Here is a 115,343-nt window from a genome sequence, read left to right as displayed (position 1 = left end):
ATTATTCCCCTGTGGGGAAGCTAAAGTTGATTCATTATACTATAGGTTTTAATGTGTAGTTGTTACCGAACAAATTTATCATAAAAAACAACATTACTCAAATACTTTATTTTTTTTATGTGGATAAAAAATATTACCTGAAGAATGATCCTTCTTTGCCCCTGTAACTGACTGTAAACAGTTTACTTTGTTTTGCGTTTTTAGCATTCCTAACAATGCAAAAATCAAAGCTTCTTTGTAATCAATAAGTTCTGTGCTTACTCGTTTTATTTTTGTTTGTGCAAAAAACTCTATTCTCTTCATTAAAAACGTATTGAATGCTCCTCCTCCTGTTACTAAAATAGTAGCATTATTTTTAACAACATTACCTATTTGCATTGCTACATGCTCTACAAAAGTTCTTAAAATTGCAGGAATATCTGTTTCAGATTTGTCTACTAAAGGAAGGATATTTTCTTGTACCCATTCTAATCCCAACGATTTTGGAGGAAGCTCTTGATAAAAGGAAAGCCCATTCAATCGCCTCAATAATTCAATATTAATTTTTCCTTCTGAAGCTATTTTCCCTTCATCATCATACTCTAAATCTATTTTACGTGTATAATAGTTCAGTACAATATTTACAGGACAAATATCAAAAGCTATTCTTTGACTGTCTTTCTCATAAGAAATATTAGCAAACCCTCCTAAGTTTAAGCAATAATCATAATTAGAAAACAGCAGTTTATCTCCTATTGGAACCAAAGGAGCTCCTTGTCCACCTAATTGCACATCTTGAATTCTAAAATCACACACTACTTTTTGTTTGGTACTATTTGCTATAACCTGTCCATTTCCTATTTGTAGTGTAATTCCATTTTCTGGTTGATGCAAAATTGTATGTCCATGGGAAGCTATGAAGTCTATATTAACTATGACATGCGTTTTTATAAAATTGTTTAGAACATCTCCCAACAATTCACCATAAATAACATCTAACAATTTTAAATCTTCTTTATTATATGTAATTGCCTCTTGTAATTTCTTTTTCCAATCATCAGAATATGGTATCGTATTTGCCTTTAAAATCTCAAAATCATGATACGATTGACTATTCATTTTTATATATGCCAAATCTATTCCATCTAAAGAAGTTCCTGACATTAATCCAATACAATAAATATAGTTGTCTTGCATAAAGTAAAAATAGCAAGTCTATTGAAAAATTGCTATTAAAAAAGTATCTTTGAGCACATTTTTTACGAATTTAACAAAATATAAAATAGATAATGGATTTTAACCTTACAGAAGAGCATTTAATGATTCGTGATGCTGCACGTGATTTTGCTCAAACCGAATTATTGCCAGGAGTTATAGAAAGAGATGAAAAACAAGAATTTCCTAATGAACTAGTTCGCAAAATGGGTGAGTTAGGATTTATGGGAGTAATGGTAGATCCTAAATACGGAGGAAGTGGAATGGATGCTGTTTCTTACGTATTAATTATGGAAGAATTATCAAAAATTGATGCTTCTGCTTCAGTTATGGTTTCTGTAAACAATTCATTAGTATGTTATGGTTTAGAAGCTTATGGTACTGAAGAACAAAAACAAAAATATTTAACAAAATTAGCTACTGGTGAGCAAATTGGTGCGTTTTGTTTAAGTGAACCAGAAGCTGGTTCTGATGCTACTTCACAAGCAACTACTGCTGAAGACAAAGGTGATTACTACCTATTAAATGGTACTAAAAACTGGATTACTAACGGTGGACGTGCTGATACTTATTTAGTAATCGCTCAAACAGATAGAGCTAAAGGTCATAGAGGAATCAATGCTTTTATTATTGAAAAAGGTATGGAAGGTTTCCACATTGGTCCTAAAGAAGACAAATTAGGAATCCGTGGTTCTGACACACACACGTTACAATTTAACGATGTAAAAGTTCCTAAAGAAAATCGCATTGGTGAAGACGGATTCGGTTTTAAATTTGCGATGAAAACTTTATCTGGTGGACGTATTGGTATTGCTGCTCAAGCTTTAGGTATTGCTTCAGGAGCTTATGAGTTAGCTTTAAAATACTCTAAAGAGCGTAAAGCTTTTGGTACTGAAATTTGCAACCACCAAGCTATCGCTTTCAAATTAGCTGATATGTATACAGAAATTGCTGCGGCTCGTCACTTAGTAATGGCTGCTGCTTGCAAGAAAGATGCTGGTGAAAACTATGATCGCGAAGGTGCTATGGCTAAATTATACGCTTCTAAAGTAGCAATGGAACAAACTGTTGAAGCTGTTCAAATTCATGGAGGTAATGGTTTCGTTAAAGAATACCATGTAGAGCGTTTAATGCGTGATGCTAAAATCACCCAAATTTATGAAGGAACTTCAGAAATTCAGAAAATTGTAATATCAAGAAGTTTAATTAGAGATTAGTTTTTCTCTTCAATATTATATCTAAGTAAAAGCTCATTTAAAAAATGAGCTTTTACTTTTTTTAAATTCTTTGTAGTAACTTTGCCCAATAAATAACCACCTATGTCAAATAAAAAATCCTACGGATTCATATCTGTAATTGTTCCTGTTTACAATGAAGAAGACAATGTAGTTCCTTTAACTAAACAGATTGATGATAGTTTAAAAGGATTTGATTATGAAATCATTTACATTGACGATTTTTCAACCGATAACACAAAGAAAAATGTTATTAACATGAACAACCCTCGAGTTGTTTTGGTTGAGTTACGCAAAAATTATGGACAAAGTTTGGCCTTAGCTGCTGGTTTTGACCAAGCAAAAGGTGATTACATCGTTACTCTTGATGGAGATATGCAAAACGACCCATCAGATATCCCTCATATGATTGAAAAAGCTGAATCTGAAGATTGGGATGTAGTTACAGGAATTAGAGCAAAAAGAAAAGACTCTTTTATTCGCACAATTCCTTCTAAAATTGCAAATTTTTTAATTAGAAGAGCTACTCGTTTAGATTTAAAAGATCAAGGGTGTGCGATAAAAGTATTTAAAAAAGAAATAGCTAAAGATTTAAACTTGTACGGTGAAATGCACCGATTTATCAATCTTTTAGCTCACTTAAACGGAGCAAAAATTACTCAGGTTCCTGTAAAACATCATCCGAGAATCCATGGACAATCTAAATATGGATTAGGAAGAACTGTAAAGGTTATCAATGACATTATTTTAATTATCTTCCAAAGAAAATACATGCAGCGCCCTGTACACCTTTTTGGTAATTTTGGGTTGTTTTTTATGTTCTTTGGACTGGCCATTAATTTCTACTTACTAATATTAAAATTATTGGGACAAGATATTTGGGGCAGACCTTTATTAATTGTTGGTGTTATGCTCGTTATTATTAGCTTGCAATTTTTTACTGTAGGGATTATTACTGACTTATTAATGAGAACTTATTACGAGTCGCAAAAAAAGCGCCCTTATACTATTAGAAAAATTCATGTAAGTGAGTAACAAAATTGTTAAAACTCTAGCCAAAATAGGAGTAAGCATCTTACTTTTATACTTGGTATTTACAAAAATTGACTTTAATCAAGTCATCAAATTATATGAAACATCCAATCCTTTTTATTTAGTATTGGCAATTTTATTATTTGTGGCTTCACAGTTTATTTCATCCTTACGGTTAAATTATATTTTTCATCAAAATCAATTTCATCTAAGTCAAGTTAGCAATTTAAAATTGTATTTTGTTGGAATGTTTTATAACTTCTTTATACCCGGAGGTGTGGGGGGAGATGCATACAAAGTATACATATTGAGCAAGCAATTTGGTTGGAAACCAAAACAGTTAACTAAATGTGTATTTGTTGATAGACTTATTGGTTTATTAGCAATTTTTTCTCTATTAATTTTAATGGGAGGGTATTTGTTTTTTTCTAACTCATTATTATTCTTAGTCAGTATCGTTATTGCTTTAGCTTCTTTTTTTGTAGCAAAGCTTATTATGGTAAGAGTTTTTAAAAGCAGTAACACTTATTATAACTATAGTTTTGGTTATTCATTAGTTATTCAATTATTACAAGTTTGCGTTATTATTTGTATTATCAAAGCCTTTCAGTTAAAAGTAGTTGGGGTTATTAGTTACTGCTTTGTTTTTCTAATTTCATCAGTACTTTCAGTAGTTTCTTTTGCAGGATTTGGAGCAAGAGAGTATATCTTTTTAAAAGCCTCAACTTTTTTAAATACCCAAGAAACAATAGCTACAAGTATTGGACTTTCATTTAATATTATTACGGCTTTAATTTCTTTAATAGGATTGGCTTTTATTATAAATAAGGTACGGTTAACAACTGTTTCAATAAATAAATAGTTTATGGACTTTTTTTACCAGCAAAAAAACATTAAATACCTCTATTTTTTAGTGGCAATCGTTTATGTTATAGGATTATTTATTCCTTTAATGGCTAATGATTCTGCACAACATGCCACTATGGCTATGCGCATGTATTTAAGTGATAACTTTTTTGAACTTCTAAAAGGTCCTAATCCTTATTTAGATAAACCACATATGCATTTTTGGTTATCTGCCATTTCATTTAAACTATTTGGTCTACACGAATGGGCTTACCGAATTCCAGCTTTATTATTTACTATTTTAGGAGCCTATTCTATTTATCAATTAACAGGAAAGTTATATAGTAAAAGTGTTGCTCACTTTGGTTCTCTGATCTTCTTAACTAGTCAATCTATCATTTTAGCTAACCACGATGTTCGTACTGATGCCGTTTTAACTGGTGCTACTATTTTTGCTATTTGGCAATTGTTTGAATATGTTTCAACAAAAAAACTAGTTCCCATTATTTTAGGAGCTATTGGTATGGGAATTTCTTTTTCTACTAAAGGGTTTTATGGAGTTGGTATTATTTGTTTTGCTATATTTTCTCATATAGTTTACACTAAAAAATTTAATGTAATATTCTCTTATAAAGTTCTTATCGGTTTGGTTGCTTTCTTCCTTTCTATTACACCTGTAGTATACGCCTACTATGTTCAATTTGGAATGGATGGTGTCAATTTTATTCTATGGAGTCAGAATGTTGAGAGAATAACAGCTACTGGTTTCAAGCAAAACAGTCCTGATTACTTTTTCTTTTTTCATTCTCTACTTTGGACTTTTTTACCTTGGGCTTTCTTAATGTACTATGGCTTATATTATCAAATAAAAAAGTTAATTGTAAACAAATTTAAACCTGTACAAGGTATAGAATTATTAACTATAGGTGGAGTATTAATTACCTTAATTATTATTAGCTTTTCAAAATTTAAACTACCACATTATTTAAATCCATTATTAGCTTTATTAGCTGTTTTTACTGCTGGAGTTTTATACAATCTTCAAAAGGACAATCAACAAAAAACACTGAAAATATTCTTAGGTGTTGTTTATTTTATGGTTTTAGTGTTAACTATTGCAGTTATTTTAATTTTATGTTGCACTTTCAACACTCCTTCTATTTTAATTATAGTGTTTAGTACCATTCTATTATTAATAGTACTCATTAACTTAATTCAAAAAGAAGATTTTAGTAAAAAAATTGTTGTCAACTCAGTATTGCTAATGGTATTTGTAAATGTGGTACTTAACTCTTACTTCTACCCTGAATTATTACAATATCAAGGTGGAATTAAACTAGCAAACATTGTTAATCAAAATGACACCATTAATGTAAAGGATATCTTTTTTTATGAGAATGATTATTCTTGGCCTTTAGATTTTTATACGCAGAGAAATACTCCTCACATTACAAAAGAAGAATTAAAAAATGTAGATAATGATGTTTGGATTGTCATCAGAAATATTCCTCTTGAAAAAATAAAAAAAGAAGGGTTTATTATAAAGGAGAAACACAGAGTTGATCATTTTAGAGTAACAAGACTTAGCTTAAAATTTTTGAACCCTAAAACTAGGGAATCAAAATTAGGAAGTGCGTATTTATTAAAAATAGCGTCAAAAAAAGACACCGAATAAAATTTACCGCTTACTCTTTTTTAAATTCTACTTTATGTAAATGTAGTCCAGAAGCTGGTGCAATAGTTTTCATAAAATCTATATCACTATTTTCAGGACTCAAACTTTTTTTTATAAACTCCAAATCATAATTTCCTTTACCTAATTCTGCTAAAGCTCCCATAATCAAACGAATTTGATTACGTAAAAATCCACTTCCTCTAATAATTAAAACATAGCTTATCTCTGGAAAAAAAGAAGCTGATAAATCCGTATTTTCTTCAATCTTACACACATCAATAGTACGCTCTACTTTGGTTTCTGCAGATGGCTTCGTGCAATAATGTTTAAAATTATGAAAACCTTCAAACAATTGTGCACCTTCTTTCATTAACTCTACATCTAATTCATCCAAATACCCAGTTAAAAAAGGAGCGCAATAAGGGTGATTTTTCTCTCCAAAAGAAAAGTAATAACGATACTCTTTTACTTTCGGATGTTGAATAATATTGAACTCTTCATCGTGAAGTTGCTCTACTGCTAACACTCGAATATCAGAAGGTGAATTGCGATTAAAGTCTTCTACAAAAAAAGATTCATCTAATTTTTCATCAATAAACAACTGGAAGTAATAATCGGTTGAGGAAACTTTTGCATCCGTTCTCCCAACTCCTACTGACTTGCAACGAATTCCTTTACACACAAACTTTAATGTCTTGTCAACAAAAAAATGAACTGTTTTTAAATTAGGTTGTTTTTGCCAACCGTGTAAGCGAAATCCTAAATATTGAAACCGTACTAAATAAGCATACTTATAATTCATACTATAATAACTCGTACGACTGTTTTGCGATTTCTAATTCTTCATTTGTTGGAATTACCAATACTTTTACTTTGGAAGTTTCTTTGTGTATTTCAGTTAACTTCTTCGCTCGAATAGCATTCTTTTCAGTATCCAATTCAATTCCCAAATACTCCATATCTGTACAGACTAATCTTCTAATCACATCAGAATTTTCACCAATACCTGCAGTAAATACAATTGCGTCTAAACCATTCATTGCTGCAACGTACGAGCCGATGTATTTTTTTATTCTATAAGCATTCATATCTAAAGCTAACTGACAATTTTTATCTCCTTTTGCTGCTGCTGCTTCAATATCACGTAAGTCACTAAAACCAGTTAAACCTAACATTCCACTTTCTTTTTGTAGCATGTTGTTTACATAATCAACATCGTATCCTAAATTATTTATCAAATAGAAAATTAAAGAATGGTCTATATCTCCAGAACGAGTCCCCATAATTAACCCTGTAACAGGACCAAAACCTAAACTATGATCAATACTTTTTCCATTTTTAACCGCAGTAATACTACATCCGTTCCCTAAATGAATCGTAATAATTTTTGAATTTTCTTTTTGAAGATATTCATTCGCTTTTTCCGACACATATTTATGGCTAGTCCCATGAAATCCATACAAGCGAATTCTATGCTCATCTAAAAATTTATTAGGAATTGCATATTTATAAGCTTCAACAGGTATGGTTTGATGAAATGCTGTATCAAAAACGGCTACTTGTTGTGCATTCTTAAAAATAGATTCAGAAACTGTAATTCCTTCTAAATTTGCTGGATTATGTAAAGGTGCTAACGAAAATAACGATTCTATTTTCTTTTTTACTTCCTCTGTTACTTTTGTTGTTTTAGTAAATGTACTACCTCCATGCACTACTCGGTGTCCAACAACTTTAATTTCATCTGTAGAAGAAATTACGCCTACTTTTTCATCCAATAATAAATCAACTACTCTTTCTAAACCAAATTTATGATCTTTAATTGCTACCTCTTCTTCAACTTTATCATCATTTGATTTATAATGAACTTTTCCTACTTCTAAACCAATTCTTTCTATCAATCCTGAACAAAGTACTTCTTGTTGAGGCATTTCAAATAATTGATATTTTATTGAGGAACTTCCTGAGTTTATTACTAAAACTTTCATCTTTTTATATTAATAAGTAAACTATTCTTGCGCTTGGATTGCTGTTAAAATTACGGTATTAAAAATATCATCAACGGTACAACCTCTACTTAAATCGTTTACAGGTTTGTTCAGTCCTTGTAACATTGGACCAATTGCCAAAGCTCCAGTTTCACGCTGTACAGCTTTATAAGTATTATTTCCTGTATTTAAATCAGGAAAAATTAACACATTCGCTTGACCTGCTACTTCTGAATTAGGTAATTTCTTTTTTCCTACGGAAGGATCAACTGCTGCATCATACTGAATTGGTCCTTCTACCTTTAAATCTGGACGTTTTTCCTTCACAATTTCAGTAGCTCTTCTAACAGTATCTACATCTTCTCCTTTGCCTGAAGCACCTGATGAATATGATAACATCGCTATTTTAGGATCTATACCAAAAGCAATACTTGAATCTGCTGAAGAAATTGCAATTTCTGCTAATTCTTCTGCTGTTGGATTTGGATTTATAGCACAATCACCAAACACTGAAACTCTATCCTCCAAACACATAAAGAAAATTGATGAAACTACTGAAAATCCTGGTTTCGTTTTTACAAACTGTAAAGCTGGTTTTATAGTATGTTGAGTAGTATGTGCTGCTCCAGAAACCATTCCGTCAGCTAACTCTTTATATACCATCATAGTTCCGAAATAAGAAACATCTGCCATCAAGTCTTCAGCCATTGCAGGGCTTAATCCTTTGTGTTTTCTTAATTCATATAACGTGTTGGAAAAATCTGCAAAGTATTCAGATTCTATTGGATTAATAATTTCAGTTTTATCAAAATCAAAAGGAATATTTAATCGCTTAACTGAAGCTTCTACATTTACTCTTTTACCCAATATCGTTAACTTAACAACACCTGTTTTTTGTAGTTGAGAAGCGGCTATTAAAATTCTATCATCGTTTCCTTCAGGTAATACAATGTGTTTACGTATTTCTTTAGCTTTTTTCAATAAGTTATATTGAAACATTCTTGGAGTTAATGCTTCTGAACCTTTGTAACTAACTAACTTTTCATTCAAGCTTGCAACATCAACATGTTTTTCAAACATATTGATAGACATTTTTATTTTATCTACATTCTCAGCATAAATATGAGAACGAACTGCTCCTAGTCTAGAAGCAATACTAAATGTTCCATCTTTAACCCAGAGAATAGGTACTATCTTTTCCAAACCTTCTATTAATTTAATAATAGACGAGTTTAATTCCATTCCTCCAGTAAGAATAATCCCAGCTATAGACGGATAATTACTAGAAATATTCGCTTGCAACGTTCCTAACAAAATATCTGATCTGTCTGCTGGAGTTACTACAACGCTATCATCTGTCAAATGATGCAAAAAATGTGATAATTGCATTGCTCCAACTTTAATGTCACCAGTTGTATTATTTAGAAACTCTTCTCCAAATAAAACTTTTCCTTCAATCTCCATTAAAAACTCCTTAATAGTTGGATTATTTAACTTTTGGTCTATTGGAATTGCATTAATAGAAACTGTCTTAGGTAGATTAGCACCTACTTCTTCAACTATAATTGGAATATTTTTTTCTTGGACTTTGTTTGCCACAACTGCAATGACCTCTACATCTTTATTTATAAAAGAATCATAGGTTAATCGTAAACTTTGTATAAAGTCCTCAAGTGATTTATTCACTCCTCCTGAGACAATGATCACAGGTGCACCTATATTTTTTGCTATAAGTACATTTAAATCCATTTCTATCACAGCTCCATGATCAGAAAAATCAGTTCCCTCAATAATTACAAAATCATTTTCTTCTTCTAGTTTCTTATACTTTTCAATGATTCTATTAATAATTTCATCCTCTCTGTCATCATTCAATTTTCTAATCAGCTCCGAGCGTGTAAAAGCATAACAATCTTCATACTCACTTTTTAAATTGAAATAATTAAGAACTGTGTTTATATGATTATCTCTCTTATCACCTATCGGATTGTCAATTATAGGTCTAAAATATCCTACTTTAGGTTTTTTACGAAGTAACAGCTGCATCAACCCCAAGCTAAGCATAGATTTCCCTGAGTTTGCATCACTTGCAGCAATATAAATTGCTTTATTCATATTCTTGCTTTTGAAGCAAAATTACTTCTTTTATAATTATAAAAATAACGGGAAAAGGATTAAAAACTACGAGATACAGGAATCCTCAAAAATAAGATCAAAAAAAAACCTCAATCTAATAAAAGATTGAGGTTTAAAAAGAAAGGCAACGACCTACTCTCCCACCAGTGGCAGTACCATCGGCGCTAATGGGCTTAACTTCTCTGTTCGGAATGGTAAGAGGTGAGCCCCATTGCGATAATCACCTTAAATCGTTTCAGTATATCTCAACTGTATAAGTTAACATATTAGTAAAATCATATCCTAAATCATCAAAGAGTTTGCTCCCGGCCACTAGGACCGGGATACGTACATAAGCCTATGGGTTATTAGTACTACTCGGCTACATACATTACTGCACTTACACCTATAGCCTATCAACGTGGTGATCTTCCACGACCCTTTAAAGAAATCTCATCTTGTGGTGGGTTTCGCGCTTATATGCTTTCAGCGCTTATCCCTTCCCGACGTAGCTACTCTGCAGTGCCCCTGGCGAGACAACAGATACACTAGAGGTCAGTCCAACTCGGTCCTCTCGTACTAAAGTCAGATCCACTCAAATTTCTAACGCCCACAGCAGATAGAGACCGAACTGTCTCACGACGTTCTGAACCCAGCTCGCGTGCCACTTTAATGGGCGAACAGCCCAACCCTTGGGACCTTCTCCAGCCCCAGGATGTGACGAGCCGACATCGAGGTGCCAAACCCCCCCGTCGATGTGAGCTCTTGGGGGAGATCAGCCTGTTATCCCCGGAGTACCTTTTATCCTTTGAGCGATGGCCCTTCCATGCGGAACCACCGGATCACTATGCTCTACTTTCGTACCTGATCGACCTGTATGTCTCTCAGTCAAGCTCCCTTATGCCATTGCACTCTACGCACGGTTACCAAGCGTGCTGAGGGAACCTTTAGAAGCCTCCGTTACTCTTTTGGAGGCGACCACCCCAGTCAAACTACCCACCACGCACTGTTCTCATTGCTGAGTTAGGCTCTAGATAAGCAAAGGGTGGTATTTCAAGGATGACTCCACAACGCCTAGCGACGCCGCTTCAAAGTCTCCCACCTATCCTACACATTACTTATCCAAAGTCAATACGAAGCTATAGTAAAGGTTCACGGGGTCTTTTCGTCCCGCTGCGGGTAATCGGCATCTTCACCGATACTACAATTTCACCGAGCTCATGGCTGAGACAGTATCCAGATCGTTGCACCATTCGTGCAGGTCGGAACTTACCCGACAAGGAATTTCGCTACCTTAGGACCGTTATAGTTACGGCCGCCGTTTACTGGGGCTTCATTTGATTGCTTCGCCGAAGCTAACAACTCCACTTAACCTTCCAGCACCGGGCAGGTGTCAGGCCTTATACATCATCTTTCAATTTAGCAAAGCCCTGTGTTTTTGATAAACAGTCGCCTGGATCTTTTCACTGCGGCCAACATTGCTGTTGGCGACTCTTCTCCCGAAGTTACGAGTCTATTTTGCCTAGTTCCTTAGCCATGAATCTCTCGAGCACCTTAGAATTCTCATCCCAACTACCTGTGTCGGTTTACGGTACGGGTTCTTATAATCTGAAGCTTAGAGGTTTTTCTTGGAAGCCTTTAGGCACACTATCCACGCATCCGAAGACTTGTGGTACTATCGTACTTCAGCTAGATCTGCGGATTTGCCTACAAATCTAATACCTACATACTTCAACGAGCTATTCCGTCAGCTCGCGGTGCTTTCATTACTCCGTCACCCCATCGCAATTATAAGAAGTACAGGAATATTAACCTGTTGGCCATCGACTACTCCCTTCGGATTCGCCTTAGGTCCCGACTAACCCTCAGCTGATTAGCATCGCTGAGGAAACCTTAGTCTTTCGGTGAGGGGGTTTCTCGCCCCCTTTATCGTTACTTATGCCTACATTTTCTTTTCTATACGTTCCAGCATACCTCACAGTACACCTTCAGCACATATAGAATGCTCCCCTACCACTTTAATAAGTCCATAGCTTCGGTAATATGTTTATGCCCGATTATTATCCATGCTCGACCGCTCGACTAGTGAGCTGTTACGCACTCTTTAAATGAATGGCTGCTTCCAAGCCAACATCCTAGCTGTCTGGGCAGTCAAACCTCGTTTTTTCAACTTAACATATATTTGGGGACCTTAGCTGATGGTCTGGGTTCTTTCCCTCTCGGACATGGACCTTAGCACCCATGCCCTCACTGCTGAGAAACATTTTATAGCATTCGGAGTTTGTCAGGAATTGGTAGGCGGTGAAGCCCCCGCATCCAATCAGTAGCTCTACCTCTATAAAACTTTTAATCAACGCTGCACCTAAATGCATTTCGGGGAGTACGAGCTATTTCCGAGTTTGATTGGCCTTTCACCCCTACCCACAGGTCATCCAAAGACTTTTCAACGTCAACTGGTTCGGTCCTCCACTGTGTGTTACCACAGCTTCAACCTGCCCATGGGTAGATCACTCGGTTTCGCGTCTACTACTACTAACTATAATCGCCCTATTCAGACTCGCTTTCGCTTCGGCTCCAGACCTTAAATCTTTAACCTTGCTAGCAACAGTAACTCGTAGGCTCATTATGCAAAAGGCACGCCGTCACACAGTAAATGTGCTTCGACCGCTTGTAGGCGTACGGTTTCAGGTTCTCTTTCACTCCCTTACTTAGGGTTCTTTTCACCTTTCCCTCACGGTACTAGTTCACTATCGGTCTTTCAGGAGTATTTAGCCTTACCGGATGGTCCCGGTGGATTCATACAGGATTACACGTGTCCCGCACTACTCAGGGTACTGCTATATCCTCTTCGATTACCTGTACGAGACTATCACTCTCTATGGTTCGTCTTTCCAAACGATTCCAGTTCTCTTAGATTCTAATGTCGCAGCCCTACAACCCCAATATTGCCGTAACAACATTGGTTTGGGCTAATCCGCGTTCGCTCGCCACTACTAACGGAATCACTTTTGTTTTCTCTTCCTATGGTTACTTAGATGTTTCAGTTCACCACGTTTGCCCCCTTGCGGGTAATACATCTTCAATGTATTGGGTTGCCCCATTCGGAAATCTACGGATCGATAGGTATGTGCCCCTCCCCGTAGCTTATCGCAGCTTATCGCGTCCTTCTTCGCCTCTGAAAGCCTAGGCATCCTCCATACGCCCTTATTTAGCTTATTGTACTTTTTGCTGTAGTATCTCTACTACAACGAGCTCTTTATAATTCTTGTTCTTATAAAAATATGTTGTTAGATGTTATCTAACTCTCTATCTTGATTCTTTACGATATCATTTTACCAATATGTCAATGAACTTGTGGCGTGTCGCCACTGACAAGCACTTAAACTTGTTAGTCACAATCTGCCTGCAATACTCTTGAAGATAATATTACTTATCTCCAGGCATCGCCCAGTGGAGAATATCGGAGTCGAACCGATGACCTCTTGCGTGCAAGGCAAGCGCTCTAGCCAGCTGAGCTAATCCCCCATACTTCTAGTGATGAGTTTTTAGTACATGAGTGAAGCATTTAATCACTCACTCAACCTCTAGAATTTCCTTTACTAAGTCTTAAAATTGTAGTCTCGGGCAGACTCGAACTGCCGACCTCTACATTATCAGTGTAGCGCTCTAACCAGCTGAGCTACGAGACTATTAAGATCTTAGTCTATTTTTTAAAATTAACAGCAAAGAGTAAAATAAAACCTCTTATGTAACTCACCATCTTTCTCTAGAAAGGAGGTGTTCCAGCCGCACCTTCCGGTACGGCTACCTTGTTACGACTTAGCCCTAGTTACCAGTTTTACCCTAGGCAGCTCCTTGCGGTAACCGACTTCAGGCACCCCCAGCTTCCATGGCTTGACGGGCGGTGTGTACAAGGCCCGGGAACGTATTCACCGGATCATGGCTGATATCCGATTACTAGCGATTCCAGCTTCACGGAGTCGAGTTGCAGACTCCGATCCGAACTGTGATATGGTTTGTAGATTCGCTCCAACTCGCGTTGTGGCTGCTCATTGTCCATACCATTGTAGCACGTGTGTAGCCCAGGACGTAAGGGCCGTGATGATTTGACGTCATCCCCACCTTCCTCACGGTTTGCACCGGCAGTCTCGCTAGAGTCCTCAGCTTTACCTGCTAGCAACTAACGATAAGGGTTGCGCTCGTTATAGGACTTAACCTGACACCTCACGGCACGAGCTGACGACAACCATGCAGCACCTTGTAAAGTGTCCGAAGAAAAAGCTATCTCTAGCCCTGTCACTCTACATTTAAGCCCTGGTAAGGTTCCTCGCGTATCATCGAATTAAACCACATGCTCCACCGCTTGTGCGGGCCCCCGTCAATTCCTTTGAGTTTCAATCTTGCGATCGTACTCCCCAGGTGGGACACTTATCACTTTCGCTTAGTCACTGAATATAAACCCAACAACTAGTGTCCATCGTTTACGGCGTGGACTACCAGGGTATCTAATCCTGTTCGCTCCCCACGCTTTCGTCCATGAGCGTCAGTATATACGTAGTAGACTGCCTTCGCAATCGGTATTCTAAGTAATATCTATGCATTTCACCGCTACACTACTTATTCTATCTACTTCCGTATAACTCAAGTCAACCAGTATCAAAGGCAGTTCCATAGTTAAGCTATGGGATTTCACCTCTGACTTAATTGACCGCCTGCGGACCCTTTAAACCCAATGATTCCGGATAACGCTTGCACCCTCCGTATTACCGCGGCTGCTGGCACGGAGTTAGCCGGTGCTTATTCTTACAGTACCGTCAAGGAACTACACGTAGTTCTGTTTCTTCCTGTATAAAAGCAGTTTACAACCCATAGGGCAGTCTTCCTGCACGCGGCATGGCTGGTTCAGAGTTGCCTCCATTGACCAATATTCCTCACTGCTGCCTCCCGTAGGAGTCTGGTCCGTGTCTCAGTACCAGTGTGGGGGATAATCCTCTCAGACCCCCTACCTATCGTCGCCATGGTAAGCCGTTACCTTACCATCTAGCTAATAGGACGCATAGTCATCTTGTACCGATAAATCTTTAATTATAAACTGATGCCAGTTCACAACACTATGGAGTATTAATCTTCATTTCTAAAGGCTATCCTCCTGTACAAGGCAGATTCTATACGCGTTACGCACCCGTTCGCCGGTCGCCGACATCTAGCAAGCTAGATTCGCTGCCCCTCGACTTGCATGTGTTAAGCCTGCCGCTAGCGTTCATCCTGAGCCAGGATCAAACTCTTCATTGTATAATCTTTAATATTATAAATGTTAAGTTCCAAAAGAATTTCTAACTTCGTAGAAGTTATGGCTATCCTACTCTTTGTTTTACGCTGTCAATTTCAATATTTTCAATGAACGTATCGAGTCGATACTGACAAGTACTTTACATACTCCGTCTCTAAACTCAATCTCTTGTAGAAACACTAGACTCGAACTAGTAACTTATCGTCTTCCAAAATTTCTGTGATCGTGTCGCTTTGTGAAAGCGGATGCAAAACTACAAACTCTTTTTAATCTGACAAAACTTTTTTTGAAGTTTTTTTCGCTTGTTTTTGCTACACTATTTTAATGAACTAATTCCCTAAAAATCGGACTGCAAAGATACTCACTTTATTTATTAATAAACAAGAAAAATTTAAACTATTTTTTTAACCTTTTCTTTAAATATCTTAAACCCTATTTTAATGAACTCCTACTAACTTCTTAGCTTACCGCTTTTCCGTTTGCGGGTGCAAATATAGATACCTTTTTCCATTCAACAAGTACTTTTTTTGCCTTTTTTCTAAACTATTTTTTAACTCTTTGTCTCATACTACTTTATACCTGAATTTTTTTTCTAACCAATCAAAACAATACCTACTCTTTCACATAAAAAACATCTTTTAACTACTCCCTTTAATACTAATAGTGGCTTGTACATACTATATATATGGTAGCAAATCGCGTTAGGGATTAAAGCGGCATCCTTTTGTTTTTGACTTGCAATAGCATCTCAAGAACAAAAGATATAGCCGAAAGCCCGACAGTTTACTTGTGCTTGAACCTTAGTGAAAAACACTTGTAAACTGGAACGCCCTTGAAATAAAAATCCGTTTTGAAATACCTTATATATATATTGTATGAAAAATGCTTTTACAATATCTTTGCGATTCAAAATTTCCACTTGTAAGGAAATTATACATAACACATATATATAATGATTAAAATTACATTACCTGACGGGAGCGTCAAAGAGTTTGAAAAGAACAGCACTCCAATGGATGTTGCTAAAAGTATTAGTGAAGGTTTAGCCAGAAATGTTATTTCCGCAAGTTTTGACGGAACAACCATTGAAACCACCACCCCACTTACCACAAACGGCTCGTTAGTTTTATATACCTTTAATGATACAGCAGGAAAGAAAGCTTTTTGGCATTCTTCTGCTCACGTATTAGCACAAGCTATTCAAGATTTTTATCCAAATGCAAAATTAACTATTGGGCCTGCTATTGAGAATGGTTTTTATTACGATGTTGATTTTGGAGAGGATACTATTTCTGAAAAAGACTTTGATAAAATAGAAAAGAAATTTTTAGAACGTGCTCGTGAAAAAGCTGAGTTTAAAATGCGTTCTATTTCTAAAGCTGATGCTTTAGCTTACTACGAAGCACAAAACAACCAATATAAGGTAGAGCTTATTGAAGGTTTAGAAGATGGTGATATTACTTTTTGTGATCATAGTGATTTTACTGACTTATGTCGTGGAGGACATATTCCGAACACAGGAATTATCAAAGCTGTAAAAATTATGAATGTTGCTGGTGCTTACTGGCGTGGTGACGAAAAGAACAACCAGCTTACTCGTGTCTACGGAATTTCTTTCCCTAAACAAAAAGAGTTAAAACAATATTTAGAATTACTTGAAGAAGCTAAAAAGCGTGATCATAGAAAACTTGGTAAAGAATTAGAGTTGTTTACTTTTTCTCAAAAAGTAGGACAAGGCTTACCTTTATGGTTACCTAAAGGAGCTGCTTTACGTGGTCGATTAGAAGATTTCTTAAAAGCCGCTCAGAAGAAAGCAGGGTACGAAATGGTTATGACTCCACATATTGGACAGAAAGAACTATATGTAACTTCTGGACACTATGCTAAATATGGTGAGGATAGTTTTCAACCGATTACTACCCCGAAAGAAGATGAGGAGTTTTTATTAAAACCTATGAACTGTCCACATCACTGTGAAGTGTACAATCATAAACCTTATTCATATAAAGACCTACCAAAACGTTTTGCTGAATTTGGTACTGTATATAGATATGAACAAAGTGGTGAATTACATGGTTTAACTCGTGTTCGTGGTTTTACTCAAGATGATGCACACATTTTCTGTACTCCAGAACAACTAGACGAAGAGTTTAAAAATGTAATCGATTTGGTACTATATGTATTCGGATCTTTAGGTTTTGAAGATTTTACTGCTCAGGTATCTATTAGAGACATGGAGAACCTTGATAAATATATTGGTTCAGTTGAAAACTGGGAAAAAGCTGAGCAAGCTATTATAAATGCAGCGAAAGATAAAGATTTAGATTATGTTGTTGAAGAAGGTGAAGCTGCTTTTTATGGTCCGAAGTTAGACTTTATGGTGAAGGATGCTTTAGGTAGAAGTTGGCAATTAGGAACTATTCAAGTGGATTATAACTTACCTGAACGTTTTGATTTACATTATAAAGGTGCTGATAACCAATTACACCGCCCAGTAATGATTCACCGTGCACCATTTGGCTCTATGGAGCGTTTTATAGCTGTATTACTTGAACACACAGGTGGTAATTTCCCTCTTTGGCTAACCCCTGAACAAGTTATTGTACTGCCAATCAGTGAGAAATATCAAAAATATACCGAAAAAGTTTTAACTTTGTTAGAAAATTCCGAAATTCGCGCCCTCGTTGATAACCGTAACGAGAAGACAGGAAGAAAGATACGTGATGCCGAAGTTAGCAAAATACCTTTTATGGTTATTGTTGGTGAACAAGAAGAAAAAGATGACACAGTATCTGTAAGAAAACATGGTGAAGGTGATTTAGGAACATTTACTATTGAAGAGTTCATTTCTCTAATACAGAAAGAAGTTAGTAAAACATTGGTTCCTTTTGGAAATTAAAAAATAGATAGTAATTTAAAATTTATAAGTCATAGCAATTAGAAGAAAAGGCGGTAGAAGACCCGCGAGAGTAATTAAAGAAGATCAACATAGAATTAATGAAAAAATTAGACATGTTGATGAAGTTCGTCTTGTAGGCGATAACGTGGAAGTAGGTGTATATCCATTAGCTAAAGCTAAAGAGATTGCACGAGAGTTAGAATTAGATTTAGTAGAAATTTCACCTAAAGCTGTTCCTCCTGTTTGTAAAGTTATTGATTACAAAAAGTTCTTATATGAGCAAAAGAAACGTGAAAAAGCTTTAAAAGCTAAAGCTACTAAAGTTACCGTTAAGGAAATTCGTTTCGGACCTCAAACTGACGAACATGATTACGAATTCAAAAAGAAGCATGCGATTAAGTTCTTACAAGATGGAGCTAAATTAAAAGCTTTTGTATTCTTCAAAGGGCGTTCGATTGTATTTAAAGAACAAGGACAAATTTTACTATTAAAATTAGCTCAAGAATTAGAAGAATACGGTAAGGTAGAACAAATGCCGAAACTAGAAGGAAAACGTATGATTATGTTTATTGCCCCTAAAAAGAGCAAATAATACATAGAACAATAATATAAGCAAGATAAAACTAAAAAACAAAGATGCCTAAAATTAAAACAAAATCTAGTGCTAAGAAACGTTTCAAGTTAACTGGTACTGGAAAAATCAAAAGAAAGCACGCGTTTAAAAGCCACATTTTAACAAAGAAGTCTAAAAAACGTAAGCTTGCATTAACACATGCTACATTAGTACATAAGTCTGATGAAGCAAACATTAAGCAACAATTAGTTTTAAAATAATTGTTAGCACAGGGAATTTAATTATTAACCATGGAGTTGGGCTCATTAAAGAACTTTTAAGTAAGTCGCCTACTACAAAAACACATTTGAATTATGCCAAGATCAGTAAATTCAGTAGCTTCAAGAAATAGAAGAAAAAAAATCTTGAAGCAAGCAAAAGGTTACTTTGGACGTCGTAAAAACGTTTACACAGTAGCAAAGAATGCGGTTGAAAAAGGAATGTTATATGCATACCGTGACCGTAAAAACAACAAGAGAAACTTCCGTTCATTATGGATTCAACGTATTAACGCTGGAGCTCGTCAGTACGGAATGTCTTACTCACAGTTTATGGGGAAAGTAAAAGCCAACAATATCGAGTTAAACCGTAAGGTTTTAGCTGATTTAGCTATGAACAACCCAGAAGCTTTTAAGGCCATTGTAGAAAAAGTAAAATAAGTTTCATAACCTTGCTTATACTAAAAACCCAAACCTTAACGTTTGGGTTTTTTTAAACCATCCATATTCATCAATTGAACTAAAATATCAATCCTATGAAATTTTTTAAAATAGTATTCATCCTTATTTTTACTCAAAGCATTATCGCTCAAGATAGCACTCCTGATCAACCTAATACAGTTGAAAATCAATTTAAAGAGCTTTATAAAAAATCAAACAACTACCAAATTTATAAGGTTGTAAAAAAGAACGAATACTTAAGGCTACAGAATAGTATTTTAGACAGTATTAAAGTTATTAAAACAGATGCTGCCGCTAAACAGGTTAAGATAGATGAGCAACAAAAAAACATTACTGATTTACAAACTAAGATAGATACACTAAACAAGGATTTAGCCACTTCTATTGATAAAGAGGATGCTATTTCTTTTATTGGAATTCCTTTAAACAAATCTACCTACAACTCTATAGTATGGGGTATTATTTTTGTTTTGCTCGCTGGATTAGCTTTCTTTATCTACAGATTTAAGAACAGTAATGTGGTTACTAAAGAAACTAAAAGTTTATTAGCTGAAACTGAAGAGGAGTTTGAGCAGTACAAAAGAAAATCTATTGAGAAAGAGCAAAAACTACGTAGACAATTACAGGACGAGATTAATAAACAACGTGGTGTAAGTTAATCTACTTTAACTTAATTATGAACTGTTTATAAAACAAAATCCCGAGTTAATACTCGGGATTTTGTTTTATAATAAAAACTGCTGTAATCGATTAGAAAAATACTCCCAACCTCCTTTACAACTTTCTCTTGTAAACTGTGAAATATTTGTATTGGTAAAATGTTCTATTCCTAAAGCTATGACAGAAAACTGTGTTTTTTCTTCACTCAAATATTTTACTTCAAAAGTAACTAACAAGCTTTCATCAACATATTCTGGATATTTCCATTCACAGACTATTTTTTCTTTTTCAACAACACTTATAACCTTCCAAACATGCAAAAAGTTTCTTTCTTCTGATTGCACATTGAACTCTGTGGTGAACCCGACTATTGGTTCGAAAGCAGGAATATTATCAAAAAACCATTCTAACATTAAAGAATGTGTAGTTATTGCTTCCCATACTTTATCTATTGAAGTATTTATAACTTTGGTTACAACAATTGCTTTCATTTTTAATAATATTAAGATAATCCTGAGATTACTCCATTATTATCAATTGTCATATTTTCTGACGCAGGAGTAGCAGGTAGCCCTGGCATGCGCATCATTTTTCCTAAAATAGGAATAATAAACTGAGCTCCTCCAGCAATTTCAATTTCTCTAACGTTTACTGAGAATCCTTTTGGTCTCCCTATTAACTTATCATTATCGGAAAATGATTTTTGAGTTTTTGCCATACATACAGCAAAATCATTGAACCCTAAACGATCAATTCTTCGTAAGTTTAACTCAGCTTTTTTATCATAGGTTACAGCATCTGCTCCGTAAATCTCTTTAGCTATCTTTTCTATTTTCTCTTTTACAGGACTTTTCCAATCATACAAAGGCTTGTATTGTGTAGCTTTATTTTCAACTACATCAATTACAGCTTGAGCTAAGTTTTTAGTCCCTTCTCCTCCTTTAGCCCATCCTTCTGAAACCACAGCTTGTACACCTAAACTTTTGCAAGCGTTAATAACAAACTGTACTTCTTCTTCTGTATCAGAAATAAAAGAATTGATAGCTACTACAGGTTCAATATTAAATTTTCTAATATTTTCTATATGCTTTTCCAGATTTTTAAATCCGTTTTCTACACGCTCTAAACTTGGGGTATTATATTCCTCTTTTAAAGAACCTCCGTGATGACGTAGAGCTCTAATTGTAGCAACTAATACCACACATTTAGGATTCAACTCTGCATATTGTGATTTTATGTTCAAGAATTTTTCGGCTCCTAAATCAGCTCCAAAACCAGCTTCTGTTACTACATAATTTGATAAAGACAATCCCATTTTTGTAGCAATAATTGTATTTGTTCCTTGTGCAATATTGGCAAAGGGTCCTCCATGAATTATCGCAGGGTTTTCTTCTAAAGTTTGTACTAAATTTGGTTTTACCGCATCTTTCAATAAAATAGCCATTGCATCTTGCGCTTTTAGGTCACGTGCAAAAACTGGTTTTTTATCAAAAGTAAATCCGATGAAAATATTCCCTAAACGTTCTTTTAAATCATCAAAAGAAGTTGCCATGCAAAGAATAGCCATTACTTCTGATGCTGGTGTGATGTTGAATCCATCTTCACGTGGTATTCCATTTGCTGTTCCTCCTAAACCAATTGTAATTTGACGTAACGAACGATCATTCATATCAATTACACGCTTCCATAAAATGGTACGTGGATCGATATTTAAATTATTTGTTCTACTTTGTAAATTGTTATCTATTAAAGCTGATAGTAAATTGTTAGCTTTCTCAATAGCATTAAAATCTCCAGTGAAATGTAAGTTTATATCTTCCATTGGAACTACTTGTGAGTATCCACCTCCAGCGGCTCCTCCTTTGATTCCAAAAACAGGACCTAATGAAGGTTCTCTTAATACCACTGTTGCTTGCTTTCCTACTTTATTCAATCCTTCTGTTAAACCTATAGAAACAGTCGTTTTTCCTTCACCAGCCGGTGTTGGAGTTAATGCCGTTACCAATACTAAATTGTTTTCCTTTATTTTATTTTCATCTATTAAACTTAAAGGTAATTTAGCTTTGTATTTTCCATACATTTCTAAGTCGTCTTCTCTTACTTGTAACTTATTAGCTATATGTTTAATATGTTGTAATTCTTTTGCTTGAGCAATCTCGATATCGGTTAAATGCGCCATGGCAAATTGTTTAAATTTTAAGTTATTTTTTTACTAAAAAAGCAAGTAAATATACGTAATATAATCCCTATAGAAACTGACATTTGTTAGCAAATTTCTCCTAATTATTATCTAATAACATAAATATGGTAAAAGAATTGGCTTTTCTTTTAATGAAACGCTATATTTGCACGTTTTTAAAATAAAGTCGATTTAAATTATTTACAATGCAAAACAAAGGATTAATTAAATTATTTGCTATACTTTTTGGTTTAGTAAGTATTTATCAATTATCGTTTACGTTCTTTGCCAATAAGGTAGAAGATAGTGCGAAACAGTATGCTAAGGCTAATGTTAGTGATAACAATGGTAGGGCTTTGGCTAGATATGAAAGAAAATACTTAGATAGCGTAGCTAACAAGGAGATAGTAAATTTAGGATTTGCAAAGTACTCTTATAACGATATAAGAAACAAGGAAATGAACCTTGGTCTTGATTTAAAAGGGGGTATTAATGCAATTTTACAGGTATCAGTAAAAGACATCTTAATAGGATTGTCTAACGATTCTCAAAACACAACTTTTAAGCAAGCATTAACAAATGCTGATGAAGCTCAAAAAGACAGTCAAGAGAATTACTTAGATTTATTCTACAACGAGTTCGAAAAATTGAGTAATGGTAGTGTTAAATTAAGCGACCCAAGCATTTTTGGAACTAAAGCTTTACGTGATAAAATAGACTTCAACAAAACAAACGAGCAGGTTAAATCGACTTTACAAGAAGAAATTAACACTTCTATCAACACTGCTTTTGAAGTATTACGTAGCCGTATCGATAAATTTGGAGTTGTACAACCAAACATTCAACGTATTGGAAACTCTGGTAGAATTCAAGTAGAATTACCTGGTGCTAAGGATATTGATCGTGCTAAAAAACTTTTACAGAGTACCGCTGAATTACAGTTCTGGGAAGTACACACAAATGCAGATGTTCAAAACTTTTTCTTTACAGCTAACGCTAAAGTTGCTGAAATGTTAAAAGACGATTCTGTTTCTGAACAAGTTAAAGACACTGCCAAAGCAGACAATGATATTGATGATTTGTTAGGTGAATCTGCTGATTCAACAAAAGTTGAAACTCAAAAGAATTTGTTCACGTATTTATATCCTAATGTAGCACAAAGTCCACAACAAGTAAGCTCTTTAGTTGCACAAGCTAGAGTTCAGGATACAGCAAAAGTAAATAGCTTCTTACACAACAAAGAGGTAAGAGCTTTATTACCTAACAACTTAAAATACACTAAGTTTTTGTGGGATTACAAGTCACAAGCTGGAGCTGATGGAACAGAGATTATTGGTTTATATGCCATTAAATCTAATAGAAAAGATAAGGCTCCTATTGATGGAGATGTAATTGCTGACGCTAAACAAGATTACGACCAAATGAGTAAGCCAGTAGTGTCAATGTTAATGAATGGTGTTGGTACTAAACAATGGGCTAAAATGACTAGCGAAAATGTTGGTAAGTTTGTTGCTGTTGTTTTAGATGACTATGTATATACTGCACCTGTTGTAAACCAAGTTATTTCTGGAGGTAGCACTCAAATTTCAGGAGGTACAATGACTGTTACAGAAGCACAAGATATTGCAACAGTTTTAAAAGCTGGTAAGTTACCTGCCCCTGCAAGAGCTATTCAAATGGAAGTTGTTGGACCATCCTTAGGTAAAGAATCTATTGATGCAAGTATGTGGTCATTCGGATTAGCTATTATCTTAGTATTAGTTTGGATGTTCTTATACTATGGTAGAGCTGGTATCTATGCTAACATTGCTTTAGTAGTTAACATTTTATTCATCTTTGGAATTTTAGCTTCATTCAATTCGGTATTAACCTTACCTGGTATTGCCGGTATTATCTTAACCATAGGTATGTCGGTAGATGCAAACGTAATTATTTTCGAAAGAATTAAGGAAGCTTTAAATGGAGGAAAAAGCTTAGGAGAATCTGTAGATGAAGGGTTTAGTATTAAAGGAGCTTTATCTGCTATTATTGATGCTAACATTACTACTTTATTAACAGGTGTTATTTTATATACTTTCGGTACAGGGCCAATTAAAGGTTTTGCCTTAACATTAATGATAGGTATTGCCACTTCTTTGTTTACAGCTATTTTTATTACTCGTTTATTTATTGACGGTGCTGTAGAAAAGGGAATTAAGTTACCTTTTAATACTGGTTTCTCTAAAAACTGGTTTAAAAACATTAGTATAGAATTCTTACAAAAACGTAAGATTGCTTATATCATTTCAGGATTCTTTATCGTAGTAGGTTTAGTTTCTATTTTTACTGTAGGATTAAAACAAGGAGTAGATTTTAAAGGAGGTCGTTCGTATGTAGTTCGCTTTGATGAAGCTATGAAAGGAAATGAAGTAGCTGAACAATTAAAAAATGTATTTGGAACAGCTCCTGAGGTTAAAACTTACGGTTCTGATCATCAATTAAAAATCACCACTGCTTTCAAAATTGATGAAGAAGGTACTGATGTAGATGAGCAAGTACAGAGTGCTTTATACCAAGGATTAAAACCATATTTAGGAGACACTTCTTATGAAAACTTTAAACCTGGTTTTGAAAAAGCAGGAAACGGAATTATGAGCTACATTAAAGTAGAACCTACTATTGCTGATGATATTAAGCAAGCTGCTTTATGGGCTGTTTTAGGATCGTTAATCGTAGTATTCTTATATATCTTATTACGTTTTAGAAAAATGGCATACTCTATCGGTGCGGTAGTAGCTGTTTTCCACGATGTATTAGTAGTATTAGGTGTATTCTCTTTACTATACAAATTCATGCCTTTTGATATGGAAATCGGTCAGTCATTCATCGCAGCAATCTTAACAGTAGTAGGATACTCATTAAATGATACCGTGGTAATTTTTGATAGAATTAGAGAGTTTACAGAAGGTAAAAACTCTGTTACTGCTAGTTTAGTAAACAAAGCATTAAACAGTACATTAGGAAGAACTATCAACACCTCTTTAACAACATTACTAGTAATGTTAGCTATCTTCTTCTTTGGAGGGGACAGTATTAAAGGATTTATGTTCGCATTAATCGTAGGTGTGGTAGTAGGTACTTACTCTTCTTTATTTGTTGCAACGCCAATTATGTTTGACGTTTCTAAAAAAGAAGAAAACAAGTAACTTAAATAAAAACATACATAAAACCGTTTTGAAGTTTATTCAAAACGGTTTTTTCATTTAATATCAAGCAACTATCTTTGCAGTCTGATGAAAATTACAAAACTCCACGATTTATACTTTAAAGAATTTATTTCAGCTGATGAAATTTCTAATATTGTTAGCTCATTAGCTGAGCAAGTAAGAAAAGATTTACCTTCTAATGAAGTTCCTATTTTTATAGGAATTTTAAACGGGTGCTTTGTTTTTACTGCCGATTTTTTACGTGAATATAAAGGAAACTGTGAAATTAGTTTTGTTAAATTGTCTTCTTACCAAGGCACTTCTTCAACAGAAAATGTAAAGAGCTTAATTGGTCTTAATGAAGATTTATCTGGTCGTACCGTTATTATTTTAGAAGATATTATAGATACTGGCACGACCCTTCAAGAGATTTATGAAATCTTTAAAACGAAAAATTTAAAAGAACTAAAAATAGTAACACTTTTTTACAAACCTGATGTTTACCGTAAAGAACTACATATAGATTATATCGGAAAAGGTATTGATGATAAATTTATTGTAGGTTACGGATTAGATTACAAAGGTTATGGTAGAAACTTGCCTGCTATTTATCAATTAACAACACCACCAAAAATGAAAAACATCGTATTATTCGGCCCTCCAGGTGCAGGAAAAGGTACTCAAGCAGAAGTTTTAAAAGAAAAATACAATTTAGTACACATTTCAACAGGAGATGTATTCCGATTTAATATTAAAAATAAAACTGAATTAGGGTTATTAGCAAAAACATATATTGATGCTGGAGATTTAGTTCCTGATGAAGTTACCATTAATATGTTAAAAGAAGAGGTTAACAAAAATGCAGATTCTGCAGGATTTATTTTTGATGGTTTTCCTCGTACAGAATCTCAAGCAAAAGCTTTAGATACTTTTTTAGCTGAAAAAGGTGAACGTATTAACGGAATGGTTGCTTTAGAAGTGCCAGAAGACTTATTAGTTGAACGTATCTTAGAAAGAGGAAAAACTAGTGGTCGTTCTGATGATATGGATGAAAGTAAAATCCGTAATCGCTTTAATGAATACAACACTAAAACAGCTGTTTTAAAAGACTATTACCAAACACAAAACAACTACTACGGAGTAAACGGAGTTGGCTCTATTGAAGAAATTACACAACGTTTATCAGACGTATTTGATACACTATAACAAACACTTGTTTAATTGTTAAAGTAATAACAATTATCGCTTTTTAACAATTCAACAAATAAACAACGAACAATGACTGAAGGAAATTTTGTCGACTATATTAAAATCTACGCATCATCAGGTAAAGGTGGGCGTGGATCTGCACACTTACATCGCGAAAAATACATTGCGAAAGGTGGACCTGATGGTGGTGACGGTGGTCGAGGTGGTCACATTATATTACGTGGCGATAAAAATATGTGGACACTTTTCCATTTAAAATTTAAACGTCATTTTAGAGCTGAACACGGTGGTGATGGTAGTAGTAGTAGAAGTACTGGACATGATGGTGCTGATGTTATAATTCCTGTTCCATTAGGAACTATTATTCGGGATGCTGATACTGACGAAATTTTATATGAAGTTATTGAAGACGAACAAGAAATCATCTTATTAGAAGGTGGTAAAGGTGGTCGTGGTAACTGGCACTTTAAGTCTCCTACCAATCAAACTCCTCGTTATGCACAGCCAGGTATTGACGGGCAAGAAGGTTGGTATCGTATTGAATTAAAAATTTTAGCTGATGTTGGTTTAGTTGGTTTCCCAAATGCAGGAAAATCAACTTTATTATCTGTTATTACCGCTGCCAAACCTAAAATTGCTGATTACGCATTTACAACCCTAAAACCTAATTTAGGAATTGTGGAATATCGTAATCATCAAAGTTTTGTAATGGCAGATATTCCTGGGATTATTGAAGGAGCTGCTGAAGGAAAAGGTTTAGGACATCACTTTTTACGCCATATTGAACGTAACTCTACCCTACTCTTTTTAATTCCTGCTGATAGCGAGGATATAAAAAAGGAGTATGAAATTTTATTGAATGAGCTTCGCAAACACAATCCTGAATTATTGGATAAGGATCGTTTGTTAGCTATATCAAAATCGGATATGCTAGACGATGAATTAAAAGAAGAAATTAAACACGATTTACCTGAAGGCATTGAAGCGTTATTTATCTCTTCAGTTGCTCAACAAGGCTTAATGGAGCTAAAAGATAAATTGTGGCAAATGCTGAATTAGCTTCCATTTAAAATAACACTATAAAAAAACACCTCACAGAGGTGTTTTTTTGTTCTTCTACTCCATCTTCCAAATCTTTATAAACATTTCTTGAAAGGCAGTTTTTGCATTCTCTTTAGTGCTTTTCTCTACATACTCTTTCATTAATGCTACTCTATCAACTGCTCCTGGATGTGTGAAAATTTCTGGACCTAACAAATTTTGTAAAACCTCAAAGTTTGTTTTTAAATCATTTCCTAACTCCACCTCTTGTGTAGTAATTAAATGAACCGCTATAATATCTGCAAGATATTCTGCTTTCTTATAAGCATTTATTTTAGTTCCATTAGGTATTTCTGTTCCCAAATTAAATTGCTCTGCTTGTTTTAGCGTTACAATATGTCCTAACTCATGTGCTAATACAAAAGCTTTTATATAGTCTTTATCGTAATCTATTAAACCTTGGCTTACCTCAACATAATTCATTGCTGCTCCTGCATTCACAGAAGTATCGTGTTTATCTATTCTAAACTCATTAGGAATATCTACCCCTGTAAACTCTTTAAATAACGGTTTTACTGTTTTTAAATATAGTTCCTTTAATTTTTCTTCTTTTGTTAAGTTTTCTACTACTTCTTCATTTTTAGTTTCACTTGTATTACAACTTACTGCTAAAAAAGCTGTGATAAGTATTATTATTTTTCTCATAAATTTTAGAATAAAAAAACACCCTCAGAAAAAAAATTCTAAGAGTGCTTTACTGGGGAATAAACATTAATTAATAATATGTGTATGTAATACTAGTATTAATAAAACCGAATACAACATACGAAGCTGTTACTGGATATCCATCTGTATTATATACATAAGTTACTGAAGTGTCACTTGAAAAACTTCCTTGTGCTGGATTATTAATATTTACTCCATCTAACCCTGTTCCTACATTAATTTTAGCAAAAGCAGAAGGATATACTCCTTTAAAAGGATTATTTTTGTCATCATAAGTATTCTCTAATGCTTCTGTACCTACTGTTTCTGTTTTAACATTTCCTTCTTCATTATACACATAACTTGTATTAGTTACTTTATCATTCTCTTTATTCACTCTCTCTTTTTTCTCTAATTTATTTTCAGCATTATACGTATATGTATAAGTGTAAGCTTCCATACCGTCTTCCTTCTCTACTGCACTTACAATTAAGCCTTCGTCATTATACGTGTATACAGTACTTTTTGTATCTGACTTTACTTCTATTACTTGGTTTTTATCATTAAATATAAATGTATAAGTTGTAGTAGCTCCTCCTTCTTCTATAGTATATGAACTTATAAAATTAGAGTTGTCATCGTAAGTATATGTAGTAATACTCTCACTAAAATCATCTTTAAAATGATATGTTTTTATTTGAGAACCACTACCTACTTCACCACGAATATTAATAGTAACATTGTATACTTTTTCATCACCGTTTTCAGCAGTAACTGTAAAAGGCATAGCTTCTCCATCTACAAAGTTTACTGGTTGTCCTGATGCAGGAGAAATTGTAGCCTTTTCTGAAATAGTAATATTAGGTACTAACCCTGAAATGTTAGTTTTAAAAGGAACACTGATTGTAATATTGTTTCCTAAGTCGTAAACAACATCATCTTCACTTAATCCTTCAAAGTCTATGTTAAAACTGGTAATACTGTTTAATGATGATTGTACTACTTTATCGTTATCATCACTAGAGCAGCCTACTACTACAAGCGCTATAATTAAAGACAAAAAAGGGAAAACTTTTTTCATAATGTAAAAATTTAAATATTATTAATTTATTATCGACTTCTTTTATTCCGTTCGATAATCACGGATTATACTTTAAAAGTTTGGGTTATTTATTTTAGCATCGTTAGGAAACTGAACTACGTATCTACTATCATTTTGTTGTAATGTGTAATTTTTTCCTTCATACCACTTTACAATTTGTGGTTGTGTAGTTCTTTTTAAATCGTTCCAACGTTGACCTTCAATAGCAAATTCACGTGCACGCTCATCTAATATCTCTTCATACAACTCTTGTTTGTTTAAAGAGTTGATATATGTAGTATATGTTGTCATTTTAGACGGAGTATATCTGTTTTTTGCAAACGCTAACAATTCTGTTTTTGCTAAACTTAGTTCGTTTTGTTGCGTGTATGCTTCTGCTAAAATCAAATACAATTCTGCTACTCTAAAGGTAGATCTATACTTAATGTCAGCTGTTTTAGCAGCTCTATAAACTGTTCCATCTTTCCTAAAATAAATATTGAATCTTAAATCATTTGTTTTATCGTATTTGCTTAAGAAAGCATCAGACATAGAAGCGTAAGTTGTAATATCAAATGAAGATACCATATCTAACGCCAAAATAGATTCTACTGAATTAAATTCTGAAGGCATTATAGAGCTATCTGAGTTTAAATCTTGAATGGTATTTTGTATAGCCAATGCTTCTTTAGCTGCATCAATAGCCTTTTGCCATTCATTTTTTGATAAAAAAACTTTCGCTTTTAAACTTTTTAAAGCTACTGTTGAGAACCTATAATTTAATCCTGTTTCTTGTTGTGCTACATTTAAACGTGTTTCTGCATTTGTAATATCTTGTAAGATTTGCGTATAAACCTCTTCAACAGACTGAATATCATATTTCTGATCTAAATTGTATTCAGTTACAACAGGCACTCCTCCATCGCTATTAGCTGTTGCACTGTTATAAGCTTTACTATATAAATTAACCAACTGAAAATATTGCAAAGCTCTTAAAGCATAAGCCTCTCCTACCAATTGACTAATTTGAGTAACATCTCCAGTTATTTCAGCTTGATTTTCTATAACGTGGTTTGCATGAAAGATTATTTTATAAAAACCCGCATATGAAAAAGCTGTTGTTAAAGGTGATGCGCCAGCATCATTCCAAATAAAAAGATCTTCGTACTGTTCTGATCCTAAAGATGCTTTAGTTAATTGAAGCTCATCACTTCTATATGTTGTTAATACATGGTTGTTTTTTTCTATACCGTAAGCTGTTGTTAAAAAGCTTCGGTAATCTTCAACCGATTTAGGAATTATTTGCCCTATTGGTTCTACATCTAAGTAGTCGTCACACGAAACCATGCTTGCTACTGCTATGAATAATATATATATGTGTTTTCTCATTTCTATATTTTTTAAAAAGAAAGATTGAATCCGAAAGAAATAATTTTTGGTATTGGTTGTGAATATGGGCTACCAAAAGTTTCAGGGTCGAAATACCCATCGTAATCTGTTCCGAAAACAAATAGATTTCTTCCTTCTAGGTTAAAACTTAATCTTGAAACATTCATACTTTCTAAGTACTTACTTGGCACATTATATCCAAACTTTATACTGTTAACTCTTATGTATGAAATTTTATCTACCCAAATATCTAAATCTCTGAACGTATTACCTGAATCGTAAGTATGATACCAACTATAAACTAAGCCAGTATCAAAACCAGGTGTTGTACTTCCTATCAAAGCTGGGTAATTCCCTGTACCTGCTTGTAACACTTCTTTGTTAAAGTTATAGTTTGGACTTACTTGCGTTGGATGATACGAAGGTGTTCTTCTAACTGTTTGATTTAAGTTAAAGTTTGTAGCTATACTTAAACTGAAATCTTTATACTGAAATTTATTAATGAAACCTCCACTAAATTCAGGATCTCCATTACCTACATAGGTATATAAATTTCTATGCTCTTCTCTTGTTAATTGATTTCCATCAACTCCTTCTGATAAGTTATAAAAATCTACCGCTGTTACTTTCTTACCATCTTTCCAAAATAATGGCAACCCATTACTATCTAAACCTGCTGTTTTTATAGCAAAAACTGCATTAACCCCATATCCTAATAAAGAAGGTTTAAAATCATTATCTCTGGTTTGAATTTTTTCTACAGTATTTTTATTGTGAGAAATATTAAAGCTAGTTGTCCATGTAAAATCATCTTTTACAATATTTCTCGTATTTATAGCTAATTCAACTCCCTTATTACTTAACGTTGCCCAGTTTGTATTGATAAAGTTGAACCCAGACTCTAACGGTATAGCTTGTAAACCAATTAGATCAGTACTTTTACGATAGTAGTAATCTGCCGACACATATACTCTGTTATTAAACATCCCTAGATCAAATCCAACGTTTGATGAAACTGTTTTTTCCCAACGTAAGTCTTTGTTTGGAGCTGAAATAACATTAATTCCTTCTTCTGTTGTTCCTGGTAAAATAGTTACCTCGTCATAAAGACCTACAACGTAAGGAGAGGTAGATTTATCTATATTTCCTTGTACACCGTACGAACCTCTTATTTTAAATTCATCAATAGCATCCACATCAAAAAAGTCTTCTTTTGCTACGTTCCAAGATCCTGCTACAGACCATAATGGTAAGTATCTAAATTTTGGATTTACACCAAATAAATTAGAGCCATCATATCGTAAACTTCCGAAGATTGTGTACTTTCTGTCATAAGTGTACGAAGCTGTTCCGAAGAAAGAAGCATACGCGTTTTCATTAACTGTCTTTCTATATGGTTCAAACAATTTATTCTTCAATGCTCTTTCATCAGTTATTTGTACAGTACTTAATGTATTAGGATTAAAACCAAATCCTTTTGTATGAATCTCTGTACGCTTATCTTCTCTAAACTCAGTTCCTAACATTACATCAATCTCATGGATATTATTGATTGAAGTATTGTAATTTAATGTACTCTTCCAGTTGTATTGAAAAGCATCACTATTCCAGTTTTGAATTATACCTCCTTCTGGTAAGAAAAAAGCATTTTGTCCGTTATCATCTTGATATCTAGATCTAAACCTATATTTTCTTGTGTAATAACTTTCTTTGTCTGAAAATTTCTCTGTTTTATCAAAATCAAACTGCATCCCAAACTGCGTGTATAGTTTTAAGTTGCTGTTAAACTTATATGTAAGATCTATAATCGGTTTTATAGAATACGATGTTAGCTCTTGATTTGTATTTTGTCTTTCTTCTAAAGGGTTATATTTAAAACTTACACTTAAATCATACCTTTCAATTAAATCAGGATCATAATTAAAACTTCCATCTGCATTATATGGTGCAAAGTAAGGATTTACTCTTCTTGAATAATAAGCTGGGTTTGTGTAAGCGTCTGCTCCAGTAATATAAGATGTACTTTTATTTCTACTCGCAAAAACCGATACTCCTACATTTAACTTATCATTTACATCATAATCATTTTTAAACGTAAGGTTATATCTATTTAAACCAGTACCTTTTGTTGTTCCTTCTTCATCAAAATATCCTAAAGAGAAGTAATATCTTGATTTTTCACTGCCTCCTGAAAGAGTTAAGCCGTATTGTTGATTAATAGCTGCTTGGTACAACTTATTACCCCAATTAACATCTTGATTTCTTAAGTTATTAATTGCGTTTTGAGCTAATGGATTTATACTAGAAAATCCATTGTTTTGAAAATTATCGTATTCTCCATAAGCATCTAAAATACGAGCTACTTCTCCTCTGTTACTTTGGTAAGTTAAATCTGGTCTGCTCGCTAATCCTAACTCGAAATCAACTTTCTCACTAGCATTCATTAAGTTTAACTTATCAAAATCTGGTCGTAAGGTTAAAAAAGTACTTGCGTTGAAGTTAATTCTCATCGCTCCTTCTTTACCTTTTTTGGTCGTAATTACAATTACTCCGTTCGCTGCTCTTGCTCCATATATAGAAGTTGCAGAAGCGTCTTTTAATACGGTAATTTCTTCTATATCTTCTGGGTTAATTCCTGCTATAGGAAAAGACTTTAAATTGTCAATATTATCTTTATCTCTAAAATCTTTTGGAATATCATTTCCTTGTAAAGGAATTCCATCTAAAATCCACAAAGGATCTGAAGAACCGTTTAAAGTCGACGTTCCTCTAATTTGAATCTTAGCGGGAGCTCCTGGTGCTCCATTAGTAGGTTGTACAAGTACTCCTGAAATTTCCCCAGAAAGCATCTGGTCTATATTAGCTGTACCTGCACGCTTAACATCGTCTGTTTTAATTTTAGCAAATGAAGAAGTGATTTTTCTTTTCTCAATTTTTTGATATCCCATAACAATAACCTCTCCTAAAAGTTCTTCTTTCTCTTTTAAGGTTATAATCATGTTAGTGCTTCTATTTTCTACGTTTACTTTCTCTGTTTCAAAGCCTATATATGAGATTATAATATATTTTGTTTCCGCTGGTGCTTTGAATGAAAAATTTCCATCAAAATCAGTAGTTGTTCCAATCATTGAAGCTTGAATAACGCCATCAATATTGGTTTTATTTCCAATCATTTTTGTTGAAGCATAAATACTAACTCCTGGTAAAGTTTCATTTCTAGCTTCGTCGATAACTGTTCCACTTATTGTTTTTGTGTTCTGCGCAAAAACTGAAAAAGGTATAAGAAGCAGTAAGTAAATTATTTTTTTATTCATCATCCTAATTATTCAAATTATACTCAATTCTGGCTATTAAATCGTTGTAATGATTTTTAGTAGTCTTGTTTCCTTTCTTTCTTTTCTTTTTTAATAACTTTAAGATTCTTTCTAATTCTGCTCTTTTATTGGAACCAGCATCTGACACTCTTGGTATATAAGAAAAGTGTACATTTTTAAAGCTCTTTTCTGTATTGCTTAATGCTGTTTGTTTCGTCTTTTTTAATAAGGTGTTTCTATCTACAGTTAGTACATCTACATAATTTTTTTGGGTCATGCGATCTAACATGTCTAGCGGTTCGTTTTTAATTGTTTTTTTAAAAATGGCCTTGTAAAGTTGATCAAATAAATATTCTTCTGTAAAAATCTCTTCCGTGTTAGAGGCTAGCACCTTGTTTTCTGTAATACGCATTAACCTATCCGTTTCAACCAAGCGATAAATCATATTTGTTTGATATGCACGATGCATCGATATTGGAGAATAAAAGCGTTCTCCATCTGGTGCATCTCTTACAGGATATACTTTGTGAATTAACTCTGGAGTAAACAACCACTTTTGGGGTAATATAGCCTCATTTATTATGTATTCTAAGGCTTCTTTTTGCGTTTTAGCTGGCACTGGGACAAATGTGTCTTTATCATCACCGTAAATGGTATTGTTAATATACATCCCTCCAATATTAGCCATTACATGTCCACTGTATAACTGCCATTGGTCTATTACAGCTTTGTAAAGTTTTGCTGCTTTATAGTAATCTTCTCCCTCTTTTTCTGTCCAACTAATAATGTTTGGTACTATTCTTTTTAAGTTTTTTAGTCCATACTCACTTGCTTTAACTGCATTATTACCTAAGTCTTCACTTTGTGATCTTGGATCGATAACTTTGCTTTGCTGCGGTCCGTAAAAATACAATGGATCATTTTCGTGTTTTCTTATCCATTGATTTAATATTGGTAACTCTTCATGAGGTGTTTTTACATCTAACCATCGATATCCCCAGTTAATTGCATACTTATCATACACTCCTATTTTAGGACTAACTTCTGTTACCTTATCTCCAGGTTGAGCAACATAATTATACCGAGCATAATCCATTATAGAAGGTGCTGTTCCTCCCATTTTTTTGGTAAAACTCACTGATCTCAAGGAATCTACAGGGTAACTAAATGATGCTCCCATATTATGCTTTAACCCAAAAGTATGCCCTACTTCATGAGAGGATACAAATCTAATAGATTCCCCCATAATCTCATCTGAAAAAACATTTGCTCTTGCTTTAGGGTTTATAGGACCTGTTTGCACACGAATCCACTGATGCAGCCCTTTCATTAGGTTATGCCACCAAATGATATCCGATTCCAAAATCTCACCACTTCGTGGATCAACAATTGAAGGACCCATTGCATTTTGTCTTTCTGAAGCTACATAAGTAATTACAGAGTAACGAACATCGTCAATATCGAAATCTTTATCTTCTTTGGTTACTTCTTTAACAACCACAGCATCTTTAAATCCTGCTTGCTCAAAAGCTTTGTTCCAGTCGTATACTCCATTCTTTATGTATGGTATCCATTTTTTAGGAGTCGCAGGATCTATATAATACACTATTTGTTTTTTAGGAGTTACTACAGTCCCTTTTTTATATTTTTCAATATCCCCTTCTTTAGGTTCTAATCTCCAACGAGTGATTAAATCACGGTGTTCTACCTCATGCTGTCTATCGGAGTAATAATCCATAGGTTTACTAAAGTACCCTATTCTTTTATCTCCAAAACGAGGTTTCATTATATTTTTTGGTAACAAAACTATGTTTGTTGTCACACCTATAGACAATGGTAATGCAGCACTTTTACCTTCTTTTACAGAAGTTGTTAAAAGTGATTTTACGACAATGTTTCTCGAAAAAGTTTTCACTTTTTCTATCTTAGACAGCTTTGTTTTAATACTCCCTCCTAAACCAATATTCGATAACAAATCATTAAAACTCTTATCTTCCCCATTAAAAACTCTATTTACTTTGATGAGTACCGAGGTAGCATCTTCGTTTTCAGACTCTATTTTAAATTCTTCTATAATAGATTCTCCAAAATTCTCATGCACTGAAAGAGTTATAGCGTTATTCTTTGGTGAAGTTACTCTGGGGTTAATTGTTTTTACCCAAACTTTTTTTAAGACTGTATCTTTATAAAATCTAATTAATTTCGTTTCATAAGCCATTCCCTTGTTTAGTCCATGTCCATTAAGTGCATATGGAACTTGAGAAACTTTGTTAACTATTAAAAAGTCTTTTGACAATAATGAGTCTGGTATTTCAAAATAGATGTCTTCTTCTAATCTATAAATATTAAATACCCCTCTTTTTTTCTTTCCCTCTTTTTGTAGTTTCTTATAAGAAACCTTGCTTGTACTTTTAATAGTATCTTTTTCTTCTTTTTGTGCTACTACTACTGTAACAAAAAATAAGAAAAACAAGATTAGTACTTTTAAATTAATGTTCTTCATCTGAGAATACCTCTTCATAAATTAGTTGTGATTAAGAAGAAACCAAATGTAGCTCTGAAGTTGCTTTTTAAAAATTAAACTAGAGTGAAGTGTGTTATTAAAGGAGTGAATTTTATTATTTTGACAATAAAGGGAGATAACATTTAAAATCTTTATCTAAAACTTCCGTTTTAAATGAGGTTACATTATAAAATGCATAAAAATTACTTAAATAACCCAAACCAACACCATAACTTTTTTCTTTTTTGCCTTTTCTTGGGTTGTAATTATTACTTACCACTATTTTATCCTTTTCTATTAAAACATTAATAAAAAGAGGGTTCTTTTTTGTTATTTCATTATGCTTAATAGCATTTTCAATTAGTGTTTCTAATGCTAAAAATGGGATTTTCTTTAGCAAAGCTTCTCCTTCACTCTTGTCTGTAATACTTAAATTTATACTGTTATTAAATCTAATTTTTTGCAAAAAGAAATAATGCTCTAAAAAATGTAACTCTTCTTTAACTGTAGAAAAATTAGCTTCTCTATCTTTTAATAAATATCTATAAACTTCAGAAAGCTTTAGAACAAACTGTTGAGACATTGTTTTATCTAGCCCTATTAAAACATGTAAAGAGTTTAATGTGTTAAATAAAAAGTGGGGATTTAATTTTTTTCGTAGTTGACTGAGCTGCAATCGTGCATTTTTTTGTTGGTATTGCTCATTACTTATTGCCAATCGTTTTCTTTCTTGTTCGTATTGAAGTGTTCTTAAATGCTGACTTCTTAACTGACTACGCGAGAATCCTAAAATCAACATAAATGTTAGTAATGCTAATAAACTCATCCAAAGCAAGTACTGTTTTATGTTATTTATTGATTCTTTAATAAAAATATTTAATGGAAAGCTTGTTATTAAAATTAATTCAGAATTACCTACCTGTATAACATCATAATAACGCATAACCTCCAAATTCAAATATTCAGAAATTACAGCCACTTTAACTTGTTTTTTCTTTTTATAATCTTGCTGTTCATAATTTTTAAGTATCTGATTCAACGACACTTTATTAAAAAAAGAAGTCTCATGTTTTCCTATATACCCTATTTCAGGATGTAACATACAAACACCTTCATTATTCGTTAAAGTAACATACCCTCCTTTTCCACTATACTTTTGCGAAAAATAATTCCAGTATTTCAACAAGTTAATATCATAACCAAAAACAACGAAAGTACCATCTTGTAATTGGTGTTTGATTATTTTTCGGTAGTATGTTTTACCTCCCAAATTTAAAACTGTATCAAAAACTTGACTTTTATCTTCAAGAGATTTTACTCTTTCTAACACATTTTTACTAGTATCTATACTACCAAAAAAGTAAGAATCAAAAACCTCATTATCCTTTAAAAAGTAAACAAAGCTTACATCTATGTTTTCTTCAGAAAAAGCTAACTCACTATTAAAAAGCAATCTATTTTTAAGCTCACTTCTATCTAAATCAGCACTACTTTCAATAATTTTCTGAGTATCTACAATAAACTTATTAAAGTCGTTAAAGTCAAATTGCAAAATACTTTCCTTTTCCTTTGCATACTGCTTTATAACAACCTCTATCAAGCCTTCTGCTTCTGAAGTTATCTTATTAGTTATTAATCTATATCCAATAAAAAATAACACCATTAACAATACACCCACTAAAAGGTAATATTGATGCTTTCTTTTTTTTAACAGGAACTTCATAAAAACTAATTATCTAACCAGTTTTTAAAGTCTTTTATTCTTTGCGCGCTCACCAATAACATTTCCTCCACTTGCAAACTAGGTTGTAAGTCTATTTTTATACGATTGTTACTATATTTAGAAATGTTTTTAATTGCAGAATGCTGAATAATGTATTTCCTATTAATCTTGAAAAAATATTTTTCTGATAACTCTTCTTCTAAACTAGAAATTGTTCCGTCATAAAGGTAACTTTCACTATCAAAGGTAAACAAGAATAAGTATTTGCCTTGCGCCATAAAATAAGCTACATCTTCTCTTTGTATAGAAATTGATAAACTTCCTTTTGACACTAAAAAACGTTCTTTTTCTTTTTGATGCTGTATTCTACTATTCATTTGTAATAGTAATTGCTCTAGCTTATTGGTATATCCTTTATTTTCATGAAGGTTTATGTATTTTTCCATTGCTTTATTAAGTAACTCTTCATTATATGGTTTCAATAAGTAGTCTATAGCAAAAAACTGAAAAGACTTAATTGCATACTCATCAAAGGCTGTTGTAAAAATAATAGGAGTAGAAGTTTTTAGCTTTTCAAAAATTTCAAAACTATAACCATCACCAAGGTGAATATCACTTAAAATTAAATCACAAGTGTTTTCTTGAAGCCACAGAATTGAATCTTCAACACTTTCTAACCGCTTTTTTACAGAAATTGGATAAGGGCTTTTCTTTAATAAGTTTTCTAAAGAAGCTGCTGCTAAATCTTCATCTTCAATTATTACTACATTCAATATTTTCATTTACTTTATAGAGATTTAAGAGGGGGTCTCCAAAAGTATTAAATTATTTTTATCTTTAATTAAAAGTTATGTTTACGCTAACTTATAAACACTAACTAAAAAAGATACAACCTAAAAAAGAAATTAGTTTTAACATTTGTAGTAAAGCTTAACTACTACAACACCCTCTTCGCTTTAATAAAAGCTCGCTTCCAATAATTTTCATATAGTGAAGTAACAATAACGCCTTGCGATGTAGTAGAGTGAATAAATCGAATATCTCCATTATCCACCGATGTTACTAACCCAACGTGATTTACCCTACCTCTTTTTCTTGAGGTTTTAAAAAATAACAAGTCTCCTCTCTGAACTTCTCGTAAAGAAATATTTTCTCCTTGTACATACATTTGATGTGATGTTCTTGCAATAGGAACATTTCGTTGTTTAAATGATGTAAAAATTAATCCTGAGCAATCCATTCCTCTTTTCGTCATGCCTCCAAAACGATACGGAACACCTTTATAAGTAACCGCGGTCCATACAATTTTATCAGCAACGGTTACTTCTTCTTTTTTCGTTAGTATTTCATTAGTTTTAGTACTCTTAATTTCTACTTTTTTTGGAGTAACTTCTGAACCTCTTTTTTGATAAGTACTACTAATATTCTTTGATGATCCACAAGAAATCATTAGAAATGATATTGTACATATGAAGAAGACTTTTTTTATCATGCTTTTTTATTTTTTTAATCCAGCAACAATCAACTTTGCTGTTTTTTCAGAAGCTCCTTTCCCTCCTAATTTTTGCTCTAAATCAAAATATGACAAAAATAATTTCTGACGATGTTCTGATTCTAAAATACGTGTTAGTTCGTACTGTAAATTCTCTTTGGTAAAATCATTTTGTATCAACTCTTTTACTACTTCTCTATCCATTATTAAATTTACTAACGATATATATTTTAATGTTATTATTCGCTTAGCTATTTGATAGGAAATATTACTCCCTTTATAACACACTACCTGAGGTACTTTAAACAAAGCTGTCTCCAATGTTGCTGTTCCTGATGCTACCAAGGCAGCATGTGAAATACTTAACAAGTCATACGTTTTATTATTAATGAATTTTACATTGGCATCTCGAATAATTTCTTTATAAAACTCATACGATTGACTTGGTGCTCCAGCCACTACGAATTGATATTTAGGAAAATTATCTACCAATGAAAGCATCACCGATAACATTTTTGTTATTTCCTGCTTTCTACTTCCTGGTAACAGTGCTATAACCTCTTTATGCCCAAGATTATGTTCTTTCCTAAACTTTTCGATAGAAACTTGCTCTCTTCCTGCAATTCCATCAATTAAAGGATGTCCTACAAAACGAACATTATAACCATGCTTTTTGTAAAACTCTTTTTCAAATGGAAGAATTACAAACATTTGGTCGATATCTCGTTTAATATCTTTTACTCTACCTGCTCTACTTGCCCAAACTTGAGGTGAAATATAATAGTTAGTTCTAAAACCTTGCCTTTTTGCCCACTTAGCTATACGAAGGTTAAAACCTGAGTTATCAATAAAAATTATTACATCAGGATTAAATTGAGCAATATCTTTTTTACAAAAAGAAATCATTCCTAAAATCTTTCGTAAATTCATCAACACCTCAACAAAGCCCATAAAAGCACGCTCTTTATAATGCTTAACAAGTGTACCGCCAACTTCTTGCATTAGGTCACCTCCCCAAAAACGAATGTCTGCTTTCGGATCTTCCTTTAACAAGGCCTTCATCAAATTAGCTCCGTGCAAATCACCCGAAGCCTCACCTACAAGAATGTAATATTTCATGTATTAAAATTAGAAAAACTTTAAAAATGCTGTTAATAAAGCTACAGCAATTGTAGTTATTAATACTCCTCTTGCTCTATAATCTTGTTTTTTCTTTAAAAACACCCAAAAAACAAATAAGTTAGGTATTGCTGCCAGAGCTATTACAGAACCTAATACCCCTCCTTCTCTTATTTTAGAGATTGTTTCTGAAATACTAAATTCTGAAATGTACTCTAAATAAATAAAGAAGCCGCAAGTTGTTGCCAACAATGAGACTATGATTCCTATTAGTATTTCTTTTTTTATATGTCCCATGTGTGTAACTTTTGAATTGCGTGATGCGCTGTCATATCAAATTGAACAGGCACTACCGATATAAAACCATTTTCTAACGCCCAAATATCAGTATCTTGTCCTTTATCTCTATTAATAAACTCTCCTGAAAGCCAATAATACTCTTTTCCGAATGGGCTTTTACGTTTATCAAACGTTTCTTTCCAATAACCATTCGCTTGTCTACATATACGAACTCCTTTAATTTCGTCTTCTTTTAACTTCGGAATGTTTACATTTAAAATTACTCCATCAGGTAATCCGTTTAATAAAACATTTAACGCTATTTTTTCTATAAACTTACGTGCAGCTCTAAAATCAGCATGCCAATCAAAATCTAACAAAGAAAAACCTATTGCTGGAATTCCTTCAATACCAGCTTCAACAGCAGCACTCATGGTTCCTGAATAAATTACATTGATGGATGAATTGGATCCGTGATTAATTCCTGAAACACATAAATCAGGTGTACGATTTAAAATTTCATTTTTTGCCATTTTAACACAATCTGCTGGCGTACCAGAACAACTGTACTCAATTTGAGGACCTTCATCAATGGTAATAGGATTACAATGTAACACATTATTTACCGTAATAGCATGCCCCATTCCACTTTGTGGGCTATCAGGAGCCACCACTACTACATCCCCTATTTTATTCATAATTTCAATCAACATACGAATACCAGGAGCTGTAATTCCGTCATCATTCGTAACTAAAATCAAAGGTCTATCTTGCATAGTAAGTAAGTTTTACAACAAATGTAACATAAAAAATGGATTCTATTTTTAACATTTTGTAAAGACAGATTGGTTCATTTTATGTGTAAAATTGTGGTAATCAAACTCAAGCGTTATGGTACGGATTATTGTTTATGTTACAATTTTTGTTATTTCTTCTTTTTTTTCAATTATTTCAGCACAAAACGCCCCCACAAGACCATGTAATGAAATAGGTTATACCCAATTTGATTTTTGGGTCGGAAATTGGAATGTTTATAACACTGAAGGAAAATTAATTGGTCATAACAACGTTATAAAAATGCCTAATGCTTGTGCTATTCAAGAAAATTGGGATTCAAAAACATCTAAAAACAAAGGGACTAGCTACAATTATTACAATAAAAAAGATAATACTTGGAATCAGGTTTGGATTGATAACACTGGTTTTTCATTAGTTTTAAAAGGTAGTTTTAAAGATAATTCTATGACTTTAAAAAGTGATCTTATAAAAAATGATAAAGGCAATTATTACAACCAAATTACTTGGACAAAAAACAAAGATGGTTCTGTAACTCAAGTTTGGAATTTTCTAAATGAAGACCAGAAAAAGATTAAAGAAGTTTTTAGAGGCATTTATAAAAAGTAATAATGCTAAAAAATTGGCATTATTTTAGTAGCTTAGCAACACAACGACTCAACACAAATTAAAAAGACAGAAGGTTTTATGAAGACGAAGTTTATTATACCATTTTTAGCAATCACACTTTTATTTTCTAATTCTGTTAGTTCTAATACAGTTCCTAACAACGATCCAGAAAAAGATCGTGTAATTGTTTACGTTTTAAAAAATATTTTAAGTCGATACCATTACGTTCAAAAAAATCTAAACGACGATTTTTCTGAACATGTATATAATACATTTATCGATGGACTTGATCCTAGTAAACGTTATTTTACTCAAGAAGATTTAAAAGAATTCTCTCAATATAAGTATCAAATCGATAATCAACTAAGAGAATCTAACATTGATTTTTATAAGTTAGTATATCAGCGTTTTCTAGAAAAAATGGAGTCGGGTAAAAAGACCTATCGCTCTTTATTAAAACAACCTTTCAATTATAAAAAGAAAGAAACTATTGATATTGATTATGACAAAGTTCCGTATGCTAAAAACGAAACCGAATTAATCAACTACTGGAGAAAACAATTAAAGTTATCTATTTTAAGTAACATTGAAGATGCTGAAAACCAACAAAACGAAAAAGCTAAAAAGGATAAAAGTTTTAAAAAGAAAAGCTTTAAAGAACTAGAGGCTGAAGCAAGAAAGAAAGTCCTAAAAAATATGGACGATTTATACATGCGTATTGGTGAGCTTGAAAACTCTGATTGGTACTCTACATTTTTAAACAGTGTAGTTACTGGCTTTGATCCACACACAACCTACATGTCTCCACGAATTAAGACACGTTTCGATCAAGAAATGTCTGGTAAATTAGAAGGTATTGGAGCTCGTTTACAGAAAAAAGGAATTTACACACATATTGTTGAATTAATTTCTGGGGGTCCTGCATGGAAACAAGGTGAATTAGAAGCTGACGATATTATTTTAAAAGTTGCACAAGGTGATGAAGAGCCTTTAGATATTGTTGGAATGCGTTTAGATGACGCCATAAAATTTATCAAAGGGAAAAAAGGAACTGAGGTACGTTTAACTGTAAAGAAAAAGATTGATGGTTCTATTAAAGTAATCCCAATTATTAGAGATGTAGTTGAGCTTGAAGAAACTTTTGTAAAATCAAGTATTGTTGAAAAAAATGGTAAAAAATACGGGATTATTAATCTTCCTAGATTTTATATAGATTTTAATGACTTAAGCCGTAGAGATGCTGCTAAAGACATGGAAAAAGAGATTGAACGTTTAAAAGAAGAAGATGTTCAAGGTTTAATTGTTGATTTACGTGATAACGGTGGTGGATCATTAAAAACAGCTATTGAAATTGGTGGTTTATTCATCAATAAAGGCCCAATTGTTCAAGTAAAATACCGTGGTGAAGATCCTTTAGTAAAAGTAGATACTGACCCTAAAATTCAATGGGAAGGACCTTTAGTAGTAATGGTAAATGAATTTTCTGCTTCAGCTTCTGAAATTTTTGCTGCTGCAATGCAAGATTATAAACGTGGTGTTATTATTGGTGGTAAACAAACTTACGGTAAAGGAACTGTACAAAATGTATTACCTATAAACCGTTTTTATGAACAATACCCTAACGATTTAGGTGCTTTAAAAATGACCATTCAAAAGTTCTATAGAATTAATGGTGGATCTACTCAAATTGAAGGAGTTTATTCTGATATTTCTTTACCTACCCGATATAGCTATATGGATTTTGGAGAACGTGATTTAGATGGTGCTTTACCTTGGGATAAGGTACAACAAGCAAAATATACTGCTACGAATTCATACAGTAACTTTGCTGATGTAGTATACAACAGTAAGCAACGCGTAATGAATAACGAAAAGTTTAATAAAATAAACGATTATGCTAAGTGGTTAAAGAAAAATCAAGACGAAAGAGTTTATTCTTTAAACTATGATGCTTTTAAAAAGGAAAGTGAAGCTAAAACCAAAGAAGGAGAACAGTTTAAAGATATTTTTAAATTTGATTCTCATCTAACTTTTGTCTCTCCTAAATATGAGTTAAATTTATTTAAAAAAGATACTGTTTTAGAAGAAAAAAGAGTTGCATGGCATAAAAATCTTCAAAAAGACATTTATGTAAATGAAGCATTAAACGTTCTTAGCGAATTGAAAATGAACGATCATCATGTGGCTGTAAAACATTAAAAAAAATACACTTAAATAAAAAATAGCCTGAAGGCTATTTTTTATTTATTCATAGTAACTTTCATCCAAGATGTCACTTCAGATATAATAAGGTTTCTATATTCCATGAACCATTTAAACCCATTTATCAGAAGTTCTATTTCTTCCTTTTCAATTATTTGTTTTTTGTATAGTTTGGGGTGAGTTATATCATTTCTTCTCTTAGACATTTGCTTCAAGCATTTAAAATTATTATCTCCATAGTTTGGTTTTTCAATATTAAACACTTTAGATGATGTATTAAATGTGAATCTCAATAAAGATTCAAAGTTATAAAACCTTTGAGTTTTTCTTATTGATCCATCATTATTTAAAGAAACGTCTTCAGATGTTAATACTAGAAGTTCTTCGTAAGAAAGATTTACATTATCAATAGATAATTTTATTTTTATTAGTTCCCTAAAAACAAAAAGATCACTTTCTATGACTGAATAAAAATTTCTAACTAAAATCTTTCTATAAAACTGCTTATTTAAAAGATTTAAATTTAAAAAAGATTCCAAACTTTTTAACTCTTCATTATTTAAAGTTAGAAGGTTTATTGCATTATTTAAATCTTTCATTAACCTTTATAATAATTCAATTTTAACTACCAATCCTTCGTTGGCACGAACATTAAACACTGTTTCGTCTTCAAAAATTAAGTACTGCCCTTTAATTCCTACCAATTTACCTGTATACATTTCTTCTTTCTCTAAATTCAAACTTTTAGGTTTTTTAGGAAACTTTTCAACAGGAAAATTAATATTAGTTTCAGTATTATTCGCTATGTAGTATTCTTTCGCTTCATCAGGAATAAACTCTTGTAATCGCTCTCGCCACTCAACCAAGTTTTCATCTTTAATATCGTTCTTTAGCATGGTTCTCCAATTTGTTTTATCTGCTACATGCTCTTTTAAAGCCACCTCGGTAATTCCTGCTAAATAACGATTCGGTACCTCTACAATTTCAATAGCTTCATGCGCTCCTTGGTCAATCCAACGAGTTGGCACCTGTTGCTTTCTTGTTACTCCTACTTTTACATTACTTGAGTTTGCCAAATAAACAATATGTGGTTGTAACTGTACCTTTTTTTCATACTCCAAATCTCTGTCTTCTTCTCCTAAATGCGCTTTACTTAATTCAGGACGCATAATCCAATCTCCTGCAGTTGGGATTTCAAAAAAGCATTTTTTACAAAATCCTTGACGGTATATTTTCTTTTCTAAATGGCAATTTAAACACTCATAAGCAACAAAACCCAACCTCAATTCCTTATTCAATAACTGATTCATATTCAAAAAATCAGCTCCCATATCTAAATAGTATTGAACTGTATTTAAATTTTCGGTAGGCATTTTTTTTAAAACTCCTTGGTATTGCATGTCTTAAATTTTGTTACATTTAGCTTCACAAAATTACAGTAAAAAAATTGAATTAAGAGTTAATCTATGACGTTTCCATTTATAAATTCAATCATTTCTTGGTTCTTAAAAAAGCGTAAACATCAAGTAGAGCTATTTTTAAAATACCCTATTGATGTTCAAAATGAGCTATTACTAAAACTTATAAGTGCCGCTAAGAATACTGAGTTTGGGAAACAACAAAATTTCTCTTCAATTAAAAGTTATACTGACTTTGCCAACAATGTTCCCATTCAACGTTATGAAAGTATTGAACCACTTATTGAGCGTTGTAGAAAAGGGGAACAAAATTTATTTTGGCCTACGCCTATACGTTGGTTTGCTAAATCAAGTGGTACTACCAATGCAAAAAGCAAGTTTATTCCTGTAAGTGATGAAGCTATTGAATACTGTCATTTCAAAGCAGGAAAAGACATGTTATGTTTATACATTAATAACAATGAAAATGCTAAACTTTTCACTGGTAAAGGACTTCGCTTAGGAGGTAGTTCTGCTGTATACGAAGATAACAATACTTACTTTGGTGATTTATCTGCTATCATTATTGAAAACATGCCTTTTTGGGCAGATTTTAGCTCTGCTCCAAGACAAGAAACAGCATTAATGAGTGAATGGGAAACAAAAATGGAAGCTATTATTAATGAAACCATTCATGAAAATATTACAAGCTTAGTTGGTGTTCCTTCTTGGATGTTAGTTTTATTAAATAGAGTATTAGAAAAAACAGGGAAGGATAACATTTTAGAGGTTTGGCCTAATCTGGAGGTTTATTTTCATGGGGGAATAAACTTCAACCCATATAGAGAACAGTATAAGAAACTCATTCCAAGAGACGACTTTAAATATTATGAGACCTATAATGCATCAGAAGGTTTTTTCGCCATTCAAGACCGAAATGATTCTGATGAAATGCTATTAATGTTAGACTACGGAATTTTTTATGAGTTTATTCCAATGAGCGAATACAACGGAGAAAACTCTAAGGCTATTCCTCTTTCTGAAGTAGAAAAAGGTGTTAATTATGCCATTGTTATTACTACGAATGGTGGCTTATGGCGTTATTTGATTGGAGATACTATTAAGTTTACCTCAACCGATCCTTATCGTATAAAAATTACTGGACGTACTAAACATCATATTAATGTTTTTGGCGAAGAGTTAATTATTGAAAATGCTGAAGATGCTTTAAAAGTAGCGAGTGATAAAACCAACTGTGAAATTAAAGAATATACTGTTGGCCCTATTTTTATGAATGGTAAAGAAAATGGAGCTCATGAATGGGTTATTGAATTTAAAAAACCTCCTAAAGACCTTGTCTTTTTTACTGAAGAGTTAGACAATGCTTTAAAAAATTGTAATTCTGACTATGAGGCTAAACGTTATAATAATATGACTTTAGCAATGCCTAAAATACATCAAGCCCGTAAAGGTTTATTTTATGACTGGATGAAAGAAAAAGGAAAATTAGGTGGACAACATAAAATTCCTCGTTTATCTAATAGTCGTGATTTTGTTGAAGAGCTTTTGAAATTATAAACATACTACTCTGTTTTAATCTTAATAGGTAATTGGTATTTTGTTACTACAGGAATTCCTCTTTTTGTGGCTGGATTAATGATTGGTAATTTTTCTAGTGTTAGTTTTATAATACTATCTAATTCTGGTAATTGATCGGTAACTTCGTCGGAAGCTATAACTTTTCCTAAAACAAACTTTCCATCCTTATTAATTAAAACATCAATTAACACCTCTTCATCTAAGCTATTTTTAGTAACAAAATTATATTGTTGTAAACTCTCCGTTATTCTTTTATAAATCTCTTCTCTAAAACAATTAATTCTCGCTTCATTAAACAGGTTTTTACACTTATCAAAAGATGGAAACTCATCTACTTTTGTATAGTCTACAATAGTATCTACAGTCTTTCCTTTATCTTTTTTTGAATATGAAAAGAAGTCGCAGGAAGAACATAGTAAAGCACAAAGTAAAAAAGCTACATAGCGAAAACTCATCTTATTGATTTTAAGATGAATATACAAAATTAAATACTATTGTAAAATCTCTCCCTGTAAGAAATAGTACTTTTTAATTTCTTTTAATCTTTCTTTTGCATGTTTTGTTAATACTGAATCTTTTTTTTCAAAACGATTTACATAATCTTTGTAATGCTTATAAGCTATTCTTTTATCCTTGTAATAATCTTCACTAGTTTTAGCTAGTTGATACAAGGCTTTATAGTTTTTCCTATTCTCTTCAAAAGCTCTTTTATAAGACTTTACCTCTTCTTTAGGATTACCTAATTCTTTGTACACTCTAGCTAGTTGGTAATACTCAACGTCTCTTGGTTCTTTACCCGCAAAAGTTGCCACCATATAATCTAGCTGAGCTTTATAAAACTTTTTCCTTTCAAAATTGATGTCTCCTAAGTAGGTATACGCCTTAAAATCTGACCTATCAATTCTTATAGCTTTATTAAAGTACTTTTTTGCTTCGTCATATTTCTTTAGGTTAAAATAACAGCGCCCTAGCATTTTTTGTGTGTAATGTTCGTTAGGCTCTAGAGTATCTATTCTTTGTAAATATTGAATAGCTTCAGTAAACTTCTCTTCTCTATATAAATTATTAATTTTCAACTTATTTAAGTTGATATGATTTGGGTTCACTACCAAACCTCTATTTACAAAAATATTTACTGAATCTTTGTCTCTTAATAAGGTATAAGCTAATGCTAAGTGATGAATAGATTTAATGTGAGTTGTGTCATTTTTATAAGCCTCTAAAAAACTATTTATTTTTAGATTTCGTTTTTTCAACATTCCATAAGCAATTCCCAATCGATAATGATAATTTGCATTTGTACTATCTTGATTAATAATGTTTTTAAAAGTATCTATTGCTTTGGCTGGTTGCTTTGTTTGTGCATACAATTTTCCTAGTTGATACTGAATAAGTAAGTTTTCAGCATCTTTAGTTACAATACCTTCATAAACATCAATAGCTTTTTGTAGTTTTTTCTCTTTTTTATATGCTTTTGCTAACTTTACTTTGACTGAATAATCATCTTTTAACTCCAATGCCTTTTCATAATATAAAGAAGCCTTTTTATAATTATCTATTGAGGCATAAATTGATGCTACTTTTGAAGTTGACTGAAAAGTAGCATCTAACTCATGTAACTTTATCAATGCTGTTTGATAGCGGCCTATATTCACTAAACTATCAATAGTTTTAAAAGTCGAAACTTGTGCTTCGACTTTTAAAACTCCTATTACAAAAACAATAAGTAAAATTTTATTTCTCACGTTTCTATTTTTGGCGTTTTCATTGGTTATCTGCGACCAATATAATTAATTTATTCTACGTTAAATGTGATAGGTAGGGTATAGCTTACTCTTACCTTCTTACCATTATGTTCACCTGGTTGCATTTGAGGCAATTTTTGTACCAATGCTTCTACATGTTGTTTTAATGTTACGTGAGATGCTCTTGCTTTTACATCAATAACTTTACCATTTTTATCTATTTTAAACTGAACATAAATTCGTTTTTTTCCAGCGGATAATCCTAACGTTTTTGATAAAGAAGCATCAAAATTATCTACTACAAATTGTTGTAAACTTCTGGTAAAGCAAGCTTTATCTCCTTCAGCACATCCTGGAAAAGTTGGTACTTTTTCCATTGTAGAAAAAGGAACATCTTCTGAGTCTTGGTAATTAGTTTTTCCTTGATTTTCATTTTTTCCCATAAAGTCAAAAGCAACCATTTTCCTACCATTTTCAGCTTCAAAAACTCTAATGCTTAATTGAGGCATTCCTTCTTTATTAAATCCATTTAATAAAGCTAAATATTCTCCTTTTTCTTCTTCTGTCAATTCATCTATAGAGTATTCTTTAGTATTTGGAAGTTCTTTTCCTAAAAATAAGTCAAGATATTTACTTTGATAACCAGTAGAAGGCTTTTTTACAATTTTACCATCCTCACTTTTATATACTGTTACAGGCTGTTTTTCAACCTTATTCATTTTAACTTCTTCACTTGAACAAGCTGTATATAAAATCATGCTTCCTAGCAATGGAATTAATAGTAAATACTTTAACTGTTTAACTTTTTTTGATTGTGTTTTCGTCATCATAATAATTCGTTTTTTGATTAATGAATGTTTATAAAATTGATTAATGAATGAAATATGCTCGACCTGAAAAATATCAGCGAGTAAATGGTTTATATAATTTTCTTTTTTTTCTGATTTACTAGCAACAGCATCTGAAATATATTCATGAACTAACGATATACGATTCTGATACACATACACCATAGGATTAAACCACATAACTATTTTTAAAAGCTCAAAAAACAATAAATCTATCGTATGCTTTTGGTCACTATGCACTAACTCATGTTGAATGATTTTTTCTCTTTTTTGAGAAGGAATGTCGTTTCCTAAAAAAATATAGTTGAAAAATGAAAAAGCTTTTGTTTCCTTTGGAAGGAATATCAACTTATAATTGTCCTTTCGGGTAGTTCCATACCTTAAAACTAATCGTATAATACGCTCTAGTTTCACTAAAAACACGATAAAAAACAATATACATCCACCTAAAAATAATACATCTAAATAGTTAATGGATTGATACCAAGACGCTTTTTCAATGACTTTTTGAGGTGATAACACTACCTCTGGCAACAAAATATAATACTCTTTAGGAACAGCCTTTTGAACTGTTGAAATTTTAAACAAAGGCAACACAAAAGAAAGTAATGCTGTACTTAACAAGTACCATCTATTTTTGTTAAAGAAAGTTTCTTTACTTAAAAAGAAATCATACACTGCCACAAAAAGCACCTGGAATAATATAACTTGAATGATATAGTTTATCATGACTTTTTATTTTTATTCACTTCTTTTAAAATACTCTCCAGCTCTTGAATATCCATTTTGTTTTCTTTCATAAAAAACGACACCATGCTTTTAAATGAGCCTCCAAAATAGCCGTTCATTAACTTGTGTAAACTCTCATTACTATACTCAGACTTTTCTACCAATGGATAGTAGACATATCCCCTACCTTTTGATTCATGACCAACAAACTCTTTCGTCTCCAAAATCCTTATGATTGTTGAAACTGTATTATATGCAGGTTTTGGCTCAGGTAATTCAGTAATTACTTCTTTTACTGAAGCTTTTTTCAACTTCCATAATACCTGCATTATTTGCTCTTCTGCCTTCGTTAATTGTTTACTCATGATATCTTTTATAAATATTTCTGAAACAAATATAACTAAAAGATTAGTTTAAACTAATTTTTTAGTTAATAAATATGTAACAAAGCTTTTATATCTTCGTCTTATCAATAAAAAAGTTAATGGATATATTTTTAGTAATACTCGGATTCGTATTTGCTTGTTTAGGAATTATTGGTTCATTTTTACCAGTATTACCTGGTCCTATTACTAGTTGGGTAGGTTTGTTATTGTTACATTTAACAAAAGCTGTCCCTCAAAATTGGACATTTTTAGGAATCACTTTAGTCATTGCTGTCATTATCTTTTTTCTTGACTACTTTATCCCTGCTATGGGAACTAAACGTTTTGGCGGCACCAAATATGGAGTATATGGCACTACTATCGGATTAATTATTGGACTACTCTCCCCTATCCCTTTCGGAATTTTAATTGGTGCTTTTGTTGGTGCCTTGGTTGGTGAATTAATTTACGACAGTAAAGACACTAACAGAGCGATTAAAGCTTCTTTTGGTGCCTTTTTAGGTTTTTTAGCTTCTGCAACCATTAAATTTTCAATTTCTATGGTATTCTTAGTGCTGTTTTTTGTTAAGTTCTGGGAATATAAAGCCGCTTTCTTTTAGAAATAAGCTTGTTATATTTAGCTTTTTACTTCCAATCATGAGATTCCTCCTCGTACCTCGTTCGGAATGACAGGTATTCATGATTTAAGAAGTCAGCAATTACACTTAGTCCCCAGATTGAAGCATTTGTTTGAGCTTCTCGAAGAGAGCGAGTGCGGAAAGCGGGAAACAGCTACTAAAACACGTAACTAAACTGCAAAAAAAAAGCAACCCATCTAAGGGAAGCTTTCCATTGGTTAACAAAACCATGATACTATTTAAAGTATCTAACAACACAACTAAATGCTGTCCTTTTAAAATTAGACAGCCTGCAAATATACATTCTTTTCAGAAACTCACAAATAAAAATTAACTTTTTTATAAAATCTATGTGATACTACCATTGTCTAATTTTGTAATTGATTGTATCTTTGCACCTTTAAATTAAAATTACTTAAAAATTAAGTCAATGCAATTATCAGAACAAGAAGTTGTACGTAGAGAAAAACTATCAAAATTACGTGAACTGGGTATCAATCCATATCCAGCAGATTTATTTCCATTCAATTCAAATTCCAAACAGATTAAACAGGAGTTTAAGGAAGGTAAAAAGGTAGTAATTGCTGGTAGGTTAATGTCTCGTCGTATTCAAGGAAAAGCTTCTTTTGCTGAATTGCAAGATAGTGAAGGACGCATTCAGGTATATTTTAACAGAGATGAAATTTGTACAGGTGAAGACAAAACTTTGTACAACGAGGTATACAAAAAGTTATTAGATATTGGTGATTTTGTAGGTATAGAAGGAGAGTTATTTAAAACTCAGGTTGGAGAAACCACCGTAATGGTAAAAGATTTTAAATTATTAAGTAAGTCTTTAAAACCATTACCATTACCTAAAGTAGACGCTGAAGGAAATACCTTTGACGGATTTACAGATCCTGAGATGCGCTACCGTCAACGTTATGCTGATTTAGTTGTGAATCCACAGGTAAAAGAAGTTTTTGTAAAGCGTACTAAGTTATTCAATGCAATGCGTCAGTTTTTTAACGATGCTGGATATTTTGAAGTAGAAACGCCAATTTTACAACCAATACCAGGTGGTGCAGCTGCTAGACCATTTATTACACATCACAATGCATTAGACATTCCGTTGTACATGCGTATTGCAAATGAGTTATACTTAAAGCGTTTAATTGTTGGTGGTTTTGACGGTGTATATGAGTTTTCTAAAAACTTCCGTAACGAAGGAATGGACAGAACGCACAATCCAGAATTTACCGCAATGGAAATTTATGTCGCTTACAAAGACTACAACTGGATGATGGATTTCACTGAAAAATTATTAGAGCATTGTGCATTAGCTGTAAACGGAACTACCGAAGCTACTTTTGGAGAGCATAAAGTAGACTTTAAAGCTCCGTATGCGCGTGTTACGATGGCAGATTCTATCAAACACTTTACTGGTTTTGACATCAACGGAAAATCGGAAGATGAAATCCGTAAAGCTGCTCAAGACATGGGTATCGAGGTAGATGACACGATGGGTAAAGGAAAGTTAATTGATGAGATTTTTGGTGAAAAATGTGAAGGAAACTACATTCAACCAACATTTATTACCGATTATCCAAAAGAAATGTCTCCATTGTGTAAAGAACACCGTGATAATCCTGAATTAACTGAGCGTTTTGAGTTAATGGTATGTGGTAAAGAAATTGCCAACGCATATTCTGAGTTAAATGACCCTATCGATCAACGTGAGCGTTTTGAAGCACAATTAAAATTAGCAGCTCGTGGTGATGATGAAGCTGGTGAATTTATTGATCAAGATTTCTTACGTGCGTTAGAATATGGTATGCCTCCTACTTCTGGATTAGGAATTGGAATGGATCGTTTAATTATGTATTTAACTAACAATCCGTCAATTCAAGAAGTGTTATTCTTCCCACAAATGAAGCCTGAAAAGAAAGCTCCTACAGTTGAATTAAACGACGATGAAAAAGCCGTACTGGCTTTATTAGAAAAAGCTGAAAAAATAGGTTTAAATGATTTAAAAGCTCAAAGTGGTTTGTCTAATAAAAAATGGGATAAAACCATTAAAGGGTTAACTAAAAATAGTCTTGCAAAAGTTGAAAAAACAGAGGAAGGTTTATTTGTAGAAATCGTATAAGTTATTTCTGAAACTTAATATAATTGAAAAGCAATCTTACTTCGGCTACACTCAGTAACCAGTAAGGTTGCTTTTTTATTTGATTCTTTTATTTATTTTTATTGAAATTTGTTACCAAAGGATATTTTATAAGCTATAACTAATAAAAAAACTCAAATTGAATTTAGACAACAAAAAATTTGTGGCTACTGAAAACAAAAGTGGATTATCATCGAATGAAACCATTTTTCATTATTTCCAAAATGGAACTACTATTACCGGAAAATATAAAGGAGGAACAATACAAGAAGGTTTTATAATTGGAAAACAAACTCAAAATTCCGAAATTAAACTCTTATATCAGTGCTTAACAACCGGAGGAGAATTGAAAGTAGGAGAATCAGCAGGTACAATTTCAAAAACAAAAAATGGAAAACTAAAATTATCGTTTGACTGGAATTGGTTGAATGGAGATTTATCTGGAGGTAAATCTGAATATATAGAAATTGAATAGATTAAAAAAAGCAATCTCTTTTGAGGTTGCTTTTTCTTTGGTCTTCGCCCTATTTTAGATAACTTCGTCTTTAAACAATATATTAATGCTATGGAACAAAAACCTAATAAAAAACAACAAGCCCGTTTTTTTCTCAAAGCTAATCCAGGAATATATGGCAAGGGGCATAAACAAATCACATCAGACAACTTAGTCCAAATAGATGACAAACACAACATTAGCTCTATCCCAATATCTTCTCCCATTGGTATTTATGTTAGACAAAAAACAAAATTTGTAAATAAAAATATACTCATTAATTTTCTTTTAATTTTAAGTATTGTCTTTATTATACTTCTAAAGTTTGTCTTTGTAGAATCATTTAACTCTGTATTTGAAAAAAATATTGAATCTGTTATTTCTAAACTTTGTTTTGCATATATAGCTAGCTTTATTTTCTACTTTATAGTTATAAAAAGATCTGAAAAAAACAAGAAAAAAGAAGCATATGCAATTATTTGTGCTTTAAATGATTCTCTAATAACTCATGGAAATAATGTAAAAAAATGGATTCATGAAGGAGCTAAAGAAGAAATCGATACTTCCTTAGATAAGGATATATTTAAAAAGATCTGTTCAAAAGTTGATTTAAATATAACTCCAAAAGGCTTAAATATTAAAATCGGTGATTTAATATTTTTAGATGGTGTTAAAAAAGTAAATTATTACATTGAAAAGATTTTTATTTATATGCCTTTTCTTGAAGGAGATCTTTTAATTCATTTAAACAAAATTCAAAATTGTATTTTTTCAAGAACAATCACAATAATACCTTATAAATCCCAAAATAACCTAAAAGAGTATAGCAATGATATTTTGGAGTTTCTACAATTAATTGAGGAATTAAAAACTTTAAACAACTCGCTAAAAGTAAAATTCCTAAAGAATTATGAAAAAACATATTAAACACAAACATTAGACATTTATTAATTTACAATAAACATTAACTACAAAATTATTCAAATTCAGAGTTTTTTCATAACTTTAAAGAGCTATGAAAAAATTGTTAGAATACCCTCCTTTTCACTTTTTGGTGTGCCTTATTGCTGGAATAACTCTTCAGTTTTATACACAGATTTGGTTGTATAATTTTATATACTTGGCTTATTCTTTAATAGGGTTTCTCATCATTCTTTATTTCTTAAAAAGAACTGAAATGCGAAAAGCATTTAGTATAGCCATATTATTGTTCTTTGTTTTTATTGGAATTAGCGCTACATATATTCACAACCCAAAGAATTATAAGAGCTATTACGAACATCGATTAACTGAGAATTCTGCTTCTATCCTCATCATACAAAAAGTATTAAAACCTGGGAATTATTATACAAAGTATGTGGCTAAGGTCTCACAGGTTGGTTCCAGTAAAACAAATGGATATGTTCTTCTAAACATTCAAAAAGATACTACCAAAACCTCACTTACTATTGGTAATAAGATTTTTACAAAAACTCCTTTTAAAAAATTAATTCCTCCTTTAAACCCGCATCAATTTGATTACAAACAGTATTTAGCGAAACAGTACATTTATCATCAAGTATTTATAGATGATCATCAATTCAAAAAACTTGAAAACTCAAAACTTTCTTTAATCAGTTTATCTGCTCATATTAGAGAAAGAATACAAGCTTCCTTAAAAAAGTATCATTTTACAAACGATGAATTTGCAGTGATTAACGCATTGCTTCTTGGTCAACGACAAGAGGTTTCAAAAGGGCTACTGGAAAGTTACACCAATGCAGGCGCGATTCATATTTTAGCTATTTCAGGATTACATATTGGTATTTTGCTGTTATTGCTCTCCTATGTATTCAAACCTTTGGAAAAACTTCCTAAAGGAATGATTATTAAAACCGCTTTTATAGTCTTATTTCTGTGGTCATTTGCTTTTATTGCTGGATTATCAGCCTCTGTAATTAGAGCTGTAACCATGTTCACTTTTATCGCAATTGGACAATCATTCAAACGAAAAAAGATTATTGAGTATTCTTTAATCAGTTCGATGTTCTTCTTACTTTTAATAAAACCAATGTTTTTATTTGATGTTGGTTTTCAACTGAGTTATCTGGCTGTTTTTGGCATTATCTGGGTGCAACCATTACTCTACAACCTCTGGAAACCTAAACTTTGGTTACTAGATAAAGGTTGGAGTTTGTTTACAGTTTCAATTGCAGCACAAGCAGGTATTTTACCTATTAGTTTATATTACTTCCATCAATTTCCAGGCTTATTTATGCTATCAAATCTAATTATTATTCCTTTTTTAGGAAGTATATTGCTCTTTGGGGTCATTATTATCTTACTAGCTACATTAAACATCCTTCCTCAATTTATAGCTAATATTTATGGAATTATTATTTCTATGATGAACTATTTTGTTAATTGGGTTGCTCATCAAGAAGATTTTTTATTCAAAGAAATTTCCATGTCTTTATGGGAAATGCTAGCTTGGTATATTTTTATTGTTTTCTCATATAAAGTTTGTGTCCAAAAAACCTCAAAAAGCATCCTTTTTTTACTGACTTCAATTACGATGCTACAAGGAGTTTATTTTTATCAGAAGTATCAAATTAGCAACAAAAGTGAGTTTATTGTATTTCACAAAAGCCGACACTCAATTTACGGAAAGAGAAATGGTAAGGAATTAACAATCATTCGAAGAACTAATGATTCAATTTTACATCAACAAAAAGTACTTCAATCGTATAGAATTGGGGAACATATTTCTTCTAAAGTTATTGACTCTACCTTTAATGTTTTCTCATATAAAAGCAAGCAAGTTTTAATTGTAGATAGTTTAGGGGTTTATCAAATAGATGGACTTAAAAAGCCTATAGTAATTTTGAAAAACAGCCCAAAAATTAATTTAAACAGACTTATTGCAACACTAAAGCCTCAACAAATTATTGCTGATGGAAGTAATTACAAATCGTACATTAACAGATGGAAAGAAACTTGTTATAAACAAAAAGCACCATTTTGGTATACTGGTCAAAATGGTGCTTATATTTTAAAAGAATAGACTTTACATGGCGCTTTTAAAGTTCTTCTCAAACTCTTTCCATGGTGTATTCTTATAATTATCCTTATTAAAATACGCTAGTATTTTTTCAAATCTTTTTTCTTCTAAATATCCAGGTACGTTTTGTAATAACTGTCTTTCTGTATTAAAAAAAGCTGTTGAAGGATAACTTAACTGTCCTTTCATTATAGCTGCTGCTAACTGGTGATACCCTCTTCTTCCTTGAGCTTGATACTTAAACGTTTTTCCTTGAAACGTAATATCATGTTTTGCTTCTCCGTTTAACTTTACTGGATAATAATGTGTATTGATATACTCAATAATTACTTTGTTTTTATATGTTGTTTTATCCATTTTTTTACACCAGCCACACCAGTCAGTATAAATGTCTACTAAAATTGGTTTTGGCTCTTTCTCGCTCATTTCCATCGCTTCTTCAAAGCTCAACCAGTTTACTTTATCTTGTGCCTTTACTCCAAGTGAAATAAAGGTTAAAACTGCTACTAATATTATTTTTTTCATACTCCTTAAGTCTCAATAAGTGTTCCAAATTTACAAAAAAACCTGCCAACATTTAAAATTGACAGGTTGTAAAAGGTTGTTTTAACGTTTATTTAGAGTTATTTAACTCCGTGCATTAATTTTTTTAGTAATGGATGTAGTAACAACGAAACGATACCTAATGCAAAAGGTATAATCGTAAATATCAAGAAGAAACCTGATAAACTATACTCTTGTGTAATCTTTTCGATGTCACCTCCAACATAGTGAGCTAATTTGTTACCTATTGCAATGGCTAGGTAATAAACTCCAAACATAAATGCAATCATACGAGTTGGAATTAACTTACTTAAGTATGATAATCCCATTGGTGATAAACAAAGCTCACCTAATGTGTGGAATAAATACGCTAATACTAGCCAAATCATGCTTAAACTTGCTCCTTCTGCACCAGCAGCTACATTTCTCGCTCCAAACGCAAGAAAACCAAAACCTAAAGCTAATAATGCTAATCCTAAGAAGTATTTTACAGATGCTGGAGGGTTATATCTACTATCCCACCACTTCGTAAATAATGGAGCAAAAATAATAATGAATAATGAATTTAATATCGCAAACCAAGTTACTGGAACTTCAGTATTCGGATCATTAAATTCTACATAAAGTTTATATAAAACAATAGCCCAAACAATCAAGAAACTTGTCCCTAAGATAATGTTTGCTAAACCTATTTTATTAAACGTCTTTCTAAACAAACTAATTAACACGTAAGTAATTATACCTAATGGTACTACTGTTACTAATAAGTCAACTATTTTAAATACTGTTCCTGCGGTACCTTCTAAAACTCTATTTGTAAAGTCTCTGGTATAAATTGGGAGTGATCCAGCCGCCTGTTCAAATGCAGCCCAGAAAAATATTGTAAATAAACAGAATATTGCAAACGCAATCATTCTATCTCTTTCTATTTTTGTGTACCTAGGAATTCTAACAATCAACAATACGATAAAACTTATTGCTGCCAATAGAGCAAAAAACAAGGAATCACTCATTCCTGCAACCGTAAAGTTTAACGTTTGTATGTTTCCTATTTTACTTAAAGGATCATTAAAAATGAATATTAATGCTGATACAGTAAAAACTGCTATTAAAGCATAGTCCACAACTGAAAAAGGGTTTCTTTTTTCAGCGTCAACATCAACTGTTTCCTCTATGCTCTTTACATCTTTTTTAGCTGGTTTATCTCCTAAACTTCCAAAAAGAGGCTGTGCAAAATAAAACTGTAACATACCTAACAACATAAAGATTCCTGCCAAACCGAATCCCCATGACCATCCTATTTTTTCTCCAACCCAACCACAAAGCATTATTCCAATAAAAGCTCCAGCATTTACTCCCATATAAAAAATGTTGTAAGCACCATCTTTCTTATCATCTTTTCCTGCATACATTTTTGAGATAATCGAAGTCATGTTAGGCTTAAAGAAACCATTTCCTACAATTAACAAAGCAATTCCTATATAAAGAAAAGTAGGTGTCTCAACAGCCATAGCTGCATGTCCTAGTGTCATCAGCAAAGCTCCAATTACTACTGCTCTTCTATAACCAATTTTATTGTCAGCTAGCCAACCTCCTAGAAGAGGTGTTAGATAAACGAATAAAGCATATGTTCCTAAAAGAGATAATGCCGCTGATGTGCTCCATCCCCACCCAGGGTTACTACCCGTTATGGCTCCTGTTAAAAAGATAACTAATATGGCACGCATTCCATAATAAGAAAAACGCTCCCACATTTCTGTAAAAAACAAAACGAACAAACCTGCTGGGTGCCCTAAAACTTTGTCTTTAAATAAATTTTCAATATCTGTACTCATTCTTTTTGATATATAGTTTATAATAGAAGAAACCTTGATAGTGACTAGATACTACCAAGGCTTATTTTTTTTTAATTATTATCTGCTAATTCGAATCCTTCTGCTTCCTCATACTTTAAATCTCTTTCATTATCTTCTGCTCCATGTGTTAAAGCTTCTAATTTTCTTCTAAATAATAACATTAACAACCCAAAAGAAACACAAAAAACCGCGATTCCTGTAAAAATGGTAAACTCACCTAAACTTTCTGAAGCTTCTCCTAAAAGTCCTGCTACTTTATTACCAAAACCAGTCATAGCAAAATATACTCCCATCATTAAAGATGCATATTTTACTGGCGCTAATTTAGTTATGTAGGATAATGCTACTGGCGAAATACATAACTCTCCTACTGTATGGAATAAATATGCTAATACTAACCAATACATTGCTGAAGTTCCTTCACTTTGAAATTGAGCAGAAGCTCCTGTCATAAAGAAAAAACCTGCTCCCATAATTATCAATCCCATTATCATTTTGAATAAACCTGTAGATAACTTTCCTTCTAGTTTTCTTTTAGCCCAATATGCTGCTACAGATGTTCCTAAAACAATTATAAAAAATGCATTTAAAGACTGGAACCATGATGCAGGAACTTCAAAGTTACCTAACATTCTACTTGTTTTTTCAGAAGCATAAATATTCATCAATCCTCCTGCTTGCTCAAAAGCTCCCCAAAAGATAATTACTAGTAAAAACGAAATTAAAAGTACTACTACTCTATCCTTTTCTACTTTAGTCAATGGTTTATTCATTATTTCTTTATCCTCTTCATTTTTAGATTTACCTAAGTAATCTCCTACTCCTCTTAAGTGTTTCTGACCTAAAACATATTGTAATAAACCTAGTGCCATTCCTATTCCGGCTAAACCAAACCCATAGTGCCATCCATAAGTTTCTCCAACATAACCAACTATCAAAGCAGATAAAAACGCTCCTACATTAATACCTATATAAAAAATTGTAAATCCTTTATCTCTACGAATATCTCCTTGTTGATACAAACCTCCAACCATTGTTGAGATATTTGGTTTTAACATTCCTACACCTGCGATAATCAAACCTAACCCTGTGTAAAATGCCCACATTTGTTCTATAGCTAAAACACTGTGTCCTGCTACTAATAAAATACCTCCGTATAAAACAGATTTTTTTTGCCCTAAAAATTTATCGGCAATCCATCCGCCTGGTATTGACATTAAGTAAACTAACATTGTGTAAGTACCATACAATGATAAAGCATCACCGTTAGACCATCCTAACCCTGCATTTTCATCTGTAGTTTGCGCTACTAAATAAAGTACTAAAATTGCTCTCATTCCATAGTACGAAAAACGCTCCCACATTTCCGTGAAAAACAGCACATATAATCCTGCTGGGTGTCCAAATAGTTCTTTTTGCTTGATAGGTGTTGAATTTGCCATATTTTATAGGTTGTTTTTAATAAAGTTAGTCATTTTGGTATACAAGTGTAAACGTGTATTACCTCCATAAATACCATGATTCTTATCTGGATACATCCCCCACTCAAATTGCTTATTTGCTTGAATTAAAGCCTCTGCCATTCTATAAGCATTTTGAACGTGTACATTATCATCACCTGTTCCATGAATTAATAAATACTTTCCTTTTAATAATTCTGGATAGTTTAAAGGTGAATTATCATCATACCCTGCTGGGTTTTCCTCTGGTGTACGCATATAACGTTCTGTATAAATCGTGTCATAAAAACGCCATGTAGTAACTGGTGCTACTGCAATTGCTGCAGCAAAAACATCATTTCCTTTTAATAAACAGTTTGTACTCATATGACCTCCAAAAGACCATCCCCAAATACCAATTCTATTCGCGTCAACATACGGTAATTTTGCTAACTCTTTAGCCACAGAGATTTGGTCTTCAGTTTCATACTTTACCAAATTCATGTAAGTAACTTTTTTAAAATCACGACCTTTAAAACCTGTTCCTCTACCATCTACACAAACAACTATATAACCATTTTGTGCTAACATTTGGTGCCAATAATCATTTGAACCATTCCAACTATTTTTTACATTTTGAGAACCTGGTCCTGAATATTGATACATTAAAACCGGGTACTTTTTATTTGCATCAAAGTTTGCAGGCTTAATAGTATACATGTTTAAGTCGTTTCCGTTTACGCTAATTGTTGAAAACTCTTTTTTACTTAAATTATATCCTGCAATAGTTTCTTTTAAAGCTGCATTATCTTTTACAGTTTTTAATACTTTCCCTTCATCATTTCTTAGCGTGTACACTGGTGGTGTATTTGCATCAGAAAAAGTATTGATAAAGTAGTGCATGTTTTTACTAAAAGAAGCATTGTTTGTTCCTGTAGGATTACTTAATAACTTTTTGTTTTTACCATTTAAAGAAATACTATATACCCCTCTATTAATAGAACCATTTTCTACTGACTGATAATAAATAGTTTTCTTATCTGCATTATATCCGTAGTAAGAAGTAACCTCCCAGTTTCCTTTAGTTACTTGATTTAATAATTTACCATTTTTATCATAGTGATAAATATGGTTGTATCCATCTTTTTCACTTGTCCAAATAAAGCTATTATCGTCTAAAAAAGTTAAATCATCAGTAATATCTACATATGCTTTATCTGTTTCGTTTAAAACGATAGAACTATTAAAAGTAGTTGCATCAACAAAATACATTTTTAAATCATTTTGATGACGATTCAATGTTCTAACTGCTAAAATATTGGGGTTGTTTGTCCAGTTAATTCTTGGAATATACTCATAATCTCCAACTCTAATTTCTGCAGTTTTATTCGTTTCTAATGAAAATATACGTAAAGCTACTTTAGCATTTTCTTCACCAGCCTTTGGATATTTAAACACATGCTGTGCTGGGTATTTACCTTTTCCGTATACATCCATTGAAAAAGTTTTAACCTTACTTTCATCAAAACGTAAGTAAGCTAAGTTTTTGCTGTCTTTACTCCATTCAAAAGCTTTTACAAAACCAAATTCCTCTTCATAAACCCAATCGGTAATACCGTTAATGATTTCGTTCTTTTTACCACTATTGGTAATTTGAATTACCGTATTAGCATCTGAGTAATCTTTAATGAATAAATTATTGTCTTTAGCGTAGGCTATTTTTTTACTATCAGGAGAAAAAGTTGGTTCTTGAATATCTGTACCAATTAAATCTAACGATTTTTTTGCTATATCATATACATAATATGTACCTAAATATGAATGACGGAAAATTTGTTTGAAGTTAGTTCCTAAAATTAATTTGGTCTCATCATTATTAAAGCTGTACGATTGAAAATATTTCAATCCTGCTAAATCTTTACTATCAACTATAGTTTCAACTTTCTCTAAAGTTTCATAACTGTATTTATCTACAGTAGAGCTTCCATTCTCATAATTTAATAGCGAATAAAAATCTCCTTTCATAGAATTTAAAGAGTTCATATAATCGGCTCTAAATGTGCCTTTTCGCCATATATCCTCTAAAGAAATATCTTTTTTTTGAGCTTGTACTAGCGAAGATATTCCTATAAACAATAGTAATAATTTCTTCATGTTAAGTTGTTGTTTATCTAAAAAGTTTGCCAAGTTTACGGAAAAATAGCCAAAAATCCGCTCAAAAAAATCATAAAAACCAAATAACACGACCATTTTAACATGATTCACGTATCTTTGAGCCACCAAAAATGAATTGAGAATGTCTAAAACGATCTCTGGTTTTTCTAAACTTACCAAAGAAGAAAAAATAGACTGGTTGGCAAAAACTTACTTTAACAATCAACCAGAAATTATACAAACTATTACGCAATATTGGAATGTAGATGACAAGCTACAACAATTGCATGATGATTTTATTGAAAATACCATTTCTAACTTTTATATGCCTTACGGTATTGCTCCTAATTTTATTATTAACGGACGCAGTTATGTAATACCAATGGTAGTTGAAGAAAGTTCTGTTGTTGCTGCTGCTTCTTTAGTTGCCAAGTTTTGGAGTACTCGTGGAGGATTTAAAACAGAAGTAATTTCTACTACCAAAATTGGTCAGGTACATTTTATGTATGCTGGTGACAAAAAAGAGTTAGAAACCTATTTCAATCAACAAAAAACAGAATTATACGCAGCTACCGCATCCATTACCAAAAACATGGAAAAACGCGGTGGTGGAATTTTAGATATTCAATTAGTTGATAAAACTGATAAGCTTGCAAACTACTATCAATTACATGTTACGTTTGAAACAAAAGATAGTATGGGGGCTAACTTTATTAATTCTTGCTTAGAAGCTATTGCTAAAGCTTTTAGAAAAGATGACATTGAAATTGTAATGAGTATTCTTTCTAACTACGTTCCTGAATGTTTAGTTAGAGCGGAAGTAAGTTGTAAAGTAGCCGAATTAGGTGGAAAAAACCCTGAAAAGTTTGCTCAAAAGTTTGAACAGGCTGTTAAAATCGCAGAGGTAGAACCGTACCGTGCAGTTACGCACAACAAAGGTATTATGAATGGAATTGATGCTGTTGTATTAGCTACTGGAAATGATTTTAGAGCCATTGAAGCTGGTGCACATGCGTATGCATCAAAAGATGGACAATATAAAAGCCTAACTCACTGTGAAGTAAAAGACGGTATTTTTAGATTTTGGATTGAAATTCCTTTAGCATTAGGAACTGTGGGGGGATTAACTGCCTTACACCCAATGGCAAAATTATCGTTAGATATGATGCAAAAACCAAGTGCTCGCACCTTAATGCAAATTATTGCTGCTGCTGGTTTAGCTCAAAATTTTGCTGCTTTACGTGCTTTAACAACTAAAGGAATTCAACATGGGCATATGAAAATGCACTTGATGAACATTTTAAATCAACACAAAGCTACCAATGAAGAAAAAGAAATTGTAGCCGCCTATTTTGAAGACAGAACAGCTTCACATAGTGCTGTTGTTGAAAAGTTAAATGAGCTTCGTAAGCCAAAAGTACAATGGGTAGACTTTTTAAACGAAGAAGAAGTACGTGATACTCTTGTAAATTTAAAAGCCGATGCAAAACCTTTGTTTGGAAAAATGAACGGACAACAAATGGTAGAACATTTAAGCCTAGTTACTCAAATTGCGAATGGAAACTGGAAGGTTGACACCTATGTTTCTGATGAAAAATCAGCTAGAAGAAAACCATTTTTAAATTCTGATAGTGAATTACAAATCGGATTTAAAGCTCCATTTTTATCTGAAGATCCAACTCCGTTAAAGTTTAGTTCTATGAACGAAGCTATTACTGATTTGATTGAGCAAGTGCAGCACTTCGAAACTGTTTTTAATGAGAATCCAAACCGAAAGGTAGTACACCCATTTTTTGGTGAACTAGATTATGAATATTGGAAAAAATTCCAAGTAAAACATTTTACACATCACTTTAAACAATTCGGATTGTGACTTCGACTACGCTCAGTCACCAGTTAACATCAAAATTATTAAATGCCTAAAGGTTTTGTTTACATACTAGAATGCTCAGACGGAAGTTTCTATACAGGTAGTACTATTAATCTAGAAAGAAGACTTAGCGAACACCAAAATGGTGAAGGTGCTCGCCACACTCAAAAAAGATTACCTCTTAGCTTAGTTTATGTTGAAGAGTTCCAACAAATACATCAAGCTTTTTATAGAGAAAAACAAATTCAAGGTTGGTCTAGAGCTAAAAAGATAGCTTTAATCGATAATAATTATGAAATACTACCTAAACTTTCCGAATGTCAAAACGAAAGTCATTATAGAATTCAAAAAAGAAGAGGTTTAGTTTAAACATGAAAGAAGATACAAACCAATGGGTAGCTGAGCGTAGTCGAAGCTACTCTAACGGAAAATTATTACTAACTGGAGAATATGTTGTTTTAGATGGTGCAACATCGTTAGCTGTTCCTACTAAGTTTGGACAAGACTTAATTGTTGAACCAATTAAAGAATCGCAACTTATCTGGGGAAGTTTTACACATACTGGAGAATGTTGGTTCGAGGCTTCTTTTGATTTACCCAAACTACGATTAACCTCAGCTACGTTTAATTCTGACAAAGAAGGAAGTGCTGAGTTTATTGCTGAAACACTACGTGATATTTTACAAGAGGCAAAACGTTTGAATCCAGAGTTTCTAACTACTGAAAACGGTTTCGTTGTAAAAACAAACCTAACATTTCCTCAAAACTGGGGATTAGGAAGTTCTTCAACCTTAATTAATAATATAGCTACTTGGGCAAATGTAAATCCGTTTACTTTGCTTTGGAACGCTTTTTCTGGAAGTGGTTACGATATCGCTTGTGCAAAACATAACACTCCAATCCTATATAAGCTAGAAGAAAAACTACCTTATATTGAAGAAGTAAATTTCAACCCACATTTTTCTGAAGAATTGTTTTTTGTGCATTTGAATCAAAAACAAAATAGTAGAGAAGGAATTGCTCACTATAAAAAAAACAAAGAAGAAGCTAAAATATTAATTCCTGAAATTGACAATTTAACTCAAGAATTTTTAAAAGCCAACACTTCCAAAGATTTAGAAAAAATCATTATTGAGCATGAGCAAATCATTAGTTCAATTACAAAACAAGACACTGTAAAACAAAAATTATTTTCTGATTATTTTGGTGAAGTAAAAAGCTTAGGTGCTTGGGGTGGTGATTTTATTTTAGCTATTGGAAACGAAGATACTACAAGCTATTTTCAACAAAAAGGATTCAATACTATCCTTTCCTATAAAGAAATGATTTTATAAAATTAAGCCTGTCACATCGAGTGAATTTATTGAAGAATGAAATAAATTTGTATCGAGATGATTTAAAAAAGTTCTCGATACAATTTTCTACCGAAAATTACTCGAACTGACATAAAAAAGATGAAAAAAGTTATTATTATTGGTGGTGGAGCTGCAGGTTATTTTACTGCAATTAATGCAAAAGAACTCAATCCTGAATTAGACATTACAGTTCTCGAAAAAGGAAAAGAGGTTTTACAAAAAGTAAAAATTTCTGGTGGAGGCCGTTGCAATGTTACGCATGCTTGTTTTGAACCTAAAGAACTAACAAAATTCTACCCAAGAGGGGAAAAAGAGTTATTGGGACCTTTTCATAAATTTATGACGGGTGATACTTTTGAGTGGTTTGAAAATCGTGGAGTTCCCTTAAAAATAGAAGAAGATAATCGAGTATTTCCAGAAGTGAATACATCACAAGCTATTATAGATTGTTTTCAAAACGCTGTTGATGTCCTCGGAATTACGGTGTTAAAAAACCATGGTGTGAACTCTATTTATCAAAAAGATGAGAAATGGATTATCAACACAAAAAATCAAGATTTTGAAGCTGATTTCGTAGTGGTTGCCGCAGGAAGTAGTAAAAAAGTATGGGACTTATGTAAAACGCTAGACCATACGATTATTGAACCTGTTCCTTCTTTATTTACTTTCAACATAAAAGACAAACGAATTATTGATTTAGGCGGAATTTCGGTGCCTAATGCAGAAGTTACACTTGTTGGAACTAATTTAGAAAACTCTGGCCCATTATTAATTACACACTGGGGCTTGAGTGGTCCTGCTATTTTAAAATTATCTGCTTTTGGAGCCAGAATATTAGCTGACAAGAACTATCAATATAACGTACTGATAAATTGGTTAGGACAAGATACCTATTCAGTTTTTTCAACATTACAAGAGTTAAAAAAATCACAAGCTAAAAAACAAGTTAGTTTAAAATCTCCTTTTAGTGATATTCCTCGCCGATTGTGGGAACGTTTGGTAATGGCTTCAGAAATAAAAAACAATCAGAATTGGGCTGATGCAAATAATAAACAGCTTCAAAACTTAGCAAACGAGCTAACCAAGGGATTATTTAATGCAAATGGTCGTACTACTTTTAAAGAGGAGTTTGTTACTGCTGGTGGTGTAGATTTAAAAGAAATTAACTTTAAACGTTTTGAAAGTAAAAAACATAAAAACTTGTTTTTTGTAGGTGAAGTATTAAATATTGATGCCGTTACTGGTGGCTTCAACTTTCAAAATGCTTGGACAGGTGGTTTTATTTGCGCAAATGCTATTGCTGAATAAAAAATCATTTCGAACGAAAATAATTGAGATTTCTCACTTCGTTCGAAATGACATTACTTTTTTAGTCTTCGTCCTCTCCTTCTTCTTCGTAGCAGTTAAAAATAATAGAGTATCCATACTCTACAGCTTCTTCATATAATTCTTTTTGCTCATTATCTTCTACATCATCTACAGAATCTAACGTAAAATATTCGTCTTCTATTTCTACTACTTTCCAATCTTCATTCTTGATATAAAACTTTGCTAATCGCATAGCTCCTTCAATATCTTTATAGTCGATATACAGACTTACGTATGCTCCTATAACTTCATCGTAATGTTCAGAAGATTTTTTTGGTTTTGCTAAGGCATTAATTAAAAACATAGATCTATTTTTTTGTGTTATATTATGCTAATTCTCCTCTATGAGGTTTTAATGCATCTCTAAAGGTTTTCATATATTCCTCATCAACCACCATAAAAGCAATGGTGTGCATTTCGTTTAAAGATACAAAATTTACTTCATGATAAGGCAAACTATCAATCTGAGCAAATTCTTTTAGATGGATACAGTGATGCTTTGCGGTTTCAAGACCATCTGGTCCTTTAAAATCCCAAATCAGTTTAATTTTTCTCATACAACAAAAATACCCATTTCTAAAATAGAAACGGGTATTTTATAGCTAGATTGACTGTTTTACTTTTGCTCTACACTCCAAGTATAATTAATCTTTCTTTTTAAATATTCTTTTAAAGGTTCCAACCCTATTTCTTTTCTCCTTTTATCTACATATTCAGGTTTTTCTATAGGAAACGGCTCTAATTTCCTTTTATCATTATAACGAAACTGCATTCCAAACAACTGCTTTTTCCCTGTATTCACCAAAATTCTATCTTGAATTTTTGCATACTCCAAACAACTTCCTTCTTTATTTATACAAGCTTTTTTTATTTGAGGAAGATACTTAATTCTCACAGCTTCATCTTGATGATGGTTTATGATTAGAAGCGGGCTATCAGCAGCTAACTTCCCTACAGAGCTATATGTTGGCCAACCATTTTCTAAAATTAGTTTTTCCATTATATTAAAATTTCCATTCCCAATCTCTTTTTTCATTTGAGCTATAGGATAATACCAATGAGGTGCTTTACCATTTCTCATAAAGTACTGCTTAGCCATATCCAACTGATAATCTAAAGCCTGGTCTTTCATTATCAATCTTAATAATTTCAGCACATACTTTGGTTTTTGCACATTTCCATTCTGTTTTTGGTATTTTTCTAATTGTTGTCTTTCAATCATCTTCCACCTTTTATCTGAGGTAAGAGCATATAAATCATTATCTGCTAAAGCCCATAAAGAATTGTCTTTATTTAACGCTACATTCAAATAATGGAAAGCACTATCTTTTTTATACTGAATAGCATATGCACAAGCTAGATTATATGTATTATCCTGATTATTTGGATTCTTTTGATATATCTCTTTATAAGCTTTAATTGCCTCATCTAACCTTCCTTCGCTCCTTAACCTATCTCCTTTGTTTTCTTGTTGACCAAACAAGCTATATGAAAGCATTATAAAAAATACTACAATTTTTTTCATAATCATTATTTCTTTGCTTCTGATGAAAGATAGGTTTGTAATATTTGAATAGCTGTTGGGGTTGTAGGTACATTAGTTGCATTGAATGTAAAAGCTATTGATATTTTTTGCGCAGGTAGATACAGTGCTAAAGATTGGAATCCATCAATTCCCCCATCATGTCCATAAATAATCATACCTTGAAAGTTTACTACAGATATTCCTAACCCCCATTCATTCTCTGGTGTTGTCATTTTTTTTATCATCTCATTTGAAATAATTTGTCCCGTAAACAAAGCATTAAAGAATTCATTTACTTCTTGAGCGGTAGAAGCTATCCCTCCAGCTCCCATAGTTGACTTTAAGTTTGTCTCCTGATAAATAGGAGTCCAAACATTTTTATTTGAATAATAAGAAAAAGCTTCGTTTTTATTCGGATTCAATTCGGTGCCGAAAGAGGTTCTTTCTAAATTAAGAGGCTCAAAAATTCTTTCCTTTAATACTCTTGCAAACGGTTTCTTTTCTATATCCTCTACGATATAAGACAGTAATATAAAGTTAGAGTTTGAATACGCTGTTTGTGTTCCTACTTCAAACATCAATCCTCCTTTTACAATTTTACCTATCATCTCTTTTCTATTTCTTCGTTTGCGAATCCAAGTATCAAAACCTTCTTCATCGGTAATGTTAAATAGTCCACTTTGATGACTTAACAAATGTTTTATCGTTATCTTATTTGAATTAGGAATTTCAGAAAAATATGTACTTAACTGTGTACTTAATTGCAACTTCTTTTCTTCAATAAGTTTTAGCACCACACTAGCAGTAAAAACTTTTGATATAGATCCTATTCTATATATAGTATTTTCATCTGCCATTTTATTTAAAGCTAAGTTTGCTTTACCAAATGACTTATTATATACCTCAGCTCCGTTTTTAAAAACAGAAACCGTACCCATTGCCTTATGCTCTGCTTCAAAAGAATGTAAAAGTTGATCTAAATTTACTTGTTGTCCATAGGTAATAACTGAGCATACCAATCCTATAAAAACAATTAGTTGTTTCTTCATTTTTTTTAATTTAATAAGTTATTTGATTTTTTTTAAGCTTCTTTGTTCTTGAGAGTTAACCCAATTATACCTAATCTAGCGATTAAAAAAACTAACATTCCAAAAGATGGGGCTAACAAACCTATTTTTAATCCTGCAGCTAAAACAGGAGTTGCTATATCTCCTTGCATTGAACTAATATTATCAAAAGCACTAATTAACCCAAAAAACAGTCCTAAAAACCCATAAACTAAAGCAAACAAACTTATATGTTTAAGCAAGCTCATTGTTTTTCCAGTACTATCATCCTTTAGGAATAACTTTAATAGTAATGCAACACAAACTAATAGTATTAATAATATTGGATACATAAACATTGATCCACCTTCATTCAAAAGGTTTGAGAATAAGAATTTCATAATTTTAATTTTTTAAGTTATTTACAACACAAACCTATGCTTATAGTTCTTTTGAATTTTACAATATCGATAGCATTCCTTTTTCATCCCTTAAACTACAAATTATCGTCCTTTTTCAACCAAATAACAGAAAACCGTTATTCGTCTACAATTTCAGGGTTTTTACCGCAAAAACCTATCTCTTTCTTCAAAAAATATGATATTGCAACTTAATGAAAAGATTTACATCAATAGCTAAGCGCTTTATATTCCTCTTATTCAATATTATATTTTGGATAGGTGTTTATTTCTTTTACACATACTTCTTAGGCTATGGAAGCTCTAACACTGCTTATGTAGATACTTTTTCTGCATACTTAATGCCTATAACTATATTCTTAAGTTATTTCATTATTTTATATTTAATTCCTAACTACCTACTTAAGAAAAAGTATTTTCTTTTTATTTTATATAGTTCCTATACTTTTATCATATCATTCACAGCAATTTTACTTTCTATTTTCTTTGGTTTAGTATTTTCTTCTTTTTTAGAAGGAACCAACACAAAGACTTTAACGAAGTCTTTACCATTAGTTATAATTGGGGTTTACTTTATTGTTATAGTAGCCACCTCTTTAAGCTTAATTATTTACAATTATCTATCTAATATAAAAAACGAAAACTTAAAAAATAAGTTCTTACAAACCCAACTACAACTAAAAGAACAAAAACTAAAGTTTTTAAAAATGCAAATCCACCCACATTTTTTGTTCAACACATTAAATACCTTATACGGATTTGCTTTAAAAAAATCGGAAGAAGCTCCTGATATGATTTTAAAGCTCTCTAATTTGTTAGACTATATTTTATATCAAGTGGACAAACCCTCTGTGCTTTTAAAGAATGAAATACAGCATATAGATGATTATATTTCATTAGAAAAAACACGTTTTCAAGAAAGTTTGCACGTTAACTTTACCAAAAGCCAGCACAATGAAACTACTCAAATTCCTCCTATGTTACTATTACCTTTTGTTGAAAATGCTTTTAAACATGGAGTACAAATTGATGGAATACTAAGTGTTGATATTAATTTAAAAACAACTGAAGACTCTTTGTTTTTTCATATTAAAAATACCTCCATAGACAACAAGGTAAATAAAAATGGAATTGGCTTAGAAAACATTCAAAAGAGATTGAAAATGCTTTACGGTCACCTATCAAAACTTTCTATTTCTTCTATAGAAAATCAATTTATTGTCGAATTAAAAATCCCGCTAAAAAATGGCTGTTAAAATAACTTGTGTCATTGTTGATGATGAACCGATTGCTAGAGAAATTCTCGAGTCATTTATAAAGAAAAACCCTAACCTAGAGCTAATTTCAAGTTGTAAAAATGCAGTAGAGGCATTACAAATTGCACAAACAGAACATATTGATTTATTTTTTTTAGATATTAATATGCCTGAAATTAACGGATTGAGCTTAGCTAAAATTATCAATAACAAATCGCAGATAATTTTCACTACTGCATACAGAGATTACGCTGTTGAAGGTTTCAATCTAAACGTAATAGACTATTTATTAAAACCTATTGCTTTTAATCGATTTTTACAAGCAATTCAAAAAGTTTTGAATCCTACTAACGCTAGTATAAAAATTTCTCAGAAAGAAGAAAACAATAAGGATTTTATGTTTGTGAGAGCTGATAGAAAAATGGTTAAAATCAACTTTAACGACATTTTATATATCGAGAGTTTAGGAGATTATGTTAAAGTTTTCACCAATAACAACACTGTAATAACTAGGGAAACCATTAGTAATTTTGAAGCAACATTACCAAGTGATTATTTTATAAGAATTCATCGTTCATGCATCGTTTCAATATCTAAAATTTCTTCATACACCAACGAATATATTGAAATTGGTAAAAAGGCTGTTTCAATAAGCAGAAGCTATAAAGAAGCTGTTTTACAAAAATTAGCACAAGTGTAAGCGAAATTCTATCTTTACAGCAAAATTTTACACGTTGAATACATCAGATTTTATATTTCAATCTCAAGATAAAAAAGTAGATAACTTAACAGTTACATGGCAAACACCTAGTAATATAGCTTTAGTAAAATACTGGGGGAAAAGTGAACCACAAATTCCTAAAAATGCATCCATAAGTTTTACATTAAACAATTGCCATACCACTACAAAAATTGAATTCACAAAGACATTACCAAAAAAACAAGCAGAATTTGAATTGTACTTTGAAGGGAAAAAGAAAGATGATTTTAAACCTAAAATAGCTAAGTTCTTTGAAAGAATTCAAAAATATTGTACCTATATTTTAGAGTACAATATGGTAATTTCTTCAGAAAACTCATTTCCTCATAGTAGCGGTATTGCCTCTTCTGCAAGTGGTATGAGTGCTATTGCTATGTGTTTAATGAATTTGGAAAAAAAATTAAACCCAAGTTTAACTGATGAATATATTAACAAAAAAGCTTCTTTCTTAGCTCGTTTAGGGTCAGGAAGTGCTAGTAGAAGTATAGAAGGCCCGTTGGTGGTTTGGGGAAATCATCCTGAAATTAATGGAAGTTCAGATTTATTCGGTGTAAAGTTCCCTCATAAAGTTCATCCTATTTTTGAAGACTATCAAGATACTATTTTATTAGTTGATAAAGGTGAAAAACAAGTTTCAAGTACAGTTGGACATAATTTAATGCACAATCATCCGTATGCAGAAAATCGTTTTACGCAGGCTAATGAAAACTTAGAAAAACTTTCAAAAATTCTTCAAAACGGAAACATTAAGGAATTTGTTAACCTCGTTGAAAGTGAAGCTTTAACACTTCACGCAATGATGTTAACTAGTAATCCGTATTTTATTTTAATGAAACCTAACACCTTAGAAATTATTAATAAAATATGGGAATACAGACAAGAGAACGATAGTAATGTTTGTTTTACACTAGATGCAGGGGCAAATGTACACGTATTATACCCTTACTCAGAAAAGTCTGAAATTGAACTATTTATTAAGAATGTTTTGGCTACATACTGCCAAAAAAATCATTATATTTGTGATAGTGTGGGTTTTGGCGCGAGACCTATTTTAACCTAAATTCCCAACTATTATGAGAACTTCAACATTAATAATTGCCCTTTTTATTGGTTTCATAACCAATTCTGTTACTGCACAAGACACAATTTGGTTCGATAAAAATTGGCAAGAAACAACAAAAGATGAGCATGTGTTTTATAGACCGGCTCCCAAAAGAATGAATAACGGTTTTTGGATTGTTGATTACTACAAAAACGGACAAATTCAAATGGAAGGTTTTAGCACTGTAAACATTCCTAACGAAGAAGTATTCGATGGCTTAGTAATGTATTATCATGCAAACGGAAAACCTTTTCACAGAGCTAATTACAAGAATGGAAAACTTCACGGAATTCGAAAGGTATATTATGAATCTGGTGAGTTAAAAGAGGAAGGAAAGTATGAAGAAGGTGAAAGAGAAGGTATATGGAAAACTTTTTATAAGAATGGTAAAATAGAAACAAAAGGTAAATACCGCGATAACGAAAAAGTGGGCGTTTGGAAAACTTTTTACAAAAACGTGTACTAGTTTGTAAACTAGTAGTTTTACTTGTATGTTTGCATTGTAATTAAACATCTATGAAAGGACCCTTATTTTACGCAAAAATATTACTCTTTGGAGAGTATGGAATTATTAAAGACTCTAAAGGATTAGCAATACCCTTTAGCTCTTATAAAGGAGCGTTAAAATCTGCAAAAAACTTAACTGGAGAAGCTGAGAAGTCAAATCAAAGTTTAGCTAAGTTTTATAGTTATTTGGCTAACTTAAATTCTGAGTTAGTATCTTTTGATTTAGATTCTTTGAAAAGTGATATAAATAACGGAATGTATTTCGATTCTTCAATACCTCAAGGGTACGGAGTTGGAAGTTCTGGTGCTTTAGTAGCTTCTATTTACGATAAGTACGCTAATGATAAAATTACAATTTTAGAAAACCTAACAAGAGACAAGCTTTTAACTTTAAAACAAATTTTTTCATTGATGGAGTCTTTTTTCCATGGAAAAAGCTCTGGGTTAGATCCTTTAAACTCTTATTTAAGTTTACCTATCTTAATCAATTCAAAAGAACATATTGAACCAGCAGGAATCCCTTCTCAAAAAGAAGGAAAAGGAGCTGTTTTCTTATTAGATTCTGAGCAAATTGGGGAGACTGAACCAATGGTAAACATCTTTATGAACAAGATGAAAAACGAAGGTTTCAGAAAAATGATTAGCGAAGAGTTCGCAACACATACAGATGCTTGTATTGAAGACTTTTTACAAGGAAACGTAAAATCGTTGTTTGGTAACGTGAAAAAACTATCAAAGGTAGTTTTAGCTAACTTTAAACCTATGATTCCTACTGCTTTTCATAAAGTATGGGAAAAAGGTATACAAACCAACGATTACTATTTAAAGCTTTGTGGTTCTGGTGGTGGAGGTTACATCTTAGGATTTACTGAAGATTACGAAAAAGCAAAAAACAGTTTAAAAGATTATAAATTAGAATTAGTGTATCGCTTTTAAAATGCTACTATGAGTACATTTAAAAACAATACATTTTTCTTAAAAATATTTAGCCTTTTATCTGTCATAAGAGGTTATAACATTCTAGTATTAATAGCAGCCCAATATTTGGCTGCTATTTTTATTTTCTCTGATGCAAAATCAGTTAAACCTGTAGTTTTTGATTGGCATTTACTCTATTTAGTTATTGCTACCGTTTGTGTAGTTGCTTCTGGATATATCATCAATAATTTTTACGATAAAAAAGCTGATATTATTAACAGACCTATAAAAACAGGCTTGGATTCTTATGTAAAACAGGAAACAAAACTAACTTTATATTTTACACTAAATTTTATTGGTTTTTTCTTCGGATGGTTAGTTTCATGGCGAGCAGCATTGTTTTTCTCTGTATACATATTTGGTATTTGGTTCTACTCTCATAAACTAAAAAGATATCCATTAATAGGATTAATAACAGCCACAGTATTAACCATACTTCCTTTTTTTGTAATTTTTGTACACTATAAAAACTTTTCAAAAGTAATTTTTATACACGCAATCTTTCTTTTTCTAGTCATCATGATTCGAGAACTTATGAAGGATTTAGAAAATATTAAAGGAGCTATAGCTAATAACTACAACACTTTCCCTGTTAAATACGGAGAACGAAATACTAAAAAGCTAATTATTTTATTAATGGTACTAACCTTAGTACCTATTGGAGTTTTATTTAACTACCCTGCTATTGAGTACATGAAATACTATTTTTATTTAGCTGCCATTACCTTAATTTTTGTTGGTTTTTACACTTGGAAATCAACAAAAAACAATCAATATAGATTAGCTCATAACATTTTAAAGGTCTTATTATTAATAGGTGTTTTTAGCTTGTTATTTATCGATAAATCTTTAATTGTAGATAAAGTAGTTGAGGTTTTAGATTAAAAACCAAATAATTACCGTAAATTTGCAAACTTTTAAAATTTAATTATGAATTCAAAAAACTCGTCGAGAGGACGACAAGCTGGACGTAACAGCAATCCTCAAGGAAAAAATCAATTCAAAAAAGATTTCAGGAAACCAAAAAGCAATAAACCTACTCAGAAAAAAACTGAGGATACAGGAATTCGCTTGAACAAATTTATCTCTAATTCAGGAATTTGTTCTCGTAGAGAAGCAGATACGTATATTGAACACGGAAGTGTTTCTGTAAACGGGAAATTAGTTACGGAAATGGGTTACAAAGTGCAGCCTACTGATGAAGTTCGTTTTGATGGAACTTTAATCTCAATGGAGCAGAAACGTTACGTTTTATTAAACAAACCTAAAAATTACATTACTACTATGGAAGATGACCGTGGTCGTAAAACTGTAATGGAATTAGTAGGAAACGCCACTAGAGAACGAATTTATCCTGTTGGAAGATTAGATAGAAATACTACTGGTTTATTACTATTTACTAACGACGGTGAGTTGGCAAAAAAATTAACGCACCCTAAGCATAACGTTCGTAAATTATACCATGCTTCTTTAGACAAAAAATTAACCATTGCTGATTTAGAAAAATTACGTGGTGATGTAATTATTGAAGGAAGAAAAGTATTTATTGATGCAGTCTCTTACGTAGAGGGTGAAAAGAAAACTGAGGTAGGTATTGAAATTCACTCGGGTAGAAACCGTATTGTTCGTAAAATATTTGAACATTATGGATATCATGTAAAAAAATTAGATCGTGTTATTTTTGCTGGTTTAACTAAAAAGAATTTACCTCGTGGTAGATGGCGTGAATTGACACAACAAGAAATTAACACTTTACAAATGTTATAACATAAAAATCCCGAGTTAATACTCGGGATTTTTTTATTACTTCTTTGGTTTTTTATGATCTTTTTGCACTTCCTCATCTCGATACTTACAGCACTCATGTAAATTATCATAAGCTTCTTTTGTTGCTTTAAACTCTTTAGTGTCATGACCTACACCAGCAATAGTTTTTTTAACTGTTTCTGTACTTGTTTTGCGTTCATCAATAATTAAACTTAACTCGTGAGTATTCACATCCCATTTTGCAAATTTTACTCCTTTAGTTTTTAACGCTGCTTTTTCTATACGCTGCTTACACATCATACAAACACCGTCTACTTCAAAAGATACTTTTGCATTCTTCTTCTGAGCAAATGTTGATGTGCTTAATAATAAAACAACTGCTAATAAAAATATATTTTTCATGTGTTCTTTGTTTTTAATTTATTGAATTAATTAATCTATTTTAAATCGTAACCCTGCATAGAAATTACTTCCAAAAACTGGTGCATATACAATAGTAGTATCAAAATTTGCACCAAATGGATTATCACTTCCCAGTATAGGATTTTTTTGTTTGTAATTTGTAATATTTTCAGCTCCAGCATACATTTCAAACTTTTTTGAAAACACTTTTGTTATTTGCGTGTTTAATAAGTTATAGCTATCTGAATATGTTGGCAACTGGTTATTGGTATTAGGTAGTCGTTGCTCTCCTATCCAGTTATAGGTTACATCAAACTTCCAACTGGCATCACTTTCTTCTGTTTTAGTTTCGTAAGATACATTGGCAAAAAAACGATGTTTAGCTTGTAATGCTTTTGCTAAGTTTCCTGATTTATAATCTGTAGAAACATCATAAAACTTATAAGAGAATCGAGTATTAAAATAAGGGATTATATTTTGATTCATTTCTATCTGGAAACTATTTGCGATACTCTTTCCTTCTAAATTATAAAAAGAAATTTCTTGTGGATTTTCCCAATCGACTACTACCTGATTTGAAAAATTTGTTTGATAAAAATCGAATGTTACATCTCCTTTTCTACCAAATAGTTTATATCCTTGTAAAAACGATACTCCGTAATTCCAAGCTTCTTCTGGGTCTAAGCCATAAATATTTCCGCCTGTATTATCAATAGTTATTGCTCGTGATGAAGCAAAAAGTTGTTGATTCTCTGCAAAAATATTCGCGCTTCGTTTTCCTCTTCCTACAGAAGCTCTTAACACTCCTCTTTCCCAAGGAACATAACGCATGTGCAATCTTGGTGTTACAAAAGTTCCTAATAAGTTATGATGGTCTAATCGAACGCCCGCTGTAACACTAAGATTATCTGCATTGTCATAAGCATATTCAAAAAAAGCTCCTACAGAGTTTTCTTTTCTATTAAAATTCGGAGACAGCAGCTCACTAATAAACTCTTCGTAGTTATCATACGTAAGGCTAGCACCTGTTTTAAACTTATTACGAGTATCTCCAATAATAGAGCTAAACACAAAACTGCTATAAAAGCTTTGATGCTGAATATTATAATCTCTCAATCCAAAATACGAATCTTGTTTATGGTTACTATACGCCGCTTGAAAGCCCATATTTTGAAATGGCATATCTGGAAACACATAACCTACTTTTACAGAAGTATCAAAACGTTTGGTTTTAATTTCGCTTCCCCAAACAGTATTTGATCCTCTATCTACTTCTGGGTTAAAACCAACTTCTCCTACTTGTTTTGAATCGTCTAAATATCTAAAATTGATAAAACTTACCCAACCTTTTTCGGCATCAGTATATTGCCAACGGTTCATCACATTGATTTGTTCTGCTAATGGGTTGTCTAAAAAGTTATCGTTATTTTTATCAAACTTTTCCCCTCTATAATCCCCATGTACATACAAACCTGTTTGCCATTTTTCGCTCACTTTTTGATTGAAATGCGTATTGAACTCTAACCTTCCTCCTACTGCTCCATAAGCATTCAGGTAAAATTTATGATTGGTAGATGGTTTTACTAGCTCCGTATTTATTTGTCCCGAAATACTTTCGAAACCATTTACAACACTTCCTGCTCCTTTTGTTATTTGAATACTTTCAACCCAAGTCCCAGGTGTAAATGTTAATCCGAATGCTTGTGCTGCTCCTCTAATTGACGGAATATTTTCTTGAGTAATTAACAAATATGGACTTGTTAATCCTAACATTTGAATTTGTTTTGTACCTGTTAACGCATCAGAAAAATTAACATCTATTGACGGGTTGGTTTCAAAACTTTCTGACAGATTACAACAAGCGGCTTTTAACAACTCATCACTATTAATAGTTACCAAGTTTTGTGTTTGTAAATACGAACGTTGAGTAGCACTTTTTTTTGCAGAAACTGCAACCTCATTTAACGTATTACTTTCTGTTAAATAGTGATTGATTGGTTTTGTACCGTTAACAGTTATTGTATCTGTCTTATAACCAACAAAACTTATTATTAATTTTTTATACTCCTTTTTATACGGAATACTAAACGTTCCTGTTTCATTGGTGGTCGTTCCTGTATTTGTGTTTAACCAATATACATTCGCTCCAAATATTTCTAAATTATTATTATCTTTTATCACTCCTTTTAACTCTTTTTGAGCAAAAAGTGATAGAGAAATCAGTAAAAAAACACTGATTATGAAGTTTTTTTTCATTATTTATTTCATCATACTATATTATACAATTCTTATTTTTTAAGTAAGAATTGTAAATCATATGATAAAGACTTCGTGAAGTACCTGTATGTCAAAAAATAACTTAGGTGGTACATATTGTTTATGTGGAATAAATTGCTTTTCTAAGTCTTGAAACAACAGACTGTTAAAAACATATGAAGTAACCGCTGTAGCAACCTTTATAAAGGTTATTTTTTCTACAGACGATTTTTGAATTTGAGTTTGCCCTTTTATAAGCTCTACATCGTCTTTACAACACGATGGTTCTATTGTTTTACTCTCGCAGCTGTCCTCTTCTACATCATCACAGCTAGCTACACTTCCTACATAAGAAACAGCTACTAAAAAATCACCACAAAAATGTTTTTCTACATTAAAAGAGAATGTAGATAGCAACACTGTTAGTGCTAAGGTTATAGCTGTTATTTTAGAAAAATGTTTCTTCATGCCTTGCAAAGGTACAAATTTTTAAAACTTTACATTTTATAACCTTAGGCTTTTACTCTTTTAAAGTTATTTGTAAAACAATAACTCATAATATAGCTTACTTAATTTTATCTCTTTACCATCCACCTATACGTTTACGTTCTGCTTGCTGTTCTTTTGTAGCCTCTGGTGTGGAAATTTTACTTGGATATAAAGGTTTAAGGAATTCCTCTGCTTTCATCTTCATCTGCTTTAGCCGGTAAAATATACCACACATTAATGTCACAAATAGTAGCAGGTAAAAAGTTCGGTGGTCTTAATGAAGTAGAAAGCGTAAGATTCGACCTTAAAAAGAGTAAAATTTCTGAAATCAAAAAAATGGGACTTGTTCCTATGGTTAACGAATACAGTAAAGTAATGGCTTTTCTGCTAAAACTTTATTTAACGGAGGCAACTTAGGACTACAAACTTATTCTGTTGTAAGAGTATTTGACCATATAACAAAAGTATTACTTGATTTCTTAAAAAGACGAGCATTTGAAAACTGGAGTTCTAGAACTGAAGCTGACTTACGTCGCCAAATAGTTAAGTTTTTAGATGATATTCAAGGACCTACTAAGTTAATTGAGCGTTTTAAGGTTATAAAAATAGAACAAGATCAAAATCAAAAAGACCGTGTTTTATTAGACATTCACATCACTCCTTATTTCCCAGCTAAAAGTTTTGTTATTCAATTAGACGGACACAAAGGAGATGGACCTGAAGACGCTGTATGGCATAGTGAATACGTTCAACAGTAATTCAACTTTAAAATAACAATAATTTTCTTTTTAAGAAAAAACAGAAGAAGCAAAAGTTTAAAAACTTTTGCTTCTTCTCATTAAAGAGTCTTTTAACAGCAATACAAATAGCAAACTCATTCTCTTTGACATTACTACTCCTCTTTTCATAAAAAACTCTTAAAACATGCATTTTAAACTATAAAAAATAGAATTCAGTTTTTTATCACAATCCTTACAACTATTTTTGTAAGCTTTAAACACTCTTTACGAATAAGATAAAAAACACTTTTATGAACATACAAGAACTAAAAGACAACATAGACTCAATAGTTAGTAATAATTCTTCAAAAGAGGAAAAACTACAACAAATCTGCGATTATTTAGCTTCAGAAATTTCTTATTACGACTGGGTTGGTTTTTACTTTAAAAATGGAGATAAAGAAGAATTAAAATTAGCACAATTTAACGGAGAACCTACAGATCATACAATTATCCCTTTTGGAAAAGGAATTTGTGGTCAAGTTGCTGTTAGTAATGAAAATTTTGTAGTTCAAGATGTTAGTGAGCAAGACAATTATATCTCTTGTGGATGGAAAGTAAAATCTGAGATTGTTATCCCTATTTTTATTGATGGAGAAAACGTTGGCCAAATAGACATTGACTCTCACACAGTTAATCCATTTACTCAAAATGATGAGGTTTTATTAGAGTATGTTTGTAAAAAAGTAGCCACCTTTATATAATTTTCACATAATCACTTGATTATTAAGTTTTTTTTTACTTTATTTGATGTGATTTTTTAACAACCCCATTAATCCCCTTAAATATGAGCAGTAGAGAACATCCTTCTTATGCGGCATTAGGCAATGCTAATGCTCGTTCAAAATCTCAACAATCTTTAGTAGAAAAATTCACAATCTGGTTTCGTAATTTTTTAGAAACTGCAGAGTAATTTTTCTTTTAAATTTTGTTGTTAGAAAAACACCACCAAAATTAAAATAATTTTGGTGGTGTTTTCAATCTTAAAAACTTAAAAAATTATTGTGTAACGCCTACTGTTTTACTAGCTTTGCAAGCTTAACAACACAACAATAATGAACAATACAAAAACTATTAAATCAGCATTAATTTCCGTTTTTCACAAAGACGGATTAGAGCCTATTGTTAAAAAACTTAACGAACTAGGTGTTACTATATACTCTACTGGTGGTACTGAGAAGTTCATCAAAGACTTAGGCATTGACGTAGTACCTGTAGAAGATGTTACTTCGTATCCTTCAATTTTAGGAGGAAGAGTAAAAACATTACACCCAAAAGTTTTTGGAGGTATTTTAAACAGACAAGATCACGAAGGGGATGTTGCTGAAATGCAAGAATACAATATTCCTCAATTAGATTTAGTGATTGTAGATTTATATCCTTTTGAAAAAACAGTTGCTTCTGGAGCCTCTGAACAAGATATTATTGAAAAAATTGATATCGGCGGAATTTCATTAATCCGCGCAGCTGCAAAAAACTTTAAGGATACTGTGATTGTTTCTTCAATGGAACAATATGAAGATTTCTTAACTATTATTTCAGAAAGCAACGGAGAAACTTCGTTAAACGATAGAAAAAAGTTTGCTGCTAAAGCTTTTAATATCTCCTCTCATTATGACACTGCCATTTTCAATTATTTCAATGAAGATGAAGTTGTATATAAAGCTAGTGAAACTACTTCTAAAGTATTACGCTATGGAGAAAACCCTCATCAAAAAGGTTTTTTCTTTGGCAATTTAGATGCTATGTTTGATAAACTACATGGAAAAGAATTAAGCTATAACAACTTATTAGATGTTGATGCTGCTGTTAATTTAATAGAAGAATTTAAAGGTGAAGATCCAACATTTGCTATTTTAAAACATAACAATGCTTGTGGTTTCGCTCAACGTAAAACGATTCATCAAGCTTATGTAGACGCTTTAGCAGGTGACCCTGTTTCTGCATTTGGAGGGATCTTAATTTCAAACACGAAAATTGATAAAGCCACTGCCGAAGAAATTCACAAATTATTCTGTGAAGTGGTTATCGCTCCTGCTTATGATGCTGATGCTTTAGAAATTTTAAAAGGTAAAAAGAATAGAGTAATTTTAATTCAAAAAGAAGTTGAATTACCCAAACAAACAGTTAGAACAGCCTTAAACGGAGTATTAGTTCAAGATAAAGATTATATTACAGACAAATTAGATGATTTATCTTACCCTACTAACAATAAACCATCAGAAAGTGAGTTAGAGGATTTGTTATTTGCATCTAAACTATGTAAAAACACTAAGTCTAATACTATTATTTTAGTAAAAGACAAACAATTATTAGCCGGGGGAACAGGCCAAACAAGTAGAGTTGATGCCCTAAAACAAGCTATTGAAAAAGCTAATAGCTTCAACTTTGACTTAAACGGAGCTGTTATGGCTAGTGATGCTTTTTTCCCTTTTCCTGACTGTGTAGAAATAGCAGACAAAGCAGGTATAAAAAGTGTAATTCAACCAGGGGGATCTATTAAAGATCAATTAAGCATTGATTATTGTAACGATAATAATGTTTCTATGGTTTTTACTGGAACTAGACATTTTAAACATTAATTATACTGAGTGTAAAATACCCACAGATTTTTATTAGATTTGTGAGAATACATTAAAATTAAATATAAATAACGAAATCTTTATGGGTTTTTTCGATTTCATGACAGAAGATATTGCAGTAGATTTAGGTACTGCAAATACACTTATAATCCACAATGGTAAGGTAGTTATTGACAACCCCTCTATTGTTGCTAGAAATAGGCTTACTGGTAAAATTATTGCTACAGGTCACGAAGCTAGTAGGATGCAAGGAAAAACCCATGAAAATATCAAAACCATACGTCCGTTAAAAGACGGTGTAATTGCTGACTTTCAAGCTTCAGAAGAAATGATTAAGGAATTTGTAAAACAAATTCCTGCCATAAAAAAGAAATTATTTCCACCATCATTACGCATGGTAATTTGTATTCCTTCAGGAATTACTGAAGTTGAAAAACGAGCAGTTATTGATTCTGGTCGTCATATGAACGCTAAAGAAATCTATTTGATTTACGAACCTATGGCAGCAGCTATTGGTGTAGGTGTTGATATTATGGAGCCTAAAGGAAATATGATTATTGATATAGGTGGTGGTACAACTGAAATTGCTGTTATAGCACTAGCTGGTATTGTCTGTGATCAATCAGTAAAAGTTGCTGGAGATTTATTTACTAGCGATATTATGTATTACATGCGTACGCAACACAATTTATATGTTGGAGAAACTACTGCTGAAAAAATAAAGTTACAAATAGGTTCAGCTACAGAAGATTTAGACACGCCTCCTGAAGACATGATGGTTCAAGGACGTGATTTATTAAGTGGAAAGCCTAAGCAAATACAAGTTTCTTATCGTGAAATTGCAAAAGCACTAGATAAATCAATTTTACGTATTGAAGATGCCGTAATGGAAACGCTATCTAAAACACCTCCTGAATTAGCTGCTGATATTTACAATACAGGTATTTATTTAGCTGGGGGTGGATCAATGCTTAGAGGCTTAGATAAGCGTTTATCTAGAAAAACAGATTTACCAGTATATGTTGCTGAAGATCCGTTACGTGCTGTAGTTCGAGGAACAGGTATTGCACTTAAAAATTTAGAAAAATACAAAACTGTATTAATCAAATAAATTTGAATGATTATTTATGCAACAGCTTATTTATTTCTTACAGAAGTATAAGTATTTCTTATTTTTTCTATTCCTAGAAGTTATAGCTGTTGCATTAATCATTAACAACCATTCTTTTCATAAAAGTAAATTTATTAGTTCTACTAATTTCATTACAGGAGGACTATATCAAAAATCATCTAACATATCGGAATATCTTGACTTAAGAGAAACAAACTCTATACTTGTTGAAGAAAACTTAGTATTAAAAAATAAATTAGAAAAAATCAATAGTTATCTTGATAGTATTTCTGCTAATCAGATAATAGACACAGTAAATCTCAATCAAAATTTCAATTACATTTCTGGAAAAATAATTAAGAACTCTTTTCATAAAGCTGATAACTTTTTAACAATTAACAGAGGTAAAAGTTATAATGTTTTTCAAGAAATGGGAGTAATAAATAGCAAAGGTGTTATTGGTATTACTGACAATGTCTCTAGTAAATTTGCTAGAGTACAATCTATTTTAAATTCAAAAAGCAATATCAACGCTAAATTTAAAAATAACAATCATTATGGTACCTTAACATGGGACGGTAAAGACTATAATATTGTACAACTAACCGACATTCCACGTCAAGCAACTTTTAAAGAAGGTGATACTGTTGTTACTGGAGGAAGGTCTACTATTTTTCCAAACGGGATACCTATTGGAACAGTCGTAAAAGTACCTGAAGAATTATCTGCGGTTAATAGTATAAACATTAAACTCTTTAACGATATGTCTAACTTAGGTCATGTTTATATAATAACCAACCTAAATAAAGAAGAAATAAAAACTGTAGAAAATAATAATGAATAAAACAGTATACTTAATATTTTTATTCGTTTTCCTCTTGTTACTACAAGTGCTGATTCTAAATAACATTTTATTTTTAGGCTATGTAAACCCCTACGTTTATATCGTTTTTATTTTCTTGTTTCCTATTAAAGAAAACAGGTTTTCTCTTTTATTAGTTGCCTTCTTATTAGGTTTGTGTGTAGATGCTTTTTCTAACTCTGGCGGAATTCATACCTTTTCTACTGTATTTATGGCTTATATACGGCTATTTGTCTTTAAAACTGTTTTTAAAAAAACATCATCAGATTACCTACTTTTTAACCTAAGGCACGAATCTTTTGATAAAGTGTTTAATTATACAGCAATTTTAACATTAGTTCACCACTTCATTTTATTTAGTTTAACTAACTTTAGCTTTTATAACATTTCAAATGTGCTTATCAATACACTATTTTCTAGTGTTTTTACGTTACTGTTGTATTTTTTAGGAAGTTTTATATTTAGGAAAAAGCTAACATGAAACGAAGTTTCTTACTTATATTTTTAATTACTCTTATTGGAATTGTTTATATCTCTCGATTATTTCAATTACAAGTAGTACGCGGCGGAGAAGAAAGTTTAACCAATAGTGCTACCATAAAAATTGAATACGACTACCCTGAACGTGGTTATATTTATGATCGTAATGGAAAATTATTAGTCGCTAACCAATTGTCTTATGATGTAATGATTATCCCCAAAGAAGTAGAACCTTTAGATACATTAGAATTCTGCTCTCTTTTAAAGATTGATAAAGAAGATTTTATAAAACGTTTTAAAAAAGCTGAAAATTATGCCCGTTGGCTTCCTTCTGTATTTCTAAAGCAACTAGCTAAAGAAGACTATGCTTTTTTACAAGAAAAACTACCTAAGTACAAAGGATTCTATATACAAAAACGTATTATTAGAAACTACCCTGTAAAATCCGCAGCTAATGTATTAGGATTTATTAGTGAGGTTAACGAATATGTAGCTAAGAATAGTAATTATTACGAACAAGGAGAGTTAATTGGTAAGCTTGGTGTTGAAAAACAATATGAGAAAGAATTGAGAGGTATTAAAGGGAGAAAATACTTTAAAAGAAATAACCTAAATAAGGTTACTGGATCCTATAAAGATGGAAAGTATGACACCCTTGCTGTATCAGGTAAAGACCTAACATTAACTATTGATAGTGAATTGCAACAATATGGAGAATTATTAATGTCTGGTAAAAGAGGAGGTATTGTTGCTATAGAACCTCAAACAGGTGAGATTTTAGCATTAGTTACCGCTCCTTCTTATGACCCGAATTTATTAGTTGGAAGACAACGTTCTCCTAACTCTGTAAGACTTTTTAACGACAGTATTAACATGCCAACTTTTGACAGAGGACTACAAGCAATGTATGCTCCTGGTTCGCCTTTCAAAATCCTAACTGGTTTAATTGGCCTACAAGAAGGTGTGATTGATGAAAACACAGGTTTTTATTGTCATCACGGATATCGTTACGGTAAACGACCTAATGCTTTTATGGGGTGTCACTGTGGAATTGTTGGACGATCTGTTCGTTTAAAAACAGCCATTGCTAAATCTTGTAATACATATTTCGCTAACACTTATAGAAGAATTATAGACAATTACGAAAACCCCACTATAGGAACTGATGCTTGGAGTAAACATGCAAAAAGCTTTGGTTTAGGTAATTATTTAGGTTATGATCTTCCTTCTGGTCAAAAAGGAAGAATTCCAAGTGGAAATTTTTACGACAGAAGTTATGATTTTAGATGGGGAGCCACAACAACTATTTCAAATGCCATTGGACAAGGTGAAGTAGAAACCACCCCTATACAATTAGCAAATATGACAGCTGCTATTGCCAACAAAGGGTATTTTTACACCCCTCATATTGTTAAGAAAATTGAAGATAAATCTAATCTTGATTCTATATATACAGTACGTAGAAATACAACTGTAGCACCAGAACATTTTCCTGTTGCAATTGAGGCTATGCATGAAACATTTACTAGAGGTACAGCTAAATATAGTCAAGTTAAAGGAATTGACATTTGTGGAAAAACTGGAACCGTTGAAAACTTTATTAGAGTAAATAAGAAAAAAGTTCAGTTAACAGACCACTCTATTTTTATAGCCTTCGCTCCAAAAGACAATCCCAAAATAGCCATAGCTATTTTTGTAGAAAACGGAGGGTATGGATCTACAATTGCGGCTCCTATCACTAGTTTATTAATTGAGAAATACTTAAACAAATCAATCTCTAGAAAATATCTTGAAGATCGCATGATTAACCTAAGTCTTCAAGAAAGATATGATAATCAATTATTAATTCAAAAAAGCGACACTATTGCGACAAGAACGAAATAATATTTTTGCAGGAATTGACTGGCTACTTGTTTTAGTGTATGTAGGTTTAGTAGGTTTTGGATGGATGAATATTTATGCAGCCTCATCAACTGATGACACAAGAGAAATTTTTGATTTTTCTACAAGATATGGAAAGCAATTAATTTTCATAGCATTAAGTATTCCTTTAATTGTGTTCATTCTTTTCTTTAACTCTAAATTCTATGAGCAGTTTTCTAGTGTTCTATATGTTATTTCACTAGCTCTACTAGCTGGTGTCCTAGTTTTTGGAAAGAAAATTAACGGAGCTACCTCGTGGTATAACTTTGGAGGCATTGGTCTTCAGCCATCTGAATTTGCAAAAGCCTTAACTGCTTTAGCCTTGGCCAAGTTAATGAGTGATCGGCAATACAATCTTAAACTTATAAAAAATCAGGCAAAAGCTTTTATAATTATCTTTTTACCAGCTTTTTTTATAGCACTACAACCTGATATGGGATCTGTGTTAATATACTTTGCTTTCTTTTTTGTTTTAAACAGGGAAGGTTTAACGCTAGCTTATATTTTATTTGGTACAATATCTATTATTCTATTTCTATTAACAGTCTATTTTGGAGCAAAATGGGTACTCATTTCTTGTTTACTTTTAATCACATTAATTGTTCTTTATGGTCTTTACAAAGACAAGCGATTCTTTCGTTTTAACATTATAAAAATAATAGGCTCTTATCTTTTTGCCATTTTTTTTATTTTAGGAATCAGCTATACGTATAATAACATATTAGAACAACATCAAAAAGATCGATTCGATATTTTATTAGGAAAAATACAAGACAATAAAGGCATCGGTTACAACTCTTATCAATCTGAAAAAACAATTAGCTCTGGTGGTTTTTCTGGAAAAGGTTTTTTACAAGGCGATAGAACACAAGGGAATTTTGTACCGGAGCAAGATACAGACTACATTTTTAGTACTGTTGGTGAAGAGTGGGGTTTTTTAGGTAGTTCTCTTGTTATAATTTTATTTATGTTCTTACTCTATAGAATTATTTACTTATCAGAAACACAAACCAATAAATTTGCAAGAATATATGGTTATAGTGTAGCTTCTATATTCTTTTTCCATATTATTGTTAATATTGGTATGGTAATAGGCCTATTACCTACTGTAGGAATACCTCTACCCTTTTTTAGTTATGGAGGTTCTTCTTTATGGGGTTTCACCTTACTTCTGTTTATTTTCATTCGTTTAGATGCTCATAAAAAATACGATTGGTAAAGTTATTCCAAACTTATTTTTTTAACCAAAAAATAATTACTATTTATAACTACATTCCCTACTACAACAGCTATTTTAAAATTAAAGCATCTTACTTAACATACAATATCTATTTGTTTCTTTTAATCCCTTAGTATAAAAACATGTGTTTTCAATTTTAAACAAAATAAAAACGCTTCGATATATTATATCGAAGCGTTTAACTATTAACTAACCTTAAAACTCTTATAAAGCTGCAACGTGTTTAGCCAATTTAGACTTTAAATTTGCCGCTTTATTCTTATGAATAATGTTGTTCTTTGCTAATTTATCTAACATAGATACAACAGTCGAAAACATTCCTTCTGCTTCCTTCTTATCTTCTGTAGCTCTTAATTTTCTTACAGCATTACGAGTTGTTTTATGCTGATATTTATTTCTTAAGCGCTTCGCTTCGTTACTTCTAATTCTCTTTAATGCTGACTTATGATTTGCCATTGTACTAATGCGTTAATTGTTTATAAAAAACTTGTAGTCCGTACGGGAATCGAACCCGTGTTACCAGGATGAAAACCTGGCGTCCTAACCCCTAGACGAACGGACCAAAACAATCGTTCTGATTGCGGGTGCAAATATACAATTCTTTTTGTTATTTGCAATTAAAAATTATTTTTTTCTCTATTTATTTTTCCTCTAAAATAAAGAAAAAGAACTTGTAGTCCGTACGGGAATCGAACCCGTGTTACCAGGATGAAAACCTGGCGTCCTAACCCCTAGACGAACGGACCAAAACAATCTTTTTTGCGATTGCGGGTGCAAATATAAAAACTGTTTTTTATTGCACAAAACTTTTTTTTACTTTTTTAATAAGCTTTTGCAAAAAGTACTCTTTTAGTTGAAGGTTTACCAGTTAAAACACATACTCCTTCCTCTTCTTTTGCATCATTAGGAATACATCTTATTGTAGCCTTTGTTAACTCTTTAATCTTATCTTCAGTCTCTATGGTACCATCCCAATGTGCAGAAACAAATCCTCCTTTGTTTTCTATCACATCTTTAAACTCTTCGAAAGAATTTACTTCGGTGATATGATCGTTTCTATATGCTAAAGCTTTATTAAAAATATTTTCTTGAATTTCCTCTAATAAATTTGACACAATATCAACTACCTCATCTCTAGAAACTGTTTGTTTTTCAAAAGTATCTCTACGAGCAACTTCAACAGTTCCATTTTCTAAGTCTCTTTTTCCCATTGCAATTCTAACAGGCACACCTTTTAATTCATACTCAGCAAACTTCGCTCCTGGTCTAAAAGTGTCTCTATCGTCAAATTTTACTGATATTCCTTTAGCTCGTAATTCTTTTACGATTACATCAACCTTTTCAGAAATAGCATTTAATTGTTCTTCTCCTTTATATATAGGAACGATTACCACTTGAATTGGTGCTAACTTTGGAGGCAGCACTAGGCCAGCATCATCAGAGTGTGTCATTATCAACCCTCCTATTAAACGTGTTGATACTCCCCAAGAAGTTGCCCATACATATTCTTGTTTTCCTTCTTTAGATGTATACTTAACATCGAAAGCTTTCGCAAAATTCTGACCTAAGAAATGTGATGTACCTGCTTGCAAAGCTTTTCCATCTTGCATTAAAGCCTCTATTGTTAAGGTATCATCTGCTCCAGCAAAACGTTCACTCTCACTTTTAGCTCCTTTAACAACAGGCATTGCCATAAACTCTTCAGCAAAAGTTGCATACACTTCTTGCATTTGCTTAGCTTCTGCTATTGCTTCTGCTTTTGTTGCATGCGCAGTATGACCTTCTTGCCATAAAAACTCAGCAGTACGTAAAAACAAACGTGTACGCATTTCCCATCTTACAACATTTGCCCATTGATTAACTAACAATGGTAAATCTCTATGCGATTGAATCCATCCTTTGTATGTATTCCAAATAATTGCTTCAGAAGTAGGACGAACAACTAATTCTTCTTCAAGTTTTGCTTCAGGATCTACGCGTAGTTTCCCTTCATTTTCTGGATCGTTTTGTAATCGATAATGTGTAACTACCGCACATTCTTTTGCAAATCCTTCAGCATTCTTTTCTTCTGCTTCAAACAAACTTTTGGGCACAAAAAGAGGAAAATAAGCATTTTGATGTCCTGTTTCTTTAAACATTCTATCTAATTCTTTTTGCATGTTCTCCCAAATTGCAAATCCGTATGGCTTAATCACCATACAACCTCTTACTGCTGAATTTTCAGCTAAATCGGCTTTTACAATCAATTCGTTATACCATTTCGAGTAATCTTCGGCTCTTTTTGTTAAATGTTTGCTCATAATCAAAAGTTTGGCATAAATATTGTTATTTTTTATGCGTAAATTGTGTCTGCAAAACTACATTAAAAAGGTAACAAGCCCAACAAAGAACTAATTTTTTGCAGCTAGTGAAAAAACAATTTGCTTTAACCTAAAAATAAAAAAGTCATGAAGCTACATTACACCAAAACCAAACTCCCTTTCTATATCCTATCATTTTTGATGGCAGCTACATTTATATCTTGTGGTTCTACGCAAACGGTTACTGGTAGTGATGATGGTATTTATGCTGATGAAATAGAGCAACCTCAACGTAGAGTAATTGTTACTGATGATCGTGCATACGATGAATATCAAGAAAATTATTTCACCAAAGAAGTGGAACGTTTAGACGCTTTAAATGGTACTGATATTTTTACTGATATAGAAAATTACAAGTCTGAAAACGATGATTCTTATGATGATGAAGACATTATATATGAAGAGGAACCTGAAACAAGAATTACGTACAATAGTAATGAACCTTGGGGTTATGCTAATAATAATGACGTTGTTATTAATATTAACACCTACCCGAGATGGGGTTACTATAATGACTGGTATTGGGATTATGGTTATGGGTACAACTATTACAGACCTTGGTGGAGATCTCGATACTATAACTACTGGGGATATAATCATTGGCATCCTTACCACTGGAATTCTGGATTTTATGTTGGTTTAGGTGGGCTTTATTATAACTCTTACTGGAGCTCTCCATATTACGGATACAATTACTACAGGCCATATAGATACTATAACAACCATTATTACAGACGTCCATACAGAGGCGCCAACTATTACAGAGGTCACAGAACTGCAACAACTTCTAGAAGAGGTTATACTACTGGTCGTAGAGGAACTACAACTTCAAGACGCTCCTCTGATGTTTACAGAAGAAGTAATAGTAGAACCTATCGTAATGACAGAAATACTCGTTCTACAAGAAGTACACGAGGATACAATACAAGAAGAGGCAGTAACTCTAACAACAGAAGTATTAAACGATCAACTAGAACGAGAAGTTACAACTCAAATGGTAGCAGATCTACTCGCAGCTATAGAGGTACACCTCGTTCAACAAGAAATTCAAGAGGATATTCTACTAGAAACTATAGAGCTTCCAATAATAATGGTGTTCGTAAATCTTCATCAGTTAGAAACTCTAGAAGCTATACTAAGAGAAACCAAAGTTCTGATAGAGCGATTAAAAAATCATATTCTCCAAGAAAATCTAGAAGCTATTCAAAACCTTCAAGAAGCTCTCGTAGTTACTCTGCTCCATCAAGAAGTAGTTCTTCATCTAGAAGTAACTCAAGAGGAAGTAGCAGAAGTTCATCAAGAAGTTCTAGAAGATAACTTATAGCTAGTTTCAAGATAAGTTTTTAACGAATTAATGAAAAAATGAAAAGAATTTTAACTTTCGCGATAATTATCGCTAGTACGTATACTGCCTACTCGCAATCTTTAGGCTACAATGATTTAGGAATTTTATTTTCAAAAGACGATAATTACGGAACTGCTCGCTTTGAAGCAATGAGCGGAGCTTTTGGAGCCTTGGGAGGAGATATTTCTTCTTTTGGAATTAACCCAGCTGGTAGTGCCGTTGCTATTAAAAGTACTTTTGGAGTAACTCTAGGTAATAGAAATACTACTTATACTGCTAAGTATTACGGAAACACAACAGAAACAGAAGATGATTTTTTTAATATTACTCAAGCTGGTGGTATTTTATCTTTTGACTCTGCTCATAACTCTGACTGGAACCGTTTTGCGCTAACCTTTAACTATAGATTGAAAAGTGATTTTGAAGGTTTGTTTTCTTCACAAGGCAATAGTGGTCAAGCACTATTCAATGAGCATCCTGACGATATTACCAATCAATTCAATAATGGACAAGAGCAACGTTTTTTAAACTCTACCTATGGAGAGAGTAGTATATTTGAAATGGGATTCTCAGCTGTTCATCTAAATAAGCTATATGCAGGTGCTAGTATAAAATTTCATAATTTTAGCTTTGGTCAAGTTACCAAACTTTATGAAACTAATGAAGATGATAGCAATAACACATTAAATGCTTTTAACGTTCAAGATAGTTACTTTGAAGGTAGTGGAGTTTCTTTTAGTGCTGGTTTTATTTATAAAGTTAATCAAAGTTTCCGTTTCGGATTAGCTTACGAAACTCCAACGTGGTATAATGAAGTTTTTGAAGACAGCAACTTAAACGTCTTCGACCCGAATGACTCTAGATATGATGATTGGGTAGGTTATACTGAAATCTCTGCAACGAACCAAGATACAGATGTTAATAGCGGGGAAGAATTTCATTCAAATATTTTCAGACTACGAACACCAAGTAAACTTACAGCTAGTGCGGCATTTGTTTTTGGTAAACAAGGTTTAATAAGTGCAGACTATACTTACAAAGACTATAGCGGTACAAAATATAGAGAGAACGATCCTTTTTTTATAGAAACTAATCAAAACTTTGATAATGATTTTAAAGGTACTCACTCCTTAAATATTGGTACCGAGTGGCGTTTTGACAAAATGAGTGTTCGTGGTGGTTATCATTATGAGCAAACCCCTTATAAAAACGCTTTAGATGATGATAATATTTCCGGATTTTCATTAGGACTTGGTTATAATTTTGGAAACGTTAAGTTTGATTTATCATATACTAACTCAGAAAACAACAGTCCGTACCATATTTATAACTCACCTGCTGTAAATGTAAATCCTATCGAATTAACAACCGATACTTCTAGAATCTCTGGAACAATTACTTTCAGTTTATAATTCATAAAAAACATATATAAAAAGTCCTGCTATATGCAGGACTTTTTATATATACATATCTCAGTTTTTTACCGTAATTTTGCTTCTTATTTACAACTTATGAGTTCAATAAAAATAAACATACAAGAAACTAATAACGAAACCATTCTAAAGTTTGTTAGCAACAAAATTTTAGTTAATGGCGGTAGCCATGAATACAATAATATAGATGAGGCTAAAAACTCTCCGTTAGCACAACAACTATTTTACCTTCCTTTTGTAAAAAAGGTATTAGTTACAGCTAACTTCATTGCTATTCAACGATACGATATTGTTGAATGGAGCGATGTTGAAGAAGAGGTTCGCGAGCAAATAGAAGCTTACATCCAAGATGGTAATTCTGTAGTAAAAGAAGAAACTACCAAAAAAGATGCTGTTGAAGTATACGCTGAAGTTACTCCAAATCCAGCTGTAATGAAATTCGGAACCAACAAAGCTTTAACACAAACTGATGTTGAGTATACAAATATTGAAGAAGCAAGCAAATCTTCTCCATTAGCACAAGCATTATTTAGTTTTCCTTTTGTAAAAGAGGTTTTTATTTCTGAAAACTACATTTCAATCACCAAATACGACATGATTGATTGGAATGAAGTATACCAAGAAGTACGTACTTTTATTCGTAGTTATATACAGGAAGGCAAAAAAATTATATCTGAATTACCAAAACAGCAAACCAAACAAAATGTTGAAGTTCCTAAAGAGAATTTAACTGATACTGAAGCTAAAATTGTTGATATTTTAGACGAGTATATAAAGCCTGCTGTAGCTTCTGATGGCGGTAATATAGCTTTTCAATCATACGATGCTGATAGCAAAAGAGTAAGTGTTATTTTACAAGGAGCTTGTAGTGGCTGTCCATCATCAACAGTAACATTAAAAAATGGTATTGAAACTATGCTTAAAGAAATGTTACCTAATCAAATTAATGAAGTAGTTGCCATCAACGGATAATTCCAAACCAAACAAAATATATGTCTGAAAAGATCAAACCATATAAAGATTCTGAATTAGGAAAGAAAGAACAAGTTGCTCAAATGTTTGACAACATCTCTGAAGATTATGACGGGTTAAACCGTGTTATTTCTTTAGGAATTGATGTTAGCTGGCGTAAAAAAGTAGTAAAACTAGTAGGAGAAAACAATCCAAAACAAATTTTAGATATTGCTACTGGTACAGGTGACTTAGCTTTAATGATGTCTGAATTAAATCCTGAAAAAATTGTAGGTTTAGATATTTCTGAAGGAATGCTACAGGTTGGAAGACAAAAAATAGCTAAAGCTAACTTGTCTAATAAGATTAAAATGATTGTTGGCGATAGTGAAAACATTCCTTTTCCTGATAATACCTTTGATGCGATTACTGTTTCTTTTGGAGTTAGGAACTTTGAAAACTTAGACAAAGGCTTAACCGAAATATTACGTGTATTAAAACCTGGAGGTAAATTTGTAGTATTGGAAACCTCAAACCCAACCAAGTTTCCTTTTAAACAAGGATACAAATTGTATACTAATTATATTTTACCTATTATTGGTAAACTCTTTTCGAAAGACAAGGTTGCTTACTCATATTTATCAGAAACAGCAAATTCTTTTCCTTTTGGAAAGGCTTTCAACAATATTTTACAAAAAAATGGGTTTAAGAATGCAAAGAATATACCTGTAACATTTGGTGTTGCATCAATTTATACCGCTTTAAAATAGTATGTTAAAAAAGCTTTTACTTTTCGGAATTTTAGTGGCGTCATTATCCACACAAGCGCAAAAAGAAAAAATATTGAAACTTCCTAGTTTTGACAAACCTCTTTTTCACTATGGTTTTTACTTAGGAGCTAATAATAATGGTTACAAAATTTCTTATGCTCCAAGTGATTTTGATAATACTGAAATCGAAGTAGAATCCTCTATTGGTTTTAATGTAGGTTTAATTGCTGACTTAAGGTTACATAATAATATTAACCTACGTTTTGAACCTGGTTTAATGTCTAACACCAAAACATTACGTTTTAAACATATACCTGGAGCAGATAACGTAAATACTCGTGAAGTAGGTGCCACCTACTTACACTTACCGCTGCTGTTAAAGTTTAGCACAAACAGACTTAATAATATGAGACCTTATGTAATTGGAGGAATTTCATACGATCATAACTTTTCAAGTAATGAAAGAAATAGTGATGATAATTTTGCTGGAGAATTTAGAACGACAACCAATAACTTCATGTATGAAATAGGTATTGGCGTTGATTTTTACTTAAGTTATTTTAAGTTCTCGCCTTCTATAAGAGGTGTTTTTGCTATTAATAATGAAGCTGTATACGATAACAAATCTCCCAGTCAATGGACAGACCCAATTAATTTCTTAGGAACTAGAGGAGTGTTTTTACACTTAGCTTTTGAATAAGATTTATTAAACACATATTTACAATAAAAAAGGCTTTCTAAATTAGAAAGCCTTTTTAAGTTTAAAAATAATATGAAGTCCCCCGAATTCCTATTACTCTATGCTTTATTAGACACACTTTATTTTTTAGGTCACATTTTTTCATAAAAAAAAGACCGCAGAAATGCGGCCTTATTTCATAAAGATTTCTCTTTATTAGTTGGATAGAAGTCCCCCGAAATCTATCGTACTGTTAAAAACATTGTTTTTAGCATTTTCAAAGATATAAAAAATTGTTAATTTTTATTATTTTTTTATAACTATTTTATTGTCAACTACATCTTTGATAGGTAAAATAACCTTACCTCCATCTGTATTGATTGTAATACATATATTATCTATAGCAACTACTACACCTTCTACATCATTTATCACAACCTTTTCTCCTATTGAAATATTTTTTCTCGAATAATAACCAAAAAGTAATCTAGAAACTGCATCTCTAGCTCCAAAGCCAAATGCTAAGGTAAAAGCTAACAATACAGAACCTATCAAAAGAGTTAAATTACTCTTAATCACAGATGTATCAACTCCAGCTTGATCTAATGCTGTTATAGATAAAAACACAACAATTAGGTAAAAAGCAATATTTCCTACTAAATTCCCTCCAGAGATTTCAAGAGATTTAAACATGGATTGAATTGCTTTTTTAACCATGGTTCCTAAGTAAGCCCCTCCTACAAAAATACCTACCGCAGTTAATAGTTTTGGTAAGTACGCAAAAAAGCTTCTAATCCCTTCAGAGACTACAATTAAGCCAAACATTTCTGCCCCAACCATAACGAAAACAAAAATTAAAAACCATTTTAGTATAGCCAAAATAACATTGGTAAGTACTATATTTATTGTACTACTACCAAAAATTTCTGTTTTTCTAAGCTTCTTAGACCATTCATCTATTTTAGTTTTGGCTAATGCTTTTCTAACAAGGTATAGAAAGACTTTTATAACGAGCCAAGAAATAATTACAAAAGCTAAAAATCCCACTACAGTTGGTAATGAATCAACTATATCTTGAAAAATATCCTTAAAAGGGGTTAAAAAATCTATATTTAAAAAACTCATAACTTTTATGTATATATAGTATGTATTTGATTAGTTTAAACTAGTTAGTGTCATTTCTTTTTTCCTTTTGGTTCAGCCCCTCCTCCTATCAAATCAACAATAGCATTAGGATACTTAACCACGAACAAATCAGCCATGTCTATTGATAGCTTTATCATTGCCACATCATTAAGCACTTTATCTTTTAGTACTTCTGGCAATTCTTCGTTATGTAATATTTTCTTGAATGGATTATCCATAATTTATTACAATTCGTTATACGCTTTCACCACTTTTTCTTTAGCTCTTTTTAAACGCATTTTTACTGCGCTTTCCCCCAAATCTAATCCCACTGAAATATCTTTAATACTCATTTCGTCCTGGTATTTCATTAATAAAATCATTTTCTCTGGAGGAGAAATCATTTCGAGTGCTTTGGCCAATTTATCTGACTTTAACTCAAATAGTGTCGCGTCATCAATATCATCAATATTACTTTCCTCTTTTATTTCGTCCGTTACTACTGTTACTTTTTCTTTTTTCTTTTCTTTATTTCTCTGTACATAATTAACACAAAAATTGTAAGTAAAAGAATACAACCAAGTAGAAAACTTAGATTTTCCTTTAAAAGTTCTCAATTTAACAAATAAACGAATAAATACATCATGTGTTAAATCTTGAGCCTCTTCTTTATTTTTGGAAAATCCATAGCACTTGTTATATACCACGCCAGCATAACGATCGTATAAAACAGCGAATAAATGAGTATCATTTTTTTCTACTATTTTACGAACTAAATCTTCGTCGCTTATTTTTTTTACATCAATACTCTCCAAGGGGCAGTATAGTTAGTTTCCTTCTTAGTTATACAATAGTTAGACACTTGCCTCCCTACGTGGTCACCTAATCATTGTTCAAATAACAAACTTTAACACTTCTTTAACAAATAGACGAAAATTTTCAAGAAATACAAAAAACTTTGTAACATTATTCTAATTGAATACGTATAAGATAATGTAGACTGATTGATAAATTAAAAATACACTTGAAGTAGATGAGACAACTTAAAATTACAAAACAGGTTACCAACAGAGAAACCGCGTCTTTAGATAAATATTTGCAAGAAATAGGAAAAGTAGATTTAATTACTGCTGATGAAGAAGTTGAATTAGCGCAAAGAATTAAAGCAGGTGACCAAAGAGCTCTTGAAAAACTAACTAAAGCTAACTTACGTTTTGTGGTATCGGTTGCTAAGCAATACCAAAACCAAGGATTAACATTACCTGATTTAATTAACGAAGGAAATTTAGGATTAATTAAAGCTGCGAAACGTTTTGATGAAACTCGTGGTTTTAAATTTATCTCATACGCAGTGTGGTGGATTCGTCAGTCTATCTTACAAGCACTAGCTGAACAATCTCGTATCGTACGTTTACCATTAAACAAAATTGGTTCTATTAATAAGATTAATAAAATGTATGCTTTCTTAGAGCAAGAAAATGAGCGCCCACCAAGTGCTGAGGAAATTGCTAAGAAGTTAGACATGACTGTTAACGATGTTAAAGAATCAATGAAAAACTCTGGACGTCACGTATCAATGGATGCTCCTTTAATTGAGGGTGAAGATTCTAATTTATATGATGTATTAAACTCAGGTGAATCACCAAACCCTGACAAAACATTATTACACGAATCTTTACGTATTGAAATTAATCGTGCACTAGAAACATTAACTCCACGTGAGGCTGATGTTGTAAAATTATACTTTGGTTTAGGAGAGCACCAACCAATGACTTTAGAAGAAATAGGTGAAACATTTGATTTAACTCGTGAACGTGTACGTCAAATCAAAGAAAAAGCCATCAGAAGATTAAAACACACATCTCGTAGTAAGATTTTAATGACTTACTTAGGTTAATAATACAAACAACAACAAATAGTTATCGTAACTATTCGTTTTTTGATTAATGAATGAAAGCTCTCAAATTTGAGAGCTTTCTTTTTGATTTTAATGCCCTTAGTTTTAACTATATTTGCACATAATAACAACACAACAACTTATATATTAATGGAAAAACTTGTAGCCCCATCAATTTTAGCGGCTGATTTTGGAAATCTTCAACGCGATGTTGAAATGGTAAATGATAGTAAAGCAGATTGGTTTCATATTGACATTATGGACGGTGTTTTTGTACCAAATATTTCTTTTGGAATGCCTGTTTTAAAATCAATTACAAAACATGCCAATAAAACTATTGATGTGCACTTAATGATTGTAGATCCTGATCGTTACATTCAAACTTTTGCTGATTTAGGCGCCGACATTTTAACAGTACACTACGAAGCTTGTACACATTTACACAGAACTGTTCAAGCAATAAAAGCAGCTGGTATGAAAGCAGGTGTTGCTTTAAACCCACATACACCAATAGCTGTTTTAGAAGATATTATCAAAGATTTAGACTTAGTGTGTATTATGAGTGTTAATCCTGGATTTGGAGGACAATCATTCATCGAAAATACGTACAAAAAAATTCAACAGCTAAAGAACTTAATTGAATTCAGTGAAGCTTCTACCCTAATTGAAATTGATGGAGGAGTAACTGATCAAAACGCTAATAAACTTGTAGAAGTTGGTGCTAATGTATTAGTTGCTGGTAGTTTTGTTTTCAAAAGTGACAACCCAACCGAAACAATTGAAAATTTAAAAACTATTATAAATTAAAAGTCAAAGCGTATTTAGAAACAAATCTAAATACGCTTATGGTTTAACAGCCCTATAATCCCTAAAAGGGTTACTAAATATGAATAGTAAATATTAATGTAATCTTGTTTAGAGTAAATTTACTCTCCTCCACAATATACTTCATTCATACAAATATAACCTGGAGGAAGAGGTTCACACTTAGTACACATTACATATGTCCATCCTCCCTGAATAGTTTTTTGTTCTGATTTATTCAAAACTGAACCTAAATTTGAAATGTTTTTTAACATGGTAAAGTATTTTGAGTTTCTCAAAAATAAATTCTACAAAACAATTTAACTCAAAAAAAACCATAATAAAAGTATGGTTTTACCATAAACTTTAACTTTTCATACCCACTTATGTTAAAGAAAGAACTAAAACTGCTCTAATAAGTAATAAATTAAGTCCGTGGTAGTTACAATCCCAACTAATTCATTATCATCAACAACTGGTAAAGCGTGAAACTCTTTTTTAGCTAGAATTTCTGCAACCTCCTTAATTGTCGTACTAGAATCTACCGTTTCTAAGTTTTTTGCCATCACTTGGTCTATTGTAAACATATTATACACCACAGTATCAACGTCTGTTTCATTTTCATCAACTGCATCTGCAAAACTTATTCTTAATAAATCTGTATAACTTAACATTCCTTTTATTTCATTTCCGCTAACTACCGGAATATGTCTTATATGTTCTTTTTTAAATATTTTTTCTGCTGTCATTAAATCATCAGTACTACTTAATGTAATTACATCTTTAGTCATTATAACTGAAACTGGTGTTCTTTTTTTCATTTTTGTAAGATTTTGTGTTATTATCTATTTCAAATTTCAGTAATAAAAACAAGTATAAACCTGATTAAAATCATAGATTATCATCTATTTTATTTCTATCTAAAATGTAATTATTTAACTATTTTTACAAAAACATTTTATCTTGATAGAAGATTTACAGAAATACTACGGTTATTTATTTGAGGAAGCATTATTAAAAGAAATAACTGATGTTGCAATAGCTAAAGAATTTAAATCCAATGAAGTTATTATTGATATTGGAAGCTACATTACTTCTATTCCTTTGTTATTAAGTGGTGCAATAAAAATTTTGCGTGAAGATAAAGAGGGAGACGACTTAGTCTTATATTATATTGAAAAAGGTGATACTTGTGCTATGACACTTTCATGTTGTATGGGACAGACTAAAAGTAAAATTAAAGCTGTGGCTGAAACTGATGTAAAGCTATTAATGATCCCTAAACAAAAAATGAGTGAATGGCTTAGTAAATATAAAAGCTGGCAAGAATTCATCTTACATAGTTATCACAGCAGATTACAAGAGTTTATTGATGCTATTGATACTATTGCTTTTCTAAACATGGATGAACGTTTATTAAAATACCTAAAAGACAAAGCCTTAGTAAATCAAAATGAAACAATTAGCGTAACACATCAACAAATAGCTAACGATTTACACACTTCAAGAGTGGTTATTTCAAGACTTTTAAAAGCCCTAGAAAAACAAGATAAAATAGAACTAAATAGAAATCAAGTTAAAGTGCTAGAACTTTAACCCTGTAACTTAAGTTACATTTACTACAAGAGAATCATTTTACCTTTATAGTAAAAAACGATGGGTAAATTTTCTGAAATAATTAAAGGCAACAAACCTGTTTTGATTGATTTCTTTGCCGAATGGTGCGGTCCATGTAAAATGATGACTCCTATTTTAAAAGAAGTGAAAGAAGATTTAGGAGATAAGGCTGTTATCTTAAAAATAAACATTGATAAAAACCCCAAAATAGCAAACACCTACCAAATTAAGGGAGTTCCTACATTTATACTCTTCAAAGAAGGCAAATTATTATGGCGACAATCTGGAATGTTACATAAGGATGATTTGATTCAAATTATTAATAGTCATGTGAAATAATATCATTATTTTTATTCCACCTTATTGCTACTAAAAAAACGTTCTTATTTAATAACCTCCTAAACTATCTTTAGTATGGAAGACATGCTCTTTTATGATAGAATGCAGTTTGCTTTCACAATAACTTTTCACTACTTATTTCCACAATTAACCATGGGACTATCGTTGATGATAGTTTTCTTCAAATGGAAGTTTTTAAGGACTAAAATTGAAAAATACAATGATGCAGCAAAGTTTTGGATGAAAATCTTTGCTTTAAACTTTGCTATGGGAGTTGTCACTGGAATCCCTATGGAATTTCAATTTGGAACTAACTGGGCAAAATTCTCCGAGCTTACTGGTGGTATTATAGGTCAAACATTAGCTATGGAAGGAATGTTTTCTTTCTTTTTAGAATCTTCCTTTTTAGGGCTGTTTTTATTTGGAGAGAAAAAACTAGGACACAAACTTCACTTTTTAACTGGATTCCTTGTCTTTTTAGGCTCTTGGGCAAGTGGTTTTCTAATTATAGCTACACATTCTTGGATGCAAAATCCTGTAGGATATGAAATACTAGCCAATGGTAAGTTTGTTTTAAATAATTTTTCTGCTCTTTTCTCTAATCCTTGGTTATGGCCTTCATATTTACACAATCAGGCTGCTTCCTTGGTAACGAGTTCTTTCGTAGTCGCTGGTATTGGAGCTCTTTATCTTTTAAATAAAAAACACGTAGAATTTGGAAAATTATTTTTAAAAACGGGAGTTGTTTTTGGAGTTATAGCATCTATTTTGGTTGCTTTCCCTACTGGCGATTTAGCTGCTAAAAATGTTGTCAAATATCAACCTATAACCTTTGCTGCTATGGAGGGTATATTTGAAACAGAAAAAGGAGGCTCTGAAATAGTGCTAATTGGACAACCAAATATGCTGGAGAAAAAATTAGACAATAAAATAGCCGTCCCTAACATCTTAAGCTTTTTAACTTATCAAGAATGGAATGCTGAGATTAAAGGACTCAATGAATTTGATGAAAAAAACTACCCAACAAACATACCGGGTTTGTATTATGCATATCATATAATGGTTGGTTTAGGAACTATTTTTATTGCATTAATGTTAGCTAGCATTGTACAATTATTCAGAAAAAAATTATATCAAACAAAATGGATTTTATGGTCTTTACTCTTCATGATTCCATTTCCATATATTGCCAACACTACCGGCTGGTATACCGCTGAATTAGGACGTCAACCTTGGTTAGTTTATAACTTATTACGAACATCTGCTGGAGCATCTCCTACAGTATCCTCAGGAAACACTTTATTTACTCTTTTAGGGTTTATAGGTTTATACTTATTATTAGGAATGTTATTTCTGATTTTAGTAGGAAAAATCATTAACAAAGGACCTCAAACAACACATTAAATTATGGAACTTTTTTGGTATATAGTATTAGTTACGATGTTAGCCATTTATGTTATTTTAGATGGTTATGATTTTGGAGCAGGAATTATTCACTTATTCTTTGCTAAAAAAGAAGAAGATAAAAAGAAAGTCGTAAAAGCAATAGGTCCTTTTTGGGATGCGAACGAAGTATGGTTAATCGCTGCGGGCGGTGTCTTATTTTTTGCTTTCCCTACTTTATATGCTTCTTCATTTAGTGGTTTTTATCTTCCTTTAATGATGGTTTTATGGTTACTAATTTTTAGAGCTATTGGTTTAGAGCTTCGCGGACAAATACACAATAGAATATGGGAAAGTATTTGGGATAAAGCTTTTGGAGTTGCCAGCTTACTTCTTGCATTATTTTTTGGGGTGGCACTAGGAAATGTGGTACGTGGTGTTAATCTAGGAAATGTAGTAGATGGTGTTTCTACTCATGAAGCACATTACTTTTTCCTCCCTTTATGGAATTCGGAATTCTCTCCTCATTCTGAAACACTTGGTGTTATTGACTGGTTTACTTTACTTCTGGGAATTATTACAGTGGTATCACTAACTATCCATGGTGCCAATTGGGTTATTTTCAAAACTAATGCTAGTATTAACAACCAACTAAAAAAGGTTGTTTTTACTCTTTCTTTTGTTTTATTAGGCTTAGTAATTATTTCATTATTCGCTTGGCATATTATAGAACCTAAACCATTTCATAATTTTATAGAACATCCTTTCCTTTGGATATTTCCTTTACTAACGTTTGTAGGCTTGTTTGGTTTATTCAACGTAAAACAACACAAAAAACACATCACTGGGTTTTTATATTCTTCTTTGTTTTTATTAGGAGGTTTGGCAACTACAGTCGCTTCAATTTTCCCTAAAGTTTTGCCCTCTACCAATAACATAAATCCCGATTTAACAATTTATAATGTAGCTGCTAACGAGTATGGTTTGTCCGTAGGTTTAAATTGGTTTTTTATAGCTGCAATCCTAGTAGTTGTTTATTTTGTTATTCAGTATAAAGTTTTTAAAGGAAAAATGGATGATGTAGACTATGGTGAACATTAGCATATTCTCTTTTGTATATTCTACATATCCTCTTTACTAAAAAACATACCCTGTGTAACTAAAGTTACTGACTACCGTATATGTTGCCACTAAATTTGCTGTTATAAAACAGTAAAAATGAAAACATCATATATTCGTTTATTTACGCTAGCACTTTTTATAACTGCTACTACCCTAGCTCAAACTAAAATTTCAATTTCCAAAAGTGAGGTTTTGAAAAGAGTTCAGGAAAATAATACCTCTTTAAAAATAGCTGAACAAAACTATCAGCAAGCACGTGCCGATTACAAGCAAACCAACGCTATGTTCTTGCCAAATATTACTGCTTCTCATACAGGAATTGTAACTACGAATCCACTAATGGCATTTGGCAGTAAATTGAATCAAGAAATTTTAACACAGGCAGATTTCAATCCTGAATTATTAAACAATCCGAAACGAACACAAAACTTTGCTACTAAAATCGAAGTTCAGCAACCTTTGGTGAATTTAGACGGTATTTACCAACGTAAAGCCGCTAAAACTAAAATGGAAGCAACCAACTTGCAGACGCAACGTACTCAAGAATATTTATTGTTAGAAGTTGAAAAAGCCTATATGCAATTGCAATTAGCTCACAAGGGAGTTTCGGTATTAGAAAAAGCCTTAAAAGCTACGGAAGCTAATCAACAAATGGCAGAAAATAGCTTTAAGCAAGGTTATTTACAACGTGCTGATGTATTAGCCGTTGAAGTTCGAGTTACCGAAGTAAAAAATCAATTACAAACAGCAAAAAGCAATGTACTAAATGTTTCTAACTACTTGTCTTTTTTAATGAATGAAAAACAAAACAACATTTATGAACCCTCAGATAGTTTACAAGTACACTTAACGAATCAAGTTGCTGACATTACTATTTCTGAAAATCGTTCAGATATTAAAGCAATGGAATTAGCTTCTGAGGCTTATCAAAAAATGCACAAAGCGGATAAAATGGATTTTCTTCCACGCTTAAATGCTTTTGGTAGTTACGAATTGTACGATGATAAAATTTTCAATGTTGATGCAAGTGGTTACGTAGTAGGAGCACAATTAACTTGGGATATTTTCAAAGGTTCTAAACGCTACGGAAAAGCACAAAAAAGCAAAGCTCAGTATGAAAAATCAAGATTAGAATACGAGCAGTATAAGTCTAAAAGTCAATTAGAGTTAAATAAGACTAAACGATTGTTAACTGATGCTGAGGAACAATTAAAACTAACCGAATTAGCCTTACAGCAATCGGAAGAAGCCTTACGAATCAGAAAAAACAGATTTAAAGAAGGACTAGAAAAAACATCCGATTTATTAATGGCAGAAACTCAATACGCTCAAAAACAATTAGAATATTACCAAACCGTATATCAATATAACTATACCAAAGCTTATTTAGATTTTTTAACTAAAGAATAATCAACAAATGAAAACTATATATACAATCGCTCTTGCCGCATCACTTTTAGCATTAAGCTGTGGTAAAAAAGAAACAACAAACAATAACAACAAACCAACAGTAGCTGTAAAAGTTGCTAAAGTAACGGCTAATGATAACAATCCGTTTATAACAGCAAGCGGAAAAGTAGCAGCTACCAACAGTGCTGAATTAAGTACTCGTATGATGGGTTATGTAACCAACATACATGTAAAAGTTGGTGATAAGGTAAATAAAGGTCAATTATTAGTATCAATCAATAACAGCGATTTACAAGCTAAAAAAGCACAAGTAGAAGCTAATGTAATTAAAGCACAAGCAGGATTTTCAAGCGCTGAAAAAGATTACAATCGCTTTAAAAACTTATTTGAACAAAATAGCGCTTCTCAAAAAGAGTTTGATGATATCATTGTTCATTACAATGTTGCCAAAGCGAATTTAGAAGCAGCAAAACAAATGAGAAACGAAATCAATTCTCAGTTTGCCTATACGAATATCAGAGCTCCTTTTTCAGGAGTAGTAACTAATAAATTTATCGATAAAGGTGCAATGGCGAATCCTGGAATGCCTTTAATTTCTGTAGAAGGTAAAGGCGGATTTGAAGTAACTGCATTAGTACCTGAAAGTGAAATTTCTCAAATTAAAAAAGATGCAAAGGTCAATGTTACTGTTAAATCAATCAACAAAACAGTTACAGGTAACGTATCAGAAGTAAGTACCTCAGCAAAAAATACGGGTGGACAATACTTAGTTAAAATCAACTTAGATAAAACGGGTTTCAACTTGTTATCAGGAATGTTTGCAACAGTTCAGTTTCCTGTTGAAAGAACACAAAAAAGTACTGACATGGTTTTAATTCCGTCAGAAGCTTTGGTACACAAAGGACAACTATCAGGAATTTATACGGTAAGTCAAAGTAATACTGCTGTGTTACGTTGGTTACTCTTAGGAAGATCTTTTGGAAATCAAGTAGAAGTATTATCAGGTTTATCAGCCGATGAAAGCTATATCGTTTCTTCTGAAGGTAAACTTTACAACGGAGCAAACATTACAATTCAATAAAATCAATTTGAAAATGAACCAATCACCCCATTTTCAAATCAACAAATTTTCAAATTATATAAAATGAAAGAAGGTTTAGCAGGAAAAATAGCCAAAGGGTTTATAGGCTCTAAACTTACCATATTATTAATGGTAATGTTTATGGTAATTGGTGTGTACAGCTCTTTTTTAATTCCGAGAGAAGAAGAACCACAGATTGATGTGCCTATGGCTGACATCTTTGTAGGATATCCAGGTGCGAGCCCTACAGAAGTAGAATCGAGAGTTATCAAACCCTTAGAAAAAATACTTTCGAACATCAAAGGAATAGAGTACGTATACTCTACTTCAATGAAAGAACAAGGAATGGTGATTGTTCAGTTTTATGTTGGAGAAGACATCGAGCGTTCGTTCGTAAAACTATACAATGAGATTAACAAACATATGGATCAAATGCCGAAAGGTGTTACGATGCCTTTGGTAAAAACACGCGCGATTGACGATGTACCTATGTTAGGGTTGACATTATGGAGTGAAAACTACGACGATTATCAATTGAAACAAATAGCACAAGAGCTTACCAATGAAATTGAAAAAGTAAATGACGTTGCGATCACTCAAAAAATTGGAGGTAGAAATCGTGAGGTTCGTGTGGTAGTAGACAAAGATAAATTAGCTGCAAGTGGATTAGACTTTCTATCGGTTACTGAAATGTTAAAATCCAGCAATCAGCAACTAAGTGCGGGGAGTTATGATAAAAACGATACCGAGTTTTTAGTAACTACAGGAAAGTTTTTACAATCTGCTGAAGATGTTAAAAACTTAGTGGTTGGAGTACAACAAAATCAACCGATTTATTTAAAACAAATCGCGAACGTAATAGACGGACCAGAAATTCCTAAAAACTATGTAAGTTTTGGTTATGGACAAGCAAGTAGTAATGCTTCAACGTATCAATCAGAATACCCAGCAGTAACCATTTCGGTAGCTAAACGAAAAGGTGCAGATGCCATGCAAATTGCCGATGTAATTTTAGCTAAGGTTGATCATTTACGTACCAACTTAATTCCCGATGATGTGCATGTTGAAGTTACTCGTAACTACGGTGAAACAGCCTCACAAAAAGTATCGGAATTATTATTACACTTAATCGGTGCAATTATCGCCGTAACTTTAGTCGTAATGTTAGCCATGGGTTGGCGCGGTGGATTAGTGGTATTTTTATCAGTTCCAATCACTTTTGCGCTTACCTTGTTAAGTTACTATATGTTAGATTATACCTTAAACCGAATTACCTTATTTGCTTTAGTATTTGTAACAGGTATTGTGGTAGATGATTCCATTATTATTGCCGAAAATATGCACAGGCATTTTAAAATGAAACGACTGCCATTTAAACAAGCTGCCTTGTACGCTATTAACGAAGTAGGAAACCCAACTATATTAGCCACCTTTACCGTAATTGCTTCGGTATTACCAATGGCATTCGTATCTGGATTAATGGGGCCTTATATGAGTCCGATGCCTATTGGAGCTTCTATCGCTATGATTTTATCATTATTTGTTGCATTAACGATTACTCCGTATTTAGGATACATCTTCTTACGTGAAAAAGACAAGCACGGTACTGAAGAAACCTTTGAAGCAGACGAAACCAAAGCAATGCAAAGTACGCTAATCTATAAATTGTATGAACGATTCGAGCGTCCGTTGATTGAAAATAAAACCAAGCGTTGGACATTCTTAGGAATCACTATTGTTTTATTACTAGGTTCTATGTCGTTGTTTTTTACCAAATCGGTCGCTGTAAAGATGTTGCCTTTTGATAATAAAAACGAATTCCAGATAGTAATTGATATGCCTGAAGGTACCACATTGGAGCGTACCGATGCAGTAACCAAAGAAATTGCACAGTATTTAGCTACACGACCAGAAGTAGTAAACTACCAAAGTTATGTAGGTACTTCTGCCCCAATTACCTTTAACGGATTGGTACGTCACTACGATTTACGTGGTGGTAGTAACATGGCGGATATTCAGGTAAACTTGGTTGACAAACACGACCGAAGCATACAGAGTCACGATATAGCTAAATTGATGCGAGCAGATATTCAAAATATTGCTAAAAAGTTCAAAGCCAATGTAAAATTAGTAGAAGTTCCACCAGGACCTCCTGTATTATCTACTATTGTTGCAGAAGTATACGGACCAGATTACGACAAACAAATTGAAATTGCCAATGAAGTTCAAAACATCTTACATAATACTAGCGATGTAGTAGATATTGATTGGATGGTTGAAGACAATCAAACTGAATATGAGTTTGTAATCGATAAGGAAAAAGCAATGCTTTATGGTGTGGCACCTCAACAAATTGCTTACACATTAAATATGGCACTATCTAACAGAGCGGTTTCAACCTTATATGATGAAGATGCCTCTAATCAAGTAGGAATTGTGTTTGCCTTAGATGAAAAAGAGAAATCTTCTGTTCAAGATATTGCTCAGTTACAAATAAAATCGCAACACGGGAACCTAGTTTCTATAAGTGATTTAATTTCTGTTGAAGAAAAGAACAGCGCGAAAAGTATTTATCGAAAAAATCAAAAGCGTGTAGTTTATGTGATGGCTGATATGGCTGGCGAATTGGAAAGTCCTGCTTATGCTATTTTAGGAATGGAAGAGAAATTAAAAGAAATTCCACTTCCGCAAGGGTATGAGTTAAATGAATTATACATTAAACAACCCGATTTTGAAGATGATTACACCGTAAAATGGGATGGTGAATGGCAAATTACGTTAGAAGTTTTTAGAGACTTAGGAATTGCCTTTTTAGGAGTCATCATCATCATTTACATGTTAATTGTAGGATGGTTCCAAAACTTTAAAGCTCCAATTGTAATGATGGTTGCAATTCCATTATCAATGGTAGGAATTATTTTAGGACACTGGATGATGGGTGCTTACTTTACTGCAACTTCATTTATTGGAATGATTGCCCTCGCAGGAATTATGGTTAGAAATTCTGTCTTATTGATTGACTTCGTTAATTTACGTTTAGCAGAAGGAATTCCATTAAAACAAGCCGTGATTGAAGCTGGTGCTGTACGTACCACTCCTATCCTATTAACCGCAGGTACAGTAGTTATTGGTGCATTTGTAATTTTATTTGACCCTATTTTTCAAGGGTTGGCCATCTCTTTAATGGGAGGAACTATTACGGCTACAGTACTTACCTTATTAGTAGTTCCTTTGATATATTATTTAATTGAACGTAAAAATTATAAGTAACATGAAAAATAGAATTGTACGTGGTATTGCTGGAACTTTTATACTTATCAGTTTAATCCTAGCAACCAAAGTAAATAACAATTGGTTATGGTTTACTGCCTTTGTAGGAGCCAACTTATTACAATCATCTTTAACCAAATGGTGTTTGATGGATGATATTTTAACCAAGGTTTTTAAAGTAAAAGAGTAGCGATTTATGCTGCGGAAAAATTCAACATGAGTTGAATCTTTTTATATAATTGTGGAAATTGTTGCTGTAAATCTTCAGGAGTTTCAAAAAAGTGCTCCATAATTACAGCAACAAATTCCAATTTATAATTTAGTTACCAACCCTCTTCTTTCTTGTTTAATTCTTTCTCATAAACGCAATTTTCCTTTCGTAAAATCTTAATAACTTTATAAAACACTATCCCTATATTTGTTTTTATGGATGAAATCAAAGCAATCCTTATTGATGATGAACAAAGTGCGAGAAATGTTTTATCTAATTTACTAGAAAGAGCATCTACCAATATTAATGTTCTTGATTCTTGTAATAACTTAGAGTCTGGTGTTCAAAAAATAAAAGAACAACAGCCCGATGTGGTGTTTTTAGATGTACAGATGCCTAATTATGCAGGCTATGAAATCGCAAGGTTTTTTGATGTTATATCATTTGAAATTATCTTTGTTACTGCATATGATCACTATGCCATTAAAGCTTTTGAGTTAAATGCTATTGATTATTTAGTAAAACCTATTGACAGAAATAAACTAGATATAGCTCTTAAAAAACTAGAGCATAAGCTACACCAACAAGCTTCATTAGTTGATTATCACTCCCTACTTAAAACCATAAAAGATAAAAACTACAAAAAAATTGTTATTCCTGAATTAGGGAATAGGCACATTCTCAATTTAACAGACATTGTTGCTATTGAAGCTGACGGAGCTTATAGTAAAATACACGTTGTGAATAAAGCAACTATTATCGCTAGTAAAAATTTAAAATTTTTCGAAAACACACTGTCTGAGGAGCCTTCTTTCTTCCGTTCTCATAGAGCGTGGATTGTTAATTTAACTTATATTGAGTTTTTAAACAAAACAACTTTAAACCTCACTCTAGATAATGGAACTATTACAGCAAAAATTTCTAGATCAAGAATAAGTAGCTTTGAAAATAGTATCTAGTCATAAACCATCGTTTCTTTTAATAAAGTATTCTCTTTTATTACTTATTCTTTGTGCTTCAATAGCAACAAAAGCACAAGACCCTGTATTTATACAATTATCTGAAAAAAATAAACTTCCCGATAATGAATTCTATAACATTCATGAAGATCGTAAAGGTTTTATATGGCTATGTGCAAACAAAGGACTGTATAGATATGATGGTAAAACCTTTAAAAACTATAGTAATCCTTTACAACGCGGAGCTTCTGTATTTAATACTCAAGAAGATAACTTAGGACGGATTTGGTGCAATAATATTTCTGGTCAGTTTTTCTATATCCAAAACGATAAGCTACATTTATTTAAAGACTTAAGTGATTATTTAAATGGTGAACTGGGTGATTTTGTAATACGAAATGATTTTTTATGGGTTTTTACTGTAAAAACGATCTACAAAATAGATTTAAAAACCAAACAAATAATACAACAACATACTACTACAAAAAGTTTTGGAACTCCGTTTTCTTTTAACAATACTATTTATTCAGGAGCCATCGATTCTATTATTTCAATAAACAAAGACAACAGGATAACTTCTATAATAGAAACTAAACTTCCTCATATAGGAAAAAAAGGTAACGCTATAAGTTTGGGAAAGTCTATTATCTTTAAAACGGATTCAATTTATATATACTCTCAAATAAGAAACAAAAAAAACAGCTTTTATAAATTAAACTTCCCACAAAAAAAGTTAGAACTTGTAAAAGGGCTAGAGCCTCTTGAAAAAATAAAGCTCTATACTATTTTTGAGCATAACGATGAAACTTGGATAGCAACAAATCAAGGAGTATGGGTTTTTACTTTCAAAAACGCTGCTTTTCAACTAAAAAAAAGATTTTTAACAGACAAACACATTACCAAAATCATTAGAGATAAAGACAATAATTATTGGCTTACTAGTTTAAATAATGGTGTTTATATTATTCCAAATATTCATATAGAAACCTGTAATATTCCTCTAAAAGAGGAAAATATAAAAACATTAGACAAAATAAACGATAGTACCTTAGTTATGGGAAGCAACCGTGGAAATGTTATTTTTTATAACATCAATTCTCATACTTCTAAAACTATTAATTTACCTGTTAACGAAGGAAAATTATCTAAACTAAAGTATAATCCTAATCAGCAAAAAATTTACCTTAGTAAAGGATTTAGAAATTATATTTTAGATTATAGAAATTTAACCCTTGAAAAAACTAGATTTTTTGATGCTGCAAAAAGTTTTTCATTCTTAGCTCACAACGATTTACTTTACACCAACCATAACAAAGTTGTTTTATTAAAAAACGCTAATTACCACGGTAAAGAAAAATTTATTTCAACAAATAAAAGAACTTACGATTCTTTTTATGACAAAATAAAACATCAAGTTTATGTTTCATTTGTCGACGAATTAGCTGTATATGACAGCCTTTGGAACAAACAGATAATTGTAAACAATAAAAAACCCATCTATAGTAAATCTATAACTCAAACCGCTAATGGTATTGTTTGGGTTGCCACATTTAAAAATGGCCTTTTAGGAATTAAAAATGGCAAGGTAATTAGACATTATACCACACAAAATGGCTTGACCTCAAATATTATTGAAAAAATTAAAGCCGACCAAAATAAGCTATGGATTGTAGGTGTAAACAGTATTCAAAAGCTCGATATTCTCACTCATAAATTTAAAACACTCACCAAACGAGATGGTATTAAATCATACAATATTTCTGGTATTGAAATAATTGGTAACAAAATCTATTTCTCATCTGACAAAGGGTTATTTTCCATTGATAAAAACAATGCTTTTAAAACATTACATCCTAAAGTATATTTTAGTGCTGTAGAAATTAATGAAAAAGACACCCTAATTACTTCAAATTATACCTTAAGGTATAATCAAAACGCAATAAGAATAAATTTTAATGTTAATGGTTTTTTGTTTAACCAAAAAGGAACGTATAAATATCGTTTAAAAGGATATAACGATGCTTGGTTAACTACAGCTATTGGTGAAAACTCAATAAAATACAATAGTTTACCCGCGGGTGAATACACCTTTCAAGTACACCCATTTTTAAATAGTACAAGTACTAACTATGAAATAAAAGAGCTACACTTTTTTATTAAAAAACCATTTTGGAAAACGTTATGGTTTATCTTATTAATTGTTTCTCTTATTTTAGGAGCTACTATTTTATACTTTAAACAAGCAATGCTAAAAAAGGAAAAAGAGCGCATTGCCCAACTTGAAAAGATATCTTTAGAAAAAGAACTGATCGCTATTAATTTAACTGCTTTGCGTTCACAAATGAATCCGCATTTTATTTTTAATGCGTTAAATTCTATTCAAGATTTGGTATTACAACAAGATACTGATGCTTCCTACGACTATATTGTATTATTTGCTAAACTTATACGAAGCACCTTAAGCTATAC

98 protein-coding genes, 4 tRNA genes, 3 rRNA genes and 1 pseudogene (1 of these 106 only partly in view) are annotated in these 115,343 nt (G+C 32.1%); 57 read left to right on the top strand and 49 right to left on the bottom strand.

What is annotated here, in order from left to right; translation table 11 throughout:
* Positions 1 to 93: 93 nt before the first annotated feature.
* A complete protein-coding gene (locus tag D6T69_RS05550) occupies positions 94 to 1,176 on the bottom strand; it encodes an anhydro-N-acetylmuramic acid kinase (RefSeq protein ID WP_125066822.1) in 1,083 nt (360 codons plus the stop codon).
* Between the two features lie 92 nt (positions 1,177 to 1,268).
* On the opposite strand from D6T69_RS05550, the gene D6T69_RS05545 reads away from it, so the two are divergent.
* The 4 genes from D6T69_RS05545 to D6T69_RS05530 all read left to right on the top strand — a co-directional run bounded on the left by D6T69_RS05545 (position 1,269) and on the right by D6T69_RS05530 (position 5,982).
* Positions 1,269 to 2,411, top strand: a complete 1,143-nt coding sequence (locus D6T69_RS05545) for an acyl-CoA dehydrogenase (protein WP_047790258.1) — start codon at positions 1,269 to 1,271, stop codon at positions 2,409 to 2,411.
* A gap of 102 nt (positions 2,412 to 2,513) precedes the next feature.
* The gene (locus D6T69_RS05540) at positions 2,514 to 3,464 is read left to right on the top strand and encodes a glycosyltransferase family 2 protein (RefSeq protein ID WP_125066821.1); all 951 of its coding nucleotides are present in this window, start codon (positions 2,514 to 2,516) and stop codon (positions 3,462 to 3,464) included.
* Positions 3,457 to 4,323: a lysylphosphatidylglycerol synthase transmembrane domain-containing protein gene (locus D6T69_RS05535; RefSeq protein WP_125066820.1), complete on the top strand. Its 867-nt coding sequence runs from the start codon at positions 3,457 to 3,459 to the stop codon at positions 4,321 to 4,323. Before D6T69_RS05540 ends, D6T69_RS05535 begins: the two co-directional genes overlap by 8 nt.
* 3 nt (positions 4,324 to 4,326) lie before the next feature.
* Positions 4,327 to 5,982 carry an ArnT family glycosyltransferase gene (locus D6T69_RS05530; RefSeq protein WP_125066819.1) on the top strand — a complete coding sequence of 552 codons (1,656 nt, stop codon included), beginning with the start codon at positions 4,327 to 4,329 and terminating at the stop codon, positions 5,980 to 5,982.
* Between the two features lie 10 nt (positions 5,983 to 5,992).
* On the opposite strand, the gene D6T69_RS05525 is transcribed toward D6T69_RS05530, so the two are convergent.
* The 8 genes from D6T69_RS05525 to D6T69_RS05490 all read right to left on the bottom strand — a co-directional run bounded on the left by D6T69_RS05525 (position 5,993) and on the right by D6T69_RS05490 (position 15,374).
* Entirely contained in the window at positions 5,993 to 6,784 is a 792-nt protein-coding gene (locus D6T69_RS05525) for a tRNA pseudouridine synthase A (protein ID WP_125066818.1), read from the bottom strand.
* A gap of 1 nt (position 6,785) precedes the next feature.
* Positions 6,786 to 7,967, bottom strand: coding sequence for an acetate/propionate family kinase (locus D6T69_RS05520; RefSeq protein ID WP_125066817.1), 1,182 nt, complete (start codon positions 7,965 to 7,967; stop codon positions 6,786 to 6,788).
* Positions 7,968 to 7,988: 21 nt separating this feature from the next.
* A complete protein-coding gene (gene pta, locus D6T69_RS05515; protein ID WP_125066816.1) occupies positions 7,989 to 10,082 on the bottom strand; it encodes a phosphate acetyltransferase in 2,094 nt (697 codons plus the stop codon).
* A 140-nt stretch (positions 10,083 to 10,222) separates the two neighbouring features.
* A 5S ribosomal RNA gene (gene rrf, locus D6T69_RS05510) occupies positions 10,223 to 10,331 on the bottom strand.
* 99 nt (positions 10,332 to 10,430) lie between these two features.
* Positions 10,431 to 13,301 (bottom strand): 23S ribosomal RNA (locus D6T69_RS05505).
* A gap of 232 nt (positions 13,302 to 13,533) precedes the next feature.
* Positions 13,534 to 13,607: transfer RNA gene (locus D6T69_RS05500), tRNA-Ala, on the bottom strand.
* 90 nt (positions 13,608 to 13,697) lie between these two features.
* Positions 13,698 to 13,771: transfer RNA gene (locus tag D6T69_RS05495), tRNA-Ile, on the bottom strand.
* Positions 13,772 to 13,852: 81 nt separating this feature from the next.
* Positions 13,853 to 15,374: ribosomal RNA gene (locus tag D6T69_RS05490) — 16S ribosomal RNA — on the bottom strand.
* The 16S, 23S and 5S rRNA genes sit together here with 2 tRNA genes alongside, the layout of an rRNA operon.
* Positions 15,375 to 16,324: 950 nt before the next feature.
* On the opposite strand from D6T69_RS05490, the gene thrS reads away from it, so the two are divergent.
* From thrS to D6T69_RS05465, 5 genes are all read left to right on the top strand, one after another.
* Complete coding sequence (gene thrS / locus D6T69_RS05485) at positions 16,325 to 18,271, top strand: threonine--tRNA ligase (protein WP_125066815.1); 1,947 nt, start codon at positions 16,325 to 16,327, stop codon at positions 18,269 to 18,271.
* Between the two features lie 73 nt (positions 18,272 to 18,344).
* The gene (gene infC / locus D6T69_RS05480) at positions 18,345 to 18,863 is read left to right on the top strand and encodes a translation initiation factor IF-3 (protein WP_262706669.1); all 519 of its coding nucleotides are present in this window, start codon (positions 18,345 to 18,347) and stop codon (positions 18,861 to 18,863) included.
* A 44-nt stretch (positions 18,864 to 18,907) separates the two neighbouring features.
* The gene (gene rpmI / locus D6T69_RS05475) at positions 18,908 to 19,105 is read left to right on the top strand and encodes a 50S ribosomal protein L35 (protein WP_047790515.1); all 198 of its coding nucleotides are present in this window, start codon (positions 18,908 to 18,910) and stop codon (positions 19,103 to 19,105) included.
* 93 nt (positions 19,106 to 19,198) lie between these two features.
* Entirely contained in the window at positions 19,199 to 19,543 is a 345-nt protein-coding gene (gene rplT / locus D6T69_RS05470; protein WP_099215432.1) for a 50S ribosomal protein L20, read from the top strand.
* Between the two features lie 95 nt (positions 19,544 to 19,638).
* Positions 19,639 to 20,223, top strand: a complete 585-nt coding sequence (locus tag D6T69_RS05465; RefSeq protein WP_125066813.1) for a coiled-coil domain-containing protein — start codon at positions 19,639 to 19,641, stop codon at positions 20,221 to 20,223.
* Positions 20,224 to 20,289: 66 nt separating this feature from the next.
* Here D6T69_RS05465 and D6T69_RS05460 read toward each other — a convergent pair whose 3' ends face one another.
* A complete protein-coding gene (locus tag D6T69_RS05460) occupies positions 20,290 to 20,715 on the bottom strand; it encodes an SRPBCC family protein (RefSeq protein ID WP_125066812.1) in 426 nt (141 codons plus the stop codon).
* A gap of 11 nt (positions 20,716 to 20,726) precedes the next feature.
* On the bottom strand, positions 20,727 to 22,403 hold the full coding sequence (locus tag D6T69_RS05455) for a formate--tetrahydrofolate ligase (protein WP_125066811.1): 1,677 nt from the start codon (positions 22,401 to 22,403) through the stop codon (positions 20,727 to 20,729).
* Between the two features lie 206 nt (positions 22,404 to 22,609).
* Between D6T69_RS05455 and secDF the strand changes: the two genes are divergently transcribed.
* The 3 genes from secDF to obgE all read left to right on the top strand — a co-directional run bounded on the left by secDF (position 22,610) and on the right by obgE (position 27,856).
* Positions 22,610 to 25,588 carry a protein translocase subunit SecDF gene (secDF, locus tag D6T69_RS05450; protein WP_125066810.1) on the top strand — a complete coding sequence of 993 codons (2,979 nt, stop codon included), beginning with the start codon at positions 22,610 to 22,612 and terminating at the stop codon, positions 25,586 to 25,588.
* Between the two features lie 87 nt (positions 25,589 to 25,675).
* Complete coding sequence (locus tag D6T69_RS05445) at positions 25,676 to 26,794, top strand: adenylate kinase (RefSeq protein ID WP_125066809.1); 1,119 nt, start codon at positions 25,676 to 25,678, stop codon at positions 26,792 to 26,794.
* Between the two features lie 72 nt (positions 26,795 to 26,866).
* A complete protein-coding gene (gene obgE, locus D6T69_RS05440; protein WP_125066808.1) occupies positions 26,867 to 27,856 on the top strand; it encodes a GTPase ObgE in 990 nt (329 codons plus the stop codon).
* A 57-nt stretch (positions 27,857 to 27,913) separates the two neighbouring features.
* On the opposite strand, the gene D6T69_RS05435 is transcribed toward obgE, so the two are convergent.
* The 11 genes from D6T69_RS05435 to surE form a co-directional block, all read right to left on the bottom strand.
* Positions 27,914 to 28,543 (bottom strand): M48 family metalloprotease, encoded by a 630-nt coding sequence (locus D6T69_RS05435; RefSeq protein ID WP_125066807.1) that lies wholly within the window; start codon positions 28,541 to 28,543, stop codon positions 27,914 to 27,916.
* A gap of 70 nt (positions 28,544 to 28,613) precedes the next feature.
* The gene (locus D6T69_RS05430) at positions 28,614 to 29,624 is read right to left on the bottom strand and encodes a hypothetical protein (protein ID WP_125066806.1); all 1,011 of its coding nucleotides are present in this window, start codon (positions 29,622 to 29,624) and stop codon (positions 28,614 to 28,616) included.
* Between the two features lie 72 nt (positions 29,625 to 29,696).
* Positions 29,697 to 31,013 (bottom strand): RagB/SusD family nutrient uptake outer membrane protein, encoded by a 1,317-nt coding sequence (locus D6T69_RS05425; RefSeq protein WP_125066805.1) that lies wholly within the window; start codon positions 31,011 to 31,013, stop codon positions 29,697 to 29,699.
* Between the two features lie 11 nt (positions 31,014 to 31,024).
* On the bottom strand, positions 31,025 to 34,327 hold the full coding sequence (locus tag D6T69_RS05420) for a SusC/RagA family TonB-linked outer membrane protein (RefSeq protein WP_125066804.1): 3,303 nt from the start codon (positions 34,325 to 34,327) through the stop codon (positions 31,025 to 31,027).
* 4 nt (positions 34,328 to 34,331) lie between these two features.
* Positions 34,332 to 36,830, bottom strand: a complete 2,499-nt coding sequence (locus tag D6T69_RS05415; RefSeq protein WP_240628372.1) for a zinc-dependent metalloprotease — start codon at positions 36,828 to 36,830, stop codon at positions 34,332 to 34,334.
* A gap of 115 nt (positions 36,831 to 36,945) precedes the next feature.
* On the bottom strand, positions 36,946 to 38,553 hold the full coding sequence (locus D6T69_RS05410) for a sensor histidine kinase (protein WP_125066802.1): 1,608 nt from the start codon (positions 38,551 to 38,553) through the stop codon (positions 36,946 to 36,948).
* Positions 38,554 to 38,558: 5 nt separating this feature from the next.
* The gene (locus tag D6T69_RS05405; protein ID WP_240628371.1) at positions 38,559 to 39,335 is read right to left on the bottom strand and encodes a LytR/AlgR family response regulator transcription factor; all 777 of its coding nucleotides are present in this window, start codon (positions 39,333 to 39,335) and stop codon (positions 38,559 to 38,561) included.
* A gap of 155 nt (positions 39,336 to 39,490) precedes the next feature.
* Positions 39,491 to 40,045: a C40 family peptidase gene (locus D6T69_RS05400; RefSeq protein WP_125066801.1), complete on the bottom strand. Its 555-nt coding sequence runs from the start codon at positions 40,043 to 40,045 to the stop codon at positions 39,491 to 39,493.
* A 6-nt stretch (positions 40,046 to 40,051) separates the two neighbouring features.
* Positions 40,052 to 41,164, bottom strand: coding sequence for a lipid-A-disaccharide synthase (lpxB, locus tag D6T69_RS05395; RefSeq protein WP_125066800.1), 1,113 nt, complete (start codon positions 41,162 to 41,164; stop codon positions 40,052 to 40,054).
* Between the two features lie 9 nt (positions 41,165 to 41,173).
* On the bottom strand, positions 41,174 to 41,461 hold the full coding sequence (locus tag D6T69_RS05390) for a hypothetical protein (RefSeq protein WP_125066799.1): 288 nt from the start codon (positions 41,459 to 41,461) through the stop codon (positions 41,174 to 41,176).
* Entirely contained in the window at positions 41,449 to 42,219 is a 771-nt protein-coding gene (gene surE / locus D6T69_RS05385) for a 5'/3'-nucleotidase SurE (protein WP_047790531.1), read from the bottom strand. Before surE ends, D6T69_RS05390 begins: the two co-directional genes overlap by 13 nt.
* Positions 42,220 to 42,334: 115 nt before the next feature.
* Here surE and D6T69_RS05380 point away from each other — a divergent pair, with 115 nt between their 5' ends.
* Entirely contained in the window at positions 42,335 to 42,847 is a 513-nt protein-coding gene (locus tag D6T69_RS05380) for a hypothetical protein (protein WP_125066798.1), read from the top strand.
* A 78-nt stretch (positions 42,848 to 42,925) separates the two neighbouring features.
* Positions 42,926 to 45,046 carry a carboxy terminal-processing peptidase gene (locus D6T69_RS05375; protein WP_125066797.1) on the top strand — a complete coding sequence of 707 codons (2,121 nt, stop codon included), beginning with the start codon at positions 42,926 to 42,928 and terminating at the stop codon, positions 45,044 to 45,046.
* Positions 45,047 to 45,087: 41 nt separating this feature from the next.
* Here D6T69_RS05375 and D6T69_RS05370 read toward each other — a convergent pair whose 3' ends face one another.
* Both D6T69_RS05370 and D6T69_RS05365 read right to left on the bottom strand, forming a co-directional pair.
* Positions 45,088 to 45,648, bottom strand: a complete 561-nt coding sequence (locus D6T69_RS05370; protein WP_125066796.1) for a hypothetical protein — start codon at positions 45,646 to 45,648, stop codon at positions 45,088 to 45,090.
* A 6-nt stretch (positions 45,649 to 45,654) separates the two neighbouring features.
* The gene (locus D6T69_RS05365; protein ID WP_125066795.1) at positions 45,655 to 46,449 is read right to left on the bottom strand and encodes a DUF2797 domain-containing protein; all 795 of its coding nucleotides are present in this window, start codon (positions 46,447 to 46,449) and stop codon (positions 45,655 to 45,657) included.
* 66 nt (positions 46,450 to 46,515) lie between these two features.
* Between D6T69_RS05365 and D6T69_RS05360 the strand changes: the two genes are divergently transcribed.
* Entirely contained in the window at positions 46,516 to 48,024 is a 1,509-nt protein-coding gene (locus D6T69_RS05360; RefSeq protein WP_125066794.1) for a GH3 auxin-responsive promoter family protein, read from the top strand.
* Between the two features lie 5 nt (positions 48,025 to 48,029).
* Here D6T69_RS05360 and D6T69_RS05355 read toward each other — a convergent pair whose 3' ends face one another.
* From D6T69_RS05355 to D6T69_RS05340, 4 genes are read right to left on the bottom strand one after another with little or no spacing between them, the layout of a single operon-like run.
* Complete coding sequence (locus tag D6T69_RS05355; protein ID WP_125066793.1) at positions 48,030 to 48,500, bottom strand: hypothetical protein; 471 nt, start codon at positions 48,498 to 48,500, stop codon at positions 48,030 to 48,032.
* 36 nt (positions 48,501 to 48,536) lie between these two features.
* Positions 48,537 to 49,790, bottom strand: coding sequence for a tetratricopeptide repeat protein (locus D6T69_RS05350; RefSeq protein ID WP_125066792.1), 1,254 nt, complete (start codon positions 49,788 to 49,790; stop codon positions 48,537 to 48,539).
* A gap of 50 nt (positions 49,791 to 49,840) precedes the next feature.
* Positions 49,841 to 51,367, bottom strand: a complete 1,527-nt coding sequence (locus D6T69_RS05345) for a M56 family metallopeptidase (RefSeq protein WP_125066791.1) — start codon at positions 51,365 to 51,367, stop codon at positions 49,841 to 49,843.
* Complete coding sequence (locus D6T69_RS05340; protein ID WP_125066790.1) at positions 51,364 to 51,732, bottom strand: BlaI/MecI/CopY family transcriptional regulator; 369 nt, start codon at positions 51,730 to 51,732, stop codon at positions 51,364 to 51,366. The genes D6T69_RS05345 and D6T69_RS05340 overlap by 4 nt, the downstream gene beginning before the upstream one ends.
* 119 nt (positions 51,733 to 51,851) lie before the next feature.
* Between D6T69_RS05340 and D6T69_RS05335 the strand changes: the two genes are divergently transcribed.
* The 5 genes from D6T69_RS05335 to D6T69_RS05315 all read left to right on the top strand — a co-directional run bounded on the left by D6T69_RS05335 (position 51,852) and on the right by D6T69_RS05315 (position 58,052).
* Positions 51,852 to 52,352 (top strand): DUF456 domain-containing protein, encoded by a 501-nt coding sequence (locus D6T69_RS05335; protein WP_125066789.1) that lies wholly within the window; start codon positions 51,852 to 51,854, stop codon positions 52,350 to 52,352.
* A gap of 448 nt (positions 52,353 to 52,800) precedes the next feature.
* The gene (gene lysS / locus D6T69_RS05330; protein ID WP_125066788.1) at positions 52,801 to 54,498 is read left to right on the top strand and encodes a lysine--tRNA ligase; all 1,698 of its coding nucleotides are present in this window, start codon (positions 52,801 to 52,803) and stop codon (positions 54,496 to 54,498) included.
* Positions 54,499 to 54,655: 157 nt separating this feature from the next.
* Positions 54,656 to 54,991 carry a hypothetical protein gene (locus D6T69_RS05325; protein WP_125066787.1) on the top strand — a complete coding sequence of 112 codons (336 nt, stop codon included), beginning with the start codon at positions 54,656 to 54,658 and terminating at the stop codon, positions 54,989 to 54,991.
* 90 nt (positions 54,992 to 55,081) lie between these two features.
* A complete protein-coding gene (locus tag D6T69_RS05320) occupies positions 55,082 to 55,936 on the top strand; it encodes a hypothetical protein (protein ID WP_125066786.1) in 855 nt (284 codons plus the stop codon).
* 88 nt (positions 55,937 to 56,024) lie between these two features.
* Positions 56,025 to 58,052 carry a ComEC/Rec2 family competence protein gene (locus D6T69_RS05315; protein WP_125066785.1) on the top strand — a complete coding sequence of 676 codons (2,028 nt, stop codon included), beginning with the start codon at positions 56,025 to 56,027 and terminating at the stop codon, positions 58,050 to 58,052.
* Positions 58,053 to 58,055: 3 nt separating this feature from the next.
* On the opposite strand, the gene D6T69_RS05310 is transcribed toward D6T69_RS05315, so the two are convergent.
* The 4 genes from D6T69_RS05310 to D6T69_RS05295 form a co-directional block, all read right to left on the bottom strand.
* Positions 58,056 to 58,574 (bottom strand): thioredoxin family protein, encoded by a 519-nt coding sequence (locus D6T69_RS05310; protein WP_125066784.1) that lies wholly within the window; start codon positions 58,572 to 58,574, stop codon positions 58,056 to 58,058.
* Between the two features lie 98 nt (positions 58,575 to 58,672).
* Positions 58,673 to 60,427, bottom strand: a complete 1,755-nt coding sequence (locus tag D6T69_RS05305) for a peptide MFS transporter (protein ID WP_125066783.1) — start codon at positions 60,425 to 60,427, stop codon at positions 58,673 to 58,675.
* 71 nt (positions 60,428 to 60,498) lie between these two features.
* Positions 60,499 to 61,890: a peptide MFS transporter gene (locus D6T69_RS05300; RefSeq protein ID WP_125066782.1), complete on the bottom strand. Its 1,392-nt coding sequence runs from the start codon at positions 61,888 to 61,890 to the stop codon at positions 60,499 to 60,501.
* 3 nt (positions 61,891 to 61,893) lie between these two features.
* Positions 61,894 to 64,041, bottom strand: a complete 2,148-nt coding sequence (locus tag D6T69_RS05295) for a S9 family peptidase (protein ID WP_125066781.1) — start codon at positions 64,039 to 64,041, stop codon at positions 61,894 to 61,896.
* A gap of 142 nt (positions 64,042 to 64,183) precedes the next feature.
* Here D6T69_RS05295 and D6T69_RS05290 point away from each other — a divergent pair, with 142 nt between their 5' ends.
* The 4 genes from D6T69_RS05290 to D6T69_RS05275 all read left to right on the top strand — a co-directional run bounded on the left by D6T69_RS05290 (position 64,184) and on the right by D6T69_RS05275 (position 68,574).
* Positions 64,184 to 65,914, top strand: coding sequence for a hydroxymethylglutaryl-CoA reductase, degradative (locus tag D6T69_RS05290; protein WP_125066780.1), 1,731 nt, complete (start codon positions 64,184 to 64,186; stop codon positions 65,912 to 65,914).
* 42 nt (positions 65,915 to 65,956) lie between these two features.
* The gene (locus tag D6T69_RS05285) at positions 65,957 to 66,280 is read left to right on the top strand and encodes a GIY-YIG nuclease family protein (RefSeq protein WP_125066779.1); all 324 of its coding nucleotides are present in this window, start codon (positions 65,957 to 65,959) and stop codon (positions 66,278 to 66,280) included.
* A 2-nt stretch (positions 66,281 to 66,282) separates the two neighbouring features.
* Positions 66,283 to 67,245, top strand: a complete 963-nt coding sequence (locus tag D6T69_RS05280; RefSeq protein WP_125066778.1) for a GYDIA family GHMP kinase — start codon at positions 66,283 to 66,285, stop codon at positions 67,243 to 67,245.
* A 120-nt stretch (positions 67,246 to 67,365) separates the two neighbouring features.
* Positions 67,366 to 68,574, top strand: a complete 1,209-nt coding sequence (locus tag D6T69_RS05275) for a BaiN/RdsA family NAD(P)/FAD-dependent oxidoreductase (protein WP_125066777.1) — start codon at positions 67,366 to 67,368, stop codon at positions 68,572 to 68,574.
* A 61-nt stretch (positions 68,575 to 68,635) separates the two neighbouring features.
* Here D6T69_RS05275 and D6T69_RS05270 read toward each other — a convergent pair whose 3' ends face one another.
* From D6T69_RS05270 to D6T69_RS05250, 5 genes are read right to left on the bottom strand one after another with little or no spacing between them, the layout of a single operon-like run.
* Positions 68,636 to 68,938: a hypothetical protein gene (locus tag D6T69_RS05270; RefSeq protein WP_125066776.1), complete on the bottom strand. Its 303-nt coding sequence runs from the start codon at positions 68,936 to 68,938 to the stop codon at positions 68,636 to 68,638.
* A gap of 22 nt (positions 68,939 to 68,960) precedes the next feature.
* Entirely contained in the window at positions 68,961 to 69,191 is a 231-nt protein-coding gene (locus D6T69_RS05265; protein WP_125066775.1) for a hypothetical protein, read from the bottom strand.
* A 59-nt stretch (positions 69,192 to 69,250) separates the two neighbouring features.
* Entirely contained in the window at positions 69,251 to 70,159 is a 909-nt protein-coding gene (locus D6T69_RS05260) for a DUF6624 domain-containing protein (RefSeq protein WP_125066774.1), read from the bottom strand.
* 5 nt (positions 70,160 to 70,164) lie between these two features.
* Positions 70,165 to 71,208 (bottom strand): serine hydrolase domain-containing protein, encoded by a 1,044-nt coding sequence (locus D6T69_RS05255; protein WP_125066773.1) that lies wholly within the window; start codon positions 71,206 to 71,208, stop codon positions 70,165 to 70,167.
* A gap of 32 nt (positions 71,209 to 71,240) precedes the next feature.
* Positions 71,241 to 71,606, bottom strand: a complete 366-nt coding sequence (locus D6T69_RS05250) for a MotA/TolQ/ExbB proton channel family protein (RefSeq protein ID WP_125066772.1) — start codon at positions 71,604 to 71,606, stop codon at positions 71,241 to 71,243.
* Positions 71,607 to 71,818: 212 nt separating this feature from the next.
* On the opposite strand from D6T69_RS05250, the gene D6T69_RS05245 reads away from it, so the two are divergent.
* From D6T69_RS05245 to D6T69_RS05215, 7 genes are read left to right on the top strand one after another with little or no spacing between them, the layout of a single operon-like run.
* On the top strand, positions 71,819 to 72,880 hold the full coding sequence (locus D6T69_RS05245; RefSeq protein WP_125066771.1) for a sensor histidine kinase: 1,062 nt from the start codon (positions 71,819 to 71,821) through the stop codon (positions 72,878 to 72,880).
* Positions 72,870 to 73,580: a LytR/AlgR family response regulator transcription factor gene (locus D6T69_RS05240; RefSeq protein ID WP_125066770.1), complete on the top strand. Its 711-nt coding sequence runs from the start codon at positions 72,870 to 72,872 to the stop codon at positions 73,578 to 73,580. Before D6T69_RS05245 ends, D6T69_RS05240 begins: the two co-directional genes overlap by 11 nt.
* A 34-nt stretch (positions 73,581 to 73,614) precedes the next feature.
* Positions 73,615 to 74,700 (top strand): diphosphomevalonate/mevalonate 3,5-bisphosphate decarboxylase family protein, encoded by a 1,086-nt coding sequence (locus tag D6T69_RS05235; RefSeq protein WP_125066769.1) that lies wholly within the window; start codon positions 73,615 to 73,617, stop codon positions 74,698 to 74,700.
* A 13-nt stretch (positions 74,701 to 74,713) separates the two neighbouring features.
* The gene (locus D6T69_RS05230; protein ID WP_125066768.1) at positions 74,714 to 75,208 is read left to right on the top strand and encodes a toxin-antitoxin system YwqK family antitoxin; all 495 of its coding nucleotides are present in this window, start codon (positions 74,714 to 74,716) and stop codon (positions 75,206 to 75,208) included.
* Positions 75,209 to 75,258: 50 nt separating this feature from the next.
* The gene (locus tag D6T69_RS05225; RefSeq protein WP_125066767.1) at positions 75,259 to 76,185 is read left to right on the top strand and encodes a mevalonate kinase family protein; all 927 of its coding nucleotides are present in this window, start codon (positions 75,259 to 75,261) and stop codon (positions 76,183 to 76,185) included.
* A 9-nt stretch (positions 76,186 to 76,194) separates the two neighbouring features.
* Entirely contained in the window at positions 76,195 to 77,112 is a 918-nt protein-coding gene (locus D6T69_RS05220) for a geranylgeranylglycerol-phosphate geranylgeranyltransferase (RefSeq protein WP_125066766.1), read from the top strand.
* 45 nt (positions 77,113 to 77,157) lie between these two features.
* Positions 77,158 to 77,994, top strand: coding sequence for a pseudouridine synthase (locus D6T69_RS05215; protein ID WP_047790553.1), 837 nt, complete (start codon positions 77,158 to 77,160; stop codon positions 77,992 to 77,994).
* 36 nt (positions 77,995 to 78,030) lie between these two features.
* On the opposite strand, the gene D6T69_RS05210 is transcribed toward D6T69_RS05215, so the two are convergent.
* Genes D6T69_RS05210 through D6T69_RS05200 form a run of 3 tightly spaced genes read right to left on the bottom strand, consistent with a single transcriptional unit; the run spans position 78,031 to position 81,120 of the window.
* A complete protein-coding gene (locus D6T69_RS05210) occupies positions 78,031 to 78,396 on the bottom strand; it encodes a heavy-metal-associated domain-containing protein (RefSeq protein ID WP_125066765.1) in 366 nt (121 codons plus the stop codon).
* Positions 78,397 to 78,426: 30 nt separating this feature from the next.
* Positions 78,427 to 80,652 carry a TonB-dependent receptor gene (locus D6T69_RS05205; RefSeq protein WP_125066764.1) on the bottom strand — a complete coding sequence of 742 codons (2,226 nt, stop codon included), beginning with the start codon at positions 80,650 to 80,652 and terminating at the stop codon, positions 78,427 to 78,429.
* A 57-nt stretch (positions 80,653 to 80,709) separates the two neighbouring features.
* Entirely contained in the window at positions 80,710 to 81,120 is a 411-nt protein-coding gene (locus D6T69_RS05200; protein WP_125066763.1) for an HYC_CC_PP family protein, read from the bottom strand.
* 222 nt (positions 81,121 to 81,342) lie between these two features.
* On the opposite strand from D6T69_RS05200, the pseudogene D6T69_RS05195 reads away from it, so the two are divergent.
* The 9 genes and pseudogenes from D6T69_RS05195 to rodA form a co-directional block, all read left to right on the top strand.
* Positions 81,343 to 81,899, top strand: a pseudogene (locus D6T69_RS05195) (type VI secretion system contractile sheath protein TssC); the annotation flags it as partial.
* 272 nt (positions 81,900 to 82,171) lie between these two features.
* The gene (locus D6T69_RS05190; RefSeq protein WP_125066762.1) at positions 82,172 to 82,624 is read left to right on the top strand and encodes a GAF domain-containing protein; all 453 of its coding nucleotides are present in this window, start codon (positions 82,172 to 82,174) and stop codon (positions 82,622 to 82,624) included.
* Between the two features lie 83 nt (positions 82,625 to 82,707).
* Positions 82,708 to 82,833: a hypothetical protein gene (locus D6T69_RS16150; protein WP_262510991.1), complete on the top strand. Its 126-nt coding sequence runs from the start codon at positions 82,708 to 82,710 to the stop codon at positions 82,831 to 82,833.
* Between the two features lie 142 nt (positions 82,834 to 82,975).
* Positions 82,976 to 84,502, top strand: coding sequence for a bifunctional phosphoribosylaminoimidazolecarboxamide formyltransferase/IMP cyclohydrolase (gene purH / locus D6T69_RS05185; protein ID WP_125066761.1), 1,527 nt, complete (start codon positions 82,976 to 82,978; stop codon positions 84,500 to 84,502).
* An 82-nt stretch (positions 84,503 to 84,584) separates the two neighbouring features.
* Positions 84,585 to 85,613, top strand: coding sequence for a rod shape-determining protein (locus D6T69_RS05180; RefSeq protein ID WP_125066760.1), 1,029 nt, complete (start codon positions 84,585 to 84,587; stop codon positions 85,611 to 85,613).
* A 16-nt stretch (positions 85,614 to 85,629) separates the two neighbouring features.
* Positions 85,630 to 86,457 carry a rod shape-determining protein MreC gene (gene mreC / locus D6T69_RS05175; RefSeq protein WP_125066759.1) on the top strand — a complete coding sequence of 276 codons (828 nt, stop codon included), beginning with the start codon at positions 85,630 to 85,632 and terminating at the stop codon, positions 86,455 to 86,457.
* Positions 86,450 to 86,956, top strand: a complete 507-nt coding sequence (gene mreD, locus D6T69_RS05170; RefSeq protein ID WP_125066758.1) for a rod shape-determining protein MreD — start codon at positions 86,450 to 86,452, stop codon at positions 86,954 to 86,956. Before mreC ends, mreD begins: the two co-directional genes overlap by 8 nt.
* Positions 86,953 to 88,839 carry a penicillin-binding protein 2 gene (gene mrdA, locus D6T69_RS05165; RefSeq protein ID WP_125066757.1) on the top strand — a complete coding sequence of 629 codons (1,887 nt, stop codon included), beginning with the start codon at positions 86,953 to 86,955 and terminating at the stop codon, positions 88,837 to 88,839. The genes mreD and mrdA overlap by 4 nt, the downstream gene beginning before the upstream one ends.
* Positions 88,820 to 90,097 carry a rod shape-determining protein RodA gene (rodA, locus tag D6T69_RS05160; protein WP_125066756.1) on the top strand — a complete coding sequence of 426 codons (1,278 nt, stop codon included), beginning with the start codon at positions 88,820 to 88,822 and terminating at the stop codon, positions 90,095 to 90,097. Before mrdA ends, rodA begins: the two co-directional genes overlap by 20 nt.
* A 225-nt stretch (positions 90,098 to 90,322) precedes the next feature.
* Here the strand turns inward: rodA and rpsT are convergent, their stop codons facing one another.
* The 4 genes from rpsT to proS all read right to left on the bottom strand — a co-directional run bounded on the left by rpsT (position 90,323) and on the right by proS (position 92,418).
* Positions 90,323 to 90,574 carry a 30S ribosomal protein S20 gene (rpsT, locus tag D6T69_RS05155; RefSeq protein ID WP_028891217.1) on the bottom strand — a complete coding sequence of 84 codons (252 nt, stop codon included), beginning with the start codon at positions 90,572 to 90,574 and terminating at the stop codon, positions 90,323 to 90,325.
* A 34-nt stretch (positions 90,575 to 90,608) separates the two neighbouring features.
* A tRNA-Glu gene (locus D6T69_RS05150) sits at positions 90,609 to 90,680 on the bottom strand.
* Positions 90,681 to 90,792: 112 nt separating this feature from the next.
* Positions 90,793 to 90,864: transfer RNA gene (locus tag D6T69_RS05145), tRNA-Glu, on the bottom strand.
* Positions 90,865 to 90,939: 75 nt separating this feature from the next.
* Positions 90,940 to 92,418 (bottom strand): proline--tRNA ligase, encoded by a 1,479-nt coding sequence (gene proS, locus D6T69_RS05140; RefSeq protein ID WP_125066755.1) that lies wholly within the window; start codon positions 92,416 to 92,418, stop codon positions 90,940 to 90,942.
* A 147-nt stretch (positions 92,419 to 92,565) separates the two neighbouring features.
* Here proS and D6T69_RS05135 point away from each other — a divergent pair, with 147 nt between their 5' ends.
* From D6T69_RS05135 to porT, 5 genes are all read left to right on the top strand, one after another.
* On the top strand, positions 92,566 to 93,795 hold the full coding sequence (locus D6T69_RS05135) for a hypothetical protein (RefSeq protein WP_125066754.1): 1,230 nt from the start codon (positions 92,566 to 92,568) through the stop codon (positions 93,793 to 93,795).
* A 45-nt stretch (positions 93,796 to 93,840) separates the two neighbouring features.
* Positions 93,841 to 95,235: an OmpP1/FadL family transporter gene (locus D6T69_RS05130; RefSeq protein WP_125066753.1), complete on the top strand. Its 1,395-nt coding sequence runs from the start codon at positions 93,841 to 93,843 to the stop codon at positions 95,233 to 95,235.
* Between the two features lie 99 nt (positions 95,236 to 95,334).
* Positions 95,335 to 96,228 (top strand): NifU family protein, encoded by an 894-nt coding sequence (locus tag D6T69_RS05125; protein ID WP_125066752.1) that lies wholly within the window; start codon positions 95,335 to 95,337, stop codon positions 96,226 to 96,228.
* 20 nt (positions 96,229 to 96,248) lie between these two features.
* Positions 96,249 to 96,977 (top strand): bifunctional demethylmenaquinone methyltransferase/2-methoxy-6-polyprenyl-1,4-benzoquinol methylase UbiE, encoded by a 729-nt coding sequence (ubiE, locus tag D6T69_RS05120; RefSeq protein WP_125066751.1) that lies wholly within the window; start codon positions 96,249 to 96,251, stop codon positions 96,975 to 96,977.
* Between the two features lies 1 nt (position 96,978).
* A complete protein-coding gene (gene porT, locus D6T69_RS05115; protein WP_125066750.1) occupies positions 96,979 to 97,677 on the top strand; it encodes a type IX secretion/gliding motility protein PorT/SprT in 699 nt (232 codons plus the stop codon).
* A 285-nt stretch (positions 97,678 to 97,962) separates the two neighbouring features.
* On the opposite strand, the gene D6T69_RS05110 is transcribed toward porT, so the two are convergent.
* The 3 genes from D6T69_RS05110 to D6T69_RS05100 are packed head-to-tail and all read right to left on the bottom strand — an operon-like array spanning position 97,963 to position 99,596.
* Positions 97,963 to 98,781 (bottom strand): mechanosensitive ion channel family protein, encoded by an 819-nt coding sequence (locus tag D6T69_RS05110; RefSeq protein WP_125066749.1) that lies wholly within the window; start codon positions 98,779 to 98,781, stop codon positions 97,963 to 97,965.
* A 50-nt stretch (positions 98,782 to 98,831) separates the two neighbouring features.
* Positions 98,832 to 99,020: a hypothetical protein gene (locus tag D6T69_RS05105; RefSeq protein WP_125066748.1), complete on the bottom strand. Its 189-nt coding sequence runs from the start codon at positions 99,018 to 99,020 to the stop codon at positions 98,832 to 98,834.
* Between the two features lie 6 nt (positions 99,021 to 99,026).
* Positions 99,027 to 99,596 carry an RNA polymerase sigma factor gene (locus D6T69_RS05100; RefSeq protein ID WP_125066747.1) on the bottom strand — a complete coding sequence of 190 codons (570 nt, stop codon included), beginning with the start codon at positions 99,594 to 99,596 and terminating at the stop codon, positions 99,027 to 99,029.
* 218 nt (positions 99,597 to 99,814) lie between these two features.
* Here D6T69_RS05100 and D6T69_RS05095 point away from each other — a divergent pair, with 218 nt between their 5' ends.
* Positions 99,815 to 100,678 (top strand): sigma-70 family RNA polymerase sigma factor, encoded by an 864-nt coding sequence (locus D6T69_RS05095; RefSeq protein WP_028891227.1) that lies wholly within the window; start codon positions 99,815 to 99,817, stop codon positions 100,676 to 100,678.
* A 150-nt stretch (positions 100,679 to 100,828) separates the two neighbouring features.
* Positions 100,829 to 101,485: a ribulose-phosphate 3-epimerase gene (gene rpe / locus D6T69_RS05090; RefSeq protein WP_125066746.1), complete on the top strand. Its 657-nt coding sequence runs from the start codon at positions 100,829 to 100,831 to the stop codon at positions 101,483 to 101,485.
* A 398-nt stretch (positions 101,486 to 101,883) separates the two neighbouring features.
* Here rpe and D6T69_RS05085 read toward each other — a convergent pair whose 3' ends face one another.
* Complete coding sequence (locus tag D6T69_RS05085) at positions 101,884 to 102,303, bottom strand: CBS domain-containing protein (protein WP_125066745.1); 420 nt, start codon at positions 102,301 to 102,303, stop codon at positions 101,884 to 101,886.
* Between the two features lie 142 nt (positions 102,304 to 102,445).
* On the opposite strand from D6T69_RS05085, the gene D6T69_RS05080 reads away from it, so the two are divergent.
* From D6T69_RS05080 to D6T69_RS05045, 8 genes are all read left to right on the top strand, one after another.
* Positions 102,446 to 103,078: a Crp/Fnr family transcriptional regulator gene (locus D6T69_RS05080; protein ID WP_125066744.1), complete on the top strand. Its 633-nt coding sequence runs from the start codon at positions 102,446 to 102,448 to the stop codon at positions 103,076 to 103,078.
* 60 nt (positions 103,079 to 103,138) lie between these two features.
* On the top strand, positions 103,139 to 103,438 hold the full coding sequence (gene trxA / locus D6T69_RS05075; RefSeq protein WP_125066743.1) for a thioredoxin: 300 nt from the start codon (positions 103,139 to 103,141) through the stop codon (positions 103,436 to 103,438).
* 75 nt (positions 103,439 to 103,513) lie between these two features.
* Positions 103,514 to 104,842 (top strand): cytochrome ubiquinol oxidase subunit I, encoded by a 1,329-nt coding sequence (locus tag D6T69_RS05070; RefSeq protein WP_047790385.1) that lies wholly within the window; start codon positions 103,514 to 103,516, stop codon positions 104,840 to 104,842.
* A gap of 3 nt (positions 104,843 to 104,845) precedes the next feature.
* Positions 104,846 to 105,922 carry a cytochrome d ubiquinol oxidase subunit II gene (cydB, locus tag D6T69_RS05065; RefSeq protein ID WP_125066742.1) on the top strand — a complete coding sequence of 359 codons (1,077 nt, stop codon included), beginning with the start codon at positions 104,846 to 104,848 and terminating at the stop codon, positions 105,920 to 105,922.
* 117 nt (positions 105,923 to 106,039) lie between these two features.
* Positions 106,040 to 107,353, top strand: coding sequence for a TolC family protein (locus D6T69_RS05060; RefSeq protein WP_125066741.1), 1,314 nt, complete (start codon positions 106,040 to 106,042; stop codon positions 107,351 to 107,353).
* A gap of 7 nt (positions 107,354 to 107,360) precedes the next feature.
* Positions 107,361 to 108,434 (top strand): efflux RND transporter periplasmic adaptor subunit, encoded by a 1,074-nt coding sequence (locus tag D6T69_RS05055; RefSeq protein WP_125066740.1) that lies wholly within the window; start codon positions 107,361 to 107,363, stop codon positions 108,432 to 108,434.
* Between the two features lie 63 nt (positions 108,435 to 108,497).
* On the top strand, positions 108,498 to 111,704 hold the full coding sequence (locus tag D6T69_RS05050; RefSeq protein WP_125066739.1) for an efflux RND transporter permease subunit: 3,207 nt from the start codon (positions 108,498 to 108,500) through the stop codon (positions 111,702 to 111,704).
* A gap of 1 nt (position 111,705) precedes the next feature.
* Entirely contained in the window at positions 111,706 to 111,894 is a 189-nt protein-coding gene (locus D6T69_RS05045; RefSeq protein WP_125066738.1) for a YgaP family membrane protein, read from the top strand.
* A 4-nt stretch (positions 111,895 to 111,898) separates the two neighbouring features.
* Here D6T69_RS05045 and D6T69_RS16220 read toward each other — a convergent pair whose 3' ends face one another.
* Positions 111,899 to 112,015, bottom strand: coding sequence for a zinc-dependent peptidase (locus tag D6T69_RS16220; protein ID WP_164506688.1), 117 nt, complete (start codon positions 112,013 to 112,015; stop codon positions 111,899 to 111,901).
* A gap of 115 nt (positions 112,016 to 112,130) precedes the next feature.
* On the opposite strand from D6T69_RS16220, the gene D6T69_RS05035 reads away from it, so the two are divergent.
* Positions 112,131 to 112,874 (top strand): LytR/AlgR family response regulator transcription factor, encoded by a 744-nt coding sequence (locus tag D6T69_RS05035; protein ID WP_125066736.1) that lies wholly within the window; start codon positions 112,131 to 112,133, stop codon positions 112,872 to 112,874.
* A protein-coding gene (locus tag D6T69_RS05030) for a sensor histidine kinase (RefSeq protein ID WP_125066735.1) crosses the window boundary here: on the top strand, positions 112,858 to 115,343 show its 5' portion. 472 nt of this gene lie beyond the right edge of the window; the window shows 2,486 of its 2,958 coding nt (coding positions 1-2,486); its start codon is at positions 112,858 to 112,860; its stop codon lies off the right edge, out of view. Before D6T69_RS05035 ends, D6T69_RS05030 begins: the two co-directional genes overlap by 17 nt.

The organism is Tenacibaculum singaporense (genome assembly GCF_003867015.1).
Classification (GTDB): Bacteria; Bacteroidota; Bacteroidia; order Flavobacteriales; family Flavobacteriaceae; genus Polaribacter; species Polaribacter singaporensis.
This window is presented reverse-complemented; position numbering and strand designations above follow the sequence as displayed.

Bases quoted from the DNA above. Each gene is read 5' to 3' on its own strand.
- D6T69_RS05180 (WP_125066760.1), top strand. From the start codon at position 84,585: ATGGGTTTTTTCGATTTCATGACAGAAGATATTGCAGTAGATTTAGGT.
- D6T69_RS05525 (WP_125066818.1), bottom strand. From the start codon at position 6,784: ATGAATTATAAGTATGCTTATTTAGTACGGTTTCAATATTTAGGATTT.
- D6T69_RS05255 (WP_125066773.1), bottom strand. From the start codon at position 71,208: ATGAAGAAACAACTAATTGTTTTTATAGGATTGGTATGCTCAGTTATT.
- proS (WP_125066755.1), bottom strand. From the start codon at position 92,418: ATGAGCAAACATTTAACAAAAAGAGCCGAAGATTACTCGAAATGGTAT.
- D6T69_RS05365 (WP_125066795.1), bottom strand. From the start codon at position 46,449: ATGCAATACCAAGGAGTTTTAAAAAAAATGCCTACCGAAAATTTAAAT.
- D6T69_RS05410 (WP_125066802.1), bottom strand. From the start codon at position 38,553: ATGAAGTTCCTGTTAAAAAAAAGAAAGCATCAATATTACCTTTTAGTG.
- D6T69_RS05345 (WP_125066791.1), bottom strand. From the start codon at position 51,367: ATGATAAACTATATCATTCAAGTTATATTATTCCAGGTGCTTTTTGTG.
- D6T69_RS05220 (WP_125066766.1), top strand. From the start codon at position 76,195: ATGAGTACATTTAAAAACAATACATTTTTCTTAAAAATATTTAGCCTT.
- D6T69_RS05300 (WP_125066782.1), bottom strand. From the start codon at position 61,890: ATGGCAAATTCAACACCTATCAAGCAAAAAGAACTATTTGGACACCCA.
- D6T69_RS05095 (WP_028891227.1), top strand. From the start codon at position 99,815: ATGAGACAACTTAAAATTACAAAACAGGTTACCAACAGAGAAACCGCG.
- D6T69_RS05550 (WP_125066822.1), bottom strand. From the start codon at position 1,176: ATGCAAGACAACTATATTTATTGTATTGGATTAATGTCAGGAACTTCT.
- D6T69_RS05455 (WP_125066811.1), bottom strand. From the start codon at position 22,403: ATGGCGCATTTAACCGATATCGAGATTGCTCAAGCAAAAGAATTACAA.
- mrdA (WP_125066757.1), top strand. From the start codon at position 86,953: ATGAAACGAAGTTTCTTACTTATATTTTTAATTACTCTTATTGGAATT.
- D6T69_RS05060 (WP_125066741.1), top strand. From the start codon at position 106,040: ATGAAAACATCATATATTCGTTTATTTACGCTAGCACTTTTTATAACT.
- D6T69_RS05260 (WP_125066774.1), bottom strand. From the start codon at position 70,159: ATGAAAAAAATTGTAGTATTTTTTATAATGCTTTCATATAGCTTGTTT.
- secDF (WP_125066810.1), top strand. From the start codon at position 22,610: ATGCAAAACAAAGGATTAATTAAATTATTTGCTATACTTTTTGGTTTA.
- D6T69_RS05285 (WP_125066779.1), top strand. From the start codon at position 65,957: ATGCCTAAAGGTTTTGTTTACATACTAGAATGCTCAGACGGAAGTTTC.
- thrS (WP_125066815.1), top strand. From the start codon at position 16,325: ATGATTAAAATTACATTACCTGACGGGAGCGTCAAAGAGTTTGAAAAG.
- lpxB (WP_125066800.1), bottom strand. From the start codon at position 41,164: ATGAAATATTACATTCTTGTAGGTGAGGCTTCGGGTGATTTGCACGGA.
- D6T69_RS05465 (WP_125066813.1), top strand. From the start codon at position 19,639: ATGAAATTTTTTAAAATAGTATTCATCCTTATTTTTACTCAAAGCATT.
- D6T69_RS05190 (WP_125066762.1), top strand. From the start codon at position 82,172: ATGAACATACAAGAACTAAAAGACAACATAGACTCAATAGTTAGTAAT.
- D6T69_RS05355 (WP_125066793.1), bottom strand. From the start codon at position 48,500: ATGAGTTTTCGCTATGTAGCTTTTTTACTTTGTGCTTTACTATGTTCT.
- rplT (WP_099215432.1), top strand. From the start codon at position 19,199: ATGCCAAGATCAGTAAATTCAGTAGCTTCAAGAAATAGAAGAAAAAAA.
- D6T69_RS05105 (WP_125066748.1), bottom strand. From the start codon at position 99,020: ATGGATAATCCATTCAAGAAAATATTACATAACGAAGAATTGCCAGAA.
- porT (WP_125066750.1), top strand. From the start codon at position 96,979: ATGTTAAAAAAGCTTTTACTTTTCGGAATTTTAGTGGCGTCATTATCC.
- rpmI (WP_047790515.1), top strand. From the start codon at position 18,908: ATGCCTAAAATTAAAACAAAATCTAGTGCTAAGAAACGTTTCAAGTTA.
- D6T69_RS05335 (WP_125066789.1), top strand. From the start codon at position 51,852: ATGGATATATTTTTAGTAATACTCGGATTCGTATTTGCTTGTTTAGGA.
- D6T69_RS05545 (WP_047790258.1), top strand. From the start codon at position 1,269: ATGGATTTTAACCTTACAGAAGAGCATTTAATGATTCGTGATGCTGCA.
- D6T69_RS05265 (WP_125066775.1), bottom strand. From the start codon at position 69,191: ATGAGAAAAATTAAACTGATTTGGGATTTTAAAGGACCAGATGGTCTT.
- D6T69_RS05315 (WP_125066785.1), top strand. From the start codon at position 56,025: ATGAAAAAATTGTTAGAATACCCTCCTTTTCACTTTTTGGTGTGCCTT.
- D6T69_RS05405 (WP_240628371.1), bottom strand. From the start codon at position 39,335: ATGAAAATATTGAATGTAGTAATAATTGAAGATGAAGATTTAGCAGCA.
- D6T69_RS05280 (WP_125066778.1), top strand. From the start codon at position 66,283: ATGAAAGAAGATACAAACCAATGGGTAGCTGAGCGTAGTCGAAGCTAC.
- D6T69_RS05340 (WP_125066790.1), bottom strand. From the start codon at position 51,732: ATGAGTAAACAATTAACGAAGGCAGAAGAGCAAATAATGCAGGTATTA.
- surE (WP_047790531.1), bottom strand. From the start codon at position 42,219: ATGCAAGATAGACCTTTGATTTTAGTTACGAATGATGACGGAATTACA.
- rpe (WP_125066746.1), top strand. From the start codon at position 100,829: ATGGAAAAACTTGTAGCCCCATCAATTTTAGCGGCTGATTTTGGAAAT.
- D6T69_RS05375 (WP_125066797.1), top strand. From the start codon at position 42,926: ATGAAGACGAAGTTTATTATACCATTTTTAGCAATCACACTTTTATTT.
- D6T69_RS05380 (WP_125066798.1), top strand. From the start codon at position 42,335: ATGGTACGGATTATTGTTTATGTTACAATTTTTGTTATTTCTTCTTTT.
- D6T69_RS05055 (WP_125066740.1), top strand. From the start codon at position 107,361: ATGAAAACTATATATACAATCGCTCTTGCCGCATCACTTTTAGCATTA.
- mreC (WP_125066759.1), top strand. From the start codon at position 85,630: ATGCAACAGCTTATTTATTTCTTACAGAAGTATAAGTATTTCTTATTT.
- trxA (WP_125066743.1), top strand. From the start codon at position 103,139: ATGGGTAAATTTTCTGAAATAATTAAAGGCAACAAACCTGTTTTGATT.
- D6T69_RS05310 (WP_125066784.1), bottom strand. From the start codon at position 58,574: ATGAAAAAAATAATATTAGTAGCAGTTTTAACCTTTATTTCACTTGGA.
- ubiE (WP_125066751.1), top strand. From the start codon at position 96,249: ATGTCTGAAAAGATCAAACCATATAAAGATTCTGAATTAGGAAAGAAA.
- D6T69_RS05430 (WP_125066806.1), bottom strand. From the start codon at position 29,624: ATGAAAAAAGTTTTCCCTTTTTTGTCTTTAATTATAGCGCTTGTAGTA.
- D6T69_RS05390 (WP_125066799.1), bottom strand. From the start codon at position 41,461: ATGGGACATATAAAAAAAGAAATACTAATAGGAATCATAGTCTCATTG.
- D6T69_RS05035 (WP_125066736.1), top strand. From the start codon at position 112,131: ATGGATGAAATCAAAGCAATCCTTATTGATGATGAACAAAGTGCGAGA.
- D6T69_RS05250 (WP_125066772.1), bottom strand. From the start codon at position 71,606: ATGAAATTCTTATTCTCAAACCTTTTGAATGAAGGTGGATCAATGTTT.
- D6T69_RS05270 (WP_125066776.1), bottom strand. From the start codon at position 68,938: ATGTTTTTAATTAATGCCTTAGCAAAACCAAAAAAATCTTCTGAACAT.
- D6T69_RS05245 (WP_125066771.1), top strand. From the start codon at position 71,819: ATGAAAAGATTTACATCAATAGCTAAGCGCTTTATATTCCTCTTATTC.
- purH (WP_125066761.1), top strand. From the start codon at position 82,976: ATGAACAATACAAAAACTATTAAATCAGCATTAATTTCCGTTTTTCAC.
- D6T69_RS05295 (WP_125066781.1), bottom strand. From the start codon at position 64,041: ATGAAGAAATTATTACTATTGTTTATAGGAATATCTTCGCTAGTACAA.
- D6T69_RS05215 (WP_047790553.1), top strand. From the start codon at position 77,158: ATGAATTCAAAAAACTCGTCGAGAGGACGACAAGCTGGACGTAACAGC.
- D6T69_RS05445 (WP_125066809.1), top strand. From the start codon at position 25,676: ATGAAAATTACAAAACTCCACGATTTATACTTTAAAGAATTTATTTCA.
- D6T69_RS05225 (WP_125066767.1), top strand. From the start codon at position 75,259: ATGAAAGGACCCTTATTTTACGCAAAAATATTACTCTTTGGAGAGTAT.
- D6T69_RS05420 (WP_125066804.1), bottom strand. From the start codon at position 34,327: ATGAATAAAAAAATAATTTACTTACTGCTTCTTATACCTTTTTCAGTT.
- D6T69_RS05530 (WP_125066819.1), top strand. From the start codon at position 4,327: ATGGACTTTTTTTACCAGCAAAAAAACATTAAATACCTCTATTTTTTA.
- D6T69_RS05370 (WP_125066796.1), bottom strand. From the start codon at position 45,648: ATGAAAGATTTAAATAATGCAATAAACCTTCTAACTTTAAATAATGAA.
- D6T69_RS05200 (WP_125066763.1), bottom strand. From the start codon at position 81,120: ATGAAGAAACATTTTTCTAAAATAACAGCTATAACCTTAGCACTAACA.
- D6T69_RS05205 (WP_125066764.1), bottom strand. From the start codon at position 80,652: ATGAAAAAAAACTTCATAATCAGTGTTTTTTTACTGATTTCTCTATCA.
- D6T69_RS05415 (WP_240628372.1), bottom strand. From the start codon at position 36,830: ATGAAGAACATTAATTTAAAAGTACTAATCTTGTTTTTCTTATTTTTT.
- D6T69_RS05425 (WP_125066805.1), bottom strand. From the start codon at position 31,013: ATGAGAAAACACATATATATATTATTCATAGCAGTAGCAAGCATGGTT.
- D6T69_RS05275 (WP_125066777.1), top strand. From the start codon at position 67,366: ATGAAAAAAGTTATTATTATTGGTGGTGGAGCTGCAGGTTATTTTACT.
- D6T69_RS05045 (WP_125066738.1), top strand. From the start codon at position 111,706: ATGAAAAATAGAATTGTACGTGGTATTGCTGGAACTTTTATACTTATC.
- D6T69_RS05305 (WP_125066783.1), bottom strand. From the start codon at position 60,427: ATGAGTACAGATATTGAAAATTTATTTAAAGACAAAGTTTTAGGGCAC.
- D6T69_RS05130 (WP_125066753.1), top strand. From the start codon at position 93,841: ATGAAAAGAATTTTAACTTTCGCGATAATTATCGCTAGTACGTATACT.
- D6T69_RS05360 (WP_125066794.1), top strand. From the start codon at position 46,516: ATGACGTTTCCATTTATAAATTCAATCATTTCTTGGTTCTTAAAAAAG.
- cydB (WP_125066742.1), top strand. From the start codon at position 104,846: ATGGAACTTTTTTGGTATATAGTATTAGTTACGATGTTAGCCATTTAT.
- mreD (WP_125066758.1), top strand. From the start codon at position 86,450: ATGAATAAAACAGTATACTTAATATTTTTATTCGTTTTCCTCTTGTTA.
- D6T69_RS16150 (WP_262510991.1), top strand. From the start codon at position 82,708: ATGAGCAGTAGAGAACATCCTTCTTATGCGGCATTAGGCAATGCTAAT.
- D6T69_RS05050 (WP_125066739.1), top strand. From the start codon at position 108,498: ATGAAAGAAGGTTTAGCAGGAAAAATAGCCAAAGGGTTTATAGGCTCT.
- D6T69_RS05520 (WP_125066817.1), bottom strand. From the start codon at position 7,967: ATGAAAGTTTTAGTAATAAACTCAGGAAGTTCCTCAATAAAATATCAA.
- D6T69_RS05240 (WP_125066770.1), top strand. From the start codon at position 72,870: ATGGCTGTTAAAATAACTTGTGTCATTGTTGATGATGAACCGATTGCT.
- D6T69_RS05085 (WP_125066745.1), bottom strand. From the start codon at position 102,303: ATGAAAAAAAGAACACCAGTTTCAGTTATAATGACTAAAGATGTAATT.
- D6T69_RS05135 (WP_125066754.1), top strand. From the start codon at position 92,566: ATGAAGCTACATTACACCAAAACCAAACTCCCTTTCTATATCCTATCA.
- D6T69_RS05460 (WP_125066812.1), bottom strand. From the start codon at position 20,715: ATGAAAGCAATTGTTGTAACCAAAGTTATAAATACTTCAATAGATAAA.
- lysS (WP_125066788.1), top strand. From the start codon at position 52,801: ATGCAATTATCAGAACAAGAAGTTGTACGTAGAGAAAAACTATCAAAA.
- D6T69_RS05540 (WP_125066821.1), top strand. From the start codon at position 2,514: ATGTCAAATAAAAAATCCTACGGATTCATATCTGTAATTGTTCCTGTT.
- obgE (WP_125066808.1), top strand. From the start codon at position 26,867: ATGACTGAAGGAAATTTTGTCGACTATATTAAAATCTACGCATCATCA.
- D6T69_RS05435 (WP_125066807.1), bottom strand. From the start codon at position 28,543: ATGAGAAAAATAATAATACTTATCACAGCTTTTTTAGCAGTAAGTTGT.
- D6T69_RS05290 (WP_125066780.1), top strand. From the start codon at position 64,184: ATGTCTAAAACGATCTCTGGTTTTTCTAAACTTACCAAAGAAGAAAAA.
- D6T69_RS05320 (WP_125066786.1), top strand. From the start codon at position 55,082: ATGGAACAAAAACCTAATAAAAAACAACAAGCCCGTTTTTTTCTCAAA.
- rpsT (WP_028891217.1), bottom strand. From the start codon at position 90,574: ATGGCAAATCATAAGTCAGCATTAAAGAGAATTAGAAGTAACGAAGCG.
- D6T69_RS05125 (WP_125066752.1), top strand. From the start codon at position 95,335: ATGAGTTCAATAAAAATAAACATACAAGAAACTAATAACGAAACCATT.
- D6T69_RS05230 (WP_125066768.1), top strand. From the start codon at position 74,714: ATGAGAACTTCAACATTAATAATTGCCCTTTTTATTGGTTTCATAACC.
- D6T69_RS05210 (WP_125066765.1), bottom strand. From the start codon at position 78,396: ATGAAAAATATATTTTTATTAGCAGTTGTTTTATTATTAAGCACATCA.
- D6T69_RS05400 (WP_125066801.1), bottom strand. From the start codon at position 40,045: ATGATAAAAAAAGTCTTCTTCATATGTACAATATCATTTCTAATGATT.
- D6T69_RS05070 (WP_047790385.1), top strand. From the start codon at position 103,514: ATGGAAGACATGCTCTTTTATGATAGAATGCAGTTTGCTTTCACAATA.
- D6T69_RS05110 (WP_125066749.1), bottom strand. From the start codon at position 98,781: ATGAGTTTTTTAAATATAGATTTTTTAACCCCTTTTAAGGATATTTTT.
- pta (WP_125066816.1), bottom strand. From the start codon at position 10,082: ATGAATAAAGCAATTTATATTGCTGCAAGTGATGCAAACTCAGGGAAA.